Genomic DNA, 114,238 nt, shown 5'->3' on the forward strand with positions numbered 1-114,238 from the left:
CTGGCGGCAAAGGCGCTGCCGCGATGGGCGCTGCTGACGCCAACAAACACGATCTCATCACCAGGGAACAGTTCGCCTACGCGATGAATCACCGTTACCTGCTGCAGCGCCCAGCGCTGACGCGCATCTGCCACAATCTCTGCCAGCGCTTTTTCCGTCATACCCGGATAGTGCTCCAGCGTTAACGCGGCCACGCTGTCGCCGAGATTATGGTTGCGGACTTTGCCGGTGAAGGTGACGACCGCGCCGTCGCTGTCATGCGCCGCCAGCAGCGCATACTCTTCGCCAACGTTAAACGGCGCACTGCCGACGCGAATTCGGGTTGTCATGCTCAGCCTCCGGTAACCGGCGGGAAGAACGCCACTTCATCGCCGGCGCGCAGCGGATGGTTCATCGGCACCAGCGTCTGATTCACCGCCGCCAGCAGCTTGCCGGACTCCAGCGCCAGCGCCCAGCGATCGCTTTTCTGCGCCAGCGCAGCGCGCAGCGTGGCGACGTCAGCATACTCTGCCGCCAGATCCAGCGCGGCGGTGCCGGTCAGTTCGCGCACCTGGGCAAAAAACAGCACCTTAATCATGGCGCACCGCCTGGAAATCACCGGATTTACCGCCGCTTTTGCTCAGCAGCCGCAGCTGGTCGATAACGATATCTTTCTGCACCGCTTTACACATGTCGTAGATGGTCAGCGCCGCGACCGAGGCGGCAGTCAGCGCTTCCATTTCCACGCCGGTTTTGCCGCTCAGGCGACAGCGCGAGGTAATGCGTACGCGGCTGTGCTCCGGCTCAGCCACCAGCGTCACCTCGACTTTGCTCAGCATCAGCGGATGGCACAGCGGAATCAGTTCCCAGGTGCGCTTCGCCGCCTGGATGCCAGCAATGCGTGCGGTGGCGAACACATCGCCTTTGTCGTGACTGCCGTCGAGGATCATCTGCAGCGTGGCCGGCTGCATCAGCACCAGCGCTTCCGCCTGCGCTTCTCGCACGGTGTCAGTTTTACCGGAGACGTCCACCATGTGGGCTTCGCCGGCCGCGTTGATATGGGTTAACGAGGACATGCTTATAACTTCTTCAAATGTGAGACAAAATTACACGGACGCGTACGCGCATCCAGTTGGGCTTCAATGATCCGCTCCCATGCACTGCGGCAGGCACCGGTTGAGCCCGGCACGGCGAACAGCAGCGTCTGGTTGGCCAGACCGGCCACCGCGCGTGATTGCAGCGTCGCGCTGCCGATCTCCTCGTAGGAGATCATGCGAAACAGTTCGCCAAAGCCGTCAATTTCGCGATCCAGCAGCGGCAGCAGCGCTTCCGGCGTACTGTTTTTACTGTTAAAGCCGGTACCGCCGTTAATCAGCACCACCTGCACATCTTCACTGGCGATCCAGCGCGACACCGTGGCGCGGATGCGATAACGGTTGTCCGGAACAATGGCGTGATCGACCACCTGATGCCCGGCTTCGGTCAGCGCCTCACGCAGATAGTCGCCGGAGCTGTCACTGCTGGCGTCGCGGCTGTCAGAGACGGTCATCACCGCCGCATTTAAGGCGACAAAATCGCCGGAAGGTTTACCCATGGCCGTAACTCCTGTGTTTAGCCACCAATGAAGGAGAGGTTCTGCGTGATGCCGGTATTGCCCTGATGCAGGAAATGCGTCTGCTTCTTCTGCCCGAGGCTATGAGCGATGCGCGCCTGCAACTCGGCCTGCTGATCGTCTGAAGCCAGCAGATCGCGCAGCGGCACGCCGCCGTCGCCAAACAGGCACAGATGCAGGTTACCGATCGCCGATACGCGCAGGCGATTACAGCTGGCGCAGAAATCTTTTTCATACGGCATGATCAGGCCAACTTCACCCTGATAATCCGGATGGCGGAACACCTGGGCCGGGCCATCGCTGCGGCCGCGCGGCTGGCGCTGCCAGCCCTGCATGATCAGCTGATCGCGGATCACCTCGCCGGACACATGATGACGGCGGAACAGATCGCCGCCCTCGCCGGTTTCCATCAGCTCGATAAAGCGCAGCTGAATCGGCCGGGTGCGGATCCACGCCAGAAAGGTCTCCAGATTGTGGCTGTTGACGTCGCGCATCAGCACGCTGTTGACTTTGACGGTGCTGAAACCGGCATCAAAGGCCGCATCAATCCCCGCCATGACTTCGTGAAACTTGTTCTGCCCGGTAATGGCGTGAAACTGCCGTGCGTCGAGGCTGTCGACGCTGACATTGATATGGGTGAGGCCTGCCGCACGCCAGGCGCCGACGTCGCGCGCCATGCGGTAGCCATTGGTGGTCATGGCGATCTGGCGGATTGCCGCGTTGTCGCGCACGGCGGCAATGATATCGGTGAAGTCGCGCCGCATCGAGGGTTCGCCGCCGGTCAGGCGCACTTTTTCGGTGCCCGCCGCCGCAAAGGCACGCGTCACGCGACGAATCTCATCCAGCGAGAGAAAACTTTTGTTGTGCACGCCGTTCGGCCGGTAGCCGTCGGGCAGGCAGTAGGTACAACGGAAGTTACACACATCCGTGACCGACAGGCGCAGATAATAAAAGCTGCGCGCATAGGCATCTGTAAATTGTGGCACCTGAACACCTTTCCAAAGTACGGGAGATGCAGTCATTTCTTTCTGCACCCTGGCAGCTCGCGGCTGCGGCCAGGCATCCATATCACACGACTTAGGAACGCAAGGCTTGGGAGTCTGTTGTCATTGTGGACAACACGGTTAAAGCAAATGGTAGCGCGATTTGACGCTCGCATCCATCGGCATTTATCGCTATATATATTGATACATAACGTTATTTCACCGCATTTTCGCGACAGGATACGGTAAAATGCGCGACAGATATTGATACACATCAGTTGAACGCCGTCTGCACCTCACGTGCGGCGTTTTAAGGAGCAGCATGAATCGTACCCTGGCAGATTTGGATCGCGTGGTGGCACTCGGCGGCGGCCACGGCCTTGGCCGCGTGATGTCGGCGCTGGCGCCGCTGGGCTCACGCCTGACCGGCATCGTCACCACCACCGACAACGGCGGATCCACCGGCCGCATACGCCGTTCAGAAGGCGGCATTGCCTGGGGCGACATGCGCAACTGCATTAATCAGCTGATCACCGAACCCAGCGTGGCCTCTGCCATGTTCGAGTATCGCTTTACCGGCAACGGCGAACTGGCCGGGCATAATCTGGGCAATCTGATCCTGAAAGCGCTCGATCACCTCAGCGTGCGTCCGCTGGAAGCCATCAACATTATCCGCAACCTGCTGAAGGTGGATGCGTTTCTGATTCCGATGTCAGAGCAGCCGGTGGACCTGGTCGCGCAGGATAGCGAAGGTAATATGGTGTACGGCGAAACGGCGATTGACGAAATGAAGCAGGCGCCGGAAGAGCTGATGCTGCACCCCAATGTGGTGCCGACGCGTGAAGCGCTGGACGCCGTCGCCGAGGCCGATTTGATCCTGATTGGTCCCGGCAGTTTTTACACCAGCCTGATGCCGATTCTGCTGATGGAGGAGATGGCACGCGCGCTGCGCCGGACGCCCGCCACCATGGTGTTCATCGGAAATCTCGGGCGCGAACTGAGTCCGGCGGCGGCCAGCCTGACGGTCGCAGACAAGCTGGCGATGATGGAAAAAGCCATTGGCAAACGGGTGATTGACGCCGTGGTGGTCGGCCCGTCAGCAGACACGCGCGGCGTCACTGAGCGGTTGATCGTGCGCGAACCGCTGGAAGCCGCCGATATCCGCTATCGTCACGACCGCCAGCTGCTGCGCCGCGCGCTGGAACATGCCATTCAGGCGGTTTAGCCGGCGCGCAACGCGACCGCCGGCTTCAGATTAAGAGGCGGCGATAAACAGTTCACGCAGCTCGTGCAGCTGGTCGCGCACCCGCGCGGCCTCTTCGAACTCCAGGTTCTGCGCGTGCTGCTGCATCTGACCTTCCAGCTCGTGGATCTTCTTCTGCATGGCCTGTGGCGTGAGCGCCAGATAGCTGGCCTCGGCTTCGGCGGCAGTGCGTGAAGCCGTTTTACCTTTGCCGCGCGTTTTCACCACGTTTTTGCCCAGCTCAAGAATATCGGTGATTTTCTTGTTCAGGCCCTGCGGCACAATGCCCCGCTCTTCGTTATAGCGCTGCTGCTTCTCGCGGCGGCGCTCGGTCTCTTCCATCGCCCGCGCCATCGACGGCGTGATCTTATCTGCGTAGAGAATCGCTCTGCCGTTGACGTTACGCGCTGCGCGTCCGATGGTCTGAATCAGCGAGCGCTCGGAGCGCAGGAAGCCCTCTTTATCGGCGTCCAGAATTGCCACCAGCGACACTTCCGGCATATCCAGCCCTTCGCGCAGCAGGTTGATCCCCACCAGCACGTCAAACTCCCCGAGACGCAGATCGCGAATGATCTCCATACGCTCAACGGTATCAATGTCGGAGTGCAGATAGCGCACCTTTTCGCCGTGCTCTTCAAGATACTCGGTGAGGTCTTCGGCCATGCGCTTGGTCAGCGTGGTGACCAGCACGCGCTCGTTGATTTCGACGCGCTTGCGGATCTCCGACAGCAGATCGTCGACCTGGGTCGCCACCGGACGCACCTCAAGGATCGGATCGAGCAGACCGGTAGGCCGCACCACCTGATCGATAACGTCGCCGCCCGATTTTTCCAGCTCGTAGTTACCTGGCGTGGCCGAGACGTAAATGGTCTGCGGTGCCAGCGCTTCAAACTCTTCAAAGCGCAGCGGACGGTTGTCCAGCGCCGACGGCAGGCGGAAACCGTACTCCACCAGAGTCTCTTTACGCGCGCGGTCACCGCGATACATGCCGCCAATCTGCGGAATAGTCACGTGGGATTCATCGACCACCAGCAGGCCATCCGCCGGCAGGTAATCAAACAGCGTCGGCGGCGGCTCGCCCGGTCCGCGCCCGGAGAGATAGCGCGAATAGTTTTCAATGCCCGAGCAGTAGCCGAGTTCGTTCATCATTTCGAGGTCAAACTGGGTGCGCTGGGTGATGCGCTGCTCTTCCAGCAGTTTGTTGTTCTCCAGCAGCACTTTGCGCCGCACCGCCAGCTCATCCTTGATCTCTTCCATCGCCTGCAGAATACGCTCGCGCGGCGTCACGTAGTGCGTTTTCGGGTAGATGGTGAAACGCGGAATCACTGAGATCACCTGGCCGGTCAGCGGGTCGAACAGCGACAGGCGCTCAACCTCTTCATCAAACAGCTCTACACGCAGACCAATGTCATCGGATTCCGCCGGGAAGATATCGATCACTTCGCCGCGCACGCGGAAGGTGCCGCGCTGAAAAACCTGGTCGTTGCGGGTGTACTGTAGTTCGGCGAGGCGGCGCAGGATGCTGCGCTGGTCGATGATCATGCCGCGCGTCAGATGCAGCATCATTTTCAGGTAGAGATCGGGATCGCCCAGGCCGTAGATAGCAGAAACCGACGCCACCACAATCACGTCGCGGCGCTCCAGCATCGCTTTAGTGGCAGAGAGACGCATCTGCTCGATGTGCTCGTTTACCGCCGCATCTTTCTCGATGAAGGTATCCGAACTGGGCACGTAGGCTTCCGGCTGATAGTAGTCGTAGTAGGAGACGAAGAACTCGACCGCGTTATCCGGGAAGAACTCTTTCATCTCACCATACAGCTGTGCCGCCAGCGTTTTATTCGGTGCCATTACCATGGTCGGCCGGTTGAGATCGGCAATGACGTTGGCGATGGTAAAAGTTTTTCCTGAACCGGTAACCCCCAGCAGCGTCTGGTGCGCCAGTCCATCCTCCAGCCCTTCTTCAAGGCGACGAATCGCCTCAGGCTGATCGCCTGAAGGTTTGAAAGCGGAGTTGAGTTTAAAGGCTTTACTCATGGTATTACGGTTCCTGCTGAAGAAGTCGGCGGGCAGGCTGGTAATTCTACTCTGCTATGGCGATTTTGCCAGAAAAAAACACTGGATATAATTACAGATATACTGCACGATGATGGGGAGATGCCGCGATTCGCTTCAGCGTAATTTATGCGGTAATCCGGAAGCGTTTGTTGCGCAAGGTTATCCCCAGACGAGCAACGCTTTTAACAATTGTCAATAGAGCGTCATTAAATTGCAGTCTGATGACAAGCCAGACAATTCTCAGGCTTGCTTTTAAATAACCTGCTGATTTAAAAGACTTTGACTCAAAAGCCCAGTTTCGCAGCATTATGTATGCAACCCGCGTATTTCCTCGCTTGCGCCCGGTTTTCAGTCGCTAATGCACAAGGTTATCCACAGGAATAGTGGATAACTGAATCCAGCCCCACGTCCATCGGCTGTGTATAATTTTCCCCTCGCTTATCCTGCCGTGCGAAAAAATTTTTTTTGCGATTATTTTTCCATCATCCCGTGCGGCTTTAACTATTCTTTTGGCGTACCCCATCGTGCCGTAACGGGAAAAAGCCCAGCGTTAAGGCCACTTATTTCTTCAGTCCCTGCCTTATGACAGCACAGATGCACCAGAAACGTTAAGCAGTCAGCACCGTCAAAGTGCAGGCGAGTTATTACTGTGGGCAATTGTTAAGCTTTTCTCATCAATTATGGCGAGTTTCGCTGCCTTTTACCCCGATTGAGGCTGCTTTGGCGGATCTGGCCTGGGAATTGCAGTGAATTAACGGTGGAGTGACGAGTCCATGCCGGCAGGATGAACAAGCGCCGCCGGCGACAGCAGTGTCCCAATAGCCATTGTGCATGACTGTATGCCAGACGACACAGAGCGGGAGCATTCAGGCGAATAATCTGGAAGGAGAATGTCAGATGCTGAGTTTACGTTCGGTGAATCAATTTTACGGTCAGAACCATATTTTATGGGATGTGGATCTCGATCTGCCGCCAGGCACCTGCACCGGCGTGCTGGGCAGCCCGGGGATGGGCAAAACCACGCTGGTGAACTGTATTATGGGTCGCCTGCCCATTAATAGTGGATCGATGACCTGGCAGGAAGACGGCGCGCCGCCGGAAAACCTGCTGCTGCAGCCTGCTGAGCAACGCGCGCGCATGGGCATCGGCTACGTGCCACAGGGACGCCACATCTTTTCCCAGATGAGCGTGGAAGATAACCTGCTGATTGCGCTGATGGCGGCACAGGACGATCGCAGCCGCGCCATTCCCGAGATGGTGTTCGATCTGTTTCCGGCGCTCTACTCGCTGCGTCATCAGCGCAGTGGCGAACTGCCGATGGATCAGCAGCAGCAGTTGGCCCTGGCGCGCGCGCTGGTGCTGCAGCCGAAACTATTGATCCTCGATGAACCCACCGAAGGCATGTCGCCGTGGCTGGAGGAGGAGATGGGGAATCTGATTCGCCGCCTGAACCGCGACTATGGCCTGACGATTCTGCTGCTGGAACAGCATGTGTCGTTCATTCGCCGCGTGGCAGACTATTTTCTGCTGCTGCATCGTGGCCGCAACGTGGCGCAGGGCAGCGTGGCGCAGCTGGATGATGTAACGGTGAGTAAGTGGCTAACGGCCACCTAGCGTCGGTAGCGTGCGGCGCAGGGTGCTGCGCCGCCGCGCCATTTACTGTGGCAGGGTAAGGTAACGGCCACAGTCGGCCTGCTGTGCCGCGCTGCTCAGCCACGGAATCTCACCGAGGAACGGGGCCGCAATGCGCTGTTGCAGCGTTGCCAGATATTCCGCATGTCGCTTACCCGGCGGTTGGATGTCATTGGCAATCCAGCCGGCGAGGCGCAACCCGCGCGCCTTCACCGCTTCCGCCGTCAGCATGGCGTGGTTGATGCAGCCGAGCTTCACGCCGACCACCAGAATCACCGGCAGCTGCTCGGCGGCGACCCAGTCGGCGTAAGTTTGCGTCGCGGACAGCGGCGTGAACCAGCCGCCCGCACCTTCCACCAGCACCCATTCAGCCTGCTGCTCCAGCGCGCGTAAGCCAGCGGAGAGCTGCGCAAATTCAATCGGTCTGCCCTCTTCCGCGCTGACGATATGCGGCGACGTCGGTTCGATGAACGCCAGCGGATTGACCTGTTCATAGCTCAGCGCCAGGCTGCTGTAGCGCTGCAGCGCCAGCGCATCGCTGTTGCGCACGCCGTCGGGCGTGACCTCGCAGCCGGAGGCCACCGGTTTGTAGCCGGCAGTGCGTAATCCCGCAGCGCTGGCCGCCTGCAACAGAGCGCCGCTGGCGACTGTTTTGCCCACTTCGGTGTCAGTTCCGGTAATAAACCAGCGTGTCATTTTTGTAAAACTCCATACATCAGGTGATAACTGAGACGATAGCCGTGCGCATCCTGCGGCCAGTGCTGCTCCAGCTGCGCCAGCTGCGGGCGCGTCAGCAGGGCCGCGTGTCGCCCATCGTGCAGATGCGTTGCGCCGATGCCTTTCAGCGAGCGCATGGCACTGAGCGCGCTGGGGAAGTGCAGCGTGACGATCTGCGTCTGGCTGCGCAGCGGCAGGCCCGCGGTCGCCAGGGCAAAGGCATCGCCGCTGAGGAAGCGATTGGCGTGACGCCGACCATCGATCTGCGCCCACGCCTGGTGCACCTCCTGCAGCGAGCCGTCGAGCAGCGTCGAGAACAGCACGCTGCCGCCCGGGCGCGTCACGCGCAGAAACTGCTGCAGCGCGGTGCGCAGATCGCTGCTCCATTGCACCGCCAGGTTGCTCCAGACGCCGTCGACGCTGTTATCTGCCAGCGGTAACTGGTCGATATCGCCCTGTAAATAGTCGTGCGCCGAGTGCTGTTCGCGCGCCGCCTGCAGCATCGCCGGTGACAGATCCAGCGCGCAGACCTGGCGACCGCGATCGCGCCAGTAGCGGCTGAACCAGCCGGTGCCGCAGCCGGCATCCAGCAGCTGTGGGCCAAATCCGGCCGGCGCCAGCGCCAGCAGCGCCTCGCCGCTCTGGCGCTGCAGCTGAGCATGCTGTTCGTAGTGCGCGGCCGCCCGGCCAAACGCCTGCGCCACCGCCTGTTTATTCACCTGCAGCGTCATACAGTGCCTCCAGTAACGCGTCGATATCTTCGGGATGATGCGCCGCGGTGAGCGTAATGCGCAGCCGCGCGGTACCCGGCGGCACCGTCGGTGGCCGGATCGCGCTTACCCAGCAACCGGCCTGCGCCAGCCGCTGTGACAGCGCCAGCGCGGCACGGTTTTCGCCAACGATCAGCGGCTGAATGGCGCTGTCAGAGGCCATCAGCTGCCACGGCAACTGCGCCGCTCCCGCGCGAAAGCGGGCAATATTTTGCTGCAACCGCGCGCGCAGCGCGTCGCCCTGCTGGATCTGCGCCAGCGCCGCCAGCAGCGCACAGCACTGCGCCGGCGGCATGGCGGTGGAATAGATTAAATGGCGCGAGAATTGCTCGACGTAATCTGCGGTGGCGTCATCACACAGCAGCGCGGCGCCGCTGACGCCAAAGCCTTTACCAAAGGTCACCACCAGCAGTTCCGGTTTCACCTGCTGCTGCCAGCAGCTGCCGCGTCCCTGCTCACCGGTAACGCCAATGCCGTGCGCATCGTCCACCAGCAGCCAGCCGCCCGCACGCCGGGTTTCGGCGGCAAGTTCAGCCAGCGGCGCACTGTCGCCATCCATGCTGAATACGCCCTCGGTCACCACCAGCGTGCCGCCTTCCGCGCGCGTCGCCAGCAGCTTCGCCAGGCTGGCCGGCTGGTTGTGGGCAAAACGGCGCAGCGTTGCCGGACTGTGGCTGGCGGCATCCAGCAGCGAGGCGTGCGCCAGTTTGTCAGCGATAATGCGATCCGACTTTTGCGCCAGCAGATGGATCACTGCCTGGTTGGCGGCAAAGCCGGAGATAAACAGCAGCGCGCGCGGGTAGCCGAGCCAGGACGCCAGCTGCTGCTCCAGCTGCGCATGGTGACGGCTGTAGCCGGTGACGTGGCCGGAAGCGCCGGCACCGACGCCCGCCTCGCGCACACCCTGCTGCCAGGCGGCCATCACCGCCGGATGCTGGCTCAGCCCGAGGTAATCATTGCTGGAGAAGTGGCGATAGCGCTGCCCGTCGAGGGTAATTTCACGCACGCTGTTGTGCTCAATGCGCCGCCGCTGCCGCCAGCCGTCGGCGGCACGCTGCGCCGTCAGCGCCTGCGCAATACGTTCAGACCACATTTACACGGCCGCGTTATAGAACTGCGCGCTGTCGGCGTGCAGCAACTGCTCGCTGAGCTGATGCTGCTGTTCGTTATCGCCTGCAGTCGTGGCGGTGTGCTCCGGATTCAGGCCCAGCTTGCGGAACAGGATCAGATCTTTGTCCTCTTCCGGGTTCGGCGTGGTCAGCAGCTTGCAGCCGTAGAAAATCGAGTTGGCACCCGCCATGAAGCACATCGCCTGGGTCTGTTCGCTCATCTGCTCGCGACCGGCCGACAGGCGCACGTGCGAGGTCGGCATCATGATGCGCGCCACGGCAATGGTGCGGATAAAGTCGAACGGCTCGACGTCATCGTTATCCGCCAGCGGCGTGCCTTTGACTTTCACCAGCATGTTAATCGGCACGCTCTCCGGCGGCGTGGGCAGGTTGGCCAGCTGCACCAGCAATCCGGCGCGGTCGTTGACCGTTTCGCCCAGCCCGACAATGCCGCCTGAGCACACTTTGATGCCGGCGTTGCGCACTTTATCCAGCGTATCAAGACGCTCCTGATAGGTACGGGTGGTGATGATGCTGCCGTAAAACTCCGGCGAGGTGTCGAGGTTATGATTGTAAAAATCGAGCCCGGCGCTGGCTAGCCGCTGCGCCTGATCGTGGTCAAGCGTGCCCAGCGTCATGCAGGTTTCCATGCCCATGGCTTTCACGCCCTGCACCATCTGCTCAAGGTACGGCATGTCGCGCTCGTGCGGGTTTTTCCACGCCGCGCCCATGCAGAAGCGGCTGGAGCCGGCTGCTTTGGCCTTGCGCGCCGATTCCAGCACCGCTTCCACCTCCATCAGGCGCTCGGTTTCCAGCCCGGTTTTGTAACGCGCGCTCTGCGGACAGTATTTACAGTCTTCCGGACAGGCGCCGGTTTTGATCGACAGCAGCGTGCTGACCTGCACCTGACGCGGGTCGAAGTGCTGGCGGTGCACCTGCTGTGCTTCAAACATCAGCTCGAGAAAAGGTTTATCAAATAGCGCCTGAGCCTGAGCCAGTGTCCAGCGATTAGCCATTGCTTACTCCAAAAAAGGGGGTTCATCCTGACGATTAACGTGGTTATACTTGTAAACTAAATCTTTTCAAAATGGTTTACAAGACAGATGTTCACACAGGACGACCTCCGCTTTGACCGCCAGCATATCTGGCATCCTTACACCTCAATGCGCGATCCGCTGCCGTGCTACCCGGTGGTGGCCGCGCACGGCTGCACGCTACAGCTGGCCGATGGACGTGAGCTGGTCGACGGCATGTCGTCGTGGTGGGCAGCGATCCACGGCTATAACCATCCGCGCCTCAATCAGGCGTTGCAGCAGCAGATGGCGCAGATGTCACACGTGATGTTTGGCGGCATCACCCATCCGCCAGCCGTGGAGCTGAGCCGCCAGCTGATCGCCATGACGCCCGAGGCGCTGGAGTGCGTGTTCCTCGCCGATTCCGGCTCGATCGCCGTCGAAGTGTCGATGAAAATGGCGCTGCAGTACTGGCTGGGTCGCGGAGAGACGCGGCAGAAATTCCTTACGCTGCAACGCGGTTATCACGGCGATACGTTTGCCGCCATGTCGGTCTGCGATCCGGAAAACTCCATGCACAGCCTGTGGCGCGGCTACCTGCCGGAGCATCTGTTCGCCCGCGCGCCGCAGTGTGGCTTTGACGATGACTGGGATGACAACGATATTGCCGATTTCGCCCGGCTGGCCGAACAACACCATCGCAGCATTGCCGCGGTAATCCTGGAACCTATCGTGCAGGGTGCCGGCGGCATGCGTTTCTACCATCCCCGCTATCTGCAACAGGTGCGGGCGCTGTGCGATCGCTACGGTTTATTGCTGATCGCCGATGAGATCGCCACCGGCTTCGGCCGCAGCGGCAAGCTGTTTGCCTGCGAGCACGCCGGCATCACGCCGGACATTTTGTGTCTCGGCAAGGCGCTGACCGGCGGCACCCTGACGCTCTCCGCCACCCTGACCACGCGCGACGTCGCCGATACCATCAGCCGCAGCGCGGCGGGCTGCTTTATGCACGGTCCGACGTTTATGGGCAATCCGCTGGCCTGTGCGGTGGCGGTCGAAAGCCTGAAGCTAATCAACGAAGGGCACTGGCCGGCGCAGGTGGCGGCGATTGAGCAGCAGCTGCGAACGGAACTGCTGCCGCTGCGCGACCATCCGATGGTGGCGGATGCGCGCGTGCTGGGGGCGATTGGCGTGATTGAGACCCATCAGCCGGTGAACATGGCGGCACTGCAGCAGTTCTTCGTGGAACGCGGCGTATGGATTCGCCCGTTCGGTAAGCTGATTTACCTGATGCCACCTTATCTGATTTCTGCCGCACAGCTGACGCAGCTGACGGCGGCACTAAGCGCTGCACTGGCGGTGGACGGCCACTTTCAGCCCTGACACCGCTGGCACTCGCCGCCATTTTCCACCATCATGGAGAGCAGTACACAACAGGAAAGGAGAGATCATGCGCGTAGTGAGCCAGGATTTTAACGATGGCGATAAAATGCCCGAGCGCCACGTGTTTAACGGCATGGGTTACCAGGGCGATAATCTGTCGCCGCACCTGGCATGGGATGAAGTGCCAGCCGGCACCAAAAGCTTTGTGGTGACCTGCTACGATCCGGATGCCCCGACCGGCTCCGGCTGGTGGCACTGGGTGGTTGCCAATATTCCGGCGGAGGTGACCGTGCTGTCACAGGGCGCCGGTTCCGGCGTGGCGGAACTGCCGGAGGGTGCCATTCAGACGCGTACCGATTTCGGCCAGAACGGTTACGGTGGCGCAGCGCCGCCGCAGGGCGAATCGCATCGCTACATCTTTACGGTGCATGCGCTGGACGTGGAAAAAATTGAGGTGGACGAAGGTGCCAGCGGCGCGATGGTCGGCTTCAACGTGCACTTCCATGCGCTGGCCAGCGCGTCGATCACGGTGAAATACGCCTGATTGCATAAGGTGCGCATCGCTGCGCACCCCGGCAGAGGTCGCCGTAAATGGCGACCCTGCATGACCGAATAGCGTTCCTCAGTCCAGTGCGTGAATCACTACCCACATCGGGCCCTGACCCACGGCGTAACGCGCCAGCGGTTGCAGCAGGCCACGATCGCCGATGCGATAGACTTCAATGTGATGCGATTTCTGCCCCGCCGCCACCAGATACTGACCGCTGCCATCAATGTTAAAGCCACGCGGCTGAGTTTCGGTCGGCTGATGACCTTCAATCGTCAGCACCGAGCCGTCCTCACTGATACTGAACACGGTCAGCGTGCTGCTGGTGCGGTCACAGGCATACAGGAAGCGACCGTCCGGGGTGATATGGATATCCGCTGCCCAGCGCGTATCGCTGAAGCCCGGTGGCATCATATCAAGACTCTGCACCCGCTCGACCTGGCCGTTAACATTGTTCAGCGCCCAGACGTCGACGGTGCTGTCCAGTTCGTTAACCACATAGCCATAGGCGCCGTTCGGGTGGAACGCCATATGACGCGGGCCGGCGCCTTCTACGGTGGTCACCTGCGGCTGCGCGCGCGGTGCCAGCGTGCCGTCCGCCTGCAGCTGATACAGGCAGATGCGATCCTGCTTCAGCGCTGGCACAAACAGCGTCTGGTTACTTAGGTCGATATTCGCCGAATGGCAGCCCTCCAGCCCGTTAATCACCTGCAGCGGTGCCTGCGGCAGGCCGTCGCTGCCAATCGGGCTGATGCTGACGCAGGCATCGTTATAGGAGCCGCAGAACAGGTAGTTGCCCTGACGATCGGTAGAAATGTGAGTCGGGCTGCCCGGCAGCGGCGCTTCACCGGCCAGGCTTAACGTACCGTCGGCCGCAATGCGGTACGCCAGTACGCGAAAATTCGGACGCACGCCGACATAGAGAAAATCTTTCTTCGGGCTCACCACCATCGGCTGCACCTGGCCGGCCACATCCGTGACCTGCAATAACGTCAGTGCGCCATCTTCCTGCATCTGCCAGGCGTGGATCTGCTGGCTCTCGGGACTGGCGGTATACACGACTTGTTTCATGCGTTTTCCTTATTCGCTGCCTGATGAAAAACAGTAACTGTAGCGCGTTTCACCGCCGCGCGCTGGGCTGATTTGTGCCCTGCTTTTTGTCTCAGGGCCGCTGGCGGGTGTAGACTTAATGCTTTGCTAACTCCGGACGGAAAGTGTAATGAGCTACCGCGTAATCGCCCTTGACCTCGACGGCACCCTGCTGACCCCAAACAAAACCATCCTGCCAGAATCCCTTGAAGCCTTAGCCCGCGCGCAACAGGCTGGCGTTCAGGTGCTGATCGTCACCGGTCGCCATCACTGCGCGATTCACCCGTTTTATCAGGCGCTGCAGCTGACAACGCCCGCCATCTGCTGTAACGGCACGTACCTGTACGATTACCAGGCGCAACGGGTGCTGGCGGCCGATCCGCTGGAGAAACGTCAGGCGGCGCGGGTGATTGAGATGCTCGATCAGGAGAATATTCACGGTCTGCTGTATGTCGATGATGCGATGCTGTACCAGGAAGCGACCGGCCATGTGACGCGCACCCTTAACTGGGCGCAGTCGCTGCCGGAAGCGCAGCGTCCGCTGTTTGTGCAGGTGCCGAGCCTGGCGCAGGCGGCGCACGACGCGCAGTCGATCTGGAAATTTGCCCTGTCGCATCCGGATACCCGCGCGCTGCAGCAGTTTGCCGAACGCACCGAACGCGAGCTGGGTCTGGCGTGTGAATGGTCGTGGCACGATCAGGTCGATATCGCTCAGGCCGGCAACAGCAAAGGCAAACGCCTGGCGCAGTGGGTGGCCAGTCAGGGTCTGAGCATGCAGGATGTGCTGGCGTTTGGCGACAATTACAACGATCTCAGCATGCTGGAGCAGGCCGGGCTGGGCGTGGCGATGGGCAATGCCGATGACGCCATCAAAGCACGCGCGCGCAAAGTGATCGGTACCAACCTTGAGCCGGGCATTGCGCAGGTGATCTACCAGGAAGTGCTGTAACGCCAGGCTGATCGCGGCATAAGGCATCTATAGGGTGACCGGAAAAAAGCGCGCCGCTCCAGAGGGTGCAACGGGTGATTACTGCAGCGGTACATGGCACATCCGGTAGCGGCGCGATTCATCGCGCTGATCCGCAGACCGGACGTACCGCGTTGTCGTCCGGTTTGTGTTACGCGGTAATCGACACGCTCTTGATCTGTGCATACAGCCACTGATCGGGCCGGATATTCAGCTCGTCGCGCGCCCACGGTGAAATGCGCGCCCACAGCTCGCTGACGCCGATGCGCAGTTTCACTTCGACCTGGTCGTCCAGCTCCAGCAGCTCCACCACCTGCGCCGGTAAGATATTGCGGATCGAGGTATTTTGCGGCGGCTGCAGCGCCAGCGACACGTCCGCCGAGGCGATACGGATGCGCAGTACGCTTTTCACCGGCTGATTCACCCGGCTGACCCAGATGTGCTGATCGCCAAGCGACAGCGCGGTCATCGGGTAATCCGGATGCTGCTCCAGCACCTGCACGCGCAGTACGCTGCTGCGCTCGGCCGCCGGCAGCCAGGGCCGCATCGCGCTGCTGCCCCACACTTTTTCCAGCGCGCCGAAGGCTTTGACGTTACCGTTATCCAGCACCAGTACCTGATTCGCCAGCTGGACAATCTCCTCAAGGCTGTGGCTCACGTACAGCAGCGGAATCTCCACCTGCTTCGCCAGCTTCTGCAAATAGGGCATCAGCTCGCGCTTGCGTGGCAGATCGAGCGACGCCAGCGGTTCGTCCATCAGCAGGATATCCGGCGCGCTCAGCAGCGCCCGGCCCATCGCCACGCGCTGCTTTTCGCCACCCGACAGCGAGGCCGGATAGCGATCCAGCAGCGCGTCCAGTCCCAGCAGCATCACCAGCGCCCCGAACTGCGCTTTCATTTTGGGCGCCATGCCATACTGCAGATTGCCGCGCACGCGATAATGGGGAAACAGGCGCGCATCCTGAAACACGTAGCCGATGCGGCGTTTTTCCGGCGGCAGATTGATGCCGCTGTCGCGGTCAAACAACAGACGATCGTTAAGCGCAATCTGGCCGCTCTGCGGCTGCGTCAGGCCGCTGATAGCATTGATTAATGAGGTTTTTCCTGCCCCGGACACGCCAAAGATCGCGGTGATGCCGCTGGCCGGAATTTCCACATCGACGTTGAGCTGATGCTCACCGAGCTGTTGCGCAATGTTGATTTTCAGCATCAGGCCGCTCCCAGCCGCTTGCGGCCCCAGCGCGCCAGCAGCTCTGAGGCCACCAGCGACAGCAGCGCCAGCGCAATCGCCACCGCGCACAGCCGCGCCGCAGTGCCTTCCGCGCCGGGCGTTTCAATCAGGGTAAACATGGCTGACGGGATGGTGCGGGTTTCGCCGGGAATGTTGGAGACAAAAGTAATGGTGGCACCAAACTCCCCGAGCGAGCGGGCAAACGCCAGCACGGTGCCCACGATGATGCCCGGAAAAGTCAGCGGCAGCGTGATGGTGAAAAACACCCGCCAGCGGCCCGCGCCTAAGGTCCGCGCCGCCTGCTCCAGCCGGCTGTCTACCGCTTCCAGTGCCAGACGAATGGCGCGCACCATCAGCGGAAACGCCATCACCGCGGAGGCCAGCACCGCACCGCGCCAGCTGAAGGCGAAGGTGATACCGAACCAGTCATATAGCCAGCTGCCAATCAGACCGCGCCGTCCCAGCGTCAGCAGCAGCAAATAGCCCACCACCACCGGCGGCAGCACCAGCGGCAGGTGAATCAGGCTATCGAGCAGGGTTTTGCCGGGAAAGCGACAGCGCGCCAGAATCCAGGCCATCAGGATGCCAAACGGCAGGCTGCACAGCACCGCCACGCAGGAAACTTTCAGGCTGAGGAACACGGCCTGCCATTCGGGATCGCTCAGTATCATCTCTTCGGCGTAAATCCATACTGTTTAAACACGGCAGCGGCATCCGGCCCCTGCAGATAGTCATAGAAGGCCTGCACCGCTGCGTTCTGGTGATCGCTGACCACCGCCATCGGGTACTCTACGGGTTTGTGACTCGCTTCGGGGAAGCGTCCGACCACCTGCACTTTATCACTGGCTACCGCGTCGGAACCGTACACGATGCCATATGGCGTTTCGCGTCGCTCCACCAGCGCCAGCGCGGCACGCACGTTGTTGGCCGGTGCGAGCCGTGAAGCCAGCGTGTCCCACGCGCCCAGCTTTTGCAGCGCTTCTTTGGCATAAATACCTGCCGGCACGTGATCCGGATCGCCCACCGCCAGGCGCTCGCCCTTAAGCAGGTTCTGCCATTGGGTCTGCGCATTGATGGTCACCGGCTGCGCGTTAGCGCTTTTTGCCGCCACCAGCACCAGATCGTTGCCCAGCAGCGTGTAGCGCGTACTGCCGATCACGCTGTTTTTCGCCACCGCATCGTCCATCCACTGCTGATCGGCAGAGATAAACAGATCCGCCGGGGCGCCCTGCTCGATTTGCCGCGCCAGCGTCGACGAGGAAGCGAACGAGGATACCACTTCAACGCCGCTTTTTTGCTGATATTGCGTGGCAATCTGCTGCATCGCATTAGTCAGCGAGGCCGCAGCGAACACAGTAATTTTCTCCGCCGCCAGCGCCTGACCCGACAGCGACACGGTGACCACGGCCGCCGCCGCCCAGTGATAAAGCGTATTTTGCATAGAGAGCTCCAGGTTACGTTATATAGTTGATAATACAACGCGAGCCTGAAAGCTGTCATGAGCTTTATATCGGCAAAAACGGCGGGAAGTTAAGGGCAAAACGCCCGCAGCGTGCGGGCGTTAAAAATCAGTGGTGTGAGCTATTGGCGGGACGGTCGTCGCGGCGGCCAAATTTAGAGATGACGTTAAAGACTTCACCCAGGCCGTAAATCAGACCCAGCATAATCGCCATCACGATGGGCACCATGATGATGGCGACCGCCAGGCTTTTTAACAGTTCCAGCATGGAAACCTCGCGCAAAGAGTAAAAAAGTGATTGTAACGGCTGGAGAAAAAAAGGCACTGCCCTTTTCGTGCTTTTACTTTAGGCCTTACAATTGGCGCATTCACCTAAGGAGCTGACATGCAGGCAGAACTCTCTCTTCACATCCGTCTTCAGCAGAAACTGTTTGCCGATCCGCGCCGTATCGAGCTGCTCAGGCGCGTGCAGGAAACCGGCTCCATCAGCCAGGGCGCCAGACTGGCGGGCATCAGCTATAAAAGCGCCTGGGACGCCATCAATGAGATGAATCAGCTGGCGGATCAGACGCTGGTCGAACGCGCGACCGGCGGCAAAGGCGGCGGCGGTGCCCGGCTGACGCGCTACGGCGAGCGATTAATTCAGCTGTTTCAGCTGATGGAGCAGATCCAGCAAAAAGCCTTTGACGTGCTGCAAAACGACAGCCTGCCGCTCGACAGCCTGCTGGCGGCGATCGCCCGCTTTTCCCTGCAAACCAGCGCGCGCAACCAGCTATTTGGCACGGTGCAGGCGCGCGATCGTCAGCAGGTGCAGCAGCATGTTGAGATACTGCTGAACGACGGCGTGACGCGCCTGCAGGTGGCTCTGACCGAACGCAGCGCGGAGCGGCTACAGCTCGACAGCGGTAAAGAGGTGCTGGTGCTGATCAAAGCGCCGTGGATCCGCCTGACGCCTGACGCCGCAGAGGGCGATAATCAGCTGCCGGGCCTTGTCCACACCATCGAACCCGGCGAAACGCAGAGTGAAGTGCTGATTGCGCTGGCGGGCGGTGAAATGTTGTGCGCCACCGTCCCCAGCCAGGCGCTTCGCCAGCATAATCTGCAGCCCGGCAGCGCCGTGACCGCCTGTTTTAATGCAGAACACGCCATCATCGCCACACTGCTCTGATCTGGCCGCCATGATTTGACTTCATTTCGCTGGCTCGCTACAACTGAGCGACTTGATGCAGAAAACGGAACAAATCATGGCCTCATTGCAAATTTCGCAAGGCATATTTCACCTGAGCGATAGCCGTACCCTGACCCTGCCGGACTTAACCCTGCACAGCGGCGAAAGCTGGGCCTTTGTCGGTGCCAACGGCAGCGGTAAATCTTCGCTGGCGCGCGCGCTGTCCGGCGAGCTGACGGCGGCAAAGGGCGAGCTGCGGCAGGATTTTCAGCGCCGCACCCGTCTGTCGCTGGAGCAGCTGCAACAGCTGGTGACGCAGGAGTGGGAGCGCAACAACACCGATCTGCTGAGTGAAGGCGAAGATGACACCGGCCGCACCGCGCTGGAGATCATTCAGGATGAAGTAAAGGATGAGGCGCGGGCGCAGGCGCTGGCCCAGCAGTTTGGCATCAGCGCTTTACTGACTCGCCGCTTCAAATACCTTTCTACCGGCGAAACGCGCAAAACGCTGCTGTGTCAGGCGCTGATGGCGCAGCCGGATTTGCTGATCCTCGACGAACCTTTTGATGGTCTGGATGTGGCATCGCGCGCCAGCCTTGCCGATACGCTGCATCAGCTGCATCGCGACGGCTACACCGTGGTGCTGGTGCTGAACCGCTTTGACGATATCCCGGATTTTGTCCAGCAGGTCGGCGTGCTGGCGGAGTGCACGCTGACGCACGTGGGCGCGCGCCAGGCGATTCTCGCCGAAGCGCTGGTGGCGCAGCTGGCGCACAGCGAACGCCTGCAGGGCATGGCGCTGCCGGAGCCGGACCAGCCGGATCAGCTGCCGCAGCTGGCGGCAGATGCGCCGCGCGTTATCCTGCGCAACGGCGTGGTGTCGTATAACGATCATGCGGTGATCGACGGCCTGAACTGGCAGGTCAATCCCGGCGAGCACTGGCAGATTATCGGCCCCAACGGCGCGGGTAAATCGACCCTGCTCAGCCTGGTCACCGGCGATCATCCGCAGGGCTACAGCAATGATTTAACGTTGTTTGGTATTCGGCGCGGCAGCGGTGAGACCATCTGGGAGATCAAGCAGCATATCGGTTACGTCAGCAGCAGCCTGCATCTGGATTACCGCGTCAGCTGTAATGTGCGTACGGTGATCCTCTCGGGCTTTTTTGATTCGATCGGTCTTTATCAGGCGGTATCGGATCGGCAGAAAGCGCTGGCGCGCCAGTGGCTGGCGCTGCTTGGCATGGACAATGCGCTGGCCGATGCGCCGTTTCATAGCCTGTCGTGGGGCCAGCAGCGGCTGGTGCTGATTGCGCGCGCGCTGGTGAAGCACCCGACGCTGTTAATTCTGGATGAGCCGCTGCAGGGGCTCGATCCCATTAACCGCCAGCTGGTGCGCCGCTTTGTTGATGTGCTGATCGGCGAAGGCCGTACCCAGCTGATGTTTGTGTCCCACCACGCCGAGGACGCGCCGCAGTGCATCACCCACCGCCTGAGTTTTGTAAAACAGGGCGCGGGCTATGTCTATCAGCAGGAGGCGTTGCGTTAGTTTTCATTGATGAGCGGGTCGCCATCCATGGCGGCCCGGCGATAACAGTACGCACCTGACACATTTCCTTCCCTAAAAATGTAACCGCTACCACTAGCCTGCCGCATTATTCAGCAAACGCTGCGCATAAACCCACAAAATGAGAATCGTCACCTTGTGTAAACGATACCATTTATCCAGACTGGATCACGCTTTCAGCGCCACCGTTATGCTACGTTGAAGGCAGTGATTTTCTTCTGTTTGCCGATTACCAGGACTTGTTATGCAAAAATTTAACCCGGTCGATCATCCGCATCGCCGCTATAACCCGTTGATCGATCAATGGGTGCTGGTGTCACCGCATCGCGCCAAACGTCCGTGGCAGGGTGCGCAGGAGACGCCCGCGCTGGAGCAACTGCCGGCACACGACCCGGACTGCTTCCTGTGCGCCGGTAATACCCGCATCACCGGCGATAAAAATCCTGATTACAAAAGCACTTACGTGTTCACCAATGACTTTGCCGCGCTGATGACCGACACGCCGGACGCGCCGCAGAGCGACAATGTGCTGATGCGCTGTGAAAGCGCGCGCGGTACCAGCCGGGTGATCTGCTTCTCGCCGGATCACAGCAAAACCCTGCCCGAACTGCCGCTGCACAATCTGCAGGATATCGTGCGTACCTGGCAGGAGCAGACTGCCGAACTCGGCCAGCACTATCCGTGGGTGCAGGTGTTTGAAAACAAAGGCGCAGCCATGGGCTGCTCGAATCCCCATCCGCACGGTCAGGTGTGGGCCAACAGCTTTCTGCCAAACGAAGCGCAAAAAGAGGATGACAACCAGCGCCGCTACTTTGCCGATAAAGGCACGCCGCTGCTGGTGGATTACGTGGCGCGCGAGCTGCAGGACGGCAGCCGTACCGTGGTTGAAACCGATCACTGGCTGGCGGTGGTGCCGTGGTGGGCGGCCTGGCCGTTTGAAACCCTGCTGCTGCCGAAAACGCACGTGAAACGCATTACCGATCTCAGCGAGGCGCAGCGCACCGATCTGGCGCTGGCGCTCAAGCAGCTCACCAGCCGTTACGACAATCTGTTCCAGTGCTCGTTCCCCTATTCGATGGGCTGGCACGGCGCGCCGTTTAACGGCGAAGCCAACGATCACTGGCAGCTGCACGCGCACTTCTATCCTCCGCTGCTGCGCTCCGCCACAGTACGAAAATTTATGGTTGGCTACGAGATGCTGGCCGAGACCCAACGTGATTTAACGGCGGAACAGGCAGCAGAACGTCTGCGCTCTGTCAGCGCTATCCATTTCCGCGAGGAACAATAAATGTCTTTAAAATCGATCACTCAACAGGTTTTCGCTGACACCTTCGGCTACGCGCCGAGCCACAGCATTCAGGCACCGGGCCGGGTGAACCTGATCGGCGAGCATACCGATTACAACGATGGCTTCGTGCTGCCCTGCGCTATCGATTATCAGACCGTGATTGCCTGCGCCCGCCGCGACGATCGCCAGGTGCGCGTGGTGGCGGTGGATTACGACAATCAGCAGGATAGCTTCTCGCTGGATGCGCCGATTGAGCCGCTCAGCGAACCGATGTGGGCCAATTACGTGCGCGGCGTGGTGAAACATCTGCAGCAGCGCGACGCCAGCTTTGGCGGCGTGGATATGGTGATCAGCGGCAACGTGCCGCAGGGTGCCGGTCTCAGCTCGTCCGCCTCGCTGGAAGTGGCGGTGGGCACCGTGTTCCAGCAGCTGTATCAGCTGAAGCTCGACGGCGCAGCGATTGCCGTTAACGGGCAGGAAGCGGAGAACCAGTTTGTTGGCTGCAACTGCGGCATCATGGATCAGCTGATATCCGCACTCGGCCAGCAGGATCACGCCATGCTGCTGGACTGCCGCACGCTGGGTACGCGCGCCGTATCCATGCCGGAGGATGTCGCGGTAGTGATTATCAACTCGAACTTCCGCCGTAATCTGGTGGGCAGCGAATACAATACCCGCCGCGAGCAGTGCGAAACCGGTGCGCGCTTCTTCAACAAAAAGGCGCTGCGCGACGTGACGCTGGAGGAGTTTGCGGCGGCAGAACAGCAGCTCGATCCGCTGGTGGCCAAACGCGTGCGTCACGTGATCACCGAAAATGCGCGTACGCTGGAAGCGGCGGACGCGCTGAGCAGCGGCGATCTGCAACGCATGGGTGAGCTGATGGCCGCCTCGCACGCCTCAATGCGCGACGATTTTGAGATTACCGTCGCGCCCATCGACCAGCTGGTGGAGATCGTCAAAGCGGAGATCGGCCCGCGCGGCGGCGTGCGTATGACCGGCGGCGGCTTCGGTGGCTGTATTGTCGCCCTGATGCCAACCGATCTGGTCGATCAGGTGAAAGCGGCGGTGGCGCAGCAGTACGAAGCGCAGACCGGCATCAAAGAGACCTTTTACGTGTGTAAAGCCTCAGCAGGAGCCGGCCAATGGTAAGCGACGTCAAATCTCATGCGCCGGACGGCCAGCCGTGGCGCATCACCGTGCTGCGCAACCGCAACGGCATGGTCGCCACCTTTATGGACTGGGGCGCCACCTGGCTGTCGGCGCGCGTGCCGATGCAGGACGGCAGCGTGCGCGAAGCGCTGCTCGGCTGCGCCACGCCGTCCGACTATCTGCATCAGGATGCTTATCTCGGTGCCACCATCGGGCGTTACGCGAACCGCATCGCCTTCGCTGAGCTGAAGCCGCTTAACCGGCTGCTGGCGGCCAATCAGGGTCCGCACCAGCTGCATGGCGGGCCGCAGGGTTTCGACAAGCGCCGCTGGCAGATTCTCAGCCAGAGTGACAGCGAAGTGCACTATCGTCTTGATTCGCCGGACGGCGACCAGGGCTACCCCGGCAATCTGATTGCCGATGTGATTTATCAGCTCGATGACGATAACTGCCTGTCGATTCGCTATGAAGCGCAGACCGATCAGGCCTGTCCGGTCAACCTGACCAACCATGCTTACTTCAACCTTGATGCGCATCATGGCGACGCGCGCCAGCATCGCTTACAACTGCAGGCCGATCGTTATCTGCCGGTGGACAGCGCAGGCATTCCCAATGCGCCGCTGAAAGCGGTAGACGGTACCAGCTTTGATTTCCGCCAGCCGAAACGCGTGGCGGATGAGTTCCTGGCCGACGACGATCAGCGCGCGGTGAAAGGTTACGATCACGCGTTTCTGCTCACCACCGCCGGTGACAGCAGCCAGCCTGCTGCGCAGCTGTGGTCAGCGGACGACAAACTTAGCGTGAGCGTGTTCACCGCCGCGCCGGCGCTGCAGTTCTACTCCGGCAACTATCTGGAGGGAACGCGCGCCCGTGAACAGGGCAGCTATACTGCTTTCCAGGGCATCGCTCTGGAGAGTGAGTTTTTACCGGATTCGCCCAACCATAGCGAGTGGCCGCAGCCTGATTGCTGGCTGCAGCCCGGCGACACATGGCACTCCGTGACGCGTTATCGCTTCACCCCGCACTAAGCGCCGGTTGAAAAACGCGCACTGCGGTGCCGACAGGCTTACGCCGTGCGCTGTTTTCCGCTATGGTATGGCGCTATCAGTGTGCCGCTGAAATCAGCGGCCGCAGCCGGTTTCTATCATCATCGAAACATTAAGCATTAAGGAGTAAAGCTATGGCCGTAACTAAGCTGGTTCTGGTGCGCCACGGCGAAAGCCAGTGGAATCAGGAAAACCGCTTCACCGGATGGTACGACGTGGATCTGTCCGACAAGGGTCGCACCGAAGCCAAAGCAGCCGGTCAGCTGCTGAAAAAAGAAGGTTTCGTGTTTGATTTTGCCTACACCTCAGTGCTGAAGCGTGCCATCCACACTCTGTGGAACGTGCTGGATGAGCTGGATCAGGCCTGGCTGCCGGTCGAGAAAACCTGGCGTCTGAACGAGCGTCACTACGGTGCGCTGCAGGGTCTGGACAAAGCGGAAACCGCCGCCAAATACGGCGACGATCAGGTGAAACAGTGGCGCCGCGGCTTTGCCGTTACGCCGCCAGAGCTGGATCGTAACGACGAGCGTTTCCCGGGCCACGACCCGCGCTACAAATCCCTGACCGACGCGCAGCTGCCGACCACCGAAAGCCTGGCACTGACCATCGATCGCGTGATCCCATTCTGGAACGAAAGCATTCTGCCGCGCATTAAGAGCGGTGAGAAAGTGATTGTTGCCGCGCACGGTAACTCACTGCGCGCGCTGGTGAAATACCTCGATAACATGAGCGAAGATGAGATCCTCGAACTGAACATCCCAACCGGCGTACCGCTGGTGTATGAGTTCGACGAGAACTTCAAGCCAATCAAACATTACTATCTGGGTGATGCCGACGAGATCGCAGCGAAAGCCGCCGCCGTTGCTAACCAGGGTAAAGCGAAGTAAGTTCACGCTGAAACGCAAAAGGCCAGACGCGAGTCTGGCCTTTTTTTATGCCGTGCGCTGCCGTTAGCCGCGACGGGTTTTGATCGCCTGCGCCAGCTGACGCAGCGCTTTTTCCGTGTCGTCCCAGCCAATACAGGCGTCGGTGACGCTCTGGCCGTACACCAGCGGTTTACCGCTGTCGAGGCTCTGGTTGCCTTCCACCAGGTGGCTCTCAATCATCACGCCGGTAATCGCCTGCTCGCCGCCGGCAATCTGCTGCGCCACGTCTGCGGCCACCACCATCTGACGCTGGAACTGCTTGCTGCTGTTGGCGTGGCTGAAGTCGATCATCACCTGTGGACGCAGGCCCGCTTTTTCCAGCCCGGTTTTCACCGCCGCAACGTGTTCCGCACTGTAGTTTGGCTCTTTGCCGCCGCGCAGAATGATGTGGCAATCTTCATTACCGCTGGTTTCGACAATCGCCGAATGACCATATTTGGTGACCGACAGGAAACAGTGCGGCGCGCTGGCAGCGCCGATGGCATCGATCGCCACTTTGATGGTGCCGTCGGTACCGTTTTTGAAGCCGACCGGACAGGAGAGCCCGGAGGAGAGCTCGCGGTGCACCTGCGATTCGGTGGTGCGCGCACCAATCGCGCCCCAGCTCATCAAATCCGCCATGTATTGCGGCGTGATCATGTCGAGGAACTCACCGGCAGCCGGCAGTCCGGTGTCGTTGATATCCACCAGCAGCTTACGCGCCAGGCGCAGGCCGTCGTTAATCTGGAAGCTACCGTCCATGTAAGGATCGTTGATCAGCCCTTTCCAGCCCACCGTGGTACGCGGTTTTTCAAAGTACACGCGCATCACCACTTCCAGCTCACCCTTCAGCTCCTCGCGCAACGTCAGCAGGCGCGCGGCATACTCTTTGGCTGCCTGCGTATCGTGGATGGAGCATGGCCCAATCACCACCAGCAGGCGGTCATCTTCACCGTGCAGAATGCGGTGAATGGCCTGGCGGGCCTGGGCAACGGTTTGAGCAGCGTTATCGGTGGCGGGGAATTTTTCCAGCAGCGCAACAGGGGGCAATAACTCTTTGATCTCTCTGATGCGTAAATCGTCGTTCTGGTAATCCATACTTATTCCATTCAAATTTCTGGCCCTGCGTACGCCGGGCGCAACCTGTCCAATGTATCCCTTCAGGCACCAGGTGTAAATTATGTCCTGCGCGCAAATAGCTCGCCCGGATTTGCATTTATTCGTTTCTGAACTAAGCTTTTTAAACGTAAGCACTGAGGAATGAGGTGCTTTCGCTATTTATATTCATGCCGAACACTCATGACGGAATTTAATTCCGTCGCGGCACGCTTTTTTCGTCAAACAGCACCAGCGGGTGTCACGCGGCAACTATCCATTTATTACAGGAGCATAATGATGAATAAGTTTGCATTGATTTTTCTGACGGCAGCGATGACTTTAGGCAGCGGCGCAGCACTGGCTGCGGATAACAACAACGGCCAGGCGAATGCGTCAGCAGAAGCCGGTGCAGCCGCGGGCGGCGCGAAAGAGAATCTGCCGCCAAATAATGTTGATAATAGCAACATTAATAATGGCAGCATGAACACCAACGGTGCGGCGACTTCTGGTACCAGCTCCGGCAATATGTCGGCCAGCCAGGAACACAAAAATACCATGTGTAAAGATGGTCGCTGCCCTGATATGAACAAGAAAGTTGAAACCAGGGAAGGCGGTGGTCACGTCAAACATAAAACTGACGGCACCACGCAGTAATTCACGCGGAGCGTGATGCAGGGCGAGCTTCGGCTCGCCCTGTTGTTTTTCCCCTGCCCTAATTCCGCTATGCTAACGCTATGAAATTCACAGGAACTGTTTCATGGCTTCGCTGCTGCTTATCGATGATCACCCGTTAGTTGAAGTCGCGCTGGAAGCGGCCTGCCTCAACGCCCCCATTCCGTTACAGCTCTACGCCGCTGGCGACGAAGCTCAGGCGCGCCTGCTGCTGCAACAGCATCCTATTGACCTGATTGTGCTGGATATCGGCCTGCCGGACAGCGATGGTCTGGAGCTGCTGCGCCGCCTGCGCGCGCGCCATCAGCAGTGCCCGGTGCTGATTTACTCGGCCCAGCAGAACCGGCACACGCTGCTCAGCGCCGCTTCGTTCGGCGCTGCCGGCTATGTGGTGAAGAGTCAAAGCATGGCGCAGCTGCTGAGCGCGATTCTGGCGGTGCTGGGTGGCCAGCAGGCGTTTCCGCCGCTGCCGGAGCGCATCGCGCTACCGCTTACTGAGAAAGAGCAGCAGATTGTCGCGCTGCTGGTGCGCGGGCTGTCGAATATTCAGATTGGCGAACAGCTGCACATCAGCAACAAAACCGTCAGTACGCACAAGAAAAACATTCTGGAGAAGACCGGCGTGCAGTCGGTGGTCGAGCTGGCAGAACTGTGGAAAGCGCAGCAGTGACACGCTGGCTGCCGTTGCTTTTCCTGCTGTTTAGCCTGCTGGCGCGCGCCGGGCTGCAGCCCGCCAGTAGCGTGATGCTGCCCGCCATGATGCCCGCGCCGCACGCCGAGCCCTGGCCGGGACCGGTGCTGCGCGTGGCGGTGCCGGCGCAAAACAGCGCGCCCTGGGCGATGCGCATCGGCGATCGCATCTGGGGCATTGATGCCGACTATCTCAGCGCCCTCAGCCAGCTGAGCGGCAGCACCTTCAGCCTGCACGGTTATCCTGACTTTGCCGCCCAGCTGGCGGCGCTGCAGCGTGGCGACGTGGATATGGTGCTGAGCACCCGCCAGCGCGATCTGCCCGCCGACGTACTGACCAGCGAGAGCTGGTTCACCAGCCCGATGCGCATCTACCGCAATCGCGACAACCAGCGCGCGGTGATGTTCAACAGTGACAACGCCCAGCTGACCATCGCCGCCGACACGCTGGCGCAGCTGCCGCCCACCTTTGCACAACGCCACCGCTGGCAGACGCTGCCCGGCAATTTACAGGCGCTGTATGCGCTGCTGAACCAGCAGAGCGATTATCTGGTAGCCGATGAAGCCAGCGCCGGTTTTCTGCTAAGCCAGCTGCAGCAGGGACAGATTTATCAGATCACCGCCGATCCCGGTGCCGGCGAGCTATCGCTGCGCGCGCTGACGCGCGATCCGGCATTAATCGCCTGGCTCAACCGCCAGCTGCGCTTGCTGCCAGCGGAGTTCAGCAATCGTGTGCAGCAGCGCTGGAGTCCACCGCTGCTGCGCTATCAGGATACGCAAACCCTGATGCTGACGGGCGCAGAGAAACAGTGGCTGGCGCAGCAGGATGCCATCCCTTATGCCGCCGAGAGCGATAACGCGCCGTGGAGCTATCGCGATGCCAGCGGCAACGCGCGCGGCTTCGGTATTGACCTGCTTAACGCCCTGAGCCAGAGCACCGGCCTGCGTTTCACGCCGCGCTGGGTCAATAATCCGCAGCAGGCCGCCAGTCTGTTGCAGCAGCAGCAGGTGATGCTCAACCTGTTACAGCCGCTGTACGGGGACGATGCTAACCGCACCGCGCTGCCAGTGTGGCGCGCCATCTGGGGCATTTACACGCTGTCCGACAGGCAGCCGATGGACTGGTCCGCGCTGCACGCTCAGCGCGTCGGCGTGCTGCGTGGCGATCTGGCGCAGCGTCTGCTTCCGGCTGAGATCGCGCCCCAGCTGTTCGACGATCGCGCCCAGCTGTGGCAGGCCCTCAACACTGGCCAGATTGATGCAGTGGTGGATAACGTGCTGTCGGCGCGCTGGCGCATGGCCAGCCATGAGGGCAACCGCGTGCATCTCGCGTTTGTGGCCAGCGATATCGCCTGGCCGCTGGCGCCGCAGGTGAGCGCACAGCAGCCGCAGCTGAGCGCCCTTCTCGACCATGCGCTGCAGCAGATTCCGGCGGATACGCTGAACCAGATGCGCGTCAGCTGGTCGCAGCCGCCGCAGCCCGGCACCACCATGACGATGCGCAATGTGCCGCTGCTGATTTTAATTGCGGCCGCCGTGATCATCCTGCTGTTGCTGGTATTGCTGCTGCGCCGTTATCTGCAGCAGCGGCGTGAGCGGTTACAGCGCGAGCAGGCGGAGCGTGCCAACGCCGCTAAAAGCCAGTTTCTCGCCACCGCCAGTCACGAGCTGCGCACGCCGATGCAGGCGATTCTCGGTCTGCTGGAGCTGGAGCAGCAGCAGCATCCGAGCGCGCGGCTCGATCTGATGCACAGCAGCGCACGGTCGCTGATGACGCTGCTGAACGATTTGCAGGATCATGCGCGCATTGAGAATCACAGCTTCCGCCTGACGCCACGCCCGCTCGATCTCAGGTTGTGGCTACAGCAGCAACAGCAGTTTTATCACCCGCTGATGCGCGATGGCGGGCCACAGCTGCACGTGGCGGCGCTGACCCCGCTGCCGGCCAGCGTGATGCTCGACAGCGATCGCCTGCAGCAGGTGGTGAACAATCTGGTGGCCAATGCGCTGAAATTTACCCGCCACGGCGAAATCCACCTGACGCTGGCGGTCAACGGGGATATCGCGCTGACGGTGAGCGACAGCGGCAGCGGCATTCCGCTCAGCGAGCAGGCGCAGCTGTTTGAACCGTGGTATCAGGCGCCGTCGGGCAAGCGCCATGCGGTGCAGGGCAGCGGCCTCGGGCTGTTTATCTGTCGCGAGATTGTACAGCGCATGGGCGGCACGCTGTCGCTGGAGTCCGCGCCGCAGCAGGGCACCACGGTGAGCGTGCGCCTGCCGCTGGAACCCTGTGCGGCATCGGCGGCGGATGACGCCACGCACTGGCCGCACTATCCGCAGCTGCGCGTGGCGATTGTCGACGATCACCCGACCAATCTGCTGGTGATGCAGCAGCAGCTGGCAAGCTTTGGCATTACTGCGGCGGTGTTTGAGGATGGCCGCGAACTGCTGCGGGCCGATGCGCAGCAGCCGTTTGATGTGCTGTTTATCGACCAGATGATGCCACGCCCGGATGGCCTGACGCTGCTGCGCATCCTGCGCCGCCGTCAGCGCCAGCGCGTGCAGCCTGCGCTGCGCATACTGTGCTCCGCCGACGTACAGCTGCTGAAACTGCCGCTGCAGGCGCACGAAGCGCAGCTGGTCAAGCCGGTGACTCTGCGGGATATTGCACCGCTGCTGGCGCAGGCGGTGCGCGATCCGTTGCAGGTGTTGCCGGACAGCCTGCAGATTCTGGCGCAGCACAATCCGGCTTTCATCCCGCGTATTTGCCATACCCTGCAGCGTACGCTGCAGCAGGATCATGATGCGCTGCTGCAGGCGAGCGCGGCCGCAGACTGGCCCCAGCTGGCGCGCGCGGCGCACCGCCTGAAAGGCAGCTGGCTGATGCTCGGCATTGACGACGTAGCCGCCCGCTGCCAGCAGCTGGCCGACGCGGCAAAACAGCATCAGCCTGACCCTGATAATCTCAATTTACTGATATCATTAACGAACAGGCTACTTAACCAACTGGAACGTTATGGCACACACTCATTCTCACAGTGAGCACGGCGGCAACCGCACGCGTCTCGCCGCCGCGTTTGGCGTCACCGCGCTGTTTATGGTTGCCGAGGTCATCGGCGGGCTGGTGTCCGGTTCGCTGGCGCTGCTGGCCGATGCCGGACATATGCTCACCGACGCCGCCGCGCTGCTGATGGCGCTGCTGGCCGTGCAGTTCGCCCGGCGCAAACCGAATGCGCGTCACACTTTTGGCTTACTGCGTCTGACCACGCTGGCAGCGTTTGTGAACGCCATCGCGCTGCTGGTGATTACCGTCCTGATCGTCTGGGAAGCACTGCGCCGTTTTTACCAGCCCGAGCCGATTGAAGGCGGGCTGATGCTCGGCATCGCCATTGCCGGCCTGCTGGCGAATCTGCTGTCGTTCTGGCTGCTGCACCGCGGCAGCGAAGAGAAGAATCTCAACGTGCGTGCCGCCGCGCTGCACGTGCTGGGCGACCTGCTCGGTTCGGTGGGCGCAATCGTGGCGGCAGTGATTATCATGCTAACCGGCTGGACGCCGATCGATCCGATTCTGTCGCTGCTGGTGGCGCTGCTGGTGGTGCGCAGCGGCTGGGCGCTGCTGCGCGAGAGCCTGCACGAGCTGCTGGAAGGCGCACCGACGCATATCGACGTGGATAAGCTAGCGCGGGCGCTGACACGTCACATTGATGAAGTGCGTAATGTGCATCATGTGCATGTGTGGCAGGTGGGCGAAAAGCCGGTGCTGACGCTGCACGTGCAGGTGATTCCGCCGTACGATCACGACGGCCTGCTGCGACGCATTCATCAGTATCTGCACCAGCATTATCAGATTGCCCATGCCACGGTGCAGATGGAGTATCAGCCCTGCGTCGGCCCGGACTGCGAGTTATGCGAGGAGAGCGGCACGCAGCACGAGCACGCAGCGCTGGAAGGCCACGCGCATCATCACCACTAATGGGACAGCGCGCGCGAACCCTGTTCCCGTGCGCTCTGCATCCACAGGCGCGTGCCGTTCAGCGCGATCAGCGTCAGAATGGCGTACTCCAGCGCCATGGCATACACACCCTGACGCGCAAAGATCATCACGCTGATAACGTTGATCACCACCCACAGCAGCCAGTTCTCGACGTATTTGCGCGTCATCAGGATCATCGCCACAATCGACAGCACCATCATGCAGGAATCCCAGAACGGGAAGGCATCTGGCTGCAGCTGCGGCATCGCCACGTTAAGGCCGAGCGACTGCATCAGGCCCACCGCGGTGCGCGTGAGGAAAGCGAATACCGGGTCGATATAGCGCGTCATCAGCGCAATGGCGATCACGCAGGCGGCGCCCCAGCCGATGGCTTTCGGCAGCGGCAGCCAGCGGATTTTCAGCGCCGCTTCATGGCTGCTGGTCTGCCTGCTCCACGCGTACCAGCCGTACACGTTGGCAACAAAGAAGAACAGCTGCAGCAGCAGGCTGGCATACAGCTGAATCTGAAAGAAAATCACCGCAAACAGCGTGACGTTAATCAGACCAAACAGGTAGTTGATAATTTTTTCCTGGCTGGCGAGCCAGATACACAGCAGGCCGGCCAGCGTACCGATCGCCTCAATCCATGACAGATCGTAGCCGCCGACGCCAATCGGAATGTGAACCAGAATATTGTGTGTGCTAAAGAAGTCCATCATCTGCACCTGTATGAAAACCGCCTCAGGCGTTCCCTTTCAGCGTAAGTTTGAGTTGTGCTGCAAAGTCTAGCATGCGGTTGAGCGGCAGTAACGCCGCCTGACGCAGCGCCGCATCGACGTGAATTTCATGCTGCGCGCCGCCGTGTGCCAGCCCTTCAGCGATAGCCTGCAGGCCATTCATCGCCATCCACGGGCAGTGCGCGCAGCTGCGGCAGGTCGCCCCTTCACCTGCGGTGGGCGCTTCCAGTAACTCTTTGTCCGGTACCGCCTGCTGCATTTTGTAAAAGATGCCGCGGTCGGTCGCCACAATCATCTGCGGATGCGGCAGCGTTTTGGCGGCCTGAATCAACTGGCTGGTGGAACCGATCGCATCGGCCAGGTCGACAATCGCCTGCGGTGACTCCGGGTGCACCAGCACCGCCGCGTCAGGATAGAGCGCTTTCATGCGCTGCAACGCCTGGGTTTTGAACTCATCATGCACGATGCAGGCCCCCTGCCAGCACAGCACATCAGCGCCGGTTTGCTGCCTAACGTAGCGGCCCAGATGGCGGTCCGGTGCCCAGATGATTTTTTCACCGCGACTGTCGAGATATTCAATCAGCTCAACCGCAATGCTGGACGTCACCACCCAATCGGCACGTGCTTTTACCGCTGCCGACGTGTTGGCATACACCACCACGGTCCGATCCGGATGCGCATCGCAGAAGCGGTTAAATTCGTCAATCGGGCAACCGAGGTCAAGCGAGCACTCCGCCTGCAGCGTGGGCATCAGCACGGTTTTTTCCGGGCTAAGGATTTTGGCGGTTTCGCCCATGAAACGCACGCCGGCCACCAGCAGCGTTTGCGCCGGATGCTGGCTGCCAAAGCGCGCCATCTCAAGGGAATCCGCCACGCAGCCGCCGGTCTCTTCGGCCAGCGCCTGGATTTCCGGATCGGTGTAGTAATGCGCCACCATAACCGCATCGCGTGCTTTGAGCAGGCGTTTAATTTCTTCGATGTAACCGGCTTTTTCCTGCGGGCTGAGGCGCGCCGGTTTCGGCGGGAAGGGATAAATGGCGCTTTCAGCATCAAACATTGCACTCATGACACGGCTCTCGTTTTATCGATTTAACAAAATCGCCCATCAGGACGATGATGCGGCATTAAATCCGCCATCGTGTTTTATATGCTAAACACAATAGCGGATTACACCGAGCCTGTCGTGTGATTTTTATGCGGGAAGTACCAGCTGCGCGCCGGCCTGCGCCTGTTGTGGGCTTTCCAGCTCAAGCAGAAACGCTTTTACCGCCAGGCCGCCAGCGAAGCCGGTGAGCTTACCGTTGCTGCCGATAACCCGATGACAGGGCGCCATGATCGACAACGGATTTTTACCGTTGGCAGCCCCGACGGCACGTACCGCTTTCGGGTTGCCGATCTGCTCCGCGATTTGCAGATAGCTACGGGTTTCACCAAACGGAATGGTGAGCAGCGCCTGCCAGACCTTTTTCTGAAACGCAGTGCCAACGGTGTCGTACGGCATGTCAAACTGCTGACGCTCGCCAGCAAAGTACTGACGCAGCTGCCGTTCGGCCTCACAGAGGATCGGATGCTGGTCGTTACGCGCGATCGGTTTCAGCGGCACGCGCTGCGCACCTTCGTTTTCCCATAAAATGGCTGACAATCCGCGATCCGTGGCAATGAGCGTCAGTTCTCCGACGGGCGTGGTAATGATTTTAGCGTGATACATGTTGCACCTCCGGCGTGGGCTATGCGGATGATTATCGCACTTTTGCGCGGCAAAACTGGCTGTTTTCGGCCATGAGCATAAACTGGTTAGCTGTCCGAAAGCAGCCAGTTTTCCATTCGCACCTGCGCAACGATGGTGTTTATTTGCCGGAGACGATGATGTTTGATCCTGAAATTGCCTATCAGGCACTGACGGCGCGCGACAGCCGTTTCGACGGGGTGTTTTTTGTCGGCGTGACCTCCACCGGTATTTACTGCCGTCCGATCTGTCCGGTGAAAGCGCCGATGCAGAAGAACTGCCTGTTTTTCACCAGTGCCGAAGCGGCTGAAAAGGCGCACTTTCGCCCCTGCCTGCGCTGCCGTCCCGAGCTGGCACCTGGTTCGGCGCCAGTCGATAGCCATCATCGCATCGCCGACCGGCTGATACGCCGTATCGAAGAAGGCTTACTGGAAGAACAGGAGACACTGGCTGAGATCGCCAGCGAGTTTGACCTGAGTGAACGCCAGCTAAGACGGGTGATTCAGCAGGAGCTGGGCGTGTCGCCACTTGAACTGCGGCAAACCCGGCGCATGCTGCTGGCGAAGCAGCTACTGACTGAAACCGCGTTGCCGGTGACCGAGATTGCTTATGCCAGCGGTTTTCGCAGTCTGCGCCGTTTTAACGACGTGTTCCAGGCTCGCTATCGCATGACGCCTTCGCGTCTGCGTAAGCAGATTCAGACGGAAGCCCTGAATGGTGAGCAGGAGAGCGCCGAACTGCGCCTCAGCTACCGGCCTCCTTATGACTGGGACGCCATCCTCGATTTCCTGCAACAGCGCGTGATGAAGCAAGTCGAGTGGGTCAGCGAGGGCGTTTATCATCGTACTGTGGCGCTCGGTCAGTGTCGTGGCTGGGTACGCATTAGTCATTTGCCGGAGAAGCAGGCGCTGAAGGTGCAATTTACCACCACGCTGACGCCGGTGCTGCCTGCCCTGCTGCGCCGTTTGCGCGATCTGTTTGATCTGGATGCCCAGCCACAGCGCATCAGCGAGCAGCTCAGCCAGGATCCGCTATTAGCTGCGAGTCTGGCACGCTATCCCGGCTTACGCGTTCCTGGTGCGTTTGACGGCTTCGAGCTGGCGGTCCGCGCCATCCTCGGCCAGCAGGTGACGGTGAAAGCCGCGACGACGCTGAGCAGTCGCGTGGCGGAGCGTTTTGGCGCCCCCCTCACCACACCGTGGCCTGCGCTCTCCCGCTTACCGCCAGAGGCCGAATCACTGGCTACTGCCACCCTCGATGATATCGCCAGCCTCGGCATTGTGAGCGCCCGCGCGCAGGCGATCCAGGCACTGGCCGAGTCCTGCGCCTCAGGAGCGCTGCGCTTCAATGGCGCGGTTAATCCGGACGTGGTGCAGCAGCAGTTGCTGGCGCTGAAGGGTGTCGGGCCATGGACAGCGAGTTATATCGCCATGCGCGCCCTGCGCTGGCCGGATGCCTTCCCGAAAGAGGACATTGCGATCCGCAATAATCTCGGCGGCGTGAGCGCAAAGGTCGCAGAGCAGATGTCGCAGGTGTGGCGCCCATGGCGCAGTTACGCGGTGCTGCATATCTGGAAGAGCCTGACGCCGGATAAGGTAAAAAAGTAGATCAGCTTGAAACCTTGCAGCCAGCCGAAAGAACCGGGCGGTTCCGTAAAGTCGCCGTAAATACGTCCCTGTAGGCTCTGCCGGCGGTTTACTCGCCTCATCCCTGAGGCTCGCCCACTTTGTGGGCCAACGCTACGCCTTGTTCAAAAATGCTCCCGGCATTTTTGTCCATGCGCCGGAAGCTTTACTCCACCGCCCGGCCCTTCCGTCTTCTTTGAGCATGGGTGCGATTATCTAAAGCAATGACAAGGCTTGATGGCCAGTTAAGGCGGGAGCGGAAGGAGCGAAGCGTCCGAGCCATGGATGGCGAGGCCGATCCACAGGGATGTGAGATTCCTTTGCGATCCGCCCCGCCTTATCTGGCCTGAGTACGATCTCAAAGCAACATACCGAACTTCGTAAAAAAGCAAAAAGGCGCCTTTAGGGCGCCTTTCTACATAACTGGTGGGTCGTGCAGGATTCGAACCTGCGACCAATTGATTAAAAGTCAACTGCTCTACCAACTGAGCTAACGACCCGCTCGGGAAGTGGCTTACAACTTTCGACTTGATGGTGGGTCGTGCAGGATTCGAACCTGCGACCAATTGATTAAAAGTCAACTGCTCTACCAACTGAGCTAACGACCCATCAAGGTTGTGAAGCAAACTGAAGTGACATCAAAACTGAACGGTTGAGATGGTGGGTCGTGCAGGATTCGAACCTGCGACCAATTGATTAAAAGTCAACTGCTCTACCAACTGAGCTAACGACCCATCTTCAGTGCTGCCGATACTTGTTAAGATATGTCCCGGCAACGGCGGCATATATTACTGATTTAGCGGGAGGGCGCAACCCTTATTTTCCGCTAAATGTCTCAACTGCTTACCTTTCATGCGGCAAGACCAGAAATCAGACGAAATCCGGTCTTAACTGCAGCAATTACATCGCAGCGAGCCGTTTTTGTGCCTGCTTAGCAGACTCAGAGTTAGGGAACTGTTTGATCACCTGCTGGTAGACCGCTTTCGCTTTCGCTGTATCGTTCTTCTCCTGCATGATCACCCCAACCTTCAACAGCGCTTCTGCCGCTTTTGGCGATTTCGGGTAGTTTTTGACTACAGTGGCAAAATAGTAGGCCGCATCGTCCTTTTTGCCTTTGTTGTAGTACAACTGACCCAGCCAGTAATTGGCATTCGGCTGATAGGTGGAGTCAGGATACTTCTTCACCCACGCCTGCAGCGCAGTTATTGCCTGGTCATACTGCTTCTTCTCAAGAATCAGCGCGACGGCAGCATTGTAATCGGTGTTGGCATCGCCGGTTTGTGCGGGTGCAGCGGCAGCCGTATTGCTGCTCCCCGCATCAGCGTTTCCCGCTGCGGCACCGGCTGCTGCATCCGCACCACCGCCGGCCTGCGCACCATTACTGCTGCTCAGACTGTCGATCTGCTGATAAAGCTGCTTCTGCCGTTCAATCACCTGATTAAGCTGATAACTGTTCTGCTGGATCTGCCCGCGCAGCGAATCGATATCGCTTTGGTTATCACTCATCTGCTGCTGCAACTGCTGCAGAAGCTGAGCCTGGGCATTGGAGATACGTTCAAGAGTGGTGACACGGTCTTCGACCGAGCCTGAGCCAACGCTACTGATTGACGCCTGGGCATTAGCGGCCCAGGGGGCCGCTACGCCAACCAGTAACGACAGACTCAACAGATGAAGTCTGAAGTTACTAATCATTTGATTCTCTTAGTAAACCAGTACGGCACGACGGTTTTTAGCGTAAGCCGCTTCGTCGTGGCCCAGTACAGCAGGTTTCTCTTTACCGTAAGATACGATAGACATCTGGTCAGCAGACACGCCTTTACCCTGCAGGTACATTTTAACGGCGTTAGCACGACGCTCGCCCAGGGCGATGTTGTACTCTGGGGTGCCGCGCTCATCCGCGTGACCTTCGATGGTCACTTTGTAAGATGGGTTGCTGCGCAGGAAAGCAGCGTGCTGATCCAGCATCTGAGCGTATTCAGACTGCACGTCATACTTGTCCAGACCGAAGTAAACGATGTTGTTCTGCTGCAGCTGCTGCATCTGCAGACGCGCCTGCTCGTCAGAAGACATGTTGCCGTTCTGGCCAGCGCCAGCGCCGTATGCACCGTCAGCACCCATACCGGTCTGATCGTTGTTGTTGTTTTTGTGAGAGCTACATGCAGCTACCGCGATAACCGGCAGAGCCAGCATCAAACCCTTCAGCACTTTGTTCAGTTGCATTTCTTTATCCTATTATTTTGTTTGCCATACATTTTACTCCCCCGCCAGGCGAGGGAGCGATGCATCACAGATACGGCGACCAGGCAGGGAATTTGACCTGTCCATCAGTTGCCGGAAGACGCGCTTTGAAACGCCCATCGGTTGAAACCAACTGCAACACGGAACCCATCCCCTGAGTAGAGCTATAGATTACCATCGTGCCGTTAGGAGCCAGACTTGGCGTCTCATCCAGGAACGTGTCCGTTATTGTCTGAACGGCTCCCGTTTCCAGATCCTGTTTGGCGACGTGCTGCGCGCCACCGGCGCTGCTGATCATCACCATCGTTTTACCGTCAGATGACACATCCGCATCCTGGTTCTGAGCCCCTTCCCAGGTAATGCGCTGTGGCGTTCCGCCGTTAACGTTAACTTTGTAAATCTGTGGCGCACCGGCCTGATCCGAAGTGTAAGCCAGCGTCTGGCTGTCCGGGAACCAGGTAGGTTCGGTGCTGTTGTAGCGGCCATCGGTCACCTGACGCGTCTGACCGGAGGCCAGATCCATCACGTACAGGTTCAGGCTACCGGTTTTCGACAGGGCGAAGGCCAGCTTAGAGCCGTCCGGCGAGAAGGCCGGCGCACCGTTGTGACGTGGATAAGAAGCCACCTGACGGATAGCGCCGTTGGCCAGCGTTTGCACCACCAGCGCCGATTTACCGCTTTCAAAGGTCACGTAAGCCACTTTGCTGCCATCTGGCGACCAGGCCGGTGACATCAGCGGCTGTGGCGAACGGTGTACCACAAACTGGTTGTAACCATCGTAGTCAGACACGCGCAGCTCGTACGGGAACTGACCGCCGTTGGTCTGCACCACATAGGCGATACGGGTACGGAACGCGCCTTTGATACCGGTCAGCTTCTCAAACACTTCATCGCTGGCGGTATGCGCTGCATAGCGCAGCCACTGTTTGGTGACTTTATAGGAGTTCTGCGCCAGCACAGTACCCGGTGCGCCACCGGTATCCACCAGCTGATAAGCCACCTGGTAGCTGCCATCGGCGTTCGGCGTAACCTGCCCGACGACCACGGCATCAATACCCAGTGCGCTCCACGCGGCAGGCTGAACTTCCTGTGCGCTGGTCGGCTGCTGTGGCAGACGAGAGCGATCCAGCGGGTTGAATTTACCGCTGTTACGTAAGTCTGCTGCGACGATGCCACCAATATCTTCAGGTGCAGCGCCCGGACCGGCCCACTGGAACGGCACCACACCAATTGGGCGCGCGGTATTCACGCCCTGCGTAATTTCAATGCGTACTTCCGCGTGCAGCATCGCTGCCCACAGCAGTACAAAAAAACCTAAGGTTACACGAAGTGCCTGCTTCATCTTATCTCCCTTATCTGAACCTGAGTTCATGATAATTCGCACAGTTCCTGAAAAAACACGAGTACTCATAGAGTACGGCAAGCTAACCTTAGTTCAACCTGCCGTACGTTACTGCATTATTCTGGTTTGAAACGCATCGGTGCGTTCTTAAACACTTCATATACGGCCTGCGAAGGCGGCTTTGGAATGCGTGCCTGCTTCGCTGCGGTAATCGCCGCCTGACACAGCGCCGGATCGCCGCCTTCAGCTTTCACGTCAATCAGCAAACCATCCGGTGCCAGTTTAATCCGCAGATCGCAGCTTTTACCGCGATACAGATCGGCATCGTAGAAGCGGCTCTGAATCGCACTGGTGATCTGACCCAGATACGCATTCACCTCAGCACCTGAGGCACCCGCCTTCTTCTGATTGCCCTGACCTGCCGCCGCGCCACCACCGGAAGCGGCACCGCTTTTCGGCGCATTCTTACCGGAAGAGAGACCGCCTAACAGATCATCCACATCGCTCTCGTTCTTCGCCGCTTCGGCAGCCGCTTTCTTCTTCGCCTCGGCGGCCGCTTTAGCTTTGGCCGCCGCATCCGCTTTGGCTTTGGCTGCTGCCTCAGCTTTCGCTTTGGCTTCGGCGGCCGCTTTCTCTTTCGCGGCTTCCGCAGCTTTCTCTTTGGCTTCCTGTGCAGCTTTGGCTTTTGCATCTGCCGCGGCCTGAGCTTTGGCTTCTGCCTCCGCTTTGGCTTTCGCCTGCTGCGCGGCTTTCTCTTTCGCCGCTTCGGCTGCGGCGGCTTTCGCCTGCTCTTCCGCTTTCTTCTTCGCGTCGGCAGCGGCCTGCTTCGCCTGCTCTTCCGCTTTGGCTTTCGCGTCCGCTGCGGCCTTCGCCTGAGCATCGGCCTGCGCTTTGGCATCGGCTTTGGCTTTCGCTGCGGCCGCTTCTGCAGCTTTCTGCTGCTCCTGCGCCTGCTTCGCTGCTGCTTCAGCCGCCTTCTGCTGCTCTGCCTGCTGCTTCGCCTGCTCTTTGGCTTCCTGCTGCGCCTGCAGACGCTCTTTTTCCAGCTCTTTCAGCCGCTGCTGTTCAGCGGCCTGTTTCTGCTGCAACTCTTCCGCCTGCTGCTGTGCCTGCTTCTGGCGCTGCTGCTCGGCGCGCTGACTATCACTCTGCTGATTCTGCTGACGGTTATACTGCTCAACCACCGCGCCAGGATCGACCATCACCGCGTCGATATCACTGCCGCCACCGCCGCCGCTGGCTTCGATATGTTCGTTAAACGAGCTCCAAATCAGCAGGGCGATCAGCACGATGTGCAGAATCACCGAAATGATTATCGCGCGTTTTAACTTCTCGTTCTGCTCGGTTGCCTTCGACACTCTCGGTTCCCAAAAACGGTTCGCGTTAAATCGGCTGCGTCATCAAACCGACGGATTTCACGCCAGCCTGATGCAACAGGTTCAGCGCCTTGATGATTTCGTCGTAAGGCACATCTTTCGCCCCACCAATCAGGAAGACCGTCTTCGGATTGGCTTCAATACGGCGCTGCGCTTCGCTCACCACCTGCTCCGGCGGCAGCTGCGTCATACGATCGTGATCCACCACCAGGCTGTACTGCCCTACCCCGGCCACTTCCACGATCACCGGCGGATTATCGTCGCTGGAAACGGTTTTCGAATCGGTTGCGTCCGGCAGGTCCACTTCCACGCTCTGCGTAATAATCGGCGCGGTTGCCATAAAGATGAGCAGCAACACCAGCAGCACGTCCAGCAGCGGAACAATGTTGATTTCCGACTTAAGGTCGCGACGCCCGCGACCACGGGTTCTGGCCATCGTTTACCTCGACTTACTTGCTGTTGTCAGTAGAGAAAGCCTGACGATGCAGGATGGCGGTGAACTCTTCCATAAAGTTGTCGTAGCCCTGCTCCAGCTTGTTCACGCGCTGGTTCAGACGGTTATACGCCATAACGGCAGGAATGGCCGCGAACAGACCGATTGCGGTGGCGATCAGCGCTTCGGCGATACCGGGCGCAACCATTTGCAGTGTGGCCTGTTTCACCGCACCCAGTGCGATAAAGGCATGCATGATCCCCCACACCGTACCAAACAGACCGATATACGGGCTGATGGAACCGACGGTGCCAAGGAATGGGATATGATTTTCCAGCGCTTCCAGTTCACGGTTCATCGAGATGCGCATGGCGCGACCGGCCCCTTCGACCACCGCTTCCGGCGCATGGCTGTTGGCGCGGTGCAGGCGGGCAAACTCTTTGAAGCCAGAGTAGAAAATCTGTTCGGACCCGCTCAGCTCGTCACGGCGCGCCTGGCTCTCCTGATAGAGACGCGACAGCTCGATACCGGACCAGAACTTGTCCTCGAACGCCTCGGCCTCACGCCCCGCCGCGTTAAGAATGCGGGTGCGCTGAATGATGATTGCCCAGGAGGCAATAGAAAAGCCGATCAAAATCAACATGATAAGTTTGACCAGAAGGCTTGCCTTCAGGAACAAATCAAGAACGTTCATGTCAGTCACTGCTTGAACTCCGCGACAATAGACTTGGGAAGCGCAATCGGCTTCATTAGATGTGGGTTGATGCAGGCAATCAGGACGTCTGCTTCATTGAGCACTTTGCCTTCAGCATTCACGATACGCTGCGAGAACGTCATGGTTGCGCGCGTCATTGCTGTCACTTCGCTCTGGATCTCCAGAAGGTCGTCGAGACGTGCCGCGGCAATAAAGTCCACCGTCATGCGCCGTACCACAAAAGCCACCTGCTCTTCCAACAGGGCCTGTTGATTGAAATGGTGCTGGCGCAACATCTCGGTACGTGCTCGTTCATAAAAAGCAAGATAGCTGGCGTGGTAAACCACACCACCGGCGTCAGTGTCTTCGTAATAGACCCGAACCGGCCAGCGAAACAGCGTTGTACTCACTCTACATCCCGGTCTCATTTTAAACGTTGCTACTATACGCAAGTGAGATCGGCTTGGGAATGGTCCGCCAGAGCCAGGAGAAAATAATTATCAGACGTTAACAACTGGAAGGATTTTTGGGAGATTTCCTGACCAACCGCTGACAAAAACTCACGTCAGCAGCGGTAAAACAGCCCTTGCGGGCTGAGACAGAACTTAATGGTAGAACCAGTAAATTCCCAGCGCCAGCACGATCAGCGCCGGCAGCGGGGCAAACAGCGCCTGCCAGCGGGCACGCTGTGGCCGGAAACCGGTGCCGTGAATCACGCCGCTGCACACCGCCCAGATTAACAATAATCCGTGCCAGATGGCGAGCTCACTGGTGCGTGCGGCAAAGCGCGCCGGCTGCCAGATGACGCATCCGGCCAGCCACAGCGCCAGAATCAGTGAAAGGGCCCGCAGCGGGCCCTTATCCATCAGACGATACAGCGTCTGTATCAGGCTGCGCATCAGAGCTTGTCGTCCTGCGCGCCGCCCTCTTCCACATGCTCGATCGCCAGTGCCGTGACCACGCCAAACGCACAGGCCAGCAAGGTGCCAAGAATCCAGGCAAAATACCACATGCTTAATCTCCTCAATCAGTACAGGGAGTGCGTATTGCGCTCAATGTGTTCTTTGGTGATGCGGCCATACATCTTGTAGTAACACCAGCTGGTGTAAGCCAGAATAATCGGCACAAAGATAATGGCAGCCACGGTCATGATCTGCAGCGTCAGCAGGCTGGAGGTCGCGTCCCACATGGTCAGGCTGGTGCCTGGCACGGTGCTGGATGGCATGATGAACGGGAACAGCGCAATGCCAGCCGTCATAATGACGCACGCCAGCGTCAGCGAAGAGAAGATAAACGCCCATGCGCCCTTCTCCATGCGCGAACACAGGATCGTCAGCAGCGGCAGCAGCGCGCCGAGCAGCGGGAACAACCACAGCACCGGCATCTGTTCAAAATTGACCAGCCAGGCTCCGGCTTCACGCACCACGTCTTTACCCAGCGGGTTAGACGCCGCGTGATGATCGATTGCGCTTTTCAGCACATAGCCATCAATGCCGTACTTCACCCACACGCCGGCCAGTACAAAGCCCACCAGCATCACCAGCGCGCTGATTTGCGCCGCCGTGCGGGAACGCAGGTGCAGTTCGCCGCTGGTGCGCATCTGCAGGTAAGTCGCGCCCTGGGCCAGAATCATCGCGACGCTGATCACCCCAGCCAGCAGGCCAAACGGATTAAGCAGCTGGAAGAAATTACCGGTGTAGAACAGGCGCAGATACTCATCAGCATGGAACGGCACACCCTGCAGCAGGTTACCGAACGCCACGCCAATCACCAGCGGCGGCACAAAGCTGCCAATGAAGATGCCCCAGTCCCAGGCACCGCGCCAGCGCATATCTTCAATCTTCGACCGGTAATCAAAGCCGACCGGACGGAAGAACAGCGAGGCCAGCACCAGAATCATCGCCACGTAAAAACCGGAGAACGCGGCGGCATAGACCATTGGCCAGGCGGCGAACAGCGCCCCGCCGGCAGTGATCAGCCAGACCTGGTTACCGTCCCAGTGCGGCGCGATGCTGTTAATCATGATGCGACGCTCGGTATCGGTGCGACCGAGGATGCGGGTCAGCATTCCCACGCCCATATCGAAGCCGTCGGTGACGGCAAAACCGATCAGCAGAATGCCAATCAGCAGCCACCAGACAAAACGCAACACTTCATAGTCAAACATGGTCGCTCTCCTTATCCGCGCGCCGGTTGAGTCACAGCCTGCACTGTTTCATGGTGATAGCGGCCGGTTTTCAGGCTGCTTGGACCAAGGCGGGCAAATTTGAACATCAGATACATTTCCGCCACCAGGAACACGGTATACAGGCCGCAGATCAGGATCATCGAGAACAGCAGATCGCCGACGGTCAGCGACGAGTTGGCCACAGCGGTTGGCAGCACCTCACCAATCGCCCACGGCTGACGGCCATATTCAGCGACAAACCAGCCAGCTTCGACGGCAATCCACGGCAGTGGAATACCGTACAGCGCCGCTTTCAGCAGCCAGCGATTCTTACCGATGCGGTTACGAATCACGCTCCAGAACGACAGCGCAATGATGCCCAGCAGCAGCACGCCACACAGCACCATGATGCGGAAGGCAAAATAGAGCGGTGCCACGCGCGGAATGGAATCCTGCGTTGCCTGCTGGATTTGCGCTTCCGTGGCGTTCGCCACGTCCGGGGTATAACGCTTGAGCAGCAGACCGTAGCCGAGATCCTGTTTATGCGTCTCAAACTCACTGCGTACCGCCGGATCTTTACTGCCGGCACGCAGCTCGTTCAGCAGCGCATAGGCTTTCATACCGTTACGGATGCGCACTTCATGCTGCGCCAGCAGATCTTTCAGGCCGGTGACCGGCGTATCGACAGAACGGGTGGCAATCAAACCGAGCAGATACGGGATCTGGATGGCGTACTTGTTCTCCTGCGTCGCCTGATCCGGCACGCCAAACAGCGTAAAGGCCGCCGGCGCCGGCTGGGTTTCCCATTCGGCTTCGATGGCGGCCAGCTTGGTTTTCTGCACGTCGCCCATTTCATAGCCGGATTCGTCACCCAGCACGATGACCGACAGCACGGCAGCCATACCGAAGCTGGCAGCGATCGCAAAGGAGCGTTTGGCAAACGCGATGTCGCGCCCTTTAAGCAGATACCAGGCGCTGATGCCCAGAATGAACATCGCTCCGGTGGTGTAGCCCGCGGCCACGGTATGCACAAATTTCACCTGCGCCACCGGGTTCAGCACCAGCTCGGAGAAGCTCACCATCTCCATACGCATGGTTTCGAAATTGAATTCGGAGGCGATCGGGTTCTGCATCCAGCCGTTCGCCACCAGGATCCACAGCGCGGACATGTTCGAGCCAAGTGCCACCAGCCAGGTCACCGCCAGGTGCTGCACTTTACCGAGGCGATCCCAGCCGAAGAAGAACAGGCCGACAAAGGTGGATTCAAGGAAGAACGCCATCAGGCCTTCGATGGCCAGCGGCGCACCGAAGATATCGCCGACGTAGTGGGAGTAATAAGACCAGTTGGTACCGAACTGAAATTCCATGGTCAGACCGGTGGCCACGCCCAGCGCAAAGTTGATACCAAACAACTTGCCCCAGAATTTGGTCATATCTTTATAAATCTGTTTTCCCGACAGGACATAGACCGTTTCCATGATCGCCAGCAAAAACGCCATACCCAGCGTTAATGGCACGAACAGGAAATGGTACATCGCCGTCAGGGCAAACTGTAAACGCGACAGCTCGACAATATCTAACATGATGACTCCTTGCTCCTCGCATGAACTCATCCTGCGAATAACAACCACAAACAGCGGGCAGTGCGATGCAGAATAAGGTCAGGAACGACTGATTATTGATTCCAGTTTTGTTACCGACAGCACAATGCGTACTGCGGCCCGAAGTGAGCGAGTAACAGTGGTGAAAATTCCCCGAAAAACCGATCGCTTCAGCCTGTTTCGAGCAGGAGTAAGATGAGGAGGCGACAGAATTGATATGACAACGCCTGGCACAAACTCCTGAAAAATGATGAAAAAGACTGAATTGATGCAGCGCAATTTATACCGGTTGGGTTGCTTTTAGCCAGCGGTAAAGTTTGCTATATATCGCCTTTTATTGATCTGGATTAAGACAATAATTTTCCAGATATGTAGTGTTAGAGTTGTTGTTAATTAGTTGTCATAAATCGATGGCGCAATTAAGAAAACAATTACCTTTCCCGTAATTATTTAACCTCTGTGCCAGCCAGACGCCTGGACGCTGACGGGAAAAAGCACGCCTCTTTGCCCTTCTTTACTCAACGACAAAGTAAGCATAGCCGCAGAAAATGTTGCCGTTACGTTTTTACTGCAAATGTGTGAGGACGGCTAATGGCCGTGCATTACAGCCATAAAAAAAGCCACCCGCAGGTGGCTTTGTTCTTTCAGCAGCAAAATCTTATTTCGCTGGCAGTACCGCTTTCACTGCGTCGCCGATATCGGCCAGGCTGCGAACGGTTTTCACACCGGCCGCTTCCAGCGCAGCAAATTTCTCATCGGCGGTGCCTTTACCACCGGCAATGATGGCGCCGGCGTGGCCCATACGCTTGCCTTTCGGCGCCGTTACGCCGGCGATATAGCCGACGACAGGCTTGGTCACGTGCTCTTTGATGAACGCCGCGGCCTCTTCTTCAGCGCTGCCGCCGATCTCACCGATCATCACGATCGCTTCGGTCTGCGGATCGTCCTGGAACATTTTCAGGATGTCGATGAAGTTGGAGCCTGGGATCGGGTCACCGCCGATGCCCACACAGGTGGACTGGCCGTAGCCGATGTCGGTGGTCTGCTTAACCGCTTCATAGGTCAGCGTACCGGAACGTGACACGATACCGACGCGGCCTGGCTGGTGAATGTGGCCCGGCATAATACCGATCTTACATTCGCCTGGGGTGATCACACCCGGGCAGTTCGGGCCAATCATGCGCACGCCTGCTTCGTCCAGCTTCACTTTCACCGTCAGCATATCCAGCGTCGGGATACCTTCGGTGATGGTGATGATCAGTTTGATGCCCGCGTCGATCGCTTCCAGGATACCGTCTTTGCAGAACGGTGCCGGCACGTAGATCACGGTAGCGGTGGCGCCTGTGGCTTCTACTGCTTCGCGCACGGTGTTAAACACCGGCAGACCGAGATGGGTGGTGCCGCCTTTACCTGGCGTCACACCGCCAACCAGCTGCGTACCATAGGCCAGCGCCTGCTCAGAGTGGAACGTTCCCTGGCCACCGGTGAAACCCTGGCAAATGACTTTGGTGTTTTTGTCGATCAGAATGGACATTATTTACCCTCCGCAGCAGCGACAACACGCTGTGCTGCGTCTGTCAGGCTGGTTGCTGCAATGATGTTAAGACCGCTGTCCGCCAGTTTCTTCGCGCCCAGCTCGGCGTTGTTACCTTCCAGACGTACCACGACCGGTACGTTGACACCCACTTCAGCCACAGCACCGATGATGCCGTCTGCGATCAGGTCGCAGCGCACGATGCCGCCGAAGATGTTAACGAATACCGCTTTCACAGCATCGTCAGACAGGATGATTTTGAAGGCTTCGGTAACGCGCTCTTTGGTTGCGCCGCCGCCAACATCAAGGAAGTTTGCAGGCTGACCACCGTGGTGTTTCACGATGTCCATAGTGCCCATCGCCAGACCAGCGCCGTTGACCATACAGCCAATGTTGCCTTCCAGCGCGACGTAGTTCAGCTCCCACTGCGTCGCGTGGGCTTCACGTGGGTCTTCCTGGCTTGGGTCGCGCATTTCACGCAGCTCTGGCTGACGGAACAGGGCATTGCCATCGGCACCCAGTTTGCCATCCAGACAGATCAGGTCGCCCTGTTTGGTGATCACCAGCGGGTTGATCTCAACCATCGCCAGGTCGCGCTCCAGGAACATGGTCGCCAGACCCATGAAGATTTTGGTGAACTGGCTGACTTGCTTGCCGGTCAGGCCCAGTTTGAATGCCAGATCGCGGCCCTGGTATGGCTGCGGGCCGGTCAGCGGATCCAGCGCCATTTTGTGGATCAGGTGCGGGGTTTCTTCCGCCACTTTTTCGATTTCCACGCCGCCTTCGGTTGACGCCATGAAGATCACGCGACGGGTAGCACGGTCAACCACTGCACCCAGATACAGCTCCTGATCGATGTCGGTCGCCGCTTCAACCAGGATCTGGTTTACCGGCTGGCCATTGGCGTCAGTCTGGTAGGTCACCAGACGTTTGCCCAGCCAGTTTTCAGCGAAAGCACGAATGTCTTCTTTACTGTTAACCACCTTCACACCGCCCGCTTTACCGCGGCCACCGGCATGAACCTGACATTTCACCACCCACGGACCCGCGCCAATTTTCGAGGCGGCTTCTTCGGCTTCACGTGGCGTGGTGCAGGCGTAGCCAGTCGGTGCTGGCATACCATACCGTGCAAACAGCTGCTTCGCCTGGTATTCGTGTAAGTTCATGATGTTCTATCCATTCAGATCTAAACAGGGTTAATTTGGGCGCGCCTCGTGCCAGCGCGCCCGGCGAAAATCAGACATCCAGCAGCAGACGCGCCGGATCTTCCAGCAGCTCTTTCACCGCGACCAGATAGCCGACAGATTCACGACCATCGATCAGACGGTGATCGTAGGAGAGCGCCAGATACATCATTGGCAGCACCACCACCTGACCATTCACCGCCATTGGGCGATCTTTGATGGCGTGCATCCCCAGAATCGCGCTCTGCGGCGGGTTGATGATCGGCGTAGACATCAGCGAACCGAACACACCACCGTTGGTGATGGTGAAGTTACCGCCGGTCAGTTCTTCCACCGTCAGCTTGCCGTCACGGCCTTTCACCGCCAGCTCTTTAATTTTCTTCTCGATGTCGGCCATGCTCAGCGCATCAACATCTTTCAGCACTGGCGTCACCAGACCACGCGGCGTTGAGACCGCGATGCTGACATCGAAATAGTTGTGGTACACCACATCGTCGCCGTCGATCGACGCGTTAACTTCCGGGAAGCGTTTCAGCGCTTCGACCACCGCTTTGATGTAGAAGGACATAAAGCCCAGACGCACGCCGTGACGCTTCTCGAAGGCATCGCCGTACTGCTTGCGCAGATCCATGATCGGCTTCATGTTGACTTCGTTGAAGGTGGTCAGCATTGCGGTGCTGTTTTTCGCTTCCAGCAGACGCTCGGCCACGCGCTTGCGCAGACGGGTCATTGGCACGCGCTTCTCGCTGCGGTTGGCGACTGCCTGCGGAGCCGCATCGGCTGCCGGTGCCGCTTTCGCGCCGTCGGCTTTCTTCGCCAGATGTTTTTCTACATCTTCGCGCGTCAGACGGCCGCCAACACCGGTGCCTTTAATCTGGCTGGCGTCGAGGTTGTTTTCCGCAATCAGGCGGCGCACGGCCGGGCTGAGCGCGTCATTGCTCTCTTCTTCCAGAGATGCAGTCTGACGCTGTGCAGGCGTAGACTCCTTGCTTTCCACTTTCGCCGTGGTCTCTTTCCCGCCGCTGTTGCCTTCCTTCAGACGGCCCAGAATCTGGCGCGATGTTACGGTGGCGCCTTCGTCTTCCAGCACCGCTTCCAGCACACCGTCAGCGGCGGCAGGCACTTCCAGTACCACTTTGTCAGTTTCGATCTCGACCAGCACTTCGTCGCGGGTCACAGAGTCGCCGGGTTTTTTATGCCAGGTGGCTACCGTGGCGTCCGCTACGGATTCAGGCAAATCGGGAACGAGAATTTCTACGCTACTCATTTTCTTTCCTTTTAATTAACCAAGGTTCAGCGCGTCATTGACCAGGTCTTGCTGCTGTTGTTGATGTACGGACATATAGCCCACGGCCGGTGAAGCAGAAGCCGGACGGCCTGCGTAACGCAGTGACGCACCAAATGGAACCACTTCGCGGAAATGATGCTGACTGCAATACCATGCGCCCTGGTTCAGTGGCTCTTCCTGACACCAGACGAAATCCTGAACATGGGCGTAATTCTTCAGCGCTTCCTGCACCGCTTTGTGCGGGAACGGATAGAGCTGTTCGATACGCACGATGGCGACATCGGTCTGCTCGTTCTTACGACGCTGCTCCAGCAGATCGTAATAAACTTTACCGGAGCACAGCACTACGCGTTTCACCTGCTGCGGATCGAGGTCGTCGATCTCACCAATCGCCGGCTGGAAGCTGCCGTTGGCCAGCTCATCAAGGCTGGATACTGCCAGCGGATGACGCAGCAGCGACTTCGGCGACATCACGATCAGCGGACGGCGCATACCGCGCAGCGCCTGACGACGCAGCATGTGGTAGACCTGCGCTGGCGTTGATGGCACGCAGACCTGCATGTTCTGCTCAGCACACAGCTGCAGATAGCGCTCAAGGCGCGCGGAGGAGTGCTCCGGCCCCTGCCCTTCGTAGCCGTGCGGCAGCAGCATCACCAGACCACACATGCGGCCCCATTTCTGCTCGCCGGAGCTGATGAACTGATCGATCACCACCTGAGCGCCGTTGGCGAAGTCACCGAACTGCGCTTCCCAGATGGTCAGCACGCGCGGCTCGGCGGTGGCGTAACCGTATTCGAACGCCAGTACCGCTTCTTCCGACAGCACCGAATCCCACACCTTGAACTGACCCTGACCGTTATGGATGTGGTGCAGCGGAGTGTAAGTCGAACCGTTCTGCTGGTTGTGAATCACCGCGTGACGGTGGAAGAAGGTGCCGCGGCCGGAGTCTTCACCCGACAGGCGCACCGGAATGCCTTCGTCCACCAGCGTGGCGTAAGCGAGGTTTTCCGCGCCGCCCCAGTCGAACAGCTTGTTGCCTTCCGCCATCTCTTTGCGGTCGTTGTAAATCTTGGCAACGCGCGACTGCACTTCCACCGCTTCCGGAATGCTGCTGATGCGGCGCGCCAGCTCCTGCAGACGTTTCATGTCCACGGTTTCCGGGTAGCTCTCATCCCACTCGTGGTTGAGGTACGGAGACCAGGTGAACGAGTGCAGGCTCATCGGACGCCATTCCGGCACCACGCACTCGCCTTCATCCAGCGCATCGCGGTACAGGTTTACCAGCTCGGTGGCATCTTCCTGCGTGGCCACGCCTTCGCTTTCCAGCTGATCGGCGTAGATTTTGCGCGGCGTCGGATGCTTTTTGATTTTCTGATACATCAGCGGCTGGGTTGCGCTTGGCTCGTCGGCTTCGTTATGGCCGTGACGGCGGTAGCACACCAGGTCGATGAACACATCGCGTTTGAAGGTGTTGCGATAATCCAGCGCCAGACGGGTAACAAACGCCACCGCTTCCGGATCGTCCGCGTTGACGTGGAAGATCGGTGCCAGCACCATTTTGCCGATGTCGGTGCAGTACGGGGTAGAACGCGCATCTTTCGGATTCGAGGTGGTGAAGCCCACCTGGTTGTTAATCACGATGCGTACGGTGCCACCCACTTCGTAACCGCGAGCCTGCGACATGTTCAGGGTTTCCTGCACCACGCCCTGGCCAATAACCGCGGCGTCACCGTGAATGGTGATCGGCAGAACTTTGTTGCTGCCCGGCTCTGCCAGACGATCCAGACGCGCACGCACCGAGCCCATGACGACCGGGCTTACAATTTCCAGATGCGACGGGTTGAACGCCAGCGCCAGGTGCACCAGGCCGCCTTCGGTTTCCACGTCTGACGAGAAGCCCATGTGGTACTTCACGTCACCGGTACCGAGGTGCTCTTTGTGCTTGCCGGAGAACTCGTCGAACAGATCCTGCGGTTTTTTACCCAGTACGTTGATCAGCACGTTGAGACGGCCGCGGTGCGCCATGCCCAGCACCACTTCACGCGTGCCGCTCTTGCCGGCGTGGCGAATCATTTCGCGCAGCATCGGTACCAGCGCATCACCGCCTTCCAGCGAGAAGCGTTTGGCACCCGGGAATTTCGCGCCGAGGTATTTTTCCAGGCCCTCTGCCGCCGTCAGCTCTTTCAGGAAACCTTTTTTCTCGTCCGCGCTGAATGACGCATGGCCTACTACCGATTCCAGACGCTGCTGAATCCAGCGCTTCTCTTCGGTGTTGTTGATGTGCATGTACTCTGCACCAATCGAACCACAGTAGGTCTGCTGCAGTGCGGCATAAAGATCGGCCAGCTTCATGGTCTCTTTGCCAATGGCGAAAGAGCCTACGTTAAAGCTTTCCTGAAAATCGGCGTCGGTCAGATCGTGGAAGGCCGGATCGAGATCCGCCACGCGTTCCTGCTTCCACAGGCCGAGCGGATCGAGGTTAGCGTGCTGATGGCCGCGGAAGCGGAACGCATTAATCAGCTGCAGCACTTTAACCTGTTTGGAATTAGCGGCCGGATCGGTGACTGTGGAGGTGTAGCGGGTGGCGTCTTTCGCCAGGCGGCGGAAGTATTCACGCGTCGTGGAGTGAAACTGCTCAGGTTTCACGCCGGTGCCCGGCAGCTGCTGGAACATCGAGCGCCACACTTCATCAACAGAGTCAGGATCGGTCAGGAAATCCTCATAGAGTTGCTCTATGTAGGACTGGTTCGCGCCGGCCAGCCAGGAGGAGTCCAGCCAGGGTTTCATCGCGCTGTTCTGCATTGTGATCCCTTAAGCATTAATCTGCTTTTTTGAGGTTTCATTTGTTGCCGCTTACGCGGCTTGCCGTAGTGAGTTCAGCGATACGAACCTGTGCGCAACCGGCGCCTGGCCCGTAAGGGAACCTTTATAAGCGTGGTCAGTACCGCGCTTATAGAGGCTTCCGTAAACGATCGGGAACCTGGGTTCCCGATCGTGACTTCCGTTTGTTACGCCCCGCGCTGCAGCAGCATCGACTTAATATGGCCGATGGCGCGCGTTGGGTTTAAGCCTTTCGGGCACACGCTCACACAGTTCATGATGCTGTGACAGCGGAAAACACTGAAAGCATCATTCAGATTGTCGAGACGCGCATCGGTTTCGGTGTCGCGGCTGTCAATCAGGAAGCGGTACGCCGCCAGCAGGCCGGCCGGACCGATGAACTTGTCCGGATTCCACCAGAACGACGGGCACGACGTGGAGCAGCAGGCACAGAGAATACACTCGTACAGGCCGTCCAGGTGCTCACGCTGCGCAGGCGTTTGCAGATACTCGCGCGCTGGCGGATTTTCCCCATTATTCAACAGGAAAGGCTTAATCTTCTCATACTGAGCATAGAATTGCCCCATGTCCACCACGAGGTCGCGGATTACCGGCAAACCCGGCAGCGGACGGATTACAATCTTCTTGCTGCCATTGCCCAGTGCGGAGACCGGCGTGATACATGCCAGGCCATTTTTACCGTTCATGTTGAGGCCATCGGAGCCGCACACGCCTTCACGACAGGAGCGACGGAAGGCCAGCGTAGGATCCTTCTCTTTCAGACGGATCAGCGCGTCCAGCAGCATCATGTCGCGACCATCTTCCGCTTCGAGGGTGTAATCCTGCATGCGCGGTTTGTCATCGACTTCCGGGTTGTAACGATAGATAGAAAATTCGAGTCTCATGATGATCTCCGCAATTAGTAAGTACGCGCTTTCGGCGGGAAGGCCGCACGCAGTTTCGGTTGCATGTTCACCTCACGGCGCGTCATGCTTTCCGTTTGCGGAACATAGAGGCTGTGGCACAGCCAGTTGGCATCATCACGCTCCGGGTAGTCGAAGCGGCTGTGAGCGCCACGGCTTTCGGTGCGGAAGTTGGCCGCTACCGCGGTGGCGTAAGCGGTTTCCATCAGGTTATCCAGCTCAAGGCATTCGATACGCTGGGTGTTGAAGTCCGGTGAACGGTCATCGAGACGCGCATTTTTCAGGCGCTCACGAATCTCTTTCAGCTCGGCCAGGCCTTCACGCATTGCATCCCCTTCACGGAATACCGAGAAGTTGTTCTGCATGCAGCGCTGCAGCGCCTTGCGGATTTCAACCGGGTCTTCACCGGTGGTGTTGTTTTCCCAGCGGTTGAAGCGGGCCATCGCCGCGTCGATTTCATCTTCGGTGGCGTCGCGCAGTTCGCCCTGCTCAGCGATGCACTCCATCAGGTGAACACCGGCCGCGCGGCCAAATACCACCAGGTCGAGCAGCGAGTTGCCGCCAAGACGGTTTGCGCCGTGTACCGATACGCAGGCAATTTCGCCTACCGCGAACAGGCCCGGAATCACTTCATCTTCGCCCTGCTCGTTGACGCGCAGCGCCTGACCGGTCACGCGGGTCGGCACGCCGCCCATCATGTAGTGGCAGGTCGGGATAACCGGAATCGGTTCTTTAATCGGGTCAACGTGAGCAAAGGTACGCGACAGCTCAAGGATGCCCGGCAGACGGGATTCCAGCACTTCAGCACCCAGATGGTCGAGTTTCAGTTTGATGTGCGGACCCCATGGGCCGTCGCAGCCGCGACCTTCACGGATTTCCACCATCATTGAACGCGCCACCACATCACGGCCCGCCAGATCTTTGGCGTTTGGCGCGTAGCGCTCCATGAAACGTTCGCCATGCTTGTTCAGCAGATAGCCACCTTCACCACGGCAGCCTTCGGTCACCAGCACACCCGCCCCGGCGATGCCGGTTGGGTGGAACTGCCACATCTCCATATCCTGCATTGGCACGCCGGCACGCAGCGCCATGCCGACGCCGTCGCCGGTGTTGATGTGGGCGTTGGTGGTGGACTGATAGATACGGCCAGCACCGCCGGTCGCGAGGATAGTGGCTTTGGCTTTGAAGTAGACCGTTTCACCGGTTTCGATGCAGATGGCGGTACAGCCGACGATCGCACCGTCAGCGTTTTTCACCAGATCCAGTGCATACCACTCGGAGAAGATGGTGGTTTTGTTTTTCAGGTTCTGCTGATACAGCGTATGCAGCAGGGCGTGGCCGGTACGGTCGGCAGCAGCAGCGGTACGCGCCGCCTGCTCACCACCGAAGTTTTTCGACTGACCACCAAACGGACGCTGATAAACGCGGCCGTCATCAAGACGGGAGAATGGCAGGCCCATGTGCTCCAGCTCCAGAATCGCTTCCGGACCGGTTTTACACATATATTCGATCGCGTCCTGGTCACCGATGTAATCGGAGCCTTTGACGGTATCGTACATGTGCCATTCCCAGTTATCTTCGTGGGAGTTACCCAGCGCCACGGTAATCCCGCCCTGCGCCGATACGGTGTGGGAACGGGTTGGGAACACTTTGGATAACAGAGCACAGCTCTGGCCCGATTGGGAGATTTGCAGCGCGGCGCGCATACCCGCACCACCTGCGCCGATCACCACGGCATCAAATTCTCTGACTGGCAAACTCATTTACACACCCCACACCACAACAGTTCCATAAATTGCATACGACAACAGCGCGACCACAATCACCAGTTGCAACACCAGACGCGTTGCCAGCGGTTTCACGTAGTCGGTCAGGACCTGCCACATGCCAATCCAGCCGTGGACCAGAATCGAGAACAGCGTCAGCAACGTGAACACTTTGGTAAAGGAGGAAGCGAAAAAGCCGCGCCAGACGTCATACGTCAGCGTGCCGGTCATCACGACAAAACCGAGGATGTAGAGAATGTAGAGCGTAATTAAGATTGCAGCAGCACGCAGTAACAGCCAGTCATGGATACCGTTGCGTCCTAATGCAGAAGCATTGCTTACCATACGAGGACTCCAGCCAGAATTGAGAGCACGACAGTGATAACAAAAACCGCTTGCGCGGTACGGGTTCCCACCTGCAGGGTTTCTGCCGTAAAACCGAAGTCGGCCAGCATGTGACGAATGCCGCTTGCTGCGTGATATGCCAGCGCGGTCAGGATGCCCCACATGATGAATTTGGCGAAGAAGCTATCCATGATGGATGCCGCTTGCTGGAAACCTTCCGGAGAAGAGAGGGAGAGACCCAGTAACCAGAGCAGAATTCCGAGAGCGACAAAGGTAATCACGCCGGAGACGCGGTGGAGAATGGACGATATTGCAGTAACGGGAAACCGGATCGTCGAGAGATCCAAGTTAACAGGTCTTTGTTTTTTCACGGTTTTGCCCACACAGCTCTTTTTTATTTTGCTTCCTCCGGTCCTGAGTTACAGAAGAGCACAGTGCGTGTTCGGACTGCAACCGCCACCAAAATAGCAACATCCAGTGTTAAATGAAGCGGGTAAAACGCTGGGTGGCTCCTGGTGTCAGGGTATTCCGGAGACCTGGCGGCAGTATAGGAGGATCACATTCTGATTACAATTCCCCTACAATCTCTTTGGTCACATTTAAGCTGAACAGTGATCCGCCTCACGTATTTCACAATTTATACATTTTTAATTATCTGATTTGACAATAGATCAACATTTCAGTTACAAACGAACGCACTAAAACCCTATGATGCATAAAAGTTATGGGGATACACTTTCCCCTAAGCTCAAGTTATGTAACATTGCCTTTACGAGCAATACAAACCGTCAGGTTATTGGTTACCAAGAAGTTATGTCGTGACAGGATCTTTAACATCCACGATGTGCAGCGCGTCATGCCCGGACACCACCGATTGGCTTTACACATTTCGCTCCGTAACCTTGCAGCATGAACGTTACCGCTGAGTGATGCTGTGAAGATTCTGTTTTAGCCTAAGTCGTGCGGGTTGCAACAAGGCAGTAAGCGTGCAAATGATGGGCGTTTACGCAAGTAAATGACCGCACTGCGCGCGCGCAGCCAGTGTAGCGGCGGCCCGAAAATACGGCGGGTAAACGCAACATGATGACTGTTCTGGTGTCTAAGATCCTTACCTACTAAGGCGCTATGGAGACGAAAAATGACAGATAAAAAAGTGACGCTAACCCTACAAGATAACAACTCCGTGGAACTGGATGTGATGCAAGGCACGCTGGGACAGGATGTTGTTGATGTCCGCGCCCTTGGCTCAAAAGGCCTGTTCACCTTCGACCCCGGTTTTACCTCTACGGCGTCCTGCGAATCAAAAATTACCTTTATTGATGGTGATGAAGGGATTTTGTTACATCGCGGTTTCCCTATCGATCAGCTGGCTACCCACTCAAACTATCTGGAAGTGTGCTACATCCTGCTGAACGGCGAAGCCCCAACACAGGCGCAGTACGACGAGTTCCGCACTACCGTAACCCGTCACACCATGATTCACGAGCAGATCACCCGCCTGTTCCACGGCTTCCGTCGTGATTCACACCCGATGGCAGTGATGTGCGGCGTGACCGGCGCGCTGGCAGCCTTCTATCACGATTCATTAGACGTGAATATTGAACGTCACCGTGAAATCGCCGCCTTCCGCCTGCTGTCAAAAATGCCGACCATGGCCGCGATGTGTTACAAATACTCCATCGGCCAGCCGTTTGTGTATCCGCGTAACGACCTCTCCTATGCCGGTAACTTCCTGCATATGATGTTTGCTACGCCGTGTGAAGAGTACAAAGTGAACCCGGTGCTGGAACGCGCCATGGACCGTATTCTGATCCTGCACGCTGACCACGAACAGAACGCATCAACTTCTACCGTGCGTACCGCCGGTTCTTCCGGTGCGAACCCGTTTGCCTGTATCGCCGCCGGTATCGCCTCGCTGTGGGGACCTGCGCACGGTGGTGCCAACGAAGCCACGCTGCGTATGCTGGAAGAGATCAGCACCGTGGATCACATCCCGGAATTCGTGCGTCGCGCCAAAGATAAGAACGATTCGTTCCGTCTGATGGGCTTCGGTCACCGTGTGTATAAGAACTATGACCCGCGCGCAACCGTGATGCGTGAAACCTGTCATGAAGTGCTGAACGAACTGGGCATGAAGGACGACCTGCTGGAAGTGGCGATGGAGCTGGAGCACATCGCGCTGAACGACCCGTACTTTATCGAGCGCAAACTCTATCCGAACGTCGATTTCTATTCCGGCATCATTCTGAAAGCGATGGGCATTCCGTCATCAATGTTTACCGTAATCTTCGCGATGGCGCGTACCGTTGGCTGGATTGCGCACTGGAAAGAGATGCACGACGAAGGCATGAAGATTGCCCGCCCACGTCAGCTCTACACCGGTTACACCGAGCGCGAATTCAGCTCGGCGCTGAAAAAATAACAATCAGGGCGGGTTATCCCGCCCTTTTCTTTTTTAGTATACGGCGAAAGTTTGGGGCGCATCGTGCCGAGCCCTGCCTGGCTGAGCCCCGTTTCAGGCGTCCTCGCGCCGCTGACGCGGTACCTTCACACCCTTCGTCAGTCTGACGGACCGCCGTAGACGGGACATCCTGTCCCGGCTCCGGCTTTCGCCCGCATCCATGCGGTCTCATCCTGACTTCCTCATGCTGTTCAGCGCTGCGGATTGCCTGCCCCGGCGCTCAGCCAGTCAGTGCATTAGCTCTGGTGCAGTTTGCCGGAAGACGATGATGGCCTGTCCCACGCCTCGTCTATTAGTGACCAAAACTCAATGCTGACAGCCCGGACACCAGTAAAACGGTCGTGATGACAGTACGCCCTTCTCAATGACGGTACCGCAGCGCCGGCACTTTTTGCCCTGGCGGTGAAACACCTCGAAACGAAACGCTGCCTCTTCGTGATACTTCTTCATGCTGCCACGCATCTGATAAGACAAACGCGGCACCGCCAGCATGGCGTGGCTCAACGCATCCAGCTGCTGGTCGCTCAAATCCTGTGCACGATGCTGCGCCAGCAAACCGGCGTGCCACAAAATCTCGACGCGCAGATAGTTGCCGAGCCCGGCGAGAAATGCCTGATCCAGCAGCAAACCGCTGAACTGGCGGCGACGAAAACGCGGCGACAGCAGTCGCTCGCGCACCTCTTCCACCGTCAGCGTAGCGTCCAGTACGTCCGGTCCGACGCGTTGCAAAAACGGATGCGCGCCGAGCGTATCTGCGTTCAGCAGCTCAATATCCGAAGCGCTATACAGCAAAATTGCCCGGTCGGCATTACCCAGCCGCACGCGCAGCTGGCGCGAAGTATTGGGTTCAGTCCCGCTCGGCACCACACGCCACACGCCGTACAGCTGATTATGGCTGTACAGCGTCAGTCCGTTAGAGAAATGCGTCAGCAGTGCCTTGCCGCGCGTTTCAAAGGCGTCGATGGTTTCCCCCATCAGCGCCGGTTCGTAGGTCTTCAGCGCCGGAAAAGCAAACCACACCTCGGTCAGAGGTTTGCCCACCATTGCCGCTGCAAGTTGATCCGCCGCGCGGCGGATCTCCGGTCCCTCTGGCATAACCGCTCCTGATTAATGGGTTGCGCCGCCCACTTCGCGAATGTCTTTCTCAGTGCTGAGAATCACCTGCAGCGACGTTTCCAGCGCCTGAATCACACTGGCGGTCGACATACTTGGTGCGCCAGGATGCTGCGCCGCCTGCTGCGGCATATAAGGAATATGCACGAAACCGCCGCGTGCTGCGCTGCCTGTGGTCTGCAGCCAGTGCAGCAGGTGATACATGACGTTATTGCAGGTAAACGTCCCGGCGGTTTGCGACACCGAAGCCGGAATCCCCACTTCGCGCAGTGCCGCGACCATCGCTTTGATCGGCAGCGTAGAGAAATAGGCCGCCGGTCCCCCGGCGACAATCGGCTGATCGACCGGCTGCTGCTGGTCGTTATCCGGAATGCGCGCATCGTTCACATTAATCGCCACGCGCTCTACGCTGATATCGCTGCGCCCGCCAGCCTGGCCGACGCACAGCACGCGGTGCGGCTGCAACTCTTCCAGCGCAGCGGTCAGCACCTGGCCGCAGCGGGCGAATACCACCGGCAGCTGGCGCACCACAATCCGCGCGCCGCCGAACTCCCGACCATCAAAGCTGCGCACCGCTTCCCACGACGGATTAATGCGCTCGCCGCCAAACGGCTCGAACGCCGTCATTAACACCGTTTTCATCGCAACCTCACAGGAACATCAGGAAATAAAGCAGGAAAATATTTACCAGTAACAGTAGCACACCGGTTGGTACCTGAGCCTTGATCACCGCGTTACGGTCCGGCAGCTCCAGTAAACGTGCCGGAACAATATTGAAGTTGGCAGCCATCGGCGTCATCAGCGTGCCGCAGTACCCGCAGAACATGCCGATCGCCGCCATAACCGCCGGATTGCCGCCGTGCTGCAGCACCAGAATCGGAATACCGATGCCGGCGGTGACAATCGGGAACGCCGCAAACGCATTGCCCATCACCATGGTCAGCAGCGCCATGCCCAGCGCATACACCGCGACCGCAATCAGCCGGTTATCCACCGCCAGATAGTGTTCGGTCAAATGTGAAATCGCCGTCCCGACGCCAGCGCTGGTAAACAGCAGGCCGAGCGTGGCGAGAATCTGCGGCAGAATAAACGCCCAGCCAACCGCATCCAGCAAACGCCGCGTCTCCTGCATCGACTGCAGCGGCTTCTCGTGGGTAAACTTCAGCGCAATCAGCCAGCCCAGCACGCAGCCAATCATCATCGAAAACAGCGTGACCAGCGTCGAATGATTGCCCGGGCCAAATACCTTCTCCTGCAGACCGGGAATATGATTGAACGCCAGCACGCCAATAACCGTCACCAGCGGAATTGCCAGCGCCGGCAGGAACAGCTTATTGCCGAGACGCTGCGCGCTCTGCTGCTTCTGTTCATCGCTGCGCTGATGATAGCGACCGAGGCGCACGCCGCCGAACCCGGCAATTAGCGCCATGACCACCACCGCCGCGCCCACGGCAATATGCAACCAGCGACGTCCCAGCTCCGCATCACCGGCCCACTGCCCCATCAGTTGATAAGCACCGTCGCCAATCAGGAAAATCAGACCGTACAGCGCCCAGAATAAACCGGTGGTAAAACGGCGTGGGTTGGCGCTATCGCGCCATGACAGCAGCGCGACAATCAGCAGGATCGCCCCGGCCAGCCACATCAGATACTGTTGCTGAAACATCACTCACCTCCTTTTGCGCGCAGCGCCTGCTGGTTGAGCGCGCCCAGCTCACGCGACAGCTGACGGTCGAGCCGCACCAGTCGCGCAGCATGAATCAGGAACGCACACAGCGCCGTCGGAATGCCCCACAGCGCGATGTGCAACGGTTCGGTGCTGATGCCCGCCGACTCCTGCATAAAGTTGTGCATGAAGATGATGGCGCCAAAGGCCACGAAGATATCTTCACCAAAGAACAGACCGACGTTATCGGTGGCCGCCGACATGGCGCGCAGCCGCTGGCGTATCTCGGGTGACACGGTGCCGTAACGATTTTCGGTTGCGCCTTCGGCCATCGGTGCCAGCAGCGGACGCACCATCTGCGGGTGACCGCCCAGGCTGGTCAGCCCCAGCGCCGCAGTCAGTTCACGCACGAACAGATAGACAATCAGTAAACGGCCAGCGGTGGCAGTTTTGATGCGGGCGATCCACGTCTGCGCGCGCTCTTTCAAGCCGTGACGCTCCAGCAGTCCGATCACCGCCAGCGGTAACAGCAGGATCAACGGCAGATTGCGGGTATTGAGAAAGCCGGAGCCGAGCTTCTCCAGAATATCGCCGAGCGGCATGTGCGCTGCCAGCCCGGTAACAAAACCGGCTACAATCACCACCAGCACCGGATTGAAGCGCAGCACAAAGCCGAGCACAATCGCGGCGATGCCGAGTAACGGCCAGAGATTGACCACGTTATCCATGTTTTCCCCTCGTCAGAAATAAAAAAGCCCGGCAACAGGCCGGGCCAACAGTCAATGCTCAGGCGCTGGTGACAGCAATCTGATTTGTCGCAAAAGCGGCGCGCAGCGTGCGGGCGAATGCCAGCGCATGAGCGCCATCGCCATGCAGACAAACCGTCTGCGCGTTCACCGCCACCCATTCGCCGCTGATGCTGCGCACCTGTCGCTGCTGCACCATCGTCAGCGTCTGCGCCAGCGCCTGCTCTGCCTCTTCGATTAACGCCCCCGGCTGGCTGCGCGGCACCAGCGCGCCACTGGCCAGATAGCCGCGGTCGGCAAACACTTCTTCGCGCGTGCGCAAACCGTGATGCGCGGCGGCGGCAATTGAGGCGCTGCCCGCCAGACCAACCAGAATCAACGCCGGATCGACGGCTTTCACCGCGCGCGCAATCGCATCCGCCAGCTGTGCATCCGCCGCCGCCTGGTTATACAGCATGCCGTGCGGCTTCACGTGCGCCAGCTGCGCCCCTTCACTTTCGGCGATGCTTTTCAGGGCACCAATCTGGTAGATCACCTGGGCATACACGGTTTCCGGCGGCAGCTGCATGGCGGTCCGGCCAAAGTTTTCCCGGTCGGGGAAGCTCGGATGCGCACCAATCGCCACGCCGTTGGCACTGGCCCAGCGCACTGACTGCAGCATGGTTTCGGCATCGCCGGCATGGAAACCGCAGGCGATGTTGGCCGAGCTCACCAGCTCCAGCAGAGCCCGATCGCTGGCGCTGCCTTCACCGAGGTCGGCGTTAAGATCGATCTTCATGAGCAAGCCCCCAGGCTATCTGATCAAGCGAACGCTGCTGCTGCTGTTTCGCCAGCAGCGCTTCCTCCAGCGTACAGCGAATGAAGTGGATCGGTTCTCCCAGACGAATCTGCGCCAGCTGATAAAGGTCGGCTTCGATCACGCAGGCGATACGCGGATAACCGCCGGTGGTTTGCGCATCGGCCATCAGCACAATCGGCTGACCGTTTGGCGGCACCTGCACCACACCCGGCACCAGGCCGTGCGACAGCAGTTCACGCGCGGCACTGCGCTGCAGCGGACTGCCCTGCAGCCGATAGCCCATGCGGTTACTTTGCGGGCTGAGCTGCCACGGGTTACGCCAGAAAGCGTCCTGCGCGTCATGGGTAAATTCGTTGTACTCCGGCCCCGGCAGCGCGCGGATGCGGTTGCCCCACAGCAGCTGCCGTACGCCAGCCTGATGGCTGAAGCGGCGCGTCGGCTTACCCAGCGGCAGCTGATCGCCATCCTGCAGTTTACGCCCCTGCCAGCCGCCAAAGGCCGCTTTGAGGTCGGTGCTGTGCGAGCCCAGCATGGCGTCGATGGCGAAACCGCCGTTCACCGCCAGATAGCTGCGCATACCGCGCGTGGGCATGGACAGGCTCAGCACCTGGCCCTTTTTCACCGGCAGGCGCCAGCCGGTCCACACCGGCTGACCATCCAGTTCGGCGCTGCAGCTGGCGCCGGTCAGCGCAAACCAGCCGTCGCGGCGAAACTCCGCTTTGAACTGGCCGAGCACAATCTCCAGCACCGCGCAGTTTTCCGCGTTGCCGACCAGCATGTTGGCCGTGCGCATTGAAGGCTCATCCAGGGCGCCGCTCAGGCTGATACCGTATTGCCGCCAGCCGTGACGGCCGCGATCCTGCACCGAGGTCATTAATCCGGCACGCAAAATGTTTAACATACGCCCTCCGACTGCGGTACGAAGCGGATGCTATCGCCGGGACGCAGCAGCGTCGGCGGCTGCTGTTGCGGATCGAACAGGCTCAGCGACGTGTGACCAATCAGCTGCCAGCCGCCGGGCGCGGCCAGCGGATAGATGCCGGTCTGACTGCCGCCAATCCCCACCGAACCGCCAGGCACCACCAGCCGCGGCTCGGCGCGACGCGGCGTGTGCAGCCGTTCGTCAAGCCCACCGAGATAAGGGAAACCCGGCTGGAAGCCAATGAAATAGACCACGTAATCCGCGCTGCTGTGCAGCTCCACCACCTGTTGGGAGGTCAGGCCCGCCGCACGGGCGACCTCTGCCAGATCCGGCCCGCCGGCACCGCCATACACCACCGGAATCTCAATCTGACGCGGCTCGGCCAGCAGCACTTCGCTCTCCTCCCACCAGCGCTGCAAGCGTTCGATCGCGTCCAGCGCTTTCAGCTGCGGATCGCGCAGCAGCAGCGTCAGGTTGTTCATGCCCGGAATCACTTCCGCCACCTGCTCATTCTGCTGCAGCCGCTGACACAATCCCCAGATGCGCTGCTGGCTGACGAGCGAAACCGGCGGTTCCAGCTCCAGTACCACCGCTCGCTCACCCAGCAGATAACAACGTGCTCGTTGCAAAACCCACCTCCCGGTCATTAATAAAACGCGCCGTTTTCGCGCGCCAAAGGGCATTCGCTTATACGTAAAGTCAATAAGTTATGCGAAAGTGAAGGAGGTGTGTCAACTGATTTGCGCCCGGAGACACTTATCCGGGCGCGTAAGCGAGGCGGTCAGGCAGGGTTGTCGATATCGATAAAGGTCACGTCCAGGCCGTGCTGGCTGGCAAGCCACTCACCGAGCGCTTTAATGCCGCCGCGTTCGGTGGCGTGATGGCCGGCAGCGAAGAAATGCAGGCCCTGCTCGCGCGCACTGTGGATGGTTTGCTCAGAGACTTCTCCGCTGATGAAGGCGTCGACGCCAAACGCGGCGGCCGCATCGATAAAGCCCTGACCGCCGCCGCTGCACCACGCCACCCGGCGAATCAGTGCCGGGGCGTTATCACCGCAGTGCAGCGGCTGACGGCCGAGGCGCGCCGCGATCTTTTCCGCCAGCGCCACACCGCTCAGCGGCTCGGCCAGCTCGCCCCAGGGCACCAGCGGCTGGATTTCACCTTTGACATCGATATCAAACAGCATGGCCAGCTGGGCGTTGTTGCCGAGCTGCGGATGAGCATCGAGCGGCAAATGCCAGCCGTACAGGTTGATGTCATTGGCCAGCAGCGTGCGCAGACGCTGTCGCTTCATACCTTTGATGACCGGCGCTTCGCTCTTCCAGAAATAGCCATGGTGCACCAGTATCGCATCGGCGTTACGTTTCACCGCTTCATCCAGCAGCGCCTGGCAGGCGGTCACGCCAGTGATCACGCGGCGCACCTGCTCACGCCCTTCAACCTGTAAACCGTTGGGCGCATAATCGCTGAAGGCGCTGGTGTTAAGTTGCTGATTGACGATCTGTTCTAACTCGAAATTGTTCATAACGGCTCCGTGACCGCCTCAGGCCGCGCTGCGCGCGCGCTCGAAGGCGTCTAATGTCTTTTTACGTGCCGCCTTATGTTCCACGATTGGCGCCGGATAATCGAGTTTCTTGTTGTTTTTCTCCGCCCAGACGTGCGGCTGGTGAATGTCGCTGTCCGGCACCGCGTTCAGCTCCGGCAGCCACTGACGGATAAAATCGCCCTGTTTATCAAAGCGCTCGCCCTGGGTCGTCGGGTTGAAGATGCGGAAGTAAGGCGCGGCGTCGGTGCCGGTTGACGCGGCCCACTGCCAGCCACCGTTGTTGGCCGCCAGATCGCCGTCGATCAGCTGCTGCATGAAATAACGTTCGCCTTCGCGCCAGTCAATCAGCAGATCCTTAACCAGAAAGCTGGCGGTGATCATGCGCAGCCGGTTGTGCATCCAGCCCAGCGTATTGAGCTGGCGCATCGCCGCATCAACGATTGGATAACCGGTTTTGCCCTGCTGCCAGGCGGCAAGGTGTTGCGCATTCTGTTGCCAGCTGACGTTGCGCGTCCAGTCGACAAACGGCTGATGCTTACACAGCGCCGGAAAGGCCACCATCAGGTGACGATAAAATTCGCGCCAGACCAGTTCATTCAGCCACACCAGCGCGCTGCCGTTGTTCAGCGCCTGCGGATGCTCCTTCAGAATGCGGTGCAGGCACTGACGCGGCGACAGCACGCCCGTGGCCAGATACGGAGACAGGCGGCTGGTGCCATCAATCGCCGGTATGTCGCGCTGCTGGTCATATTTTTCCACCCGCTGCTGGGCAAACTGGCGCAGCTGTTTAAGCGCTGCCTCTTCGCCCGGCGTAAACAACGTGTCGTCGAACGTTTCCTGCGGATAATCGAATGGCGGAATTTTTTTGCCCGCGGATATCGGCGCACCGGCGCGCGCTTTCGGCGCATGATGACACTCTGGCAGCCCCTGTTGCAGACGCCGGATAAACGCTTTGCTGAACGGCGTGAACACTTTGAACATGCTGTTGCTGCCGGTCTGTACGCTGCCCGGCGGTAACAGCAGGCTGTCATCGAATCCCTGGCACACCACGCCCTGCTGATCGAGCAGCTTCTCAGCCGCAGCATCGCGCTGACGCTCATTGATTTCATACTGATAGTTGTAAAACAGCGCATCCACCTTGTGCTGCTGGCAGAAGGTCGCCAGATAGTCGACCGACGCGGCGAAGTCATCGCACTGATGAAAGTGCAGCTTAATACCGCGTTCTGCCAGCGACTGCTGCAGCAGACACAGGTTTTGATGGATAAAAGCCGCCTGTTTGGGGGCCATGCTGTGTTGCTGCCACTGGCCGGGCGTGGCGATGAACAGCGCGAGCACCTCGGCCTGACTGTCGCGGCAGGCCGCGGCCAGTGCGCTGTTATCATTAATGCGCAAATCGTTACGCAGCCAGACTAAGTGAGTGCTCATAACGCTCCGTGTTTACTGGCCGTAGCGCAAACGCAGCGCTTCCGGGTAGGGATCGAAATAACGCTGCTGCGCCAGCCACGGGTGCGGGAACTCTGCCATGTAATGTTTCAGCATGGTGATGGGGGCCAGCAACGGCTGCACACCGCGACGGTAGCGGTCGATCAGCTGCGCCAGCTCCTGACGCTGCGGTGAACTCAGCTTCGGCCGGAAATAGCCCTGTACGTGCATCAGCACATTGGTGTGATTACGACGCGACGCCTGGTGCGACATCAGGTGCATCAGACGGTTACGGTATTCAAAGGCGTACGCATCCAGTGACTCCCACTGTTCCATCGCTGCGACAAACCGCCCCATTTCGCGGTACTCATCCTGCGCATGCGACAGCAGCAGTAATTTGTAGCGACTATGGAAGGCAATCAGCTTGTGGCGCGTCAGCCCGCTGCGCCACATTTCGTTGAACTCATGCAGCGCATAGACGCGCCCCATGAAGTTTTCGCGAATCGCATCATCGTGCAAGCGTCCATCCTCTTCCAGCGGCAGCCACGGCAGCTCTTTTTGCAGGAATGAGGTGAACACACCGGTGCCGGCTTTGCGATTGTTGTTAGTGTCAGGCTCGTAGACGCGCACGCGCTCCAGTCCGCAGCTCGGCGATTTGGCACACAGGATGTAGCCGCACAGATGGTGCAGCGATTTAACGCGCTCCGCAGACCAGCGGGCCATGTCGTCGGTCAGCTCTTCCCCGCCGTCTTTACTGAAACACAGGTGGATCTGATCGTCGCTCTGTTTGACCAGCCGCAGCGCCGGGCGCGGCGTCGGCAGACCGATGGCCATTTCCGGGCAGACAGGTTCGAAGCGCACAAATGGCGCGAGCTCGTCAGTTGCAAAGGCAAAACGCTTGTGGCCGCCATCGAATCGGACGCTATCCCCGAGCAGGCAGGCACTGATACCTACAGGAATTTTCTCGCTCATACTTGTACAACCTCCAAAATCTTGTAGAGGTTTAAGTGTAGCTGAAATGCCGCGAGATAACAGCGGGACAATGCGTTTGTCGCACCACTTTAAGATAAAAAAACCCGGTGCCTCGAGCGAGGTCACCGGGTTATCAGCGCGAAGCCGGGGGTTACCAGTAGATACCGCCTGCCGCTTCCGATTGCGCCAGCCAGACCGGTTTGGTGCTGGTTTTGCACCACATGCGGTGCAGATAACTGTAGAAGCGCGCGCGATCCTGGCGGAACAGCATCACTGGCAGCGCCAGTACGCCAATCAATACCACCAGCACACGGCGCAGCACAATTTTGGCGAGTGGATATGCCTGATACATCAATGCCTCCTCGTGGTAAATTTTGCTATGAAATGTGATCTGCCTCAGATATTACGCCTGATTGTGTAATTTTACTACTCATCCGACCACTATTTTGATCTTTTTTCAGTCATTTCCTGGCCGGGATGAAAGGAAGTTACATTTTTGTAAAATTTCGGATCACGGCGAGTTACTGAGATCGTGACGGACGCCGTCGCGGTTTATTGTTAAAGTAATGCGTTAACCTTATTTGCCGCAGGAGTCAGCGTGACGACCATCTTGATTGTCGAAGATGAAAAGGAGATTCGCCGTTTCGTGCGCCTGGCGCTGGAGAGCGAAGGCCTGAAGATTGTGGAAGCGGAGCAGCTGCAGCGCGGCCTGATTGAAGCGGCTACGCGCAAACCGGATTTGGTGATTCTCGATCTCGGTTTACCGGACGGCGATGGCAATGCCTTCATCCGCGAAGTGCGGCAGTGGAGCAGCATGCCGGTGATTGTGCTGTCAGCGCGCAGCGACGAGCAGGATAAAATAGAGGCGCTGGATGCCGGCGCTGACGACTATCTCACCAAGCCGTTTGGTATCGGCGAACTGCTGGCGCGCGTGCGCGTGGCACTGCGTCGTCATCAGCGCAGCCAGCCGGAACCGCTGGTGCAGTTTGGCGAAGTGAGCGTCGATCTCGCCGCGCGACGCGTGCTGCGCAGCGGCGAAGAGGTGCATCTGACGCCGACCGAATTTCGCCTGCTCAGCCTGCTGCTGAATAACGCCGGCAAAGTGCTGACCCAGCGCCAGTTGCTTAACCAGGTGTGGGGGCCCAACGCCGTGGAACACAGCCATTATCTGCGCATCTATATGGGACACCTGCGGCAAAAGCTGGAAGCCAACCCCACCCAGCCAACGCACCTGCTGACAGAAACCGGCATCGGCTATCGCTTCATGCCATAAAAAAAGGCCGCAAACGCGGCCTTCTTCATGCAGGATGCCCTGTCAGGCGTTTTTCAGCACTTCGCTGACAATTTCTACCGCTTCTTTCTCGATCTGCTGGCGATGCTCAGCGCCGAGGAAGCTTTCACAATAGATTTTGTAGGCGTCTTCCGTGCCGGATGGACGTGCCGCGAACCAGCCGTTTTCAGTCATCACTTTCAGACCACCAATCGAGGCGCCGTTGCCCGGTGCCGCGGTCAGACGTGCGGTGATCGGGTCGCCCGCCAGCGTATCGGCGCTGACCATTTCAGGTGACAGCTTCGACAGTGCCGCTTTCTGCGCAGAAGTGGCAGGTGCCTGCAGACGGTTGTAGCTTGGCGCACCAAAACGCGCGGCCAGCTCATCATAGTGCTGCTGCGGGTTCTTACCGGTAACCGCAGTGATTTCCGCCGCCAGCAGACACAGGATGATGCCGTCTTTGTCTGTTGACCAGGCGGAGCCGTCGAAACGCAGGAACGAGGCGCCGGCGCTCTCTTCGCCGCCAAAGCCAAAGCTGCCGTCGAACAGACCATCCACGAACCATTTGAAGCCGACCGGGACTTCCACCAGCTTGCGACCAATGTCGTTCACCACGCGGTCAATCATCGCGCTGGAAACCAGCGTTTTACCAACGGCCACCTCTTTGCCCCACTGCGGACGGTGCTGGAACAGGTAGTTGATCGCTACCGCCAGATAGTGGTTCGGGTTCATCAGACCGGCGGGCGTGACGATGCCGTGACGGTCGTAATCCGGATCGTTACCGAAGGCCAGATCGAACTTATCTTTATACGCCAGCAGACCGGCCATCGCGCACTCGGACGAACAGTCCATGCGCACCACGCCATCTTTATCCAGATGCATGAAGCGGAACGTCTGGTCGATGGCATCATTGACGATGGTCAGATCCAGCTGGTAGTGCTCAGCAATGCGCTGCCAGTAGGCCATGCCGGAACCGCCGAGCGGATCGACACCGATTTTCAGGCCGGCTTTCTGGATTGCCGGGAAGTCAATCACCTGCGCCAGACCTTCAACGTATGGCTGGATCAGATCCTGCTCAACGATGTGGCCACTGGCCCACGCCTGATCCAGCGCCAGACGCTTAACCTCTTTCAGCTCACCTTTGATCAGCTGATTCGCGCGATCTTCCACCACTTTGGTGACGTTGGTGTCAGCCGGTCCACCGTTCGGCGGATTGTACTTGATGCCACCGTCTTCCGGCGGGTTGTGCGACGGGGTAATCACGATACCGTCCGCCTGCGCGCCGCCGCGCTTGTTGTGCTCCAGAATGGCGTTGGAGATCGCCGGCGTCGGCGTATAGCCGTTGTCCTGCTGCACAATCACATCAACGCCGTTAGCGGCCAGCACTTCCAGCACTGACAGGATCGCCGGCTCAGACAGCGCATGGGTGTCTTTACCTACGTAGCACGGGCCGGTGATGCCGTTCTTTTTACGCTCTTCAGCGATCGCCTGCGCAATCGCCAGAATGTGTACTTCGTTGAAGCTATGACGTCCCGCGCTGCCGCGGTGGCCGGAGGTGCCAAATTTCACCGCATGGTCCGGGTTCGCCGCATCCGGCTTCAGGACGTAGTACTGCGAGGTTAATTGTGCAACGTTAATCAAATCGCTCTGCTGGGCAGGTTGCCCGGCACGGGGGTGATTGGCCATTGGCGCTTCTCCCTGACGCTTCGGTTTAAATGGTGCCGCAAACTTTCTCTGCCAGTTCCTGCGGGAACTGCATGGCGAGCATGATGTGTTCCACCATGCTGCATTTACGACCTGTATTGGTATTGGTGATCACCCAGTACGGCGTGCCGGGCACGTGCTTCGGCTTAGTATGGGTGCCATTTTGCAACAGCGTGTGCTCATCACCCGCGAAGTAAACGCGGGTGCGGCCCTGCAGTGAAGCAGTGGCATCAGCAAAGGCTGCCGGATCAAGACGATAAAGCGTTGACAGGATCAGCATGAAGCGATTAACCGCTTTCTTCTGCTCCGCATACTCGTCAGACAGCAGCAGCTCGCGTACGGCGCGCACGCGATCCTGAGGTCGCGCTTCGCTGCGTGCAGCCGGTGCTTCTTTTACCGCCGCATTCGCCGCTGGCGCAGCGGATGCGCTCTGGCCGGCAGTGAATTTCAGCATACGGCGCAAAATGTCCGAGGCGCTTTCACCAATATGCTGGGTGTGGCTGGCAATATAACGGTAGAGTTCTTCGTCAACTTCAATCGTTTTCATCTTTTTCCGTGCGATTCTGGCAAATGGCAGAACCACGCTACTTTGCAAAGGCCTTAACAAAATCCGGTCGTGCAAAATGTGAGCGGGCTCTAACATAAGGATTATAAAGTTAAATCCGCGACAGCCGGTAGCGCTGGCATCGTTTACGGGCAAAAGTCGGAATATGCCCTAATGCCTGACCGCCTGGCGCCGGGACAGGTGAATCCATGATACCCTAAGCCCAGGTCTCAACCGAAAGAACTTTAGCCATGATTTTGAACGCCCGTCTGCAAACTGAACAATCTGCCCCTGATGCCCAGCCCATTCTGTTAATTCATGGCCTGTTTGGTAGCCTGGATAACCTCGGCGTACTGGCGCGCGGCGTGCGCGATGCACGGCCCACGCTGCAGGTGGATGTCCGTAACCACGGCCTGTCACCGCGCAGCGAAGAGATGCACTACGCTGCGCTGGCGCAGGATATGGTTGACACGCTGGATGCGCACCACATCGAACGGGTCGATGTTATCGGCCACTCAATGGGCGGCAAAATTGCCATGGCGCTGAGCGCCGTTGCGCCCGAACGGATTGGCAAAATGGTGCTGATTGATATCGCGCCGGTGGATTACCAGACGCGACGCCACGATGAGATCTTCGCGGCGATCCGTGCGGTCAGCGCAGCTGGTGTCACGCGCCGCAGCGCTGCGGCCGACGTGATGCGTGAGCACGTGCGCGAAGAAGGCGTGATTCAGTTCATTCTGAAATCTTTCTATGAAGGCGAATGGCGCTTCAACGTGCCGGTGTTATGGGACAATTATCCGGTGCTCTCCGGCTGGCAGGAGGTGCCCGCGTGGCCTCATCCGGCGCTGTTTATTCGCGGCGGTGATTCACCCTATCTGGACAATCAGCACCGTGATGCGCTGCTGCGCCAGTTCCCGCAGGCGCAGGCGCACATTATCAGCGGTGCCGGCCACTGGGTGCATGCCGAAAAACCCGATGCCGTACTGCGCGCGGTGCGCCGCTTTTTTAACCTGTAAAAGCAAAAGCTTGCTACGGGCGGTTTAGGGTTGGCGTCGCGCCGGGCGCTGGAGTATGATGTCGCGCTAAAAATTTGCCGCGGATGCTTTTTTCGCCGCGGTCGGGCCGATAAATGTTTAAATCGCGCAGCGCCTTTCCGCCGTTCGCGCCCACGCAGTTTCACAAACCATGGCAAAAGAACAGACAGATCGTACCACGCTCGATCTCTTCGCAGACGAGCGGCGTCCCGGTCGCCCTAAAACCAGTCCGCTGTCGCGTGATGAGCAGCTGCGCATTAATAAGCGCAACCAGCTGAAGCGCGACCGGGTGCGCGGCCTGCGCCGCGTTGAGCTGAAAATGTCCAGCGAAGCGGTCGACGCGCTTAATACGCTGGCCGAGCAGCAGAACATCAGCCGCAGTGAACTGATTGAACAAATGCTGCTGGCGCAGCTCAAACTGGCGTAACGTGCGCAGACAGCACGCTGGAACACAAAGTCAGCGCTTTACACATTCCGCGCTTTTCGCCGGTCTGCTATCATTCGCATAACTGTGTCGTCTTCTGACTTACTTTCACAATCAGGATTTAAGAGGTTACTCACTCCATGGCAATCGTAGGCATTTTCTTCGGCAGCGATACCGGCAACACTGAAAACATTGCAAAAATGATCCAGAAACAACTGGGTAAAGATGTCGCCGAAGTGCATGACATTGCTAAGAGCACCAAAGAAGATCTCGAAGCATTCGATATTCTGCTGCTGGGTATTCCGACCTGGTACTACGGTGAAGCCCAGTGCGACTGGGATGACTTCTTCCCGACGCTGGAAGAGATTGATTTCAACGGTAAGCTGGTAGCGCTGTTTGGCTGCGGCGATCAGGAAGATTATGCCGAGTACTTCTGTGACGCGATGGGCACCATTCGCGACATCATTGAGCCAAACGGCGCAGTGATTGTGGGCCACTGGCCAACCGAAGGTTACCACTTCGAAGCCTCTAAAGGTCTGGCAGACGACAAACACTTCCTTGGCCTCGCCATCGATGAAGATCGTCAGCCTGAACTGACTAACGAGCGCGTCGACAAATGGGTTAAGCAGATCTTTGACGAGCTACAGCTGCAGGCGATCATCGAAGCCTGATGCTTTCCTGTCCGATGTGGGCGCTGGCTCACATCGGGCAATGGAATTACCTATAAAAATAATAGCTACGGTTTTTTAACTTTTTCCCTCAATTCTGTAGAATACCCGCAACGGTCATCTGCTTATTCCTCGGGCATCAGACTGAGACTGCGCGAAAAGGAACATCGATCTGCACGATCCCGCTGAGGTTCACGACATTTCTCCTTACAGCATCCGGGGAATTGTCCGCCGCAGCCGGTTTTCATTTCGCAGGCTGAGCTCTATAATGAGACGCAAATGAGAATGCGCGTTGACCACACATTCAAGGCCTTTGCGCCGTAAGTGACTAGCAAAGTAACAGGACAATATCCGCATGACTGACAACAACTCCGCATTGAAAAAGGCTGGCCTGAAAGTCACGCTGCCCAGACTGAAGATTCTGGAAGTGCTTCAGGGACCCGGACCCGAGTCCCATCATGTCAGTGCGGAAGATTTGTACAAACGCCTGATCGACATGGGCGAAGAGATTGGTCTGGCGACGGTATACCGTGTTCTGAACCAGTTTGACGACGCCGGCATCGTGACGCGTCATAACTTCGAAGGCGGTAAATCCGTGTTCGAACTGACCCAGCAGCATCACCACGATCACCTGATTTGCCTCGACTGCGGCAAAGTGATCGAGTTCAGCGATGAGTCGATCGAAACGCGTCAGCGTGAAATTGCTACGCGTCACGGTATCAAACTCAGCAACCACAGCCTGTACCTGTACGGCCACTGTGCGCTGGGAGACTGCCGCGAAGACGAGACGCTCCACGATCAGTAATTGAATATGCTATGCAGTATAAAAAAACCGGTGCAGGCACCGGTTTTTTTATGGTTGCGTTCAGGCGATCAGCGTTTCCTGCAAATAGCGCCAGCGCGGGATCTGCGTGCTGCAGTCCAGCACCGCCACCGAAATGCGGGTCTGATTATTGCCGTTCAGCATTTGCAGTTCGTGATACTGAATGGTCACTTCCTGCTGCTGCTGGGAAATGATGGCATGCTCACTGGTGGCGATTCGCATCCCTTCCCGCTGCCCGTGCAGTTTGCGAAACAGGGTTTCAGTGTCATTGAGATCGAGCTGTTTGCCTTGCGGCGTCACCATTTTGAAGTCGGGATGAAAGTGCGACAGCAGCAGGTCCATACTGTCATCGCTGCCTTCGGCCTGATTAAAAATACGTTCGATAAGCTGATGTAAAACCACCACGCTATGTTTGGCTTCCAGAGCGAGACTTGTCATTTTTCTTCCTTCGCTAACCCGCACAGCAACATTTAAGAGCGCATAGCCTACCTGAAAATAACGATTTCACACGGGTAAATTAGTTAATTTTATTAAAGTCAGATTAGTCGTAATCGCGCGTGATTACTGTTTTTTGTCTGGTTCAGCATAATCGATTCCCGTTTGCAGATAACGGGCAATAAAAAAGGGCGATTGCTCGCCCTTTGCTGATCATATCGTGCTATCAAGCAGTAAAATTATTCGCCGATTTTTGCCCAGGTATCACGCAAACCCACGGTGCGGTTGAACACCAGTTTCGACGGCTGCGAGTACACGCTGTCAGCGCAGAAGTAACCTTCGCGCTCAAACTGATATGGCGCCAGCGCGCTGGCGGCACGCAGACCCGGCTCAACGAAGCCCTGTTTGATCTCCAGCGAGTTCGGATTGATGGTGGTGAGGAAATCCTCGGCCGCGCCCGGGTTTGGCACGCTGAACAGACGATCGTACAGGCGGAATTCGGCAGGCAGCGCGTGAATCGCCGATACCCAATGGATAACGCCTTTCACCTTACGGCCATCGGCCGGATCTTTGCTCAGGGTGTCGACATCGCAGGTAGCGTAGATGCAGGTGATGTTGCCGGCTTCATCTTTCGCCACGCGCTCGGCACGAATGACATAAGCGTTGCGCAGACGAACTTCTTTACCCAGCACCAGACGTTTGTACTGCTTGTTGGCCTCTTCACGGAAGTCGGCGCGATCGATCCACACCTCACGGCTGAACGGCACCTCACGCGTGCCCATCTCCAGTTTGTTCGGGTGGTTCGGCATGCTGATGATTTCTTCATGCCCGGCCGGCAGGTTCTCGATCACCACTTTCAGCGGATCCAGCACCGCCATAGCGCGCGGCGCGTTCTCGTTGAGGTCGTCACGAATGCACGACTCCAGCGACGCCATCTCAACAATGTTGTCCTGCTTGGTCACACCGATACGGCGGCAGAATTCGCGGATTGACGCCGCGCTATAGCCACGACGGCGCAGACCGGATACGGTCAGCATGCGCGGATCGTCCCAGCCTTCAACAATCTTCTCGCTCACCAGCTGCGTCAGCTTACGCTTCGACATCACCGCATATTCCAGATTCAGGCGCGAAAACTCGTACTGACGCGGATGCACCGGAATGGTGATGTTATCCAGCACCCAGTCGTAGAGACGACGGTTGTCCTGGAACTCCAGCGTACACAGGGAATGGGTGATGCCTTCCAGCGCATCGGAGATGCAGTGGGTAAAGTCGTACATCGGATAGATGCACCACTTGTTGCCAGTCTGGTGGTGTTCGGCATATTTAATGCGGTACAGCACCGGATCGCGCATCACAATAAAGCTGGATGCCATGTCGATTTTGGCACGCAGGCAGGCTTTGCCCTCTTCGAAGCCGCCATCACGCATCTTCTGGAACAGCGCCAGGTTCTCTTCCACGCTGCGATCGCGATACGGGCTGTTTTTGCCCGGCGCGGTTAGCGTGCCGCGGTATTCACGGATTTGCTCTGGCGACAGCTCGTCAACGTAGGCCAGGCCTTTGTTGATCAGCTCAACCGCGTAGTTAAACAGTTGGTCAAAGTAGTCAGAGGAGTAACGAATGTTGCCGCTCCACTCAAAGCCCAGCCATTGCACATCATTCTTGATCGATTTAACGAACTCCATATCCTCTTTGACCGGATTGGTGTCGTCGAAACGCAGGTTGCACTGCCCCTGGTAATCTTGTGCGATACCAAAGTTCAGGCAGATCGATTTTGCATGGCCAATATGCAGGTAACCATTGGGCTCAGGCGGGAAACGGGTATGCACACTGTTGTGCTTACCGCTCGCCAAATCTTCGTCGATGATCTGACGAATAAAGTTCGTTGGGCGGGCTTCAGCCTCACTCATCTCAAAATCCTCAAAACAATAGCGGGTGATTTGTACCACGAAGTAACGGAGTATGATCCACAAAGCGCTGAAGGGAAACAACCGTTTGTTGGTCGTTTTAAAACAAAAAAGGCAGGAATTGCTTCCTGCCTTCAGTGACGATCAAAACGTGTTAATTTTTCACTTCATACAGCGGCGTAACGCCTGCTACCACGGTACCGCCTGCCAGCAGATTCAGACCAGCGAAATCATCGCTGTTGCTGACCACCACCGGGCTGATCATCGAACGCGCATTGGCGTTGAGGAAGTCCAGATCCATTTCGAGGATCGGCTGGCCCGCTGTGACGGTTGCGCCCTCTTCCACCAGACGGGTAAACCCTTTACCTTCCAGCGCGACGGTATCGAGACCCATGTGCACGACAATCTCGACGCCATTTTCGGCTTCAAGGCAGAATGCATGGTTGGTGTTGAAGATTTTCACCACGGTGCCCGCCACCGGCGCGACGACAGTTTTATCGCTCGGTTTGATCGCCAGACCATCGCCTACCGCTTTGCTGGCGAAAGCTTCATCCGGCACGTTTTCCAGCGCTACCACTTCGCCACTGACCGGTGCCAGCAGCGTTGCAATCACCTTTTTCTCGCTGTTGCGCACGGCCTGGGGCTGAGCAGCCGCAGGCGCGGCGGTGGTTGCCGCAGCAGGTGCCGCTGCGCCGGCCACCGGGCCTTTGCTCAGTACGGTTTTCATCGCGGTCGCAATGTTTTCGGCCTGCGTACCAACAATGATCTGCACGCTCTGCTTGTTAAGGCGGATCACGCCAGAAGCACCGAGGCGTTTAGCCACGCTTTCATTCACCTGCGCAGAGTCTTTCACATTCAGACGCAGACGGGTAATGCAGGCATCAATGTTAGTCAGGTTGTCAGAACCGCCCACCGCGCCGATGTAGCGACGTGCCAGAGATTCGGTTTCGCTCTCACCGTTGCTGCTGTGATCAACGTTGACGTCGTAGCCGTCTGTCTCATCACCGGCAGCCAGCTCGCGGCCCGGCGTCAGCAGGTTAAATTTCTGAATGGTGAAGCGGAACACCACATAGTAGATGACGAAGAACACCAGACCCTGCGGGATCAGCATCCACCAGTGCACCGCCAGCGGGTTACGCGTCGATAGCACCATATCCACCAGACCGGCACTGAAACCGAAACCGGCAATCCAGTGCATGCTGGCAGCGATGAAGACCGAAATACCGGTCAGCACGGCGTGGATGACATACAGCACTGGCGCCACGAACATGAAGGAGAATTCCAGTGGCTCGGTGATGCCGGTGAAGAAGGCGGCGAATGCCGCTGCCAGCATGATACCGCCGACTTTAGCGCGGTTTTCCGGGCGTGAGCAGTGATAGATTGCCAGCGCCGCACCCGGCAGGCCGAACATCATGATCGGGAAGAAGCCCGCCTGATAGCGACCGGTGATACCCGGGATGCCGGTACCGTTGGCGATAGACTGCGCGCCGCCCAGGAATTTCGGAATGTCGTTGATACCCGCCACGTCGAACCAGAACACCGAGTTCAGCGCGTGGTGCAGGCCAACCGGAATCAGCAGACGGTTAAAGAAGGCGTACACGCCCGCACCGACCGAGCCCAGTTTCTGGATGTGCTCACCAAAACTCACCAGACCGCCGAAAATGATCGGCCAGACGTACATCAGGATAAAGGCGACCACAATCATCAGGAAGGAGACCAGGATCGGCACCAGACGGCGACCGCTGAAGAACGACAGCGCCTTAGGCAGCTCAACGTGGCTGAAGCGGTTATAAACTTCCGCCGAGAGAATGCCCACCAGGATGCCGACAAACTGGTTGTTGATTTTACCGAAGGCGGCAGGAACCTGCTCCACCGGCATTTTCTGAATCATGGCCACCGCGGCGGGTGAACACAGGGTAGTAACCACGAGGAAACCTACAAAGCCGGTTAATGCCGCTGCACCGTCTTTATCTTTTGACATGCCGTAAGCCACACCGATGGCGAACAGCACGGACATGTTGTCGATGATGGCAGAACCCGATTTGATCAGCAGTGCTGCCAGCGCATTGCCTGCGCCCCAGCTGTCCGGATCGATCCAGTAACCTACCCCCATCAGGATTGCCGCTGCCGGCAGGGTCGCTACCGGCACCATAAGCGCGCGGCCGACCTTTTGCAGATATCCTAAAATACTCACCTTATTCTCCCCCTATGAGACTGGCGTTTTGCCGTGATGCGGGTTGATTTTATTATCCCGTCACCCGGTACCTTGATGACACACTTCACCACGAGGCGCAGTGTAAAGATAAATTAATTCGCCTCGCAAATTAAAACCAGTGTAACTGTGACTTTAATCACCAAAATGGACGTTTTTCACTGCGAAATGCTAGCCAACACCACAAACTTATTTTATGATGAAAAATATCAGGTCGCACTTTTCCAACGCCGCGAGCGCGCAAACGGGTTACCCTATAAGCAGCCAGCTGCAGCAGTAAACGCGACCCTAACTTTCCAATCTTAACTGAGGTGAAGACATGAGACTGATCCCTTTGGCCACACCTACCCAGGTGGGTAAATGGGCTGCACGCCATATCGTTAATCGCATCAATGCCTTTAAACCCAGCGCAGACCGTCCCTTTGTGCTGGGACTGCCAACGGGCGGTACGCCGCTGGAAGCCTACAAGCACCTGATCGAGATGCATAAAGCGGGCCAGGTTAGTTTCAAACACGTGATCACCTTCAATATGGATGAGTATGTCGGTCTGCCGAAAGAGCATCCGGAAAGCTATCACAGCTTTATGTACCGTAACTTTTTCGATCACGTTGATATTCAACCAGAAAATATCAATCTTCTGAATGGCAATGCCGAAGATATTGACGCAGAATGTCGCCAATACGAAGAGAAGATCCGCGCACTGGGTAAAATCCACCTGTTTATGGGCGGCGTCGGCAACGATGGCCACATTGCGTTCAACGAGCCGGCTTCTTCGCTCTCTTCCCGCACCCGCATTAAAACCCTGACGCACGACACCCGTGTGGCGAACTCGCGTTTCTTCGACGGCGATGTTGATCAGGTGCCTAAATATGCCCTGACCGTGGGCGTCGGCACGCTGCTGGATGCGGAAGAAGTGATGATTCTGGTGACCGGCCACGTCAAAGCCCAGGCGCTGCAGGCGGCGGTAGAAGGTAACGTCAACCACATGTGGACCATCAGCTGCCTGCAGCTGCACCCGAAAGCGGTGGTGGTGTGTGATGAGCCAGCCACCATGGAACTGAAAGTGAAAACCGTGAAATATTTCCGCGAAATGGAAGCGGAAAATATGAAGGGTGTGTAACAACACGTTGTAGAAAGCCTGCTGTTAAGCGCAGCAGGTTCAGCCGGGAGAAGAGATGATGTACGCATTAGTTAACGGCCGGATTTTTACCGGTCATGAAGTTCTGGACAATCACGCCGTGGTGATTGCCAATGGCCTGATTGAGCGTGTCTGCCCGCGCGATGCGCTGGACGCCGCGATTCCACAACAGGATGTGGCTGGTGCGTTCATCGCTCCCGGATTTATCGACCTGCAGCTCAACGGCTGCGGCGGCGTGCAGTTCAACGATGACATCAATGCCCTGAGCGTGGAAACGCTGGAGATCATGCAGCGTGCCAATGAAAAATCCGGCTGCACCAGCTATTTACCGACGCTGATTACCAGCAGTGATGAACTGATGAAGCGCGCGATTGAAACCATGCGCGCTTACCTGGCGAAGCATCAGAATCAGGCGCTGGGCCTGCATCTGGAAGGTCCGTGGCTGAATAAAGAGAAGAAAGGCACTCACAATCCGCAGCTGATTCGTCTGCCGGATGCGGAGCTGGTAGATTTCCTGTGCGCCAACGCTGACGTCATCACCAAAGTTACGCTGGCGCCGGAAAATGCGGGCAGCGCGGTGATTCGCCAGCTGCGTGACGCCGGGATTATTGTGTCGTCCGGTCACTCCAATGCTACCTATGCCGAAGCCAAAGCGGGCATCAGCGCGGGCGTCACCTTTGCCACCCACCTGTATAACGCCATGAGCGCCTTTAGCGGGCGTGAGCCAGGTCTTATCGGTGCGCTGTTTGATTCGCCTGATGTATACTGCGGCATTATTGCAGACGGTTTACATGTCAATTACGCTAACGTGCGCAATGCAAAACGAATCAAAGGCGACAAACTGGTGCTGGTGACCGATGCCACCGCGCCGGCCGGTGCGTCGATTGATCAATTCATTTTTGCAGGTAAAACAATATACTATCGCGACGGCCTGTGCGTAGATGAGAACGGTACCCTGAGCGGATCTGCGCTGACGATGATTGAAGCGGTGCAGAATAGCGTGGAACATTGTGGTATCGCGCTGGACGAAGCGCTGCGCATGGCGACCCTGTATCCGGCAAGGGCAATGGGTGTGGAAAAGCAGTTTGGTACGGTGGAAGCAGGAAAAGTCGCCAACCTCACTGTCTTTACCCGCGATTATCAAATCACTAAGACGTTCGTCAACGGAGACAACGTCCTCAGCGAGTAAGTACTGAATGACCACTGGCGGCCAGACTCAAATAGGAAATGTCGATCTTGTCAAACAACTTAACAGTGCAGCTGTTTACCGGCTGATTGATCAACAGGGGCCGATTTCGCGTATTCAGATTGCCGAACTCAGCCAGCTTGCGCCCGCCAGCGTCACCAAAATTACCCGTCAGCTTATCGAACGCGGCCTCATCAAAGAGGTGGAGCAACAGGCCTCCACCGGTGGGCGCCGCGCCATCTCCATCATCACCGAAACCCGCCATTTTCATACCATCGGCGTGCGCCTGGGGCGCAACGATGCCACGCTGACGCTGTTCGATCTCAGCGGAAAATCGCTGGCGCAGGAAGATTATCCGCTGCCGGAGCGCACCCAGGAGACGCTGGAGAACGCGCTGTTCAACGCCATCAGTGCCTTTATGAGCACGCACCAGCGTAAAATTCATGAGCTGATCGCTATCGCGGTGATCCTGCCGGGGCTGGTCGACCCGATTAACGGCATCATTCGCTACATGCCGCATATCGCCGTCAGCCACTGGCCACTGGTGGCGAGCCTGAAAAAACGCTTTAACGTCACCAGTTTTGTCGGGCACGATATCCGCAGCCTGGCGCTGGCTGAGCACTATTTCGGTGCAAGCCGCGACTGTGCAGACTCCATTCTGGTGCGTTTACACCGCGGAACCGGCGCCGGCATCATCGCGAACGGCCACATTTTCCTCGGCAGCAATGGCAACGTGGGTGAGATTGGCCACATTCAGGTCGATCCACTCGGCGAACGCTGCCACTGTGGCAACTTTGGCTGCCTCGAAACCATCGCCGCCAACGGCGCGATTGAGAACCGCGTGCGCCACCTGCTCAATCAGGGTTATCCCAGCAGCCTGACGCTGGATGATTGCCAGATGCCGCAAATCTGCCGCGCCGCCAATCAGGGCGACGCGCTGGCCTGCGAAGTGATCGAGTACGTTGGCCGCTATCTCGGCAAAGCGATCGCTATCGCCATTAACCTGTTTAACCCGCAAAAAGTGGTGCTGGCCGGCGAAATTACCGATGCCGACAAAGTGCTGTTCCCGGCGATTGAGGGCTGCATTAACACCCAGGCGTTAAACGCGTTTCGCAAAAATCTGCCCGTGGTGCGGTCTGAACTGGACCATCGCTCGGCAATTGGCGCTTTCGCGCTGGCAAAACGCGCTATGCTGAATGGCATTCTGCTGCAGCACCTGCTGGAAGAATAATAGAAAGCCTGCCGGCTGGCAGGCCCGACCGGAAGCCACCTATGACCATCAAAAGCGTAATCTGTGACATCGACGGCGTGTTGATGCACGACAATACCGCCGTGAAAGGCGCAAACGAATTCCTGCAGCGCATTCTGGAAAAAGAGATGCCGCTGGTGGTACTGACCAACTATCCATCACAAACTGCGCAGGATCTGGCCAACCGCTTTGCCAACGCCGGCGTCGACATCCCGGATTCGGTGTTTTACACCTCCGCCATGGCCACCGCGGATTTCCTGCGTCGTCAGGAGGGCAAAAAAGCCTACGTGATTGGTGAAGGCGCGCTGATTCATGAATTGTATAAGGCCGGTTTTACCATCACTGACGTCAACCCGGATTTCGTCATCGTCGGCGAGACGCGATCGTTTAACTGGGAAATGATGCATAAAGCCGCCTTCTTTGTGGCTAACGGTGCGCGTTTTATCGCGACCAATCCTGATACCCACGCACGCGGCTTTGTGCCGGCCTGTGGCGCGCTCTGTGCCGGTATCGAAACCATTTCCGGCCGCAAACCGTTTTATGTCGGTAAGCCCAGCCCTTACATCATGCGCGCCGCACTGAATAAAATGCATGCGCATTCAGAAGAGACGGTGATTGTGGGCGATAACCTGCGCACCGATATTCTGGCTGGCTTCCAGGCCGGTCTGGAAACCATTCTGGTGCTGTCCGGCGTCTCTACGCTGAGCGATATCGACGCCATGCCGTTCCGTCCGGACTGGATCTACCCTTCCGTGGCTGATATCGACCTGTTCTGATTCGCGTCATGCTGTCTGCTTATGGCCCTGCTCGCCGTTACGGTGTGCAGGGCTTTTTTATGTGTCTGGCATAGCGCTGTGATTCAGCCGCTGACGCGGCCTCATCGGTTGCGCACAAAACCATCACTTCTGACAATTCATTAGACACCATCTAATTTAATCGTTAATTTTTTGAATAAAATTCAACATTACTTCACACCAACAATCTTTTTATCAGTATTTGGTGATTTCGCTTGCGTTACCACTATCAATTAGCGCATTTTCTTATACATCACGCAGCGCAGTCTGCCGGACAAACAAGTCAATAACATCGCCACAGGGTGAGATCAGGAGTCAGTTATGTGTTCGATTTTTGGTGTGCTGGATCTGAAGACCGATCCTGTTGAACTGCGCAAGAAAGCGCTGGAATGTTCCCGTCTGATGCGTCACCGCGGCCCGGACTGGTCAGGCGTCTTCGCTGATGAGAAAGCCATTCTGGTGCACGAGCGCCTGTCCATCGTTGACGTGAACAACGGCGCCCAGCCGCTGTACAACGCGGATCACACCCACGTACTGGCTGTTAACGGCGAAATTTATAACCACCAGGCGCTGCGCGCGGAACTGAGCGATCGCTACGCGTTCCAGACGGGTTCAGACTGCGAAGTCATCCTCGCGCTGTATCAGGAAAAAGGCCTCGACTTCCTCGACGACCTGCAGGGCATGTTCGCCTTCATTCTGTGGGACAGCGTCAAACAGCAGTATCTGATTGGCCGCGATCACATCGGTATTATTCCGCTCTATATGGGCAACGATGAGCACGGCAACCTGTATGTTGCTTCTGAAATGAAAGCGCTGGTGCCGGTGTGCCGCAGCATCAAAGAATTCCCGCCGGGAAGCTACCTCTCCAGCACCGATGGCGAAATCCGTCGTTACTGGCAGCGTGACTGGATGGATTTTGCCGCCGTGGCGCAAAACACCACCGATGCCGCTGGCCTGAAGCACGCGCTGGAAGAGTCAGTGAAGAGTCACCTGATGTCAGACGTACCGTACGGCGTACTGCTGTCCGGCGGCCTCGACTCTTCCATCATCTCTGCGGTGACCAAGCGCTTTGCCGCCAAACGTGTGGAAGATCAGGACAAGAGCGATGCGTGGTGGCCGCAGCTGCACTCGTTTGCCGTCGGTCTGGAAGGATCGCCGGATCTGAAAGCGGCGCAGGCGGTGGCCGATCACCTCGGTACCGTGCATCATGAAATTCACTTCACCGTGCAGGAAGGTCTGGATGCGATCCGCGATGTGATTTACCACATCGAAACCTACGATGTGACCACCATTCGCGCGTCGACACCGATGTATCTGATGTCGCGTAAAATCAAAGCGATGGGTATCAAAATGGTGCTGTCTGGTGAAGGGGCGGATGAAGTGTTTGGTGGTTACCTCTACTTCCATAAAGCACCGAACGCCCAGGAGTTCCACGAAGAAAACGTGCGTAAACTGCTGGCACTGCACATGTTTGACTGCGCGCGCGCTAACAAAGCGATGTCGGCGTGGGGCGTGGAAGCACGTGTGCCATTCCTTGATAAGAAATTCCTTGATGTCGCGATGCGCATCAACCCGGAAGACAAAATGTGCGGCAGCAACGGCAAAATGGAAAAACACATTCTGCGTGAATGTTTCTCCTCTTACCTGCCGGAGAGCGTAGTATGGCGTCAGAAAGAGCAGTTCTCTGATGGCGTAGGCTACAGCTGGATCGACACGCTGAAAGAAGTGGCGGCGAAGCAGATTAGCGAGCAGCAGCTGGCGACCGCACATTTCCGCTTCCCGCACAACACGCCAACCTCGAAAGAAGCGTATCTGTACCGCGAGATCTTTGAGGAGCTGTTCCCGCTGCCAAGCGCGGCAGAGTGCGTGCCGGGCGGTCCCTCCGTGGCCTGTTCGTCGGCGAAAGCCATTGAGTGGGATGAAGCGTTTAAATCGATGGACGATCCGTCAGGACGTGCGGTAGGCGTGCATCAGTCAGCGTACAAATAAGCATTTTCTTTGTGCGTATAAGGGGCCCATTGTGGCCCCTTTTTCTTGCATCTGACGCGGATACGATCGAAAATTGCCGAATAAATCATCAGCCTGGTTACAAGCCAGACAAACAGGCGCGTTAAGGCAAAAAACGGCAAAAAATTTGTTGACGCTACAAAGCTCAATACGCATAATGCGCCCCGCAACGCCGATGAAGGTAACGCGAAAAAAGATGGCTACGTAGCTCAGTTGGTTAGAGCACATCACTCATAATGATGGGGTCACAGGTTCGATTCCCGTCGTAGCCACCATCTTTTTGCGGGAGTGGCGAAATTGGTAGACGCACCAGATTTAGGTTCTGGCGCCGCAAGGTGTGCGAGTTCAAGTCTCGCCTCCCGCACCATTTCAGTCTTCGGCAGCCGGATGGGGTATCGCCAAGCGGTAAGGCACCGGTTTTTGATACCGGCATTCCCTGGTTCGAATCCAGGTACCCCAGCCAATCCGATGCACTCTCGTGGATACGAGTCGACGAATGGGATATCGCCAAGCGGTAAGGCACCGGTTTTTGATACCGGCATTCCCTGGTTCGAATCCAGGTATCCCAGCCATCATCGGGTGCAGTAAAGCAGTACAATCTGGCTACGTAGCTCAGTCGGTTAGAGCACATCACTCATAATGATGGGGTCACAGGTTCGATTCCCGTCGTAGCCACCAAACAAATTGGGGTGTCGCCAAGCGGTAAGGCAGTGGATTCTGATTCCACCATTCCGGGGTTCGAATCCCTGCACCCCAGCCATACAAAGACAATTTGACCAAACACCTATTGGGGTGTCGCCAAGCGGTAAGGCACCGGATTCTGATTCCGGCATTCCGGGGTTCGAATCCCTGCACCCCAGCCAAATTGCACAACAGGCCCGCTTTTGCGGGCTTTGTTGTTTTTGTCATTCCTGAATTTCACGCCTTATACCACAGATGGCGCCGCCACGATTGCGGCGCCCGGTGAGTTTACAACCCCAGCGCGTAACGCAGCACCTGACGCTTGAGCACGCCAGCATTCTCTGCCGCAATCAGTCCAAGGTTACGCACCACACGCAGCGGCGGCAGCGCGTTGCTAAAGGCGAAGTAGAACAGATCCATACCGCCCTGCATCAGCAAGTTATCTTTGTAGCGCTGGCGGTGATAACGCTGCAATACCGGCAGCGATGCCCAGCGCTGCGCCTGGCTGCGCGCATCCACCAGCGTATCAATCAGCGCATCCACATCGCGGTAGCCGAGATTAACCCCCTGCCCGGCCAGCGGATTGATGGTGTGTGCAGCATCACCGACCAGCGCCAGGCCCGGCAGCACATAGCGCGTGGCATGGCGGCGCACCAGCGGGAAAGACGCCGCGTTCTTCACCAGGAAGCGGCCGACGCGCGCCGGGAAGTTGGCCTGTACTTCTTTGGCCAGCTGGCTGAGCGGCAGATTTTGCAGCTGACGGATCCGCGCCGGCGCGTCGTACCACACCAGCGAAGCGTGACGATCGAACAGCGGCAGAAACGCGCGCGGTCCATCCGGCGTAAATTGCTGCCAGGTGGCATCGCCGGCCTCGTGTTCACACTCAACGCTGATTAGCATGCAGGATTGCGCATAGTTCCAGCCGCGCACGCCGATACCCGCCAGCTGGCGCACGCGCGAATTAGCACCATCGGCCCCCACCACAAGCTGGCTATGCAGCGTGCTCCCGTCATCCAGCTGTAGCTGCCAGCCGCCGCTGTGCGCCTGTAACGCCTGCAGTGAGGCCGGACACAGTAGCGTTACGCCATCCTGCTGCATCTGCTCCCACAGCGCGCGCTGCAGCACGCTGTTTTCCACCATATAGCCCAGCTCGGGAATGCCCAGTGCAGCGGCGTCGAAGGTGACGTGTGCGCTTTGCCACTCCCAGGTTTCCAGCTTGCGGTAGGGCGCGCTGCGCATCGCCTGGACACGCGGCCAGACATTGAGCTGGCGCAGCAGCGCCACCGATGACGCACCAATGGCGGAGATACGTATATCCGGCGCCAGGCTGGCGTCAAACGCGGCCGGCTCGGCACGTTCAATCACCGCCACGCGAAACTGCTGCTGCGCCAGACCACAGGCCAGCGCGGCACCGACCATGCCGCCGCCCACTACCACCACATCAAACTGTGAATCCTGCATTGACTCTTATCCTTCTGATTGCCGTGACGCCTTGCGGCAGCACTCTATGTGGCAAAGTGTACCGGAAATTTACCGCACCAGCAGAAAAGCCCTGCTAACCTTGTGCTTCAGACGGCTCAGCCGCGCGAAGTATAACCGGGCATCATGCCCTGAATAATTCGTGCGCCAGGAAGGCGGCAAGCAAGGATCATCCCGGGAACTTACATCAGTAAGTGACCGGAGGAGCCGCGCGCAGCCAACGTGCCTGGCGTGCGAAGTATGACCGGCATCATGCCCTAAATAATTCGTGCGCCGGGAAGGCGGCAAGCAAGGATCTCCCCGGGAGCTTACATCAGTAAGTGACCGGGGGAGCCGCGCGCAGCCAACGCACCTGGCGTGCGAAGTATGACGGGCATGCTGGTCACACCCGCGCCAAAGCATTACAATACGCGCCCTGCACTTCTCTGCTCAGAATCAATGGCTAGTTCAATGACCAAAAAACTGCATATCAAAACCTGGGGCTGTCAGATGAACGAATATGATTCATCGAAGATGGCTGACCTACTGAACAGCACGCACGGCTATACCCTGACGGAGGAAGCCGAAGACGCAGACGTACTGCTGCTGAATACCTGCTCCATCCGTGAGAAGGCGCAGGAAAAAGTGTTTCACTTGCTGGGACGCTGGAAGAAGCTGAAGGCGAAGAATCCTGAGCTGATTATTGGCGTGGGCGGCTGTGTGGCTTCGCAGGAGGGCGATAAAATTCGCCAGCGCGCGCAGTGCGTGGACATCGTTTTTGGCCCGCAGACGCTGCATCGTCTGCCGGAGATGATTAATCAGGTGCGCGGCAGCAAGAGTCCGATTGTTGACGTCTCGTTCCCGGAAATCGAAAAGTTTGATCGCCTGCCGGAGCCGCGTGCTGAAGGTCCGACGGCTTTTGTCTCGATCATGGAAGGCTGCAATAAATATTGCACTTTCTGCGTGGTGCCTTATACGCGCGGCGAGGAAGTAAGCCGTCCCTGCGATGACATCCTGCTGGAAGTTGCCCAGCTGGCGGCGCAGGGCGTGCGTGAAGTGAATCTGCTGGGGCAGAACGTCAACGCCTATCGCGGCGCGACCTTTGACGACCAGATTTGTACCTTTGCCGAGCTGCTGCGTCTGGTGGCCGCGATTGACGGAATTGACCGGATTCGTTTCACCACCAGCCATCCGATTGAGTTCACCGACGACATCATCGACGTTTATCGTGATACGCCAGAGCTGGTGAGCTTCCTGCACCTGCCAGTGCAGAGCGGTGCCGATCGTATTCTGACGCTGATGAAGCGAGCGCACACTGCGCTGGAGTACAAAGCGATTATCCGTAAGCTGGTGGCCGCGCGCCCGGATATCCAGATCAGTTCAGATTTCATCATTGGCTTCCCGGGCGAAACCCAGCAGGATTTCGAGCAGACCATGAAGCTCATCGGCGAGGTTAATTTCGACACCAGCTTCAGCTTTATCTATTCGGCGCGTCCGGGGACGCCAGCGGCCGATCTGCCGGACGACGTGCCGGAAGAGGAGAAGAAGCAGCGTCTGTACATTTTGCAGGATCGCATCAATCAGCAGGCGATGGCATGGAGCCGCCGCATGCTTGGTACCGTTCAGCGTATTCTGGTGGAAGGCACCTCACGTAAGAATGTGATGGAGCTGACCGGCCGTACCGAAAACAACCGCGTGGTCAACTTTGAAGGCGACGTGCGCATGATCGGTAAATTTGTTGATGTCGAAATCGTCGATGTTTATACCAATTCGCTGCGTGGCGTCGTGGTTCGCACCGAAGAGGAGATGGGCCTGCGCGTCGCGGAGAGTCCGGCATCGGTGATTGCGCGTACGCGTAAAGAGGATGAGATCGGCGTGGGCCTGTATCAACCTTGAGACCGCGATTACTGAGCGACAGCGCACAACGCGCTGTCGCCTGTTTCATCCCGCAGCCCTTGCTTTCCGCAGCTGCCGCCCAAATATCTCCCCTGAAGCTTGCGCCCGGGCGCGACCCCATAAATAATTCCGTAAAGATGCTGACGCCTGGCGTACGGTATCTGCTATTTCTTTCAACTGGCCCTGAGTGACCCAAAGGATTCATTTGAATATCGAAACTCGTGAAATCGCCCTTGAACCGGCAGACAATCGTCGACTGATGAGCCTGTGCGGTCCGTTTGATGACAACGTAAAACAGCTGGAGCGCCGTCTGGGCATTGAGATCAATCGCCGCGACAACCTGTTTAAGCTGGTCGGCCGCGCGCTGAGTGTCGAGGCGGCCGCCAATATTCTGCGTTCGCTGTACGTTGATACCGCGCCGGTGCGCGGCCAGATCCCGGACATTGAACCGGATCAGATCCATCTGGCGATCAAAGAGAGTCGCGTGCTGGAGCAGACGGCCGACAGCGTGCCGGAGTACGGTAAAGCGGTGAACATCAAGACCAAGCGCGGCGTGATTAAACCGCGTACGCCAAACCAGGCGCAGTACATCGCCAATATTCTCGATCACGACATCACCTTCGGCATTGGGCCGGCCGGGACCGGGAAAACCTATCTGGCGGTAGCCGCCGCGGTGGATGCGCTGGAGCGGCAGGAGATTCGCCGTATTCTGCTGACGCGTCCGGCGGTCGAAGCCGGCGAAAAGCTCGGCTTCCTGCCCGGCGATCTCAGTCAGAAAGTCGATCCTTACCTGCGTCCGCTGTATGACGCCCTGTTTGAAATGCTGGGCTTCGAGCGCGTCGAGAAGCTGATGGAACGCAACGTGATTGAAGTCGCGCCGCTGGCCTACATGCGCGGCCGTACGCTGAACGACGCATTCGTGATTCTCGATGAGAGCCAGAACACCACCATCGAACAAATGAAGATGTTCCTGACGCGTATCGGCTTCAACTCCAAAGCGGTGATTACCGGTGACGTGACGCAGATTGACCTGCCGCGCAGCACCAAATCCGGTTTGCGCCACGCCATCGAAGTGCTGGCCAATGTGGAAGAGATCAGCTTTAACTTTTTCCACAGCGAAGACGTGGTGCGTCATCCGGTGGTCGCACGCATTGTTAATGCTTATGAAGCCTGGGAAGAAGCGGACCAGAAACGCCGTGATAAACTGGCGGAAGAGCGTAAGCGTGAGGCGCAGGCGGTACAAACTGCCAGCCAGCCGACGCCGCAGGAGCCTTCATGAGCACGGTGATTTTAGATTTGCAGTTGGCGTGTGCCGATGAAAACGGCCTGCCCGCAGAAGCGGCGTTTCAGCGCTGGCTGGAGGCGGCGGTCACGCCGTTTCAGCCTGAGAGCGAAGTCACGATACGGCTGGTCGATGAAGCGGAGAGTCATGAGCTTAATCTGACTTATCGCGGCAAAGATAAGCCGACTAACGTGCTGTCGTTTCCGTTTGAAGCACCGCCGGGCATTGAGCTGCCGCTGCTGGGCGACCTGATTATTTGTCGTCAGGTTGTTGAGCAGGAAGCGGCCGAGCAGGGCAAAAGCCCTGAAGCGCACTGGGCACACATGGTGGTTCACGGCACGCTGCATCTGCTGGGTTATGACCATATTGAAGACGAGGAAGCTGAAGAGATGGAAGCGCTCGAGACCGAGATAATGCTTGCTCTTGGCTATCCCGATCCGTACATTTCGGAAAAAGAAGACGCCTGAACCGCCGGTTCAGGACATTGCGCTGCTGGCGAGGATGCCGGCAGTTCCTTTCCCTCATTCGAGAGAACTAAATAAAAACGCCATGAGCGACGACCATTCTCAAAACAACGACGCACCCAGTAGTAAAAAGGGTTTTTTCTCCCTGTTAATCAATCAGCTTTTCCACGGCGAACCCAAAAACCGTGACGAACTGCTGGGGCTGATCCGCGATTCTGAGCAAAAAGAGCTGATCGACCAGGACACCCGCGACATGCTGGAAGGGGTGCTGGATATTGCCGAACAGCGCGTGCGCGACATTATGATCCCGCGCTCGCAGATGATTACCCTGAAGCGCAACCAGAGCCTTGAAGAGTGCCTGGCGGTGATTATTGAATCAGCCCACTCGCGCTTCCCGGTGATCAGCGAAGATAAAGACCATGTTGAAGGCATTCTGATGGCGAAAGATCTGCTGCCGTTTATGAGCAGCAGCGCCGAGCCATTCAGCATGGAAAAAGTGCTGCGCCCGGTCGTGGTGGTGCCTGAGAGCAAGCGCGTCGATCGCATGCTCAAAGAGTTCCGCTCGCAGCGCTATCATATGGCGATCGTCATTGATGAGTTCGGTGGTGTCTCCGGACTGGTGACCATCGAAGATATCCTTGAGCTGATCGTCGGCGAAATTGAAGACGAATATGACGACGAAGAAGATCGCGATATCCGTCAGCTCAACCGCCACACCTATACGGTGCGTGCGCTGACGCCGATTGAGGATTTCAATGAGGTATTTGGTAGCGATTTCAGCGATGACGAAGTCGATACCATTGGCGGTCTGGTGATGCAGGGATTCGGCCATCTGCCGGCGCGCGGTGAAAGCATCGACATTGAGGGTTACCAATTCAAAGTTGCGATGGCTGACAGCCGCCGTATCATCCAGGTGCATGTGAAAATTCCGGAAGACTCTCCGCAACCGCAACTGGAAGACGAATAATTTTATGGCATTAGCCTCTCTCTACTCGCAGCAGCGGGTTCGCCTGCTGCTGGCGTTAATTCTGGGTGCCGCGGGCACCCTTTCCTTTTCCCCGTATGATTTCTGGCCCGCCGCCCTGCTCTCTCTGGCCGGTTTGCAACTGCTGTTGCTGGATCGCCGCAGCGCGCAGGCGGCAGGCATCGGTTTTGCCTGGGGCTTTGGCCTGTTCGGCAGCGGCATCAACTGGGTGTACGTCAGCATTGCGACGTTTGGCGGCATGCCCGGCCCGGTCAATGTGTTCCTCGTGGTGCTGCTCGCCGCCTATCTGGCGCTCTACCCGCTGCTGTTTGCCCTGCTGCTGAACCGCTTCTGGCCACGAGCCACGCTGTGGCGCATGGCGCTGGCGGCACCGGCGCTGTGGCAGATCACCGAGTTTCTGCGCGGCTGGGTGCTGACCGGCTTTCCGTGGCTGCAGTTTGGCTACAGCCAGATCGATGGGCCGCTGAAAGGCCTGGCGCCGCTGGCTGGCGTGGAAACCATCACCTTCCTGCTGATGGTGATTGCCGGCATGCTGGCCTCAGCCTGCTATCACCGCAGCGTGAAAAACCTGATTATCGCCGTCGCGCTGCTGCTGCTGCCGTGGCCACTGCGGATGCTGCAGTGGTATCAGCCGCTGCCGCAGCGCAGCGTCAATGTGGCGATGGTGCAGGGCAATATTCCGCAGTCAATGAAGTGGGATCCGCAGCAGCTGCTGACCACGCTGCGCGTCTATACCGCATACAGCCAGCCGTTTATCGGCAAAGCGCCAATCATCATCTGGCCGGAGTCGGCAATTACCGATCTGGAGAGTAATCAGCAGCCGTTTCTGCATGCGCTGGATGACGAACTGCGCGCGCGCGGCAGCACGCTGATCACCGGCATTGTTGATTCGCGCGTGGAGAGCGATAACCGCTATCACGATTACAACTCGGTGATTGTGCTGGGCGGCGCGCAGCCTTACAGCTATCAGAGCCGCAACCGCTACCAGAAAAACCACCTGGTGCCGTTTGGCGAGTTTGTGCCGCTGGAAGGTCTGCTGCGTCCGCTGGCTCCGTTCTTCGACCTGCCGATGTCCTCGTTCAGCCGTGGCGCCTACCTGCAGCCGCAGCTGAAAGTGGCGGGCTACAATCTCACCAGCGCCATTTGCTATGAGATCGTGCTGGGCGAACAGGTGCGCGCCAACTTCCGTCCGGACACCAACTTCCTGCTGACGGTATCGAACGATGCCTGGTTCGGTCATTCGATTGGTCCGTGGCAGCATTTCCAGATGGCGCGCATGCGTGCGCTGGAGCTGGGTCGTCCGCTGCTGCGCTCAACGAACAATGGTGTTACCGCAGTGGTGAATGCGCAGGGAGACGTGGAGAACATCATCCCGCAGTTCACCCGCGAAGTGCTGAGCGCTACAGTCACGCCTGCCAGCGGGGAAACGCCGTATGCACGCGTCGGTATCTGGCCGGTATGGCTGCTGACGCTGGCGGGCATCGTGCTGGCAATTTTACGCCGCCGCGCCTGATATCCCGCCCTCTCTCACCAGGCGAAGCGCAGGCTTCGCCTTTTTTCTGCGCAGTTTTCCGCTCCCTTTCTCCTTAGTCACCGCCACTTTCTGCTGCCTTTTTGCTCGCTCTCCGCGTACTGGCACGATCATTGCTAATTATTTCAGTGGTTTTAGCAACATCGGTGATTTGTCAGCGTAATGCCCTGTTTGCGCACTATTATCTGGCACCGGAGCGCACTTAATTGGCGCAGAGGCTGTTTTTTGCCTCTTATTGGTGCGGAGCGGCTCGCAAAAAACAAACTTTTTTGTTTCATTACGTTAACAATTCGCTATGTTAATCACTATCCTGCGCGCAGTTGCGCTAAGGGATAATTAAAAAAGCAGCAGGAAATACACACAATATCACCATCTGCGCAGTTTATGTTCTGCGCAACATTCACACGAAGGAGTAGGAACATGCAGATTCGCAAAGTGGCATTATCGCTTCTGCTGTTGGGCGCAGCAGCGGGCGCGGCCCAGGCGGAAGATCTCACCGGCACCCTGAAAAAAATCAATGATAGTGGCGTGATTGTCGTGGGGCACCGTGAGTCATCCGTTCCCTTTTCTTACTACGACAACCAGCAGAAAGTGGTGGGCTATTCGCAGGACTACTCCAACGCCATTGTTGCCGCCATCAAAGCGAAACTGAACAAGCCGGATCTGCAGGTCAAAATGCTGCCGATCACCTCACAAAACCGTATTCCGCTGCTGCAGAACGGCACCTACGATTTCGAGTGTGGCTCGACCACCAACAACGTAGAGCGTCAGCAGCAGGCGGCGTTCTCTGACACCATCTTCATCATCGGTACACGTCTGCTGGTGAAGAAAGGCGGCGACATCAAAGATTTCGCCGATCTGAAAGGCAAAACCGTGGTCGTCACCTCAGGCACCACCTCTGAGATTCTGCTGCGCAAGCTGAATGACGAGAAGAAAATGGATATGCGCATCATCAGCGCGAAAGATCACGGTGACTCGTTCCGCACGCTGGAAACCGGTCGCGCAGTGGCTTTCATGATGGATGACGCGCTGCTGGCCGGTGAACGTGCTAAGGCGAAGAAACCGGATAACTGGGAAATCACTGGCACACCGCAGTCCAAAGAAGCCTACGGCTGCATGCTGCGTAAAGACGATGCGCCATTTAAACAGCTGATGGATGACACCATCGCCAAAGCGCAGACGTCGGGTGAAGCCACCAAATGGTTCGATACCTGGTTCAAACAGCCAATTCCGCCGAAGAACCTGAACCTGAACTTCGAGCTGTCTTCTGACATGCAGGCGCTGTTTAAAGCACCGAACGACAAAGCACTCTGAATTAACAATGAAAACAAGGGCGGCACTGCTGCCCTCTCGATTGCTGAACACGCGGTGCGGACAGACAGACTGTAACAGGCCGTTCCCCTGAAGCAGGACACAAGACACCGCTCAACAATCTTATGGGTAGCCTCGCTGCCCTTTTTTTACCGGAGCTCGTTATGGGTATCGATTGGAACTGGGGCATCTTTTTACAGCAGGCTCCGTTCGGCAATACGACTTACCTCGGCTGGCTGTGGTCCGGATTTCAGGTGACCGTCGCGGTCTCCTGCTGCGCCTGGATTATCGCCTTCCTGGTAGGTTCCTTCTTTGGCATTCTGCGTACCGTGCCTAATCGCTGGCTGTCCACGATTGGCACCTGCTACGTGGAGCTGTTTCGTAATATCCCGCTGATCGTGCAGTTCTTCTTCTGGTATCTGGTGGCGCCAGAACTGGTCGGGGAGAAGCTCGGCATGTGGTTTAAGGCTGAACTGGACCCGAACATCCAGTTTTTCCTCTCTTCAACCATCTGTCTCGGTCTGTTCACCGCCGCACGCGTGTGTGAGCAGGTGCGCGCCGCGATTCAGTCGCTGCCGCGCGGCCAGAAAAACGCCGGTCTGGCGATGGGCCTGACGCTGCCGCAGACCTACCGCTACGTGCTGCTGCCTAACGCCTATCGCGTGATTGTGCCGCCGATGACCTCGGAAATGCTTAACCTGGTGAAGAACTCCGCCATCGCCTCTACCATCGGTCTGGTCGACCTGGCGGCGCAGGCGGGCAAGCTGCTGGATTACTCGGCGCATGCCTATGAATCTTTCACCGCTATCACCCTGGCCTACGTCGGTATTAACCTGGTGATCATGCTGATTATGAGTCTGGTAGAACGCAAAATCCGCCTGCCCGGCAACCTGGGAGGCAAATAATGTACGATTTTGACTGGAGTTCGATTCCGCCCAGCCTGCCCTATCTGCTGAACGGCATGATCATTACGCTGAAAATCACGGCGGTGGCGGTAGTGTTTGGCATTATCTGGGGCACCATTCTGGCGGTGATGCGCTTGTCCGCGTTCGCCCCGATCCGCTGGTTCGCCAAACTGTACGTGAACCTGTTCCGCTCGGTACCGCTGGTGATGGTGCTGCTGTGGTTCTATCTGGTGGTTCCCAGCTTCCTGCAGCAGGTGCTTGGGCTGTCGCCAAAAACCGATATCCGCCTGATCTCCGCCATGGTGGCGTTTGCGCTGTTTGAAGCCGCTTACTATTCGGAGATTATCCGCGCCGGTATCCAGAGCATCTCGCGCGGTCAGTCCAACGCGGCGCTGGCGCTGGGTATGACGCAGTGGCAGTCGATGAAATTGATCATCCTGCCGCAGGCGTTCCGCGCCATGGTGCCGCTGCTGCTGACGCAGGGCATCGTGCTGTTCCAGGATACCTCGCTGGTGTATGTGTTAAGCCTGGCGGACTTCTTCCGCACCGCGTCCACCATCGGTGAACGTGACGGTACCCAGGTAGAAATGGTTCTGTTTGCCGGTCTGGTCTACTTCGTGATCAGCCTGAGCGCTTCGCTGTTGGTAAGTTATCTGAAAAGAAAAAGGACGGTTTAAATGATTAGCCTGAAAAATGTTTCTAAGTGGTATGGGCACTTTCAGGTGCTGACCGACTGCTCCACCGAAGTGAAGAAAGGTGAGGTAGTGGTGGTCTGCGGACCGTCCGGCTCCGGTAAATCGACGCTGATTAAAACGGTGAACGGGCTGGAGCCCGTGCAGCAGGGCAGCATTCAGGTGAACGGTACCGAGGTGAACAACAAAAAAACCAATCTCGCCCAACTGCGCAGTAAAGTGGGCATGGTGTTCCAGCACTTCGAACTGTTCCCGCATCTCAGCATCATTGATAACCTGGTGCTGGCGCAGGTGAAAGTGCTGAAGCGCGACAAAACTGCCGCACGCGACAAGGGCCTTGCCCTGCTGAAGCGCGTGGGTCTGGCGGCGCATGCGGAGAAATTCCCTGGTCAGCTGTCTGGCGGTCAGCAGCAGCGCGTCGCCATCGCCCGTGCGCTGTGCATGGATCCTATCGCCATGCTGTTCGATGAACCGACTTCCGCACTGGATCCGGAGATGATCAACGAAGTGCTGGACGTCATGGTGGAGTTAGCCAACGAAGGCATGACGATGATGGTGGTGACGCACGAGATGGGCTTTGCACGCAAAGTGGCGAATCGCGTCATCTTTATGGACGAAGGAAAGATCGTTGAAGACACCAACAAGGATGACTTCTTCAGCAATCCGCAGTCCGACCGTGCCAAAGACTTCCTGGCGAAAATCCTGCACTAATACTCACAATTCTGGCGGTCCACGGACCGCCAGCGTCAGGGCTTATCTTGCCCCCGCCTGCACTTCACCAAAATCGATATATTGCTGCTGTGATGTGGTACCCGACTGCGCAAGGCATAGCGTCTTGCCGCACCGGCATGAATCCTCCTGGAGCCTGCCGCCGCGCCTTCCCTGGCGCGGAGGCTGCCGCAAGTCACTATGCCTTGCGCACCATTAAGTTTCATCATCGCGGTAACTAAATGCGCGCATACCGCCGCATCTGCTTTTTTACGGCAGAAGGGATCCTGAACTAAGCCGGACGTCACGCGGCAGGGATGCCGCGTGTCGAGGCACGCAGGGATGCGGGTTTTGCCGATCCGGGCGTGTTCAGGTTCCCTTCTGACAGTCCGCACGCCTTCAGCAGCAATACTTTTTTTGCTTTAGATCACGGTGATAATTCAGGGCTCAAACGGCTGACGCTGGAACTGATCGTGGCCGCACTCCGGGCAGCGCGTCAGGCTCTCCGGGGTGTAAATCGCCCGGGTAAAGCCGCACTTTTCACACACCAGGTTACCCAGTCCCACCACTTCGCCGCTCTGATACACGCCGTGATGCCGCAGATCCTGAAACACTTCGCGCCACTCCAGCTGGCTCTTATCAGTGATATCGGCCAGCTCTTTCCACAGGCTTTCACGAATCACCCGCAAAAACACTGAATCGCCGAGCGCTTCGCTGGATTCCTGATAGCTGAGCGCGAACTCGTGCAAATCGCGCCGCACCGCGCGCATGACCTCGTCGACTTCGGCGGTGGTCAGCGTCTGTTTCTGCAGCAGCGCGCTGCGCGCCTCGGCGACCAGTGCGTCGACATCACGCTCGCCACGCTCCAGCCGCTGGGTTAATGCTGCTACCGTTGCACGATACTCCTGCGCCACATTATTCATTTTGTTCTCCTTTCCGCTGCGGATGCTGAGTTAAGTTTAGCCGCTTTGCCATATTTGCTGCGCTTAGCGCAGAGGAAATCGCAAAAGGGTGAAAGCGCTGGCGCATTCCGCACAAATCACGCCGCCAGAGGGCGTCAATTGTTGTTGAGGGGCGGCCTTATGGGTATGCTATGCGGATCAAAAGTGTTTAAAAAACGATTTCACAAGGACCACAGGCAGCCATGCAAGAGCAATACCGCCCGGAAGAGATAGAATCCCGCGTCCAGCAGCACTGGGACGAAAACGAAACCTTCAAAGTGACCGAGCAGGAAGGCAAAGAGAAATACTATTGCCTGTCTATGCTGCCCTATCCTTCTGGCCGCCTGCACATGGGCCACGTGCGTAACTACACCATTGGCGATGTGATTGCGCGCTACCAGCGCATGCTGGGCAAAAACGTCCTGCAGCCGATTGGCTGGGATGCCTTTGGCCTGCCCGCCGAAGGGGCGGCGGTGAAAAACAACACTGCGCCAGCACCCTGGACCTACGACAACATCGAATACATGAAAAACCAGCTGAAACTGCTGGGCTTCGGCTATGACTGGAGTCGCGAACTGGCGACCTGTCAGCCTGAGTATTACCGCTGGGAACAGTGGTTCTTCACCAAACTGTACGAAAAAGGTCTGGTCTACAAAAAAACCTCCGCAGTCAACTGGTGCCCGAACGACCAGACCGTACTGGCGAACGAACAGGTGATCGATGGCTGCTGCTGGCGCTGCGACACCAAAGTCGAACGCAAAGAGATCCCGCAGTGGTTCGTGAAAATCACCGATTACGCCGAAGAGCTGCTCAACGACCTCGATAAGCTGGAAGACTGGCCGGAGCAGGTCAAGACCATGCAGCGCAACTGGATTGGCCGTTCTGAAGGTGTGGAGATCACCTTTGACGTGGCCAACAGCGCGGAAAAAGTCACGGTTTACACCACCCGTCCGGACACCTTCATGGGGGCAACCTATGTCGCCGTGGCAGCCGGTCATCCTCTGGCGCGCCAGGCTGCCGTCAACAACCCGGCGCTGGCTGACTTCATTGCTGAATGCAGCAACACCAAAGTCGCCGAAGCGGACATGGCTACGATGGAGAAGAAAGGCATGGCCACCGGCCTGCACGCTATCCATCCGCTGACGGGCGAAGAGATTCCGGTCTGGGTCGCTAACTTCGTGCTGATGGAGTACGGCACCGGTGCCGTAATGGCCGTACCGGGTCATGACCAGCGCGACTGGGAATTCGCCACCAAATACGATCTCAACATCAAACCGGTGGTGCTCAACCTCGACGGTACCGTGCCGGATATCAGCGCCGCGGCGATGACCGAAAAAGGCACGCTGTTCAACTCGGGCGAGTTTGACGGTCTGGACCACGACGCTGGCTTCAACGCCATCGCCGATGCGCTGGCGGCCAAAGGCGTCGGCGTGCGTAAAGTAAACTATCGCCTGCGCGACTGGGGTGTGTCACGCCAGCGCTACTGGGGTGCGCCAATTCCGATGGTGACGCTGGAAGATGGCACCGTAATGCCAACGCCAGAAGATCAGCTGCCGGTAATTCTGCCGGAAGACGTGGTCATGGACGGTATCACCAGCCCAATCAAAGCCGATCCGGAGTGGGCGAAAACCACCGTCAACGGTCAGCCGGCGCTGCGTGAAACCGACACCTTCGACACCTTTATGGAATCATCGTGGTACTACGCGCGTTACACCTGTGCGAACTACAACGAAGGCATGCTGGATCCGGCGGCAGCGAACTACTGGCTGCCGGTCGATCAGTATGTGGGCGGTATCGAACACGCCATCATGCACCTGATGTATTTCCGCTTCTACCACAAGCTGCTGCGCGACGCGGGCCTGGTCAACTCTGACGAGCCGGCCAAACGTCTGCTGTGTCAGGGCATGGTACTGGCTGACGCCTTCTACTACGTCGGCGCCAACGGCGAGCGCAACTGGGTTTCTCCGGTTGACGTTAACGTCGAGCGCGACGAAAAAGGCCGCATCACCAAAGCCATCGACAATCAGGGCCGCGAAGTGATCTACGCGGGCATGAGCAAAATGTCGAAGTCCAAAAACAACGGCATCGACCCGCAGCTGATGGTTGAGCGCTACGGCGCAGATACCGTGCGCCTGTTCATGATGTTTGCCTCCCCGGCGGAAATGACGCTGGAGTGGCAGGAGTCAGGCGTGGAAGGCGCAAACCGCTTCCTGAAACGCGTGTGGAAGCTGGCGTACGATCACGTGGCTAAAGGCGCGACCGTGGCGCTGGATGTCAACGCGCTCAACGATGAGCAGAAAGCGCTGCGTCGCGATCTGCACAAAACCATCGCCAAAGTGGCGGATGACATCGGCCGTCGTCAGACCTTCAACACCGCGATTGCGGCGATCATGGAGCTGATGAACAAACTGCTGCGCGCGCCGCAGGAGAGCGAACAGGATCGCGCCCTGATGCAGGAAGCGCTGGTCGCCGTAACGCGCCTGCTCTATCCATTCACCCCGCACGCCAGCTACGTGCTGTGGCAGGCACTGGGTGGCGAAGGCAGCATCGACGACGCCAGCTGGCCGGTTGCCGATGAAGCGGCAATGGTAGAGGATTCGCTGCTGGTGGTAGTGCAGGTCAACGGTAAAGTGCGTGGTAAAATTACCGTGGCGCCGGATGCGACGCAGGAACAGGTGCAGGCGCGTGCGGCACAGGAGCATCTGGTGGCGAAATATCTGGATGGCGTCACCCTTCGTAAAGTGATTTATGTCCCTGGCAAACTGCTTAACCTGGTCGTAGGTTAAGTTCAGGAGGAACTGTGCGACAACTCGTTATCAGGCTGTTTGTCCTGCTGGCAGTGCTGGTCACTGCCGGCTGTGGTTTTCATCCGCGCGGCACCACGCAGGTGCCTCCGGAAATGAAAACGCTGATCGTCCAGAGCGGCGATCCGTATGGCCCGCTGGCGCGCACCGTGCGTCAGCAGCTGCGCATCAACGATGTCAAAATCGTTGAAGACAGCAAAGCGGCCAGTGCGCAATACCCGACGCTGCGTCTCGGCGCGGAGAGTCAGGGACGCGACACCGCGTCGGTATTCATCAGCGGCACCACCGCGGAATACTCGCTGGTGATGACCGTCAGCGCGCAGGTGTTGCTGCCGGGTAAAGGCATTTATCCGATCAGCACCACGGTGTACCGTTCGTTCTTCGACAACCCGAACGCCGCGCTGGCGAAGGATGCCGAGCAGGATATGATTGTGCAGGAGATGCGTCAGCGTGCCGCCGAGCAGCTGGTACGTAAGCTGCTGACGGTACACGCCGCGCAGGAGAGCAACAAAGAGACGCTGCCGCAACCTGAAGTGATTGCGCCAGGCGCGGACTCACCGGAAGTGCCCTCCTCGTCAGCCACCAGTCTGCAATGATCAGGATCTATCCTGAACAACTGCGCGCGCAGCTTCGAGAGGGGCTGCGCGCCTGTTATTTTCTCACCGGTAATGAACCCCTGCTGATTCAGGAGAGCGCAGATGCTATCCGCGCTGCCGCCGCTCAGCAGGGCTTCGACGAGCATTTTTCCGTCAGCGTTGATGCGCAGACTGACTGGGAGGCGATTTTCGCCAGCTGTCAGTCGCTGAGCCTGTTCACACAGCGCCAGACGCTGACGCTGCAGCTGCCGGAAAACGGCCCCAACGCCGCCATCGCCGAACAGCTGGTGAAACTGGCGGCGCTGCTGCACAGCGACATTATGCTGGTGCTGCGGATGGCGAAGCTGACCAAAGCGCAGGAAAACAGCGCCTGGTTCAAAGCGCTCAGCGCCAGTGCGGTGCTGGTGCCGTGCCAGACGGCGGAACAGGCGCAGCTGCCGCGCTGGGTGGCCGCCCGCGCGAAAGCCCTGCAGCTGAGTATTGATGACGCGGCAATTCAGCTGCTCTGCTACTGTTATGAAGGTAATCTGCTGGCGCTGGCCCAGGCGCTGGAGCGGCTGTCGCTGCTGTGGCCGGACGGCAAACTGACGCTGCCCCGCGTGGAAGAAGCGGTGAACGATGCCGCGCATTTCACGCCGTTTCACTGGGTTGATGCGCTGCTGGCCGGCAAGAGCAAACGCGCGCTGCACATTTTGCGTCAGTTGCAAAAAGAGGACAGCGAAGTGGTGATTCTGCTGCGCACGCTGCAGCGCGATCTGCTGACGCTACTGCAGCTGCAACGCCAGCAGGCGAAGCAGCCGCTGCGTACGCTGATGGATCAACAGCGTATCTGGCAGAACCGCCGTGCCCTGTTCACTGAAGCGCTGCAGCGACTGGATGCGCAACGGCTGCAGCAAGCGGTGCATCTGCTGGCTCAACTCGAACTGACCATGAAGCAGGACTACGGTCAGAATTTGTGGCCGCAGCTGGAGACGCTGTCATTGCTGCTGTGCCATCGTGATTTTCCGCTGGGTTTAACTGATGTCTGACCTTTACGCGCTGTTTGGCGGCACTTTCGATCCAATTCATTTCGGCCATCTGCGTCCGGTCACCGCGCTGGCGCAGCAGGTTGGCCTGCAAAAAGTGACGCTGCTGCCGAACAACGTGCCGCCGCACCGGCCGCAGCCGGAAGCCAGCGCACAACAGCGCGTGGCGATGCTGCGCTGCGCCATTGCCGATCGTCCGCTGTTTGATATCGACACGCGCGAGCTGACGCGCACCACGCCGTCATGGACGGTGGACACGCTGGAAACCCTGCGCGCCGAGCGCGGTGCACAACAGCCCCTGGGGTTTATCATCGGTCAGGATTCTCTGCTAACGTTAGGAAAATGGCATCGCTGGCAGGAGCTGCTGTCGCTGTGTCACCTGCTGGTTTGTCAGCGTCCAGGCTACGCCGCGCAGATGGCTACGCCAGAGATGCAGCAGTGGCTGGATGCGCACCGCGCGCATGAAGTGCAGCAGCTGCATCGCGCACCGGCAGGCTACATCTGGCTGGCCGACACGCCGCTGTTCGACATTTCTGCCACTGAGATTCGCCAGCGCCGCCATCACGGCCAGGACTGCGCCGATCTGCTGCCAGCGGCGGTGATCGACTACATCGATCGCGCGGGCTTATATCGCGATTGATCGCCGCGTGCTATACTGCGCCGCTTCATTTTTGGCTGCGTTTTCCGGGGCATTCAGCCTGCCCATAATCACCTGTTTTTAAGGGGAACCTTTTGCAAGGCAAAGCACTCCAAGAGTTCGTTATTGATAAGATTGATGATCTCAAAGGCCAGGACATCGTTGCGATTGATGTGCAGGGCAAATCCAGTATCACCGATTGCATGATTATCTGTACCGGGACCTCCAACCGCCATGTCTCCTCCATCGCTGACCATGTGATGCAGGAATCGCGCGCGGCAGGCCTGAGACCGCTCGGCGTCGACGGCAAAGCGGCTGCTGACTGGGTTGTGGTCGATCTCGGTGAAGTGATCGTGCACGTGATGCAGGAAGAGAGCCGCCAGCTGTATGAGCTGGAAAAGCTCTGGAGCTAAACGTTGAAACTGCAGCTTGTCGCCGTCGGCACCAAAATGCCCGACTGGGTTCAGACCGGTTTCATGGAGTACCTGCGTCGCTTTCCCAAAGATATGCCGTTTGAGCTGACTGAAGTGCCGGCCGGTAAACGCGGCAAAAACGCCGACATCAAACGCATTCTGGAAAAAGAGGGTGAAGCGATGCTGGCGGCGGTGGGCAAAGGCAACCGCATTGTGACGCTGGATATTCCCGGACAGCCGTGGGAAACGCCGCAGCTGGCGCAGCAGTTAGAGCGCTGGAAGCTGGACGGGCGTGATGTCAGCCTGCTGATTGGTGGACCGGAAGGCCTGGCACCGGCGTGTAAAGCGGCAGCCGAGCAGAGCTGGTCACTGTCCGCGTTAACGCTGCCGCACCCGCTGGTGCGTGTGCTGGTGGCGGAAAGCCTGTATCGTGCCTGGAGTATTACCACTAATCACCCTTATCACCGTGAATAAACGCCTGACAACCTCCAGACAATAAACGCAGCGGATGAAATTACAGAGCAACGCTTTTCGCGATTACACTGCCGAACAGAAACTGTTTGTCCGCCGCGCCCTGGTGGCCTTTGTCGGCATCCTGCTGCTCTCCAGCGTGCTGGTGGTCAATCTGTATCATCTGCAGATCCTGCGCTTCGACGACTACAGCACCCGTTCAAACGAAAACCGCATCAAACTGGTGCCGGTCGCCCCCAGCCGCGGCATCATCTATGACCGCAACGGTGTGCCGCTGGCGCTCAATCGCACCATTTACCAGGCCGAGCTGGTGCCGGAAAAAGTCGATGATCTGAAGCAGACGCTGCAGGATCTGCGGCCGGTGCTGGATTTGACCGACGACGATATCGATGCGTTTGAAAAAGAGCGCAAGCGCTCGCGCCGCTTTACCTCCATTCCGGTCAAAACCGGCCTGAATGAAGTGCAGGTCGCGCGCTTTGCAGTGAACCAGTACCGTTTCCCGGGCGTGGAAGTGAAAGGCTACCAGCGCCGCTACTACCCTTACGGCCAGACGCTGACGCACGTGGTGGGCTACGTCTCGAAAATCAACGATCGTGACGTCAAGCGCCTTGATGAAGAAGGCAAATGGCCGAATTACGCAGCCACCCACGACATCGGTAAGCTCGGCATCGAAAACTATTACGAAGATGTGCTGCACGGCAAAACCGGTTACGAAGAGGTGGAAGTTAACAACCGCGGTCGCGTGATCCGTCAGTTGCATGAGCAGTCACCGCAGGCCGGACGCGATATCTGGCTGACCATCGATCTCAAGCTACAGCAGTACATCGAAACCCTGCTGACCGGCAGCCGCGCCGCCGTGGTGGTGAGCGATCCGCGCACCGGTGAGATTCTCGCGCTGGTCTCCACACCCAGTTACGATCCGAATCTGTTTGTCGATGGTATTTCGAGTAAAGATTATAAGGCGCTGCTCGGCGATGAGAACCGCCCGCTGTATAACCGTGCGCTGCAGGCATCGTATCCGCCAGCCTCCACGGTTAAACCTTATGTGGCGGTCTCAGCGCTCAGCGCCGGCGTGATCAACCGTAATACCAGCCTGTTCGATCCGGGCTGGTGGCAGCTGCCGGGCTCGGAAAAACGCTACCGCGACTGGAAAAAGTGGGGCCACGGTCGCCTCAACGTCACCAAATCGCTGGAAGAGTCGGCGGATACCTTCTTCTATCAGGTGGCCTATGACATGGGCATCGACCGCCTGTCGGAGTGGATGACCAAATTCGGCTACGGCCACCGTACCGGTATCGACCTGCCGCAGGAGAGCCCCGGCAACATGCCGACGCGCGAATGGAAGATGAAACGCTTTAAAAAGCCGTGGTATCAGGGCGATACCATTCCGGTCGGTATCGGCCAGGGCTACTGGACGGCGACGCCAGTGCAGATGAACAAAGCGCTGATGATCCTGATTAACGACGGCGTGATTAAAGTGCCGCACCTGCTGCGCGCCACCCGTGAAGGCAACAGCATGGTGCCGTATCGCCAGCCGCCGGATGCGCCGATTGGCGACATTCATTCCGGCTACTGGGAGATCGCCAAAGACGGCATGTATGGCGTGGCCAACCGCGCCAACGGTACCGCGCACAAAAGCTTTGCCGACGCACCATACAAGATTGCGGCGAAATCCGGTACCGCACAGGTGTTTGGCCTGAAAGAGAATGAGACGTACAACGCGCACAAGATTGCCGAACGGCTGCGTGACCATAAGCTGATGACCGCCTTCGCGCCGTACGACAAGCCGCGCGTCGCCGTCACCATGATTCTGGAAAACGGCGGTGCCGGCCCGGCGGTGGGCACCGTGATGCGCCAGATTCTCGACCACATAATGCTGGGCGACAACAATACCGTGCTGCCAGAAGCCGCACCCATGCCGCCCGGCTACGAAGGTGAATAACGATGTCGATGAACGATAGTCCCCAGAAAAGAACGATCTGGACGCGTATCCATATCGACCCGCTGTTTATGCTGATCATCATCAGCCTGCTGGCCTACAGCGCCATTGTTATCTGGAGCGCCAGCGGCCAGGATCCGGGCATGATGGAGCGCAAGCTCGGACAGATTGCCATGGGCACCATCATCATGCTGGTGATGGCGCAGGTGCCGCCGCGCGTGTATGAAAGCTGGGCGCCCTACCTCTATATTGTCTGCGTGATTTTGCTGGTGGCGGTCGATGCCTTCGGCCACATCAGTAAAGGGGCACAGCGCTGGCTGGATCTCGGTTTTGTGCGCTTCCAGCCGTCGGAAATCGCTAAAATCGCCGTGCCGCTGATGGTGGCTCGCTTCATCAACCGCGATGTCTGCCCGCCAACGCTGAAAAACACCGGCATCGCGCTGGTGCTGATTTTCATGCCGACGCTGCTGGTGGCGGCGCAGCCGGACCTCGGTACCTCCATTCTGATCGCCGCCTCCGGCCTGTTCGTGCTGTTCCTCTCGGGCATGAGCTGGAAGCTGATTGGCGTGGCCGTGCTGCTGGTGGCGGCGTTCATCCCGATTCTGTGGTTCTTCCTGATGCACGATTATCAGCGCGACCGCGTGATGATGCTGCTCGATCCGGAGAGCGATCCGCTCGGGGCCGGTTACCACATTATTCAGTCCAAGATTGCTATTGGCTCCGGCGGCCTGCGCGGCAAAGGCTGGCTGCATGGCACCCAGTCACAGCTGGAGTTTCTGCCCGAACGTCACACCGACTTTATCTTCGCGGTGCTGGCGGAAGAGCTCGGCCTGGTGGGCGTCCTGCTGCTGCTGGTACTTTATCTGCTGCTGATCATGCGCGGGCTGGTGATTGCCGCACGCGCGCAAACCACTTTTGGTCGCGTGATGTCCGGCGGCCTGATGCTGATTCTGTTTGTGTATGTTTTCGTTAACATTGGCATGGTTAGTGGTATCTTACCGGTGGTTGGCGTGCCGCTGCCGCTGGTGAGCTACGGCGGATCGGCGCTGATTGTGTTAATGGCCGGATTTGGCATTGTGATGTCGATCCACACTCATCGAAAAATGTTATCTAAAAGCGTTTAAGAGGCTGCACATGCGTAAGGACTGGCTTGGGGTTGCTCTGGCATCACTGGTACTGGCTGCCTGTTCCACACCGGAACAGCAGACGAACACGGCCCCGCCGCAGCCGGCCTATAATGGTCCGGTGGTGGAGATTCCCGGCGTGGAGCCGCGCTATGAGCCGATCAATCCCTCTACCAGCCAGGACTACAGCGTCAACGGCAAAACCTATCGGGTGATTAAAGATCCGTCCAACTACAGCGAAGTTGGTCTGGCAACCTGGTACGGTGAAGAAGCGCAGGGCAACCGCACCGCGCTGGGTGAAACCTACGATCCGGACGCGTTAAGCGCCGCACACCCTACCCTGCCACTGCCAAGCTACGTGCGCGTCACCAACCTGGCCAATGGCCGGCAGATTGTGGTGCGCGTCAACGATCGCGGCCCTTATACGCCGGGCCGGATTATCGACCTGTCGCGCGCCGCGGGCGATCGCCTGAATATTTCCAATAACACCCGCGTACGGGTGGATTACATCAAGGTAGCGCCGGACGGTTCAGTATCCGGTCCGGGCACCATCGGCACCACCGTGGCCAAACAGAGCTATGCGCTGCCGGCGCGCCCTGACCTGAGCGGCGGCATGGTGATGACCGGCGTCAGCAGCGTGCCCGCCCCTGCCGCACAGGACGTCCGCGCGGTGGATAACAGTTCACTGCAGAGCAACGGCAACATCGGTGCACCGGTGCAGAGCAGCGGCTTTCTCGGCGCACCGCAGCCGTTAGCCAGCGGCGTACTGGAAGGCAGCGCGCCGGCCACACCGGTTGCCGCCAGCCCTGCCGCACCGGCTGCGGCTGCGGCAGCGAGTCCGGCTCCGGCCAGCCACAACGCCAGCGCCCATGCCGGCAGCGGTTTTGTGGTACAGGTTGGCGCCCTGAATGATGCCGCACGCGCCCGGCAGATGGCGGACAGCCTTGGCCAGCGCTTTGGTGTACCCGGCGCGGTGGAAGCCAATGGCAACGTCTACCGCGTGCAGCTTGGCGGTTTCAGCAGCCGGGCTCAGGCCGCGGCGCTGCAGCAGCGCCTGAGCACTGAAGCGCAGATCAGCTCCTTTATTACCACGGCCCGCCCGTCAATGTGACGGGCCGTGCCCTTGCCTGCTGACACTGAGGCATAAAGCCAGATGTCGCACGATGGCAGCTTTGCTATAGTAAGGCACTTTTTTCACTCTTAACCCCACGGATGCTGTAGTCCTGAACATGAATACGCTGAAACCTTCTCGTTTTCTGAAACGCCTGACAGTGGGATCACTGGTCGCTCTCTCCCTCAGCCACGTTGCCTTTGCAGATGATGTTAATCTGAAAACCATGATTCCGGGCGTGCCGGACATCGATGCCGAAGCTTACGTGCTGATCGACTATAACTCCGGCAAAGTGCTGGCGGAAAAGAACGCGGACGCGCGCCGCGACCCGGCCAGTCTGACCAAAATGATGACCAGCTACGTCATCGGCCAGGCGGTCAAAGCGGGCAAAATCCATCAGGATGACATTGTTACCGTCGGTAAAGATGCCTGGGCAACCGGCAATCCGGTGTTCAAAGGCTCCTCGCTGATGTTCCTCAAGCCGGGCGATCGCGTACCGGTCTCTCAGCTGACGCGCGGTATCGTGCTGCAGTCCGGTAACGACGCCTGCGTGGCGATGGCCGATTACGTTGCCGGCAGCCAGGACGCGTTCGTTAACCTGATGAACAACTACGTGGGCGCGCTGGGCCTGAAAAATACCCATTTCCAGACCGTGCACGGTCTTGATGCTGATGGTCAGTACAGTACGGCGCGTGACATGGCGCTGATTGGCCAGGCGCTGATTCGCGATGTGCCCGATGAATACGCGGTCTACAGAGAGAAAGAGTTCACCTTTAATAACATCCGCCAGATGAACCGTAACGGCCTGCTGTGGGATACCAGCCTGAACGTCGACGGCATCAAAACCGGCCACACCGAAGCCGCCGGCTACAACCTGGTGGCGTCAGCGACCGAAGGCCAGATGCGTCTGATCTCGGCGGTGATGGGCGGTCACACCTTCAAAGGCCGTGAAACCGAGAGTAAAAAGCTGCTGACCTGGGGCTTCCGCTTCTTCGAAACCGTGGCACCGCTGAAGGCGGGCAAAGAGTTTGCCTCTGAGCCGGTATGGTTTGGCAACAGCGATCGCGTGCAGCTCGGCGTGGAAAAAGATGCCTACCTGACCATCCCGCGCGGCCGCATGAAAGACCTCAAGGCCAGTTACGTGCTGAACAACACCGAACTGCACGCGCCGCTGCAGAAAAACCAGGTCGTGGGCAGCATCAACTTCCAGCTGGATGGTAAAACCATTGAACAGCGTCCGCTGGTGGTGCTGAACGAAGTGCAGGAAGGCGGTTTCTTCAGCCGCATCATCGATTACATCAAACTGATGTTCCATCACTGGTTCGGCTAAGGCGCGCTTGAAAAATCGCCAATCCGTCCCCAGATAAGCTACTATATTGCTCCCGCTTCGGCGGGAGCCTGTTTTTTATGCACCGGAGTTAATATGAAAACCAAACTGAATGAACTGCTCGAATTCCCGACGCCTTTTACCTACAAAGTGATGGGCCTGGCGCAACCGGAGCTGGTTGATCAAGTGGTTGAAGTGGTGCAGCGTCATGCGCCCGGCGACTACAGCCCTGACGTGAAGCCCAGCAGCAAAGGCAATTATCACTCGGTTTCGATCACCATTAACGCTACCCACATCGAACAGGTGGAAACCCTGTACGAAGAGCTGGGCAACATCGAAATCGTGCGCATGGTGCTGTAATGCTGACGCTGGTAAAGGCCGCTTTGCCAGCGTTATACTCTGCCCTCCACTCGCTACCGGACTTCTGCTTTGTCTGCTAATACGCTTCTTGTTCGTCAGCTTGGCCAGCGCGACTGGCAGCCCGTCTCCGATGCCATGCATCACTTTACCGATCGGCGCGACAGCGCCACCGCCGATGAACTCTGGCTGGTGGAACACCCTGCGGTGTTTACTCAGGGCCAGGCGGGCAAAGCCGAACATGTGCTGGTGCCGGGCGATATTCCGGTGGTACAGAGCGATCGCGGCGGCCAGGTAACCTATCACGGCCCGGGCCAGCAGGTAATGTATGTACTGATTGACGTTAAACGCCGCAAGCTGGGCGTGCGCGATCTGGTCACCGCACTGGAAGAGACGGTCATCGCTACGCTGGCTGATTACGACATCATTGCGCGTGCGCGTGCGGATGCGCCCGGCGTATACGTTGGCGATGCGAAAATCTGTTCGCTCGGCCTGCGCATCCGCAAAGGCTGCTCGTTTCACGGTCTGGCGCTCAATGTTGCGATGGATCTGGCGCCCTTCCTGCGCATCAATCCCTGTGGCTATGCCGGCATGCAGATGACGCAGATCAGCGCCTTCCGGCCCGGCATCACGCCGGCGGACGTGCAGCCGCGCCTGGTGCAGCATTTCGCGCGCCTGACCGGCTTTAGCGATACGGAATGGCATGATGAGGTCGCGTGCTGACCTTGACCGTACGTGCGCATTTACAAAATTGTAACTTTCGCCACGGCTTATCGGCTGCTTCTGCCCCGGCGAGATGATATAATTTTTGCAATTTTTTCAAATAAAGTTGAAAGCCTGGTTCTCAGTTTGAGTGAGGAAGCTTTCAAATCGCAATCCCGACCGGAACCTGCAGATTTATGAGTAAACCAATTCAGATGGAACGTGGCGTCAAGTATCGCGATGCCGACAAAATGGCGCTGATTCCGGTAAAAACCGTGGTCACCGAACGCCAGGAAATCCTGCGTAAGCCGGAGTGGATGAAGATCAAGCTGCCTGCGGATTCCAGCCGCATTCAGGGCATCAAAGCGGCGATGCGTAAAAACGGCCTGCACTCGGTGTGTGAAGAGGCTTCCTGCCCTAACCTCGCCGAATGCTTTAACCACGGCACCGCCACCTTTATGATCCTCGGTGCCATCTGTACCCGCCGCTGTCCATTCTGCGATGTGGCACACGGTCGGCCAAACGCGCCGGACGCCAACGAGCCGCTGAAGCTGGCACAAACCATCGCCGATATGGCGCTGCGCTATGTGGTGATCACCTCGGTGGACCGCGACGATCTGCGTGACGGCGGTGCACAGCACTTTGCTGACTGCATCAGCGCCATCCGCGAGAAAAGCCCGACCATTAAAATTGAAACGCTGGTGCCGGACTTCCGCGGGCGTATGGATCGCGCGCTGGAGATCCTCACGGCGACCCCGCCGGATGTGTTCAACCATAACCTGGAAAACGTACCGCGCGTCTATCGTCAGGTGCGTCCGGGCGCTAACTATGAGTGGTCGCTGAAGCTGCTGGAGCGTTTCAAAGAGGCGCATCCGGACGTGCCAACCAAATCCGGTCTGATGGTCGGTCTCGGGGAAACCAATGCGGAAATCATCGAGGTGATGCGCGATCTGCGTCGCCACGGTGTCACCATGCTGACTCTCGGCCAGTATCTGCAGCCAAGCCGTCACCATCTGCCGGTGCAGCGTTACGTCAGCCCGGCTGAATTTGATGAGATGAAAGAGGAAGCGCTGGCGATGGGCTTTACCCACGCCGCCTGCGGTCCGTTCGTCCGCTCGTCTTATCACGCTGATATGCAGGCCAAAGGCCTGGAAGTGAAGTAATCTCCTGCCGCGATTGCGCCCTGCTGCGGCGCAATCGCAAAAATTCTGCTTAAACAGCTTAATTCCTGTCGCAAATCTGTCGCTTTAACCGCTGAGGCCATAAGAGCCTGTTTATTATTTTTTATTTTCTCAGTGTTTTTTTCATAAAGGTCAGATTATGCAATCATCCTTTCATATCGATGAGCTCGATTTTATGCGGGCGGCGGATGTGTCAGGTCCATCCTCTGGTAGACCGCGAAGCGGCGCGTCGGGCGAAGGCCTGGATGCGCTAAAAGCGCGCACCACGCCCATGGATATCACCAATCCGTTCGTAACGCCCCATGCGTCGTGCGAACTGGCGTTTCTTGCAACCGCCATCAGCATCGACCACCGCTACGACGAAATTCATCTGCACCTGCCGCAAAGCGCGCAGCCTGCGTCTGCGCCCGCGCCCGCGCCCGCACTGCCGTTCACCGAACTGCGCAGCGTAACGCCGGATGAAACGCCGTTGCTGCCAGCGCTGCTGCCGCTGGAGTCAGCCCAGCAGGCCGCCGGCGAGAGCGTCTGGCATAGCCTGCCTGAGGTTCCGGCGCTCAGCCCGGCGCTGTCGCTGGTCAGCGCGCTGCCTGCGGCATGGTATGCAGCAGAACACCAGACGCCCCACCCGTCGCCTGTCCCCACGCTCCCAGTCCGGCAGCCGCTGAGTCTGCCAGAGGTGGCTGTGCTGCGCGACATACGGCAACACGACTATGCGGTGGATTACGACGACAGCGGTGAGCCGAAAATGTTTAGCGGCACGCTGGCGGCGGGCGCTCAGGTGCATATTTATATCGATAATGTGCTGATTGAAGTGGTAACGGGCGACGCACAGGGTCACTGGCAGTTCGCTCAGCCCGCCGATTTAAGCGCGGCACAGCATGTATTCAGTGCAGAGTTCGTCGATGAACAGGGGCATGTCAGCAGCCGTTACAATAAGTTGATTACCGTACTGCCGCAGCCTGCCGCTATTATCACGCCAATTGATGACAGCGATCTCAGCGCGATTGATTGTGCACTGATGGAACTGGCGATGCAGCAGGATGATATTGCGCCCGCTCTTCTGCCGCTGACCTTCAGCGAAGCATGGCTGGATGAGTGGCACAGCGCTGACAGCACGCTAACCGCCAGCGGCGATCACGGTGGCAACCTGCCAGGCTGGGATGAACCGCTGGAACATCACATTGTCTGGCACTAAAAAACGAAAACCAGACTGTGGCAGTCTGGTTTTTTAACGTAATAAATATTTACACTTATTGACGTTCAGCGCAGAGATTACTCTTTGTGGCCGACGCGTTCAGCAGGCGTTTCTTCGGCACTGCTTTTGGTTGCGGTGGATTCATCATCTTTCATGGCTTTTTTAAAGCCCTTGATTGCGGAACCCAGATCGCCACCCAGTGAACGTAACTTGTTGGTGCCAAAAAGCAGTACGATAAGCGCACCGATGATCAGCAGTTTGGCAATACTGATACCTTCCATATTTTACCTTTCAACCTTCGCGAAAAACGGACAGCACTATTAACGCGCAGTTATTCACCACGCTCAACTGCAATCTGTAACAGAGTGAGATCTCAGCGTCAGATAAAGCGGCTGAGAAACGCCTGGGTACGCGGATGCTGCGGATTGCCAATCACCTGCTCTGGCGGTCCCTGTTCCACCACCACGCCACCATCCATGAACACCACGCGATCGGCGGCTTCACGCGCAAAGCCAATCTCATGCGTTACCACAATCATGGTCAGGCCGCGATTGGCTAAGGTACGCATGGTAGCCAGCACTTCCCCCACCAGCTCCGGATCCAGCGCTGAGGTCGGTTCATCGAACAGCATCAGCAGCGGTTTGATCGCCAGCGCACGGGCGATCGCCACGCGCTGCTGTTGTCCCCCCGACAGATGCCGCGGCCAGGCGTCGGCTTTATCGCTCAATCCGACCGTTGCCAGCAGCTCACGCGCGTGTTGCAGCACCTCATCACGTGGGAACTTGTGCACGCCAATCGGCGCTTCCATGATGTTTTGCAGTACCGTCATATGGGGATAGAGATTGAACTGCTGAAACACCATGCCGATTTTCTGCCGCTGATGGGCAATTTTCCGCGCCGACAGGCGATGCAGCAGACCGCGCTTTAGCGCGTAACCAATCTGCTCGTCGCCCACCATAATCGAGCCGGCATTCATCTCTTCCAGATGATTAATGCAGCGCAGAAAGGTCGACTTGCCTGAGCCCGAAGGCCCGAGAATCACCACCACTTCGCCCGGAAACACATCGAGATCGATGCCTTTCAGCACCGCGTTATCACCGAAGCTCTTTTGCACATTACGCGCACGCACCAGCGGCTGAATCTCGCTCATACGTCCTCCTTTAAACGCGGGGCCGCGGCCAGCGCCGTGTCACTGCTGGCGCGTCGTTTGTTCATCACCACGGTACGTTTGCTGCCGCGCGCGTAGTAGCGCTCAATGGCTGACTGGCCGACGTTGAGGATCGAGGTAATCAGCAGATACCAGATCACCGCCACCATCAGCATCGGAATGATTTCAAAGGTACGGTTATAAACGGCCTGCACCGAATAGAGCAGATCGCCCATCGCGATGACGCTCACCAGCGACGTGGCTTTGATCATGCTAATCAGCTGGTTGCCGGTCGGGGGAATAATGGCGCGCATCGCCTGTGGAATGATGATACGCCGCAGCGCGCGGCTGCGGCTCATGCCAAACGCCTGAGTGGTTTCAACCTGACCGTGATCGACCGACAGCAGGCCGGCACGGATAATCTCCGCCATATAGGCAGCCTCGTTGAGCGCCAGACCGGCGATGGCGGCAGTCAGCGGCGTGATCAGATCGTTAGTATTCCAGCTGGCAAAGGTGATGTCCGTCCACGGCACGGTGATCGAAAGCGTGGGAAACAGTGTCGACAGGTTGTACCAGAATATCAGCTGCACCAGCAGCGGCGTACCGCGAAAGAACCAGATGTAGAGCGCCGACACGCCGCTCAGCAGTTTATTCTCTGACAGCCGCCAGACCGCCAGCAGCAGCCCCAGCAGGGTGCCCAGCACCATCGACACCACCGTCAGCCCGAGCGTCACCTGCAGCCCTTTCAGCACCGAGCCTTCGGTAAACCACTGCAGCACCACGTGCCACTCAAAATTGGGATTGGTCGCCACCAGCCACAGACCATTCGCTGCCAGCGTCAGGACCACGATCCAGCTAACCCAGCGTCCATACGCGGGCGCGCTACGGGCAAAAGCGACGTCGCGCTGCGGCACGTCAGCCTGATCCGTGGGGCGCGCGTTGGGGCCGACGGCACTCATTTTGCCGTCTCCTGCGCCAGGTTACGTCCCGGCTGCGGCAGCATGTTGCCGTCCAGCTTCCACTTTTTCATGATGGCCGCGTAGGTGCCGTTGGCAAACAGTTCTTTGTAGGCATCCAGCACCACCTCACCCAGCGGCGAGCCTTTGGGAACGACCGTGCCCTGAAAGATATCGCCAAAGCCGTTTTTCTGCCCCTGACCAGACAGTTCAAGT

General features: G+C 58.3%; 110 protein-coding genes, 10 tRNA genes and 1 riboswitch (2 of these 121 only partly in view). Of the genes, 57 read left to right on the forward strand and 63 right to left on the reverse strand.

Going from position 1 to position 114,238, the window contains the following annotated elements; all coding sequences use genetic code 11:
• From moaE to moaA, 5 genes are all read right to left on the reverse strand, one after another.
• On the reverse strand, positions 1–329 hold the 5' portion of the coding sequence (gene moaE / locus AC6I8P_RS12795) for a molybdopterin synthase catalytic subunit MoaE (protein ID WP_010616036.1). 124 nt of this gene lie to the left of the window's left edge; the window shows 329 of its 453 coding nt (coding positions 1–329); it begins with the start codon at positions 327–329; the stop codon falls past the left edge of the window.
• A 2-nt stretch (positions 330–331) separates the two neighbouring features.
• Positions 332–577 carry a molybdopterin synthase sulfur carrier subunit gene (moaD, locus tag AC6I8P_RS12800; RefSeq protein ID WP_021508492.1) on the reverse strand — a complete coding sequence of 82 codons (246 nt, stop codon included), beginning with the start codon at positions 575–577 and terminating at the stop codon, positions 332–334.
• Positions 570–1,055 (reverse strand): cyclic pyranopterin monophosphate synthase MoaC, encoded by a 486-nt coding sequence (gene moaC, locus AC6I8P_RS12805; RefSeq protein WP_058757847.1) that lies wholly within the window; start codon positions 1,053–1,055, stop codon positions 570–572. Before moaC ends, moaD begins: the two co-directional genes overlap by 8 nt.
• A gap of 2 nt (positions 1,056–1,057) precedes the next feature.
• The gene (moaB, locus tag AC6I8P_RS12810) at positions 1,058–1,573 is read right to left on the reverse strand and encodes a molybdenum cofactor biosynthesis protein B (RefSeq protein ID WP_058769469.1); all 516 of its coding nucleotides are present in this window, start codon (positions 1,571–1,573) and stop codon (positions 1,058–1,060) included.
• Between the two features lie 17 nt (positions 1,574–1,590).
• The gene (gene moaA / locus AC6I8P_RS12815; RefSeq protein WP_058781280.1) at positions 1,591–2,577 is read right to left on the reverse strand and encodes a GTP 3',8-cyclase MoaA; all 987 of its coding nucleotides are present in this window, start codon (positions 2,575–2,577) and stop codon (positions 1,591–1,593) included.
• Positions 2,566–2,702: riboswitch (molybdenum cofactor riboswitch) on the reverse strand. Its footprint overlaps the gene before it by 12 nt.
• Before the next feature lie 194 nt (positions 2,703–2,896).
• On the opposite strand from moaA, the gene AC6I8P_RS12820 reads away from it, so the two are divergent.
• Positions 2,897–3,799, forward strand: a complete 903-nt coding sequence (locus tag AC6I8P_RS12820; RefSeq protein WP_021508496.1) for a gluconeogenesis factor YvcK family protein — start codon at positions 2,897–2,899, stop codon at positions 3,797–3,799.
• A gap of 30 nt (positions 3,800–3,829) precedes the next feature.
• Here the strand turns inward: AC6I8P_RS12820 and uvrB are convergent, their stop codons facing one another.
• The gene (uvrB, locus tag AC6I8P_RS12825) at positions 3,830–5,851 is read right to left on the reverse strand and encodes an excinuclease ABC subunit UvrB (protein ID WP_021508497.1); all 2,022 of its coding nucleotides are present in this window, start codon (positions 5,849–5,851) and stop codon (positions 3,830–3,832) included.
• A 918-nt stretch (positions 5,852–6,769) separates the two neighbouring features.
• On the opposite strand from uvrB, the gene AC6I8P_RS12830 reads away from it, so the two are divergent.
• Positions 6,770–7,486 (forward strand): ABC transporter ATP-binding protein, encoded by a 717-nt coding sequence (locus AC6I8P_RS12830; RefSeq protein ID WP_021508499.1) that lies wholly within the window; start codon positions 6,770–6,772, stop codon positions 7,484–7,486.
• A 42-nt stretch (positions 7,487–7,528) separates the two neighbouring features.
• On the opposite strand, the gene bioD is transcribed toward AC6I8P_RS12830, so the two are convergent.
• Genes bioD through bioB form a run of 4 tightly spaced genes read right to left on the reverse strand, consistent with a single transcriptional unit; the run spans position 7,529 to position 11,116 of the window.
• A complete protein-coding gene (bioD, locus tag AC6I8P_RS12835) occupies positions 7,529–8,200 on the reverse strand; it encodes a dethiobiotin synthase (RefSeq protein ID WP_058775301.1) in 672 nt (223 codons plus the stop codon).
• The gene (gene bioC, locus AC6I8P_RS12840; protein WP_058781278.1) at positions 8,197–8,952 is read right to left on the reverse strand and encodes a malonyl-ACP O-methyltransferase BioC; all 756 of its coding nucleotides are present in this window, start codon (positions 8,950–8,952) and stop codon (positions 8,197–8,199) included. Before bioC ends, bioD begins: the two co-directional genes overlap by 4 nt.
• Positions 8,933–10,084 carry an 8-amino-7-oxononanoate synthase gene (gene bioF / locus AC6I8P_RS12845; protein ID WP_141496539.1) on the reverse strand — a complete coding sequence of 384 codons (1,152 nt, stop codon included), beginning with the start codon at positions 10,082–10,084 and terminating at the stop codon, positions 8,933–8,935. Before bioF ends, bioC begins: the two co-directional genes overlap by 20 nt.
• On the reverse strand, positions 10,085–11,116 hold the full coding sequence (gene bioB / locus AC6I8P_RS12850; RefSeq protein ID WP_058757850.1) for a biotin synthase BioB: 1,032 nt from the start codon (positions 11,114–11,116) through the stop codon (positions 10,085–10,087).
• 87 nt (positions 11,117–11,203) lie between these two features.
• Here bioB and bioA point away from each other — a divergent pair, with 87 nt between their 5' ends.
• Together bioA and AC6I8P_RS12860 are read left to right on the forward strand one after the other, a co-directional pair.
• Positions 11,204–12,496 carry an adenosylmethionine--8-amino-7-oxononanoate transaminase gene (bioA, locus tag AC6I8P_RS12855; RefSeq protein ID WP_021508504.1) on the forward strand — a complete coding sequence of 431 codons (1,293 nt, stop codon included), beginning with the start codon at positions 11,204–11,206 and terminating at the stop codon, positions 12,494–12,496.
• A gap of 67 nt (positions 12,497–12,563) precedes the next feature.
• Positions 12,564–13,040, forward strand: a complete 477-nt coding sequence (locus AC6I8P_RS12860) for a kinase inhibitor (protein WP_021508505.1) — start codon at positions 12,564–12,566, stop codon at positions 13,038–13,040.
• Between the two features lie 78 nt (positions 13,041–13,118).
• Here the strand turns inward: AC6I8P_RS12860 and pgl are convergent, their stop codons facing one another.
• Positions 13,119–14,114, reverse strand: a complete 996-nt coding sequence (pgl, locus tag AC6I8P_RS12865) for a 6-phosphogluconolactonase (protein ID WP_059010739.1) — start codon at positions 14,112–14,114, stop codon at positions 13,119–13,121.
• 148 nt (positions 14,115–14,262) lie between these two features.
• Here pgl and AC6I8P_RS12870 point away from each other — a divergent pair, with 148 nt between their 5' ends.
• Positions 14,263–15,081, forward strand: coding sequence for a pyridoxal phosphatase (locus tag AC6I8P_RS12870; protein ID WP_088516308.1), 819 nt, complete (start codon positions 14,263–14,265; stop codon positions 15,079–15,081).
• A gap of 169 nt (positions 15,082–15,250) precedes the next feature.
• On the opposite strand, the gene modC is transcribed toward AC6I8P_RS12870, so the two are convergent.
• The 4 genes from modC to AC6I8P_RS12890 form a co-directional block, all read right to left on the reverse strand.
• Positions 15,251–16,309, reverse strand: coding sequence for a molybdenum ABC transporter ATP-binding protein ModC (modC, locus tag AC6I8P_RS12875; RefSeq protein WP_481657752.1), 1,059 nt, complete (start codon positions 16,307–16,309; stop codon positions 15,251–15,253).
• Positions 16,309–17,001 (reverse strand): molybdate ABC transporter permease subunit, encoded by a 693-nt coding sequence (modB, locus tag AC6I8P_RS12880; RefSeq protein WP_021508509.1) that lies wholly within the window; start codon positions 16,999–17,001, stop codon positions 16,309–16,311. Before modB ends, modC begins: the two co-directional genes overlap by 1 nt.
• Positions 16,998–17,771, reverse strand: coding sequence for a molybdate ABC transporter substrate-binding protein (modA, locus tag AC6I8P_RS12885; protein WP_104092705.1), 774 nt, complete (start codon positions 17,769–17,771; stop codon positions 16,998–17,000). The genes modB and modA overlap by 4 nt, the downstream gene beginning before the upstream one ends.
• Positions 17,772–17,898: 127 nt before the next feature.
• Positions 17,899–18,057 carry an AcrZ family multidrug efflux pump-associated protein gene (locus AC6I8P_RS12890; protein WP_021508511.1) on the reverse strand — a complete coding sequence of 53 codons (159 nt, stop codon included), beginning with the start codon at positions 18,055–18,057 and terminating at the stop codon, positions 17,899–17,901.
• 117 nt (positions 18,058–18,174) lie between these two features.
• Here AC6I8P_RS12890 and modE point away from each other — a divergent pair, with 117 nt between their 5' ends.
• From modE to gpmA, 6 genes are all read left to right on the forward strand, one after another.
• The gene (modE, locus tag AC6I8P_RS12895) at positions 18,175–18,957 is read left to right on the forward strand and encodes a molybdenum-dependent transcriptional regulator (protein ID WP_150361773.1); all 783 of its coding nucleotides are present in this window, start codon (positions 18,175–18,177) and stop codon (positions 18,955–18,957) included.
• Positions 18,958–19,033: 76 nt separating this feature from the next.
• Positions 19,034–20,506, forward strand: coding sequence for a molybdate ABC transporter ATP-binding protein ModF (gene modF, locus AC6I8P_RS12900; protein ID WP_166709791.1), 1,473 nt, complete (start codon positions 19,034–19,036; stop codon positions 20,504–20,506).
• Between the two features lie 262 nt (positions 20,507–20,768).
• Entirely contained in the window at positions 20,769–21,812 is a 1,044-nt protein-coding gene (gene galT / locus AC6I8P_RS12905) for a galactose-1-phosphate uridylyltransferase (protein ID WP_459745725.1), read from the forward strand.
• Positions 21,813–22,961 carry a galactokinase gene (galK, locus tag AC6I8P_RS12910; RefSeq protein WP_058775295.1) on the forward strand — a complete coding sequence of 383 codons (1,149 nt, stop codon included), beginning with the start codon at positions 21,813–21,815 and terminating at the stop codon, positions 22,959–22,961.
• Positions 22,955–23,989, forward strand: a complete 1,035-nt coding sequence (gene galM / locus AC6I8P_RS12915; RefSeq protein ID WP_481657754.1) for a galactose-1-epimerase — start codon at positions 22,955–22,957, stop codon at positions 23,987–23,989. Before galK ends, galM begins: the two co-directional genes overlap by 7 nt.
• 152 nt (positions 23,990–24,141) lie before the next feature.
• The gene (gene gpmA / locus AC6I8P_RS12920; RefSeq protein WP_010616013.1) at positions 24,142–24,894 is read left to right on the forward strand and encodes a 2,3-diphosphoglycerate-dependent phosphoglycerate mutase; all 753 of its coding nucleotides are present in this window, start codon (positions 24,142–24,144) and stop codon (positions 24,892–24,894) included.
• A 63-nt stretch (positions 24,895–24,957) separates the two neighbouring features.
• Here the strand turns inward: gpmA and aroG are convergent, their stop codons facing one another.
• A complete protein-coding gene (aroG, locus tag AC6I8P_RS12925) occupies positions 24,958–26,010 on the reverse strand; it encodes a 3-deoxy-7-phosphoheptulonate synthase AroG (RefSeq protein WP_021508517.1) in 1,053 nt (350 codons plus the stop codon).
• A 297-nt stretch (positions 26,011–26,307) separates the two neighbouring features.
• On the opposite strand from aroG, the gene AC6I8P_RS12930 reads away from it, so the two are divergent.
• The 4 genes from AC6I8P_RS12930 to zitB all read left to right on the forward strand — a co-directional run bounded on the left by AC6I8P_RS12930 (position 26,308) and on the right by zitB (position 31,345).
• The gene (locus AC6I8P_RS12930; protein WP_325967922.1) at positions 26,308–26,664 is read left to right on the forward strand and encodes a YbgS-like family protein; all 357 of its coding nucleotides are present in this window, start codon (positions 26,308–26,310) and stop codon (positions 26,662–26,664) included.
• Positions 26,665–26,767: 103 nt separating this feature from the next.
• A complete protein-coding gene (locus AC6I8P_RS12935) occupies positions 26,768–27,352 on the forward strand; it encodes a response regulator (protein WP_498030655.1) in 585 nt (194 codons plus the stop codon).
• Positions 27,334–30,414: an ATP-binding protein gene (locus tag AC6I8P_RS12940; protein ID WP_498030656.1), complete on the forward strand. Its 3,081-nt coding sequence runs from the start codon at positions 27,334–27,336 to the stop codon at positions 30,412–30,414. Before AC6I8P_RS12935 ends, AC6I8P_RS12940 begins: the two co-directional genes overlap by 19 nt.
• Entirely contained in the window at positions 30,389–31,345 is a 957-nt protein-coding gene (zitB, locus tag AC6I8P_RS12945; RefSeq protein ID WP_021508521.1) for a CDF family zinc transporter ZitB, read from the forward strand. Before AC6I8P_RS12940 ends, zitB begins: the two co-directional genes overlap by 26 nt.
• Here zitB and pnuC read toward each other — a convergent pair.
• The 3 genes from pnuC to AC6I8P_RS12960 form a co-directional block, all read right to left on the reverse strand.
• Positions 31,342–32,061 (reverse strand): nicotinamide riboside transporter PnuC, encoded by a 720-nt coding sequence (gene pnuC / locus AC6I8P_RS12950; RefSeq protein WP_058769456.1) that lies wholly within the window; start codon positions 32,059–32,061, stop codon positions 31,342–31,344. The genes zitB and pnuC overlap by 4 nt on opposite strands.
• A gap of 25 nt (positions 32,062–32,086) precedes the next feature.
• Positions 32,087–33,148, reverse strand: a complete 1,062-nt coding sequence (gene nadA, locus AC6I8P_RS12955; RefSeq protein ID WP_498030657.1) for a quinolinate synthase NadA — start codon at positions 33,146–33,148, stop codon at positions 32,087–32,089.
• Between the two features lie 126 nt (positions 33,149–33,274).
• A complete protein-coding gene (locus AC6I8P_RS12960; RefSeq protein WP_021508524.1) occupies positions 33,275–33,790 on the reverse strand; it encodes a methylated-DNA--[protein]-cysteine S-methyltransferase in 516 nt (171 codons plus the stop codon).
• A gap of 158 nt (positions 33,791–33,948) precedes the next feature.
• Between AC6I8P_RS12960 and AC6I8P_RS12965 the strand changes: the two genes are divergently transcribed.
• Positions 33,949–35,415 (forward strand): AlkA N-terminal domain-containing protein, encoded by a 1,467-nt coding sequence (locus tag AC6I8P_RS12965; protein ID WP_498031166.1) that lies wholly within the window; start codon positions 33,949–33,951, stop codon positions 35,413–35,415.
• A gap of 442 nt (positions 35,416–35,857) precedes the next feature.
• Here the strand turns inward: AC6I8P_RS12965 and AC6I8P_RS12970 are convergent.
• From AC6I8P_RS12970 to sdhC, 22 genes are all read right to left on the reverse strand, one after another.
• Positions 35,858–35,933, reverse strand: a tRNA-Lys gene (locus AC6I8P_RS12970).
• 32 nt (positions 35,934–35,965) lie between these two features.
• Positions 35,966–36,041, reverse strand: a tRNA-Lys gene (locus AC6I8P_RS12975).
• A gap of 50 nt (positions 36,042–36,091) precedes the next feature.
• Positions 36,092–36,167, reverse strand: a tRNA-Lys gene (locus tag AC6I8P_RS12980).
• Between the two features lie 166 nt (positions 36,168–36,333).
• Positions 36,334–37,125: a cell division protein CpoB gene (gene cpoB, locus AC6I8P_RS12985; RefSeq protein ID WP_031279880.1), complete on the reverse strand. Its 792-nt coding sequence runs from the start codon at positions 37,123–37,125 to the stop codon at positions 36,334–36,336.
• A gap of 9 nt (positions 37,126–37,134) precedes the next feature.
• Entirely contained in the window at positions 37,135–37,653 is a 519-nt protein-coding gene (gene pal, locus AC6I8P_RS12990; protein ID WP_021508527.1) for a peptidoglycan-associated lipoprotein Pal, read from the reverse strand.
• Positions 37,654–37,717: 64 nt separating this feature from the next.
• Positions 37,718–39,013 (reverse strand): Tol-Pal system beta propeller repeat protein TolB, encoded by a 1,296-nt coding sequence (gene tolB, locus AC6I8P_RS12995; protein ID WP_021508528.1) that lies wholly within the window; start codon positions 39,011–39,013, stop codon positions 37,718–37,720.
• 116 nt (positions 39,014–39,129) lie between these two features.
• Positions 39,130–40,371: a cell envelope integrity protein TolA gene (gene tolA / locus AC6I8P_RS13000; protein ID WP_498030658.1), complete on the reverse strand. Its 1,242-nt coding sequence runs from the start codon at positions 40,369–40,371 to the stop codon at positions 39,130–39,132.
• 25 nt (positions 40,372–40,396) lie between these two features.
• On the reverse strand, positions 40,397–40,825 hold the full coding sequence (tolR, locus tag AC6I8P_RS13005) for a colicin uptake protein TolR (RefSeq protein WP_021508530.1): 429 nt from the start codon (positions 40,823–40,825) through the stop codon (positions 40,397–40,399).
• A 13-nt stretch (positions 40,826–40,838) separates the two neighbouring features.
• Positions 40,839–41,525 carry a Tol-Pal system protein TolQ gene (gene tolQ, locus AC6I8P_RS13010; RefSeq protein ID WP_010616001.1) on the reverse strand — a complete coding sequence of 229 codons (687 nt, stop codon included), beginning with the start codon at positions 41,523–41,525 and terminating at the stop codon, positions 40,839–40,841.
• Entirely contained in the window at positions 41,522–41,944 is a 423-nt protein-coding gene (gene ybgC, locus AC6I8P_RS13015) for a tol-pal system-associated acyl-CoA thioesterase (protein ID WP_168714917.1), read from the reverse strand. Before ybgC ends, tolQ begins: the two co-directional genes overlap by 4 nt.
• Positions 41,945–42,121: 177 nt before the next feature.
• Positions 42,122–42,415 carry a cyd operon protein YbgE gene (ybgE, locus tag AC6I8P_RS13020; protein ID WP_058775290.1) on the reverse strand — a complete coding sequence of 98 codons (294 nt, stop codon included), beginning with the start codon at positions 42,413–42,415 and terminating at the stop codon, positions 42,122–42,124.
• Positions 42,415–42,528: a cytochrome bd-I oxidase subunit CydX gene (gene cydX / locus AC6I8P_RS13025; protein WP_010615998.1), complete on the reverse strand. Its 114-nt coding sequence runs from the start codon at positions 42,526–42,528 to the stop codon at positions 42,415–42,417. Before cydX ends, ybgE begins: the two co-directional genes overlap by 1 nt.
• A 15-nt stretch (positions 42,529–42,543) precedes the next feature.
• Entirely contained in the window at positions 42,544–43,683 is a 1,140-nt protein-coding gene (cydB, locus tag AC6I8P_RS13030) for a cytochrome d ubiquinol oxidase subunit II (protein WP_021508533.1), read from the reverse strand.
• An 11-nt stretch (positions 43,684–43,694) separates the two neighbouring features.
• Positions 43,695–45,266, reverse strand: a complete 1,572-nt coding sequence (gene cydA / locus AC6I8P_RS13035) for a cytochrome ubiquinol oxidase subunit I (RefSeq protein ID WP_058757874.1) — start codon at positions 45,264–45,266, stop codon at positions 43,695–43,697.
• A 676-nt stretch (positions 45,267–45,942) separates the two neighbouring features.
• Positions 45,943–46,818, reverse strand: coding sequence for a succinate--CoA ligase subunit alpha (gene sucD, locus AC6I8P_RS13040; RefSeq protein ID WP_021508535.1), 876 nt, complete (start codon positions 46,816–46,818; stop codon positions 45,943–45,945).
• Positions 46,818–47,984, reverse strand: coding sequence for an ADP-forming succinate--CoA ligase subunit beta (sucC, locus tag AC6I8P_RS13045; RefSeq protein ID WP_481657758.1), 1,167 nt, complete (start codon positions 47,982–47,984; stop codon positions 46,818–46,820). Before sucC ends, sucD begins: the two co-directional genes overlap by 1 nt.
• Before the next feature lie 70 nt (positions 47,985–48,054).
• Positions 48,055–49,269, reverse strand: coding sequence for a 2-oxoglutarate dehydrogenase complex dihydrolipoyllysine-residue succinyltransferase (gene odhB, locus AC6I8P_RS13050; RefSeq protein ID WP_021508536.1), 1,215 nt, complete (start codon positions 49,267–49,269; stop codon positions 48,055–48,057).
• Positions 49,270–49,284: 15 nt separating this feature from the next.
• Positions 49,285–52,092 (reverse strand): 2-oxoglutarate dehydrogenase E1 component, encoded by a 2,808-nt coding sequence (gene sucA, locus AC6I8P_RS13055; protein ID WP_021508537.1) that lies wholly within the window; start codon positions 52,090–52,092, stop codon positions 49,285–49,287.
• A 206-nt stretch (positions 52,093–52,298) separates the two neighbouring features.
• Positions 52,299–53,015 carry a succinate dehydrogenase iron-sulfur subunit gene (locus AC6I8P_RS13060; protein WP_481657759.1) on the reverse strand — a complete coding sequence of 239 codons (717 nt, stop codon included), beginning with the start codon at positions 53,013–53,015 and terminating at the stop codon, positions 52,299–52,301.
• A gap of 14 nt (positions 53,016–53,029) precedes the next feature.
• Positions 53,030–54,796 (reverse strand): succinate dehydrogenase flavoprotein subunit, encoded by a 1,767-nt coding sequence (gene sdhA, locus AC6I8P_RS13065; RefSeq protein WP_021508539.1) that lies wholly within the window; start codon positions 54,794–54,796, stop codon positions 53,030–53,032.
• A complete protein-coding gene (gene sdhD / locus AC6I8P_RS13070; protein ID WP_021508540.1) occupies positions 54,797–55,144 on the reverse strand; it encodes a succinate dehydrogenase membrane anchor subunit in 348 nt (115 codons plus the stop codon). It lies immediately after the preceding gene.
• Positions 55,138–55,527, reverse strand: coding sequence for a succinate dehydrogenase cytochrome b556 subunit (sdhC, locus tag AC6I8P_RS13075; protein WP_021508541.1), 390 nt, complete (start codon positions 55,525–55,527; stop codon positions 55,138–55,140). The genes sdhD and sdhC overlap by 7 nt, the downstream gene beginning before the upstream one ends.
• A 755-nt stretch (positions 55,528–56,282) precedes the next feature.
• On the opposite strand from sdhC, the gene AC6I8P_RS13080 reads away from it, so the two are divergent.
• Positions 56,283–57,566, forward strand: coding sequence for a citrate synthase (locus AC6I8P_RS13080; RefSeq protein ID WP_021508542.1), 1,284 nt, complete (start codon positions 56,283–56,285; stop codon positions 57,564–57,566).
• A gap of 345 nt (positions 57,567–57,911) precedes the next feature.
• Here AC6I8P_RS13080 and nei read toward each other — a convergent pair whose 3' ends face one another.
• From nei to AC6I8P_RS13135, 11 genes are all read right to left on the reverse strand, one after another.
• Positions 57,912–58,700 (reverse strand): endonuclease VIII, encoded by a 789-nt coding sequence (nei, locus tag AC6I8P_RS13085; RefSeq protein ID WP_058769449.1) that lies wholly within the window; start codon positions 58,698–58,700, stop codon positions 57,912–57,914.
• A 12-nt stretch (positions 58,701–58,712) separates the two neighbouring features.
• Positions 58,713–59,360, reverse strand: coding sequence for a pyroglutamyl-peptidase I (gene pcp, locus AC6I8P_RS13090; protein WP_058775288.1), 648 nt, complete (start codon positions 59,358–59,360; stop codon positions 58,713–58,715).
• A 7-nt stretch (positions 59,361–59,367) separates the two neighbouring features.
• Entirely contained in the window at positions 59,368–60,384 is a 1,017-nt protein-coding gene (locus AC6I8P_RS13095; RefSeq protein WP_058775287.1) for a DUF979 domain-containing protein, read from the reverse strand.
• Positions 60,384–61,112, reverse strand: a complete 729-nt coding sequence (locus AC6I8P_RS13100) for a DUF969 domain-containing protein (protein WP_132465534.1) — start codon at positions 61,110–61,112, stop codon at positions 60,384–60,386. Before AC6I8P_RS13100 ends, AC6I8P_RS13095 begins: the two co-directional genes overlap by 1 nt.
• Positions 61,113–61,170: 58 nt before the next feature.
• Positions 61,171–61,908, reverse strand: a complete 738-nt coding sequence (gene pxpA, locus AC6I8P_RS13105) for a 5-oxoprolinase subunit PxpA (RefSeq protein WP_481657761.1) — start codon at positions 61,906–61,908, stop codon at positions 61,171–61,173.
• The gene (pxpC, locus tag AC6I8P_RS13110) at positions 61,892–62,830 is read right to left on the reverse strand and encodes a 5-oxoprolinase subunit PxpC (protein WP_481657762.1); all 939 of its coding nucleotides are present in this window, start codon (positions 62,828–62,830) and stop codon (positions 61,892–61,894) included. Before pxpC ends, pxpA begins: the two co-directional genes overlap by 17 nt.
• Positions 62,824–63,480, reverse strand: coding sequence for a 5-oxoprolinase subunit PxpB (pxpB, locus tag AC6I8P_RS13115; RefSeq protein ID WP_481657763.1), 657 nt, complete (start codon positions 63,478–63,480; stop codon positions 62,824–62,826). The genes pxpC and pxpB overlap by 7 nt, the downstream gene beginning before the upstream one ends.
• Positions 63,481–63,632: 152 nt before the next feature.
• Positions 63,633–64,376: a type 2 GTP cyclohydrolase I gene (locus tag AC6I8P_RS13120; protein WP_481657764.1), complete on the reverse strand. Its 744-nt coding sequence runs from the start codon at positions 64,374–64,376 to the stop codon at positions 63,633–63,635.
• A gap of 18 nt (positions 64,377–64,394) precedes the next feature.
• Complete coding sequence (phrB, locus tag AC6I8P_RS13125) at positions 64,395–65,822, reverse strand: deoxyribodipyrimidine photo-lyase (protein WP_481657765.1); 1,428 nt, start codon at positions 65,820–65,822, stop codon at positions 64,395–64,397.
• Between the two features lie 12 nt (positions 65,823–65,834).
• On the reverse strand, positions 65,835–66,791 hold the full coding sequence (locus tag AC6I8P_RS13130; protein ID WP_058757888.1) for a YbgA family protein: 957 nt from the start codon (positions 66,789–66,791) through the stop codon (positions 65,835–65,837).
• Positions 66,792–66,942: 151 nt separating this feature from the next.
• Entirely contained in the window at positions 66,943–67,143 is a 201-nt protein-coding gene (locus AC6I8P_RS13135) for a YbfA family protein (protein ID WP_031279882.1), read from the reverse strand.
• Positions 67,144–67,389: 246 nt separating this feature from the next.
• On the opposite strand from AC6I8P_RS13135, the gene kdpE reads away from it, so the two are divergent.
• The gene (gene kdpE, locus AC6I8P_RS13140; protein WP_021508554.1) at positions 67,390–68,064 is read left to right on the forward strand and encodes a two-component system response regulator KdpE; all 675 of its coding nucleotides are present in this window, start codon (positions 67,390–67,392) and stop codon (positions 68,062–68,064) included.
• 42 nt (positions 68,065–68,106) lie between these two features.
• On the opposite strand, the gene pgm is transcribed toward kdpE, so the two are convergent.
• Positions 68,107–69,747: a phosphoglucomutase (alpha-D-glucose-1,6-bisphosphate-dependent) gene (gene pgm, locus AC6I8P_RS13145; protein ID WP_021508555.1), complete on the reverse strand. Its 1,641-nt coding sequence runs from the start codon at positions 69,745–69,747 to the stop codon at positions 68,107–68,109.
• A gap of 25 nt (positions 69,748–69,772) precedes the next feature.
• The gene (seqA, locus tag AC6I8P_RS13150) at positions 69,773–70,312 is read right to left on the reverse strand and encodes a replication initiation negative regulator SeqA (protein ID WP_010616121.1); all 540 of its coding nucleotides are present in this window, start codon (positions 70,310–70,312) and stop codon (positions 69,773–69,775) included.
• A gap of 248 nt (positions 70,313–70,560) precedes the next feature.
• Here seqA and ybfF point away from each other — a divergent pair, with 248 nt between their 5' ends.
• From ybfF to fur, 4 genes are all read left to right on the forward strand, one after another.
• Positions 70,561–71,325 (forward strand): esterase, encoded by a 765-nt coding sequence (gene ybfF / locus AC6I8P_RS13155; protein WP_150360921.1) that lies wholly within the window; start codon positions 70,561–70,563, stop codon positions 71,323–71,325.
• 169 nt (positions 71,326–71,494) lie between these two features.
• Positions 71,495–71,770 (forward strand): LexA regulated protein, encoded by a 276-nt coding sequence (gene ybfE / locus AC6I8P_RS13160; RefSeq protein ID WP_010616122.1) that lies wholly within the window; start codon positions 71,495–71,497, stop codon positions 71,768–71,770.
• Positions 71,771–71,907: 137 nt separating this feature from the next.
• Positions 71,908–72,438, forward strand: coding sequence for a flavodoxin FldA (gene fldA, locus AC6I8P_RS13165; protein WP_021508557.1), 531 nt, complete (start codon positions 71,908–71,910; stop codon positions 72,436–72,438).
• Positions 72,439–72,790: 352 nt separating this feature from the next.
• Positions 72,791–73,240: a ferric iron uptake transcriptional regulator gene (gene fur / locus AC6I8P_RS13170; protein WP_021508558.1), complete on the forward strand. Its 450-nt coding sequence runs from the start codon at positions 72,791–72,793 to the stop codon at positions 73,238–73,240.
• Positions 73,241–73,300: 60 nt separating this feature from the next.
• Here the strand turns inward: fur and AC6I8P_RS13175 are convergent, their stop codons facing one another.
• The 3 genes from AC6I8P_RS13175 to nagE all read right to left on the reverse strand — a co-directional run bounded on the left by AC6I8P_RS13175 (position 73,301) and on the right by nagE (position 77,785).
• Positions 73,301–73,696: a hypothetical protein gene (locus AC6I8P_RS13175; RefSeq protein WP_498030659.1), complete on the reverse strand. Its 396-nt coding sequence runs from the start codon at positions 73,694–73,696 to the stop codon at positions 73,301–73,303.
• Positions 73,697–73,932: 236 nt separating this feature from the next.
• Positions 73,933–75,600, reverse strand: a complete 1,668-nt coding sequence (glnS, locus tag AC6I8P_RS13180; protein WP_498030660.1) for a glutamine--tRNA ligase — start codon at positions 75,598–75,600, stop codon at positions 73,933–73,935.
• Between the two features lie 151 nt (positions 75,601–75,751).
• The gene (gene nagE, locus AC6I8P_RS13185; RefSeq protein WP_481658081.1) at positions 75,752–77,785 is read right to left on the reverse strand and encodes an N-acetylglucosamine-specific PTS transporter subunit IIBC; all 2,034 of its coding nucleotides are present in this window, start codon (positions 77,783–77,785) and stop codon (positions 75,752–75,754) included.
• 343 nt (positions 77,786–78,128) lie between these two features.
• On the opposite strand from nagE, the gene nagB reads away from it, so the two are divergent.
• The 12 genes from nagB (at position 78,129) to AC6I8P_RS13245 (ending at position 85,046) form a co-directional block, all read left to right on the forward strand.
• A complete protein-coding gene (nagB, locus tag AC6I8P_RS13190) occupies positions 78,129–78,929 on the forward strand; it encodes a glucosamine-6-phosphate deaminase (RefSeq protein ID WP_031279884.1) in 801 nt (266 codons plus the stop codon).
• A gap of 58 nt (positions 78,930–78,987) precedes the next feature.
• Entirely contained in the window at positions 78,988–80,136 is a 1,149-nt protein-coding gene (gene nagA / locus AC6I8P_RS13195; RefSeq protein ID WP_058758042.1) for an N-acetylglucosamine-6-phosphate deacetylase, read from the forward strand.
• Between the two features lie 7 nt (positions 80,137–80,143).
• Positions 80,144–81,364 carry a DNA-binding transcriptional regulator NagC gene (nagC, locus tag AC6I8P_RS13200; RefSeq protein WP_058757890.1) on the forward strand — a complete coding sequence of 407 codons (1,221 nt, stop codon included), beginning with the start codon at positions 80,144–80,146 and terminating at the stop codon, positions 81,362–81,364.
• Positions 81,365–81,405: 41 nt separating this feature from the next.
• Positions 81,406–82,158, forward strand: a complete 753-nt coding sequence (locus AC6I8P_RS13205; RefSeq protein ID WP_021508565.1) for an HAD-IIA family hydrolase — start codon at positions 81,406–81,408, stop codon at positions 82,156–82,158.
• A gap of 339 nt (positions 82,159–82,497) precedes the next feature.
• The gene (gene asnB / locus AC6I8P_RS13210) at positions 82,498–84,165 is read left to right on the forward strand and encodes an asparagine synthase B (RefSeq protein ID WP_498030661.1); all 1,668 of its coding nucleotides are present in this window, start codon (positions 82,498–82,500) and stop codon (positions 84,163–84,165) included.
• 216 nt (positions 84,166–84,381) lie between these two features.
• A tRNA-Met gene (locus tag AC6I8P_RS13215) sits at positions 84,382–84,458 on the forward strand.
• A 7-nt stretch (positions 84,459–84,465) separates the two neighbouring features.
• Positions 84,466–84,550, forward strand: a tRNA-Leu gene (locus AC6I8P_RS13220).
• 21 nt (positions 84,551–84,571) lie between these two features.
• Positions 84,572–84,646: transfer RNA gene (locus tag AC6I8P_RS13225), tRNA-Gln, on the forward strand.
• 34 nt (positions 84,647–84,680) lie between these two features.
• Positions 84,681–84,755 (forward strand) — tRNA-Gln (locus AC6I8P_RS13230).
• A gap of 29 nt (positions 84,756–84,784) precedes the next feature.
• Positions 84,785–84,861: transfer RNA gene (locus AC6I8P_RS13235), tRNA-Met, on the forward strand.
• Positions 84,862–84,868: 7 nt separating this feature from the next.
• Positions 84,869–84,943: transfer RNA gene (locus tag AC6I8P_RS13240), tRNA-Gln, on the forward strand.
• 28 nt (positions 84,944–84,971) lie between these two features.
• A tRNA-Gln gene (locus tag AC6I8P_RS13245) sits at positions 84,972–85,046 on the forward strand.
• Between the two features lie 106 nt (positions 85,047–85,152).
• Here AC6I8P_RS13245 and ubiF read toward each other — a convergent pair.
• The gene (gene ubiF, locus AC6I8P_RS13250; RefSeq protein ID WP_481657766.1) at positions 85,153–86,325 is read right to left on the reverse strand and encodes a 3-demethoxyubiquinol 3-hydroxylase; all 1,173 of its coding nucleotides are present in this window, start codon (positions 86,323–86,325) and stop codon (positions 85,153–85,155) included.
• A gap of 468 nt (positions 86,326–86,793) precedes the next feature.
• Here ubiF and miaB point away from each other — a divergent pair, with 468 nt between their 5' ends.
• From miaB to AC6I8P_RS13295, 9 genes are all read left to right on the forward strand, one after another.
• Positions 86,794–88,218: a tRNA (N6-isopentenyl adenosine(37)-C2)-methylthiotransferase MiaB gene (miaB, locus tag AC6I8P_RS13255; protein WP_021508568.1), complete on the forward strand. Its 1,425-nt coding sequence runs from the start codon at positions 86,794–86,796 to the stop codon at positions 88,216–88,218.
• Positions 88,219–88,423: 205 nt separating this feature from the next.
• Positions 88,424–89,497 carry a PhoH family protein gene (locus AC6I8P_RS13260; RefSeq protein ID WP_021508569.1) on the forward strand — a complete coding sequence of 358 codons (1,074 nt, stop codon included), beginning with the start codon at positions 88,424–88,426 and terminating at the stop codon, positions 89,495–89,497.
• Positions 89,494–89,967 (forward strand): rRNA maturation RNase YbeY, encoded by a 474-nt coding sequence (gene ybeY, locus AC6I8P_RS13265; protein ID WP_010616134.1) that lies wholly within the window; start codon positions 89,494–89,496, stop codon positions 89,965–89,967. The genes AC6I8P_RS13260 and ybeY overlap by 4 nt, the downstream gene beginning before the upstream one ends.
• Before the next feature lie 82 nt (positions 89,968–90,049).
• The gene (corC, locus tag AC6I8P_RS13270) at positions 90,050–90,931 is read left to right on the forward strand and encodes a CNNM family magnesium/cobalt transport protein CorC (RefSeq protein WP_021508571.1); all 882 of its coding nucleotides are present in this window, start codon (positions 90,050–90,052) and stop codon (positions 90,929–90,931) included.
• 4 nt (positions 90,932–90,935) lie between these two features.
• Complete coding sequence (lnt, locus tag AC6I8P_RS13275) at positions 90,936–92,462, forward strand: apolipoprotein N-acyltransferase (RefSeq protein WP_152391250.1); 1,527 nt, start codon at positions 90,936–90,938, stop codon at positions 92,460–92,462.
• A 438-nt stretch (positions 92,463–92,900) separates the two neighbouring features.
• Positions 92,901–93,794 carry a glutamate/aspartate ABC transporter substrate-binding protein gene (locus AC6I8P_RS13280; protein WP_021508573.1) on the forward strand — a complete coding sequence of 298 codons (894 nt, stop codon included), beginning with the start codon at positions 92,901–92,903 and terminating at the stop codon, positions 93,792–93,794.
• Between the two features lie 161 nt (positions 93,795–93,955).
• Positions 93,956–94,696 (forward strand): amino acid ABC transporter permease, encoded by a 741-nt coding sequence (locus AC6I8P_RS13285; protein WP_021508574.1) that lies wholly within the window; start codon positions 93,956–93,958, stop codon positions 94,694–94,696.
• Positions 94,696–95,373 (forward strand): glutamate/aspartate ABC transporter permease GltK, encoded by a 678-nt coding sequence (gene gltK, locus AC6I8P_RS13290; protein ID WP_021508575.1) that lies wholly within the window; start codon positions 94,696–94,698, stop codon positions 95,371–95,373. Before AC6I8P_RS13285 ends, gltK begins: the two co-directional genes overlap by 1 nt.
• On the forward strand, positions 95,374–96,099 hold the full coding sequence (locus tag AC6I8P_RS13295; protein ID WP_058757895.1) for an amino acid ABC transporter ATP-binding protein: 726 nt from the start codon (positions 95,374–95,376) through the stop codon (positions 96,097–96,099).
• Positions 96,100–96,536: 437 nt separating this feature from the next.
• Here AC6I8P_RS13295 and AC6I8P_RS13300 read toward each other — a convergent pair whose 3' ends face one another.
• A complete protein-coding gene (locus tag AC6I8P_RS13300) occupies positions 96,537–97,019 on the reverse strand; it encodes a zinc ribbon-containing protein (protein WP_021508577.1) in 483 nt (160 codons plus the stop codon).
• Between the two features lie 221 nt (positions 97,020–97,240).
• On the opposite strand from AC6I8P_RS13300, the gene leuS reads away from it, so the two are divergent.
• From leuS to AC6I8P_RS13370, 14 genes are all read left to right on the forward strand, one after another.
• A complete protein-coding gene (leuS, locus tag AC6I8P_RS13305) occupies positions 97,241–99,823 on the forward strand; it encodes a leucine--tRNA ligase (protein WP_152391253.1) in 2,583 nt (860 codons plus the stop codon).
• Between the two features lie 14 nt (positions 99,824–99,837).
• Positions 99,838–100,437 carry an LPS assembly lipoprotein LptE gene (gene lptE / locus AC6I8P_RS13310; RefSeq protein WP_021508579.1) on the forward strand — a complete coding sequence of 200 codons (600 nt, stop codon included), beginning with the start codon at positions 99,838–99,840 and terminating at the stop codon, positions 100,435–100,437.
• The gene (gene holA / locus AC6I8P_RS13315; protein WP_498007650.1) at positions 100,434–101,465 is read left to right on the forward strand and encodes a DNA polymerase III subunit delta; all 1,032 of its coding nucleotides are present in this window, start codon (positions 100,434–100,436) and stop codon (positions 101,463–101,465) included. The genes lptE and holA overlap by 4 nt, the downstream gene beginning before the upstream one ends.
• On the forward strand, positions 101,458–102,102 hold the full coding sequence (gene nadD / locus AC6I8P_RS13320) for a nicotinate-nucleotide adenylyltransferase (protein WP_498030662.1): 645 nt from the start codon (positions 101,458–101,460) through the stop codon (positions 102,100–102,102). The genes holA and nadD overlap by 8 nt, the downstream gene beginning before the upstream one ends.
• Before the next feature lie 92 nt (positions 102,103–102,194).
• Positions 102,195–102,512: a ribosome silencing factor gene (rsfS, locus tag AC6I8P_RS13325; RefSeq protein ID WP_058775276.1), complete on the forward strand. Its 318-nt coding sequence runs from the start codon at positions 102,195–102,197 to the stop codon at positions 102,510–102,512.
• Positions 102,513–102,515: 3 nt separating this feature from the next.
• Positions 102,516–102,986: a 23S rRNA (pseudouridine(1915)-N(3))-methyltransferase RlmH gene (rlmH, locus tag AC6I8P_RS13330; RefSeq protein ID WP_058757899.1), complete on the forward strand. Its 471-nt coding sequence runs from the start codon at positions 102,516–102,518 to the stop codon at positions 102,984–102,986.
• A gap of 34 nt (positions 102,987–103,020) precedes the next feature.
• Positions 103,021–104,925: a peptidoglycan DD-transpeptidase MrdA gene (gene mrdA, locus AC6I8P_RS13335; RefSeq protein WP_021508584.1), complete on the forward strand. Its 1,905-nt coding sequence runs from the start codon at positions 103,021–103,023 to the stop codon at positions 104,923–104,925.
• A gap of 8 nt (positions 104,926–104,933) precedes the next feature.
• The gene (gene mrdB, locus AC6I8P_RS13340; RefSeq protein ID WP_031279886.1) at positions 104,934–106,046 is read left to right on the forward strand and encodes a peptidoglycan glycosyltransferase MrdB; all 1,113 of its coding nucleotides are present in this window, start codon (positions 104,934–104,936) and stop codon (positions 106,044–106,046) included.
• Positions 106,047–106,056: 10 nt separating this feature from the next.
• Positions 106,057–107,157 carry an endolytic peptidoglycan transglycosylase RlpA gene (gene rlpA / locus AC6I8P_RS13345; RefSeq protein ID WP_058775275.1) on the forward strand — a complete coding sequence of 367 codons (1,101 nt, stop codon included), beginning with the start codon at positions 106,057–106,059 and terminating at the stop codon, positions 107,155–107,157.
• 118 nt (positions 107,158–107,275) lie between these two features.
• Complete coding sequence (gene dacA, locus AC6I8P_RS13350) at positions 107,276–108,487, forward strand: D-alanyl-D-alanine carboxypeptidase DacA (protein ID WP_021508587.1); 1,212 nt, start codon at positions 107,276–107,278, stop codon at positions 108,485–108,487.
• Positions 108,488–108,580: 93 nt separating this feature from the next.
• On the forward strand, positions 108,581–108,844 hold the full coding sequence (gene ybeD, locus AC6I8P_RS13355; RefSeq protein WP_010618866.1) for a DUF493 family protein YbeD: 264 nt from the start codon (positions 108,581–108,583) through the stop codon (positions 108,842–108,844).
• A 69-nt stretch (positions 108,845–108,913) separates the two neighbouring features.
• Positions 108,914–109,564: a lipoyl(octanoyl) transferase LipB gene (gene lipB, locus AC6I8P_RS13360; RefSeq protein WP_498030663.1), complete on the forward strand. Its 651-nt coding sequence runs from the start codon at positions 108,914–108,916 to the stop codon at positions 109,562–109,564.
• A 176-nt stretch (positions 109,565–109,740) separates the two neighbouring features.
• Positions 109,741–110,706 carry a lipoyl synthase gene (gene lipA, locus AC6I8P_RS13365; RefSeq protein WP_058757902.1) on the forward strand — a complete coding sequence of 322 codons (966 nt, stop codon included), beginning with the start codon at positions 109,741–109,743 and terminating at the stop codon, positions 110,704–110,706.
• 157 nt (positions 110,707–110,863) lie between these two features.
• Positions 110,864–111,919, forward strand: coding sequence for a hypothetical protein (locus AC6I8P_RS13370; protein WP_498030664.1), 1,056 nt, complete (start codon positions 110,864–110,866; stop codon positions 111,917–111,919).
• A 77-nt stretch (positions 111,920–111,996) separates the two neighbouring features.
• Here the strand turns inward: AC6I8P_RS13370 and tatE are convergent, their stop codons facing one another.
• The 4 genes from tatE to AC6I8P_RS13390 form a co-directional block, all read right to left on the reverse strand.
• Positions 111,997–112,200 carry a twin-arginine translocase subunit TatE gene (gene tatE, locus AC6I8P_RS13375; RefSeq protein ID WP_010618871.1) on the reverse strand — a complete coding sequence of 68 codons (204 nt, stop codon included), beginning with the start codon at positions 112,198–112,200 and terminating at the stop codon, positions 111,997–111,999.
• A gap of 98 nt (positions 112,201–112,298) precedes the next feature.
• Positions 112,299–113,069 carry an amino acid ABC transporter ATP-binding protein gene (locus tag AC6I8P_RS13380; protein WP_058757904.1) on the reverse strand — a complete coding sequence of 257 codons (771 nt, stop codon included), beginning with the start codon at positions 113,067–113,069 and terminating at the stop codon, positions 112,299–112,301.
• The gene (locus AC6I8P_RS13385) at positions 113,066–114,025 is read right to left on the reverse strand and encodes an amino acid ABC transporter permease (RefSeq protein ID WP_211725133.1); all 960 of its coding nucleotides are present in this window, start codon (positions 114,023–114,025) and stop codon (positions 113,066–113,068) included. Before AC6I8P_RS13385 ends, AC6I8P_RS13380 begins: the two co-directional genes overlap by 4 nt.
• A protein-coding gene (locus AC6I8P_RS13390) for an ABC transporter substrate-binding protein (RefSeq protein WP_058781250.1) crosses the window boundary here: on the reverse strand, positions 114,022–114,238 show its 3' portion. 671 nt of this gene lie beyond the right edge of the window; the window shows 217 of its 888 coding nt (coding positions 672–888); its start codon lies beyond the right edge, outside the window; the stop codon is at positions 114,022–114,024. Before AC6I8P_RS13390 ends, AC6I8P_RS13385 begins: the two co-directional genes overlap by 4 nt.

The organism is gamma proteobacterium symbiont of Lampromicra miyakona, assembly GCF_059730895.1.

Bases quoted from the DNA above. Each gene is read 5' to 3' on its own strand.
- AC6I8P_RS13280 (WP_021508573.1), top strand. From the start codon at position 92,901: ATGCAGATTCGCAAAGTGGCATTATCGCTTCTGCTGTTGGGCGCAGCA.
- bioC (WP_058781278.1), bottom strand. From the start codon at position 8,952: ATGACGCTGCAGGTGAATAAACAGGCGGTGGCGCAGGCGTTTGGCCGG.
- modE (WP_150361773.1), top strand. From the start codon at position 18,175: ATGCAGGCAGAACTCTCTCTTCACATCCGTCTTCAGCAGAAACTGTTT.
- rlpA (WP_058775275.1), top strand. From the start codon at position 106,057: ATGCGTAAGGACTGGCTTGGGGTTGCTCTGGCATCACTGGTACTGGCT.
- nagC (WP_058757890.1), top strand. From the start codon at position 80,144: ATGACCACTGGCGGCCAGACTCAAATAGGAAATGTCGATCTTGTCAAA.
- modB (WP_021508509.1), bottom strand. From the start codon at position 17,001: ATGATACTGAGCGATCCCGAATGGCAGGCCGTGTTCCTCAGCCTGAAA.
- AC6I8P_RS13135 (WP_031279882.1), bottom strand. From the start codon at position 67,143: ATGTATCAGGCATATCCACTCGCCAAAATTGTGCTGCGCCGTGTGCTG.
- nei (WP_058769449.1), bottom strand. From the start codon at position 58,700: ATGCCAGAGGGACCGGAGATCCGCCGCGCGGCGGATCAACTTGCAGCG.
- AC6I8P_RS12890 (WP_021508511.1), bottom strand. From the start codon at position 18,057: ATGCTGGAACTGTTAAAAAGCCTGGCGGTCGCCATCATCATGGTGCCC.
- AC6I8P_RS12820 (WP_021508496.1), top strand. From the start codon at position 2,897: ATGAATCGTACCCTGGCAGATTTGGATCGCGTGGTGGCACTCGGCGGC.
- cpoB (WP_031279880.1), bottom strand. From the start codon at position 37,125: ATGATTAGTAACTTCAGACTTCATCTGTTGAGTCTGTCGTTACTGGTT.
- ybfF (WP_150360921.1), top strand. From the start codon at position 70,561: ATGATTTTGAACGCCCGTCTGCAAACTGAACAATCTGCCCCTGATGCC.
- bioA (WP_021508504.1), top strand. From the start codon at position 11,204: ATGTTCACACAGGACGACCTCCGCTTTGACCGCCAGCATATCTGGCAT.
- pgl (WP_059010739.1), bottom strand. From the start codon at position 14,114: ATGAAACAAGTCGTGTATACCGCCAGTCCCGAGAGCCAGCAGATCCAC.
- ybgC (WP_168714917.1), bottom strand. From the start codon at position 41,944: ATGAGACCGGGATGTAGAGTGAGTACAACGCTGTTTCGCTGGCCGGTT.
- AC6I8P_RS13120 (WP_481657764.1), bottom strand. From the start codon at position 64,376: ATGAACAATTTCGAGTTAGAACAGATCGTCAATCAGCAACTTAACACC.
- nagA (WP_058758042.1), top strand. From the start codon at position 78,988: ATGTACGCATTAGTTAACGGCCGGATTTTTACCGGTCATGAAGTTCTG.
- moaB (WP_058769469.1), bottom strand. From the start codon at position 1,573: ATGGGTAAACCTTCCGGCGATTTTGTCGCCTTAAATGCGGCGGTGATG.
- cydX (WP_010615998.1), bottom strand. From the start codon at position 42,528: ATGTGGTATTTTGCCTGGATTCTTGGCACCTTGCTGGCCTGTGCGTTT.
- lnt (WP_152391250.1), top strand. From the start codon at position 90,936: ATGGCATTAGCCTCTCTCTACTCGCAGCAGCGGGTTCGCCTGCTGCTG.
- nadD (WP_498030662.1), top strand. From the start codon at position 101,458: ATGTCTGACCTTTACGCGCTGTTTGGCGGCACTTTCGATCCAATTCAT.
- AC6I8P_RS12830 (WP_021508499.1), top strand. From the start codon at position 6,770: ATGCTGAGTTTACGTTCGGTGAATCAATTTTACGGTCAGAACCATATT.
- galM (WP_481657754.1), top strand. From the start codon at position 22,955: ATGGTAAGCGACGTCAAATCTCATGCGCCGGACGGCCAGCCGTGGCGC.
- mrdB (WP_031279886.1), top strand. From the start codon at position 104,934: ATGAACGATAGTCCCCAGAAAAGAACGATCTGGACGCGTATCCATATC.
- pal (WP_021508527.1), bottom strand. From the start codon at position 37,653: ATGCAACTGAACAAAGTGCTGAAGGGTTTGATGCTGGCTCTGCCGGTT.
- sdhD (WP_021508540.1), bottom strand. From the start codon at position 55,144: ATGGTAAGCAATGCTTCTGCATTAGGACGCAACGGTATCCATGACTGG.
- ybeY (WP_010616134.1), top strand. From the start codon at position 89,494: ATGAGCACGGTGATTTTAGATTTGCAGTTGGCGTGTGCCGATGAAAAC.
- AC6I8P_RS13130 (WP_058757888.1), bottom strand. From the start codon at position 66,791: ATGAGCGAGAAAATTCCTGTAGGTATCAGTGCCTGCCTGCTCGGGGAT.
- pnuC (WP_058769456.1), bottom strand. From the start codon at position 32,061: ATGGACTTCTTTAGCACACACAATATTCTGGTTCACATTCCGATTGGC.
- nadA (WP_498030657.1), bottom strand. From the start codon at position 33,148: ATGAGTGCAATGTTTGATGCTGAAAGCGCCATTTATCCCTTCCCGCCG.
- bioB (WP_058757850.1), bottom strand. From the start codon at position 11,116: ATGGCTAATCGCTGGACACTGGCTCAGGCTCAGGCGCTATTTGATAAA.
- ubiF (WP_481657766.1), bottom strand. From the start codon at position 86,325: ATGCAGGATTCACAGTTTGATGTGGTGGTAGTGGGCGGCGGCATGGTC.
- cydB (WP_021508533.1), bottom strand. From the start codon at position 43,683: ATGTTTGACTATGAAGTGTTGCGTTTTGTCTGGTGGCTGCTGATTGGC.
- AC6I8P_RS13285 (WP_021508574.1), top strand. From the start codon at position 93,956: ATGGGTATCGATTGGAACTGGGGCATCTTTTTACAGCAGGCTCCGTTC.
- ybfE (WP_010616122.1), top strand. From the start codon at position 71,495: ATGGCAAAAGAACAGACAGATCGTACCACGCTCGATCTCTTCGCAGAC.
- bioD (WP_058775301.1), bottom strand. From the start codon at position 8,200: ATGACACGCTGGTTTATTACCGGAACTGACACCGAAGTGGGCAAAACA.
- AC6I8P_RS13060 (WP_481657759.1), bottom strand. From the start codon at position 53,015: ATGAGACTCGAATTTTCTATCTATCGTTACAACCCGGAAGTCGATGAC.
- dacA (WP_021508587.1), top strand. From the start codon at position 107,276: ATGAATACGCTGAAACCTTCTCGTTTTCTGAAACGCCTGACAGTGGGA.
- sucD (WP_021508535.1), bottom strand. From the start codon at position 46,818: ATGTCCATTCTGATCGACAAAAACACCAAAGTCATTTGCCAGGGTTTC.
- pgm (WP_021508555.1), bottom strand. From the start codon at position 69,747: ATGGCCAATCACCCCCGTGCCGGGCAACCTGCCCAGCAGAGCGATTTG.
- AC6I8P_RS12965 (WP_498031166.1), top strand. From the start codon at position 33,949: ATGTTTGATCCTGAAATTGCCTATCAGGCACTGACGGCGCGCGACAGC.
- aroG (WP_021508517.1), bottom strand. From the start codon at position 26,010: ATGGATTACCAGAACGACGATTTACGCATCAGAGAGATCAAAGAGTTA.
- AC6I8P_RS13100 (WP_132465534.1), bottom strand. From the start codon at position 61,112: ATGGATAACGTGGTCAATCTCTGGCCGTTACTCGGCATCGCCGCGATT.
- glnS (WP_498030660.1), bottom strand. From the start codon at position 75,600: ATGAGTGAGGCTGAAGCCCGCCCAACGAACTTTATTCGTCAGATCATC.
- phrB (WP_481657765.1), bottom strand. From the start codon at position 65,822: ATGAGCACTCACTTAGTCTGGCTGCGTAACGATTTGCGCATTAATGAT.
- miaB (WP_021508568.1), top strand. From the start codon at position 86,794: ATGACCAAAAAACTGCATATCAAAACCTGGGGCTGTCAGATGAACGAA.
- galK (WP_058775295.1), top strand. From the start codon at position 21,813: ATGTCTTTAAAATCGATCACTCAACAGGTTTTCGCTGACACCTTCGGC.
- AC6I8P_RS13295 (WP_058757895.1), top strand. From the start codon at position 95,374: ATGATTAGCCTGAAAAATGTTTCTAAGTGGTATGGGCACTTTCAGGTG.
- AC6I8P_RS13300 (WP_021508577.1), bottom strand. From the start codon at position 97,019: ATGAATAATGTGGCGCAGGAGTATCGTGCAACGGTAGCAGCATTAACC.
- asnB (WP_498030661.1), top strand. From the start codon at position 82,498: ATGTGTTCGATTTTTGGTGTGCTGGATCTGAAGACCGATCCTGTTGAA.
- uvrB (WP_021508497.1), bottom strand. From the start codon at position 5,851: ATGAGTAAAGCCTTTAAACTCAACTCCGCTTTCAAACCTTCAGGCGAT.
- gpmA (WP_010616013.1), top strand. From the start codon at position 24,142: ATGGCCGTAACTAAGCTGGTTCTGGTGCGCCACGGCGAAAGCCAGTGG.
- AC6I8P_RS12930 (WP_325967922.1), top strand. From the start codon at position 26,308: ATGAATAAGTTTGCATTGATTTTTCTGACGGCAGCGATGACTTTAGGC.
- AC6I8P_RS13380 (WP_058757904.1), bottom strand. From the start codon at position 113,069: ATGAGCGAGATTCAGCCGCTGGTGCGTGCGCGTAATGTGCAAAAGAGC.
- AC6I8P_RS12860 (WP_021508505.1), top strand. From the start codon at position 12,564: ATGCGCGTAGTGAGCCAGGATTTTAACGATGGCGATAAAATGCCCGAG.
- AC6I8P_RS12870 (WP_088516308.1), top strand. From the start codon at position 14,263: ATGAGCTACCGCGTAATCGCCCTTGACCTCGACGGCACCCTGCTGACC.
- corC (WP_021508571.1), top strand. From the start codon at position 90,050: ATGAGCGACGACCATTCTCAAAACAACGACGCACCCAGTAGTAAAAAG.
- AC6I8P_RS12960 (WP_021508524.1), bottom strand. From the start codon at position 33,790: ATGTATCACGCTAAAATCATTACCACGCCCGTCGGAGAACTGACGCTC.
- pxpC (WP_481657762.1), bottom strand. From the start codon at position 62,830: ATGTTAAACATTTTGCGTGCCGGATTAATGACCTCGGTGCAGGATCGC.
- lipA (WP_058757902.1), top strand. From the start codon at position 109,741: ATGAGTAAACCAATTCAGATGGAACGTGGCGTCAAGTATCGCGATGCC.
- modA (WP_104092705.1), bottom strand. From the start codon at position 17,771: ATGCAAAATACGCTTTATCACTGGGCGGCGGCGGCCGTGGTCACCGTG.
- AC6I8P_RS13095 (WP_058775287.1), bottom strand. From the start codon at position 60,384: ATGTTTCAGCAACAGTATCTGATGTGGCTGGCCGGGGCGATCCTGCTG.
- leuS (WP_152391253.1), top strand. From the start codon at position 97,241: ATGCAAGAGCAATACCGCCCGGAAGAGATAGAATCCCGCGTCCAGCAG.
- gltK (WP_021508575.1), top strand. From the start codon at position 94,696: ATGTACGATTTTGACTGGAGTTCGATTCCGCCCAGCCTGCCCTATCTG.
- tatE (WP_010618871.1), bottom strand. From the start codon at position 112,200: ATGGAAGGTATCAGTATTGCCAAACTGCTGATCATCGGTGCGCTTATC.
- tolB (WP_021508528.1), bottom strand. From the start codon at position 39,013: ATGAAGCAGGCACTTCGTGTAACCTTAGGTTTTTTTGTACTGCTGTGG.
- moaD (WP_021508492.1), bottom strand. From the start codon at position 577: ATGATTAAGGTGCTGTTTTTTGCCCAGGTGCGCGAACTGACCGGCACC.
- mrdA (WP_021508584.1), top strand. From the start codon at position 103,021: ATGAAATTACAGAGCAACGCTTTTCGCGATTACACTGCCGAACAGAAA.
- moaC (WP_058757847.1), bottom strand. From the start codon at position 1,055: ATGTCCTCGTTAACCCATATCAACGCGGCCGGCGAAGCCCACATGGTG.
- pcp (WP_058775288.1), bottom strand. From the start codon at position 59,360: ATGAAAACGGTGTTAATGACGGCGTTCGAGCCGTTTGGCGGCGAGCGC.
- AC6I8P_RS13080 (WP_021508542.1), top strand. From the start codon at position 56,283: ATGACAGATAAAAAAGTGACGCTAACCCTACAAGATAACAACTCCGTG.
- seqA (WP_010616121.1), bottom strand. From the start codon at position 70,312: ATGAAAACGATTGAAGTTGACGAAGAACTCTACCGTTATATTGCCAGC.
- galT (WP_459745725.1), top strand. From the start codon at position 20,769: ATGCAAAAATTTAACCCGGTCGATCATCCGCATCGCCGCTATAACCCG.
- AC6I8P_RS13370 (WP_498030664.1), top strand. From the start codon at position 110,864: ATGCAATCATCCTTTCATATCGATGAGCTCGATTTTATGCGGGCGGCG.
- nagB (WP_031279884.1), top strand. From the start codon at position 78,129: ATGAGACTGATCCCTTTGGCCACACCTACCCAGGTGGGTAAATGGGCT.
- AC6I8P_RS12935 (WP_498030655.1), top strand. From the start codon at position 26,768: ATGGCTTCGCTGCTGCTTATCGATGATCACCCGTTAGTTGAAGTCGCG.
- fldA (WP_021508557.1), top strand. From the start codon at position 71,908: ATGGCAATCGTAGGCATTTTCTTCGGCAGCGATACCGGCAACACTGAA.
- fur (WP_021508558.1), top strand. From the start codon at position 72,791: ATGACTGACAACAACTCCGCATTGAAAAAGGCTGGCCTGAAAGTCACG.
- ybeD (WP_010618866.1), top strand. From the start codon at position 108,581: ATGAAAACCAAACTGAATGAACTGCTCGAATTCCCGACGCCTTTTACC.
- AC6I8P_RS13385 (WP_211725133.1), bottom strand. From the start codon at position 114,025: ATGAGTGCCGTCGGCCCCAACGCGCGCCCCACGGATCAGGCTGACGTG.
- AC6I8P_RS13205 (WP_021508565.1), top strand. From the start codon at position 81,406: ATGACCATCAAAAGCGTAATCTGTGACATCGACGGCGTGTTGATGCAC.
- sucC (WP_481657758.1), bottom strand. From the start codon at position 47,984: ATGAACTTACACGAATACCAGGCGAAGCAGCTGTTTGCACGGTATGGT.
- sdhA (WP_021508539.1), bottom strand. From the start codon at position 54,796: ATGAGTTTGCCAGTCAGAGAATTTGATGCCGTGGTGATCGGCGCAGGT.
- tolR (WP_021508530.1), bottom strand. From the start codon at position 40,825: ATGGCCAGAACCCGTGGTCGCGGGCGTCGCGACCTTAAGTCGGAAATC.
- bioF (WP_141496539.1), bottom strand. From the start codon at position 10,084: ATGTGGTCTGAACGTATTGCGCAGGCGCTGACGGCGCAGCGTGCCGCC.
- modC (WP_481657752.1), bottom strand. From the start codon at position 16,309: ATGCTGAAAATCAACATTGCGCAACAGCTCGGTGAGCATCAGCTCAAC.
- pxpA (WP_481657761.1), bottom strand. From the start codon at position 61,908: ATGAAGATCGATCTTAACGCCGACCTCGGTGAAGGCAGCGCCAGCGAT.
- sucA (WP_021508537.1), bottom strand. From the start codon at position 52,092: ATGCAGAACAGCGCGATGAAACCCTGGCTGGACTCCTCCTGGCTGGCC.
- odhB (WP_021508536.1), bottom strand. From the start codon at position 49,269: ATGAGTAGCGTAGAAATTCTCGTTCCCGATTTGCCTGAATCCGTAGCG.
- ybgE (WP_058775290.1), bottom strand. From the start codon at position 42,415: ATGCGCAGCCTGATACAGACGCTGTATCGTCTGATGGATAAGGGCCCG.
- holA (WP_498007650.1), top strand. From the start codon at position 100,434: ATGATCAGGATCTATCCTGAACAACTGCGCGCGCAGCTTCGAGAGGGG.
- cydA (WP_058757874.1), bottom strand. From the start codon at position 45,266: ATGTTAGATATTGTCGAGCTGTCGCGTTTACAGTTTGCCCTGACGGCG.
- zitB (WP_021508521.1), top strand. From the start codon at position 30,389: ATGGCACACACTCATTCTCACAGTGAGCACGGCGGCAACCGCACGCGT.
- AC6I8P_RS13175 (WP_498030659.1), bottom strand. From the start codon at position 73,696: ATGACAAGTCTCGCTCTGGAAGCCAAACATAGCGTGGTGGTTTTACAT.
- modF (WP_166709791.1), top strand. From the start codon at position 19,034: ATGGCCTCATTGCAAATTTCGCAAGGCATATTTCACCTGAGCGATAGC.